The following is a 115,343-nucleotide window of genomic DNA, read 5'->3' on the forward strand; positions in this document are numbered from 1 at the left end:
CGGGGCACTGGGCATGGCGTTGGCACGGCTGTTTGGGTTTGGCGCGCTGGGCTGCCTGTACGGCGGGCGGCTGATGAACCTGCTGGTCTACACGCTGCTGTGTTACGCGGCGCTGCGCAGCGCCAAAAAGTGCCGCCCGGCGTTCTTGGCCGTGATGCTGCTGCCCATGTCGTTGTACATGGGGGCTTCGTTAAGTTACGATGCGGCGTTGTTGGCGTGCTATTATCTGATGCTGGCGCTGCTGACCTGCCCGGAATGGGACAGCCGCACCGCCGCTGTTTACACGGCCGCCTGCGTGTTTGCCAACGGCACCAAGCCCTACATCAACCTGCTGTGGGTGGTGCTGCCGCTGGTGGTCGTGCGCAGGGGCGAGTGGAAAGCCAGACTCAACCGCGCGTGGTACACCGTGGGCACGCTGGCGGGCGCACTGCTGCTGACCCAAATTGTGGAACAATATGGCACGCTGCTTCGTCATAATTACGGCACTATCGCCCGGCAGGGTGGCAGCACCGTCAACGGCGGGGCACAGCTTTTGTTTGTGCTGAAAAATCCGCTGCGTTATATCGCGGTTTTGTTGGGTACACTCTATGAGAATGATGGTTTCCTGGGCCAGCTGGGGCTTTTCGGCTGGAAGGATATGCCCGTCGCGTTCCTCAACCTGACCGGCCCAATGGTGCTGCTGGCTGCCGCGCTGCTCTGCGCCCCGAAGACGAACGCCTTGGGCCGCCGCCGCAACGGCTGGCTGAGCGTGTTCGCCGCCGTCTACGCTGTGGGCGCCATGACCGCCATGTACATCACCTACACGCCGGTGGGCATGGTGCGCATCGTGGGTCTGCAAACGCGGTACTTCCTGCCCGTCTGGTTGCTGCTGGCTGTGGGCGTGGCGGCGCTGATCCGCCGCGCGTTAAAACCGGCCCTGACCGCCGAAAGGGGAGAGGCCCTGGCCCTGCCGCTGTGCGGCTGGTACGCCTTTGCGGGGGCGGTGCTGCTCTTTCAGCATTACTTTATTGGACCTGTCTACGTCATTTATCAATAACTACAGGGGGTGACTTGTACTGTGCTGACCTTGGCCTGGGGGCTGTTCCTGCTGGTTCTGCTGGCGGGTGCCGGTGCGGTGCTGGCCGCCCTTTTGGATTGTGACGCCGCTTTACTGCCGCTGCCGCTGCTCAGCACCGCCGCGCTGGTGCTGTACCCGTTTGGCATGCTGGGCAATCTGCGCATTGGCGCGGCGGCAGCTGTGCTGCTGTTGGGTGCTGCGGTGGTTGTGGGCGTTGTTCGCCTGCGCCCGGCAGGTGTGGGAACGGCGGTGAAAACCGCCCTGACCCGCCCCGGCTTTGCGCTGTTTTTGGGTGGTGCTGCGTTTATCTGGTGCCTGTTTGCCCTGCACCGGCCCATGTTTACCCAGTGGGACGAGTTCACCGCCTGGGGCCTTGCGCCCAAAATGGTGGTGGAGCGCGCCGCGTTTTATGTGGCCGATCCCGTCAACCTGAAAGCCAGCTTTACCTACCCGGCCACCAGCCTGGTGACGTTCTTGTTCCAGCCCTTTGGTTCGTGGGCTGAGTGGGCCTGCCTGGCCGCGCTGGACACCCTGGCTCTGGCCTGTGTGGCGGCAGCTTCGGCTCTGCCTCGCCCGCAGTGGGCGGGGGGCATCCTTGTGTTCGGGACCGGGTTTGTGCTGCCGTTCTTCTTCTCCAACAATCCGGCGGGCAGCTATGCGCCGCAGTATGCCAACGCCATGGCGGACCTGCCGCTGGCGATGCTGTTTGGCGGGGCACTCTGCCTGTATTATTCTGTAGGGCACCGCAGGCGGGCATTCTGGCTGACGGCTCTGCCGCTGATGCTGCTGACCCTGACGAAAGATATTTGCTTTGCCTACGGGCTGATCGCCGCCTTTTTGATCGGCCTTGACCAGTTGGTCACCGCCGATAAACCAATCAAACAATCGTTCCCGCGTGCGTTTCTGCGCGCTGGCGGCCTGGCCGTCTGCGTGGTGGCCACCTTTGCAAGCTGGAGCCGCTACACCGCCGCCGTGACCCCCACGGTGGACACCGGCGCCAGCGTGGGCAGCGCGGGCTTAAGCTACGGCGCGGTGCTGACGGGCGGCGTAAAGCAGCTGCTGGGCATTGGCCGCGATGACAAGTTTGCGCAAATTATGGCCGCCATGGGGAATGCTTTCTTCACCCGGCGCATCTGCCTGCTGGGCGGCGGCATCATGGCGGTGGCGGTTATTACCATGGTCGCAGCAGCGGCGTTTTTTGCCGCCGAAAAAGGCCCGGCCCGCCGCCGTGTACTGATGGCGCATCTGGCATTCGCGTTCTGCTTCGCCGCGCTGTATGCGTTCCACCTCATTTTGTATTACTACAATTTCTCGGACGTGGAGGGCCTGGCCCTCAAGGACTACGACCGCTATTTAAGCCCCTACTACCAGGCGTGGATGCTGGCTATGCTCTGTCTGCTGGCCCGCAGTGCTGCCGCCCGGTGGAGCCGCTGTGTGCTGGCCTGTGCGGCCGCCGCTGTGGTGGGTATCTTCTGCTGGCGGGGCATCCCGGCGGCAGGCTTCTGGTCGGATGCCGACAGCCTGTACACCCTGCGTGCTGACGTGCAAGACCGCGCTGACACGATGAATACGGTGCTGGATTGGCCCGACCGTGTGCTGGTGCTGAGCCAGGGTGACGACGCCACCCGCTGGTACTACTACCGCTACGAGCTGACGGCCCAGGTGGTCAACGGCTTCGGCGGCTTTTACGGTCGTTTGGGCGAGACCCAGGATCGCTGGGACAGCGACTTTATGAACCTGGTCGAAAGCGAAAATTGGACGCTGTACGACTATAAAGCCGTCTGCGTGCCCGCCACGCTGGTGGCCTATATGCAGGAGAAAGACTGCGATTATCTGCTCATTGACCGTGCCGATGACTACCTGCAGCGGGAGTTCAGCCCCTATTTTGAGGGCGGCTTGACCGCTGACATGCCCGCGACCCTCTACCACTTTGAGGGCGCAGACGCCGCCGTGCCCTTTACGCTGGCCGCGGTGGCAGAAAGCGGGGTGGAATAATGCAGAAAAAAGCGCTCTTCAACCCGCGTCAAACGCTGGTGCTGGCTTACCTGCTGGCGGTGGTGCTGTGGCTGGTGCGCTGCCTGGCGGGCAGTGCCGTGATGCTGAACTACAAAATGCAGGGCAAAATGCCCCAGGTCACGCTGGCACCGGACGAGCTTACCACCGAGAGTTTTGCCGCCTATTCCAGCAACGAGTGGTGGACCGCCCCGGACGACGATCCCAACTGGTATCTTTCTACCGACAGCGACCCCCACATCTACTGGCAGGGGCAGGGTTATATTGAAACAGTGGAGCTGGATGCTGCGCACCGCCTGCCCCCGGGTGGCGTGGCGCTGTACTATCTCAAGCCCGGCCAGACCGACTACACCGAGGCGCAGAAAGTCTACGCCAAAGTCACTGCCTCCGGCGTGTACACGTTCGATCTGGGCGACCAGTGGGTCACGGGCCTGCGCATCGACCCCGACAGCGTAGGCGGCGTGCCGACGCTTTTCACTGGTGTGACGCTGAACCCGGACACCCCGTGGTATCTGCGCTTTATCCCCGCCGCCGGCCAACTGCTGGCACTGCTGTTTGTCCCCGCGTTTGTTGCGGGAGTGTTTTGTTCCTTCTTTGAAAAGAAGGGACCGAAGAAACTTGCAACATAATAAAGCAAAAATAGGGATAAGCGGCATCTGTAGGGGCGCACACTGTGCGCCCGCCAACCTCGCGGCAGTGCAAACACACGCGGGCAAACAATGTTCGCCCCTGCAACCATTCCCTGCCTCGCTTTCCCCGCGTCATCGCAACTTACCCCCAACCACAAAACGGTATTTTATATTAAAATTCTTTTGGTTCCTTTTCTTATAAGAAAAGGAACAGACAAGGATAAGCAATGGAAATTCTCTGCGTAATGGCAGCGCTGGCGGCGCTGTTTTTGGGTAGCGCCGCGCTCACGCTCAAAGCGCGGGTCCCGGCCGGGCTGGCCCCGCTGGTAACGCTGTCCTGCATCGTGGCGGTGCTTACGCTGGCCGGTATGGCCGGGATGCTGTACCCCGCCGCCTGGGCTGTGTACGCCCTGTGTGCGGCAGGCGGCGTGTGGGCGCTGCTGCCGCCGAAAGAGGGAAAAAAGCGCTACTACGCGCAATTGGCAACGCCTGGCAGCGTAATCTTCTGGGCGCTGGCATTGGCCTTTGCCGTGTACTTCTTCGTGCGCCAGCCCATGGCCACGGTGTCCGATGAATTCTCCCTCTGGGCCACCGCCGTCAAAGTCACCAAGGTGGATAACAGCCTGTACTCCACCGCCTCGCTGGGCACGCCCTGGGCGGTGACGCAGAACCCAGGCCTGCCGCTGCTCAGCTACTTTTTCCAGTTCTTTGGCCGGTATGCAGACTGGAAAATCTATCTCGCCTACGATGTATTGTTCTTTGCCGTGTATGCCGCCGTGCTCAGCGTCCTGCCGTGGAAGCAGTGGCGTGTGGCCGTGCCCATGGCTGCGGTGCTGTGGGTCACGCCGTTTTTCTTCACGGTGTACAATCACACCATCTACCTGACTACCGTCTACCTGTCGTCCTACGGCGATATCCCGGCCGGGTTGGTGTTCGGCAGTGCGGTGGCTGTGTGGCTGGCCCTGCGCCAACAGGATGGCCCCCGCTGGGCTGTGCTGCCGGTGCTGGCCCTGGCCGCAAACTTAAAAGCCAATGACTTTGTGCTGTCGCTGGCAGCTGCCGGGCTGATCGCCGTGGACGCCTGGCTGTTCTGTGATGGTAAATTCAAGCAGGGCCTTGCCCGCCGTACAGGCTTTGCCGTGGCCTGCTTTGCCGCGCCCATGGCTGTGTATTATTTGTGGAACGTCTGCTACGTAGGCTGGCTCGTCAGCCGCAACGCCAGCGAGGGCGGTGTCGGTGAGACGACTGCCTCGATGGGTGCAGTGGTCATCAACGGCATCAAGATTCTGCTGGGTCGGCCCGTCACCGGCTTTTTTGCCGAGCGCGAACCCCAGTTCCGCCAGGCGATGGCCGATATGGGCCACCAGTTCTGGACCAGCGACGGCAAACTGGGCATGATCGGTCAGGGCCGCAACATCGTGGTGCTGATTGCCGTTGTGTTTGTGGTGGCACTGGCCACGGCCGGTTCCCGCCGTCTGCGGCTGCGCATCGGCAGCATGGGTGTGCTGTCCGCTGTCTGCTTTTTGGGGTATAACCTCGAACTGGCGCTTAGCTACGGTTTTATCTTTAAGCCGTTCCAGGCGGAGCGGCTGGAAGATTATAACCGTTATATCGAAAGCTATTACATTGGTTGGTTCCTGATGGCGCTGGCTTGTCTGATGATTGCTTTGCAGCCACAGCTGGAGACGGTCAGTAAAGTCAACGGCCCCACGGCTGCTTTTACCACCAGCCGCTATGCCCCCAAGCGCCCGCTGGCGGCGCAGGGCATTGTGTTGCTGCTGGCCGTTGCCATGCTGGTGCGGCAGAATCATATCGTGCTGCCGCAGCTCAGCGTACTGGGCTTTGCGGACAGCGAATTTGCCGACCGCAAGCAGGCTCGTGCCGAGGCCGAGTACGTCTGCGAGAATTTGCAGCCCGACGACCGTGTGTTCTACGTCAGTCAGGGCGATAACGGCGAGGGCTGGTTCAGCGCCGTGTTTGATTTTTACCCGGTGCTGGTAGATTACTCCGGCATTATGTCTGAAATGAACGGCGGTGGCGGTACGTTTGGTCTGCCGGAACTCAAGCCCGACGAGGGCGTAAAAGCAACCTATTATCACGCTTTTACGGCAGATGAACTGGATGCCATCGTGCGCGGCAACGGCTGCACGGTGTTGTACATCCAAAAACTGGACGATATTTTTGTGCAAAGTTACAGCGACCTGTTTACGGATAAATTGGCCGCCGCCCAGGCAGGGGAGACCCTGCTGTACCGCGTGACCGATGCGGGCTATGCCCCGGTGGAAATGCAAGGGGGTGCCGCATGAAACGGTTGAAAACTTTCTTCGCCCGCCGCGGCGCGGTGCCTGCGGCCTGTTACATTTTGGCGGTGGCCGTCTGGCTGGTGCTGAGCCTGGCCCATGCTGGCAGCGATGCCCTGGCCAAGGCCCAGGGGCGCATGACCGAGCAGATCATCCCGGTGCAGAGCTGGCAGTTGGTGGGCCTGGAACCCGCCGAGAAGCAGGCGACAGCGGAGTCGGCCCTGACCCTGACCACCACCAACGGTGACCCGCAGATGATTTTGGAGGATGTCTCCGGCCAGGTGGTGCGCACGCTGAGCTACACGGTAACGTTTGATGGCGACGCCCGTGAGATGTGCCTGTATTACACCACGAAAGTGGGCGAGGATTACAGCCAGGATCGCCGCGTGTTCCCGCAGAACCTTGGCAACGGCCAGTACTTGTACACGCTGCCCCGCACGAGCATTGCGGCATTGCGCCTGGACCCCTGCAGCCCGGACGAGAACAAGACGGTGGATCTGACCTTTGCCTCGGCGACCCTGACCCTGAACGCCGCCTCGACTCTGCCCGCCTGGTGGCAGTACCTTGTCCCCACCTGGTATCAAACCTTCTGCCTCATCCTCTACCCCGCCCTGTGCGCGTCGGCGGTCAGCCTGATTCGTTCCTTCTTTGCAAAGAAGGAACCGAAGAAACTCTAAGGCAATACCGCACAATTCCCGCCTGACGGCTTAAGCACCGCTCCGGCGGCTGCGGCACGGCATCTGCGTTACCAAAATGCTCGATAATACACAAAGTATTATCTGCGCTTTTGGCTTAGCAGCTGCCGCACCTCGCTCGCCGTATCGGCACTTAGAATTATGCGGTATTGCCCTAAACAAAAATGGGAGATACGGTCGCAGACCGTATCTCCCATTTTTAATTTAAAGTTCTTTTGGTTCCTTTTCTTTCAAGAAAAGGGGCAAATCAGGTCACCTTCAGCGCGCGCTGGATGCGGTAGATGAGGTAGCGAAACAGGCCGACAATTAAACTGCACTCGACCCAGATGTAGTTGGGCAGGTTTTTCCAATGGAACTTCGGCTTGTTCAGCTTCGGCAGGGCTACCCAGGCTTCGTGGAAGCCTTTCGCATAATCGTTGCCGAACCCACGGAACCGGAACATCACCACTTTCAGCAGATACCCCAGCACCATCGGGATCAGGTTCAGCAGCATCATCACCAACGGCTGGTTCTTGTAGGGCAGCAGGATGCTGTTCCGTCCGCTCTGGATGCTCTTGAACGGATTGTACCGCACCGCACCCGTTGTGGCACCGCAGATGTGCCGGCACCGCGCCGTTGGGCAATAAACGTTCTTGTAACCAAAGTTGTTCGCGCGCCAGCTCAGGTCCACGTCCTCATAATAGGCAAAAAACAATTCGTCAAAAACGCCGATTTTATCCAAAATGGATTTTCTGTACAGCGCCGCGCCGCCGCATGCACTGAAGATGCGGCAGGGTTTTGTGTATCGGCTTGCCTTCAGGCCGTCGCCGCGCTTGCAGGCAAACCCCAAAATAGTCACGTAATCGCCCGCATCATCGGCAAGTTCCGGCTCGTAAAAGCGCAGCATCAGGCTGCTGACGGCAAAGATCTTGGGGTCGGCCTCAGCAGTGCGGAGCAGTTCCGCCAGCCAGGTCGGCTCGGCAAAGGCGTCGTTGTTGAACAGAGCCATGTACTCGCCTTTGGCAATGGCTATGCCCTGGTTGACGGCGTGGGAAAAACCGGTATTCTCGGCGTTTTCAATCAGGGTGTAGCGGTCGCGGCCGCAATAGCTGCGGGCAATCTCCAGGCTTTCATCCGTGGAGCCATTGTCAATGACGATCAGTTCAAAATCCTGCTCGGTCTGTGCCCAGATGGACTCGATGGAGTCACGCAGCCAGCCTGCACCGTTCAGGTTTGGGATAATGACACTTGCTTTCATACGGCCTCCTTAGCGCAGGGCGTAGTACAGGCTGTGGGAAACGGCCGCCAGGCTCAGCGCACCGATCAAAAACAGCAGCGCAAAGATAACCGCGATGATGAGCGTGCGGACCAGATAAGCACGGGCCAGGCGCTTGCGGGCACTGTCCGGGCCGCCGGAAAAGCTCCACACCAGCATCATGATAAAGCCTACCAGAGGGATGGCAAAGATGACCAGCGTGCCCAGCGTGCTGCCAAAGCCCAGGGCCGGAACATCCTGCTCCGGGGCGTCCTCAGCCGGGTGATACTGCGGGGCGGCAGGCCCGGTGGGGGCTGCTGCTGCGGGGGCGGGCTGGATGTGGGCAGCACCGCATTTGGGGCAGCGGTCTTCGCCGGGATGGGCCAGGCGGCCGCAGTTTTTGCAAAAGTACATAACGTCCTCTTTCGTTAAAATGCCAGATTGCGGTCCAGCTGGGTGTTCAGGATGATCTGGGTGTTGGTGGAACCCATCTTCTGCATCTTGGTCAGCAGATGCTCCAGTGCGTCGATGTCGGTGCAGCTTACCTTAATAATAAAATTGTAACTGCCTGTCACGCGGAAGCACTGCAAGACCTGGGACTCCTGCTCGATCATCGCCAGGAAGCTGGCGCGGGTGGCGGCATCCACCAAAACAGAGATGAGCGCCTCCACACGGGCGGGGGCGCCGGGGTTGCGCAGCACCACTGTGTAGCCGCCGATGATACCCTCCTGCTCCAGCCGATGGATGCGGCTGGACACGGCCGGGCTGGTCAGACTGACCTTCTGTGCAATGTCTTTGACGGGCATACGTGCATTTTCGGATAAAAGTTGTACGATTTTATGGTCTAGATCGTCCATGGGATGACTCCTCTTACAAAGTTTTGTATAATGCGCACAAAAAAATAAAATGAAGAAAAGCGCCGTTGTGAGGTTTGACAAAATAGGAAAAGTGTGATTTTTTCGGCGACAACTAAATATAATTAAGCATTTACTGGTTTATTATAATGTTTTTAAAAACAAATTGCAAGGGGGACGTTTGACAAATTAAGGAAAAAGACTATAATAATAGCTGTAATCAATCAAGCGACGCATCAATATGGCGATGCATAAATTTACGACATTCACTGACCTTTATATACTTTCCCACCCCTCTATGCACAAAAGCCCGCAGATTTTCTGCGGGCTTTTGTGTTTGTATTAAACAAACATCTCTGCACTTCTCGGCGGCAATTTCGGCACCGCCGGCAAGGGCGCGGCTGCCGCCCGCCAGGCGGCAGGGGATACCCCCACCTCCCGTTTAAACACCCGGCACAAATAGTTCGCCCCCGAAAACCCCGTCATCCCGGCAATCATCTCCAAATTGTACTCGTCGCTCAAAAGCAGTGCCTTCACGGCCTCAATGCGCACATTGGTCAGGTACTTCCCAGGCGACACGCCGATCTCCTGCTTGAACGTCCGTACCAGGTGGCTCTTCGTCACGCCCAGCTGTTCGCTCAATTCCTCCACGCCGTACAGTGCCATGTAATTCTGCCGGATGGCCGCCACCGCCTCGGCCACCAGCGGCGGCAGGGGGCGGGCTGTCTCATCCGCCTTGCCCAGGGCGCACAGCAGGCCGTAGGCCAGGGGGGCACTGCCGCAGCCGTGCAGCTGGGCGATCAGCTCCGCCGCGCCGGGACAGGCCGCGCCATCGGCCCAGCAGGGCGTGCCCATACTTAGTAGGTAGGCGTCGGCACACAGGCCGGTCAGCCGCACGGCCACCAGGTGGCAATCGGTCTGCGGCGTCAGCGCCAGCGGGGAGGGACCTAACAGAATATCCCCGCTCTGCCCCGGCCGGGCCAGACCTTCCAACAGGCACTCCCCGCGGGAAAGAACCCCTGCCCACAGCCCGGCGCCAGCCAGTGTGACGGCATCCTTTCCGTCCAGTTCGCGGGTCTCGGCAGCGGTGCAGTAAATTTCTGGGTCAAATATCAATTTCAACACCTCTATATCAATAAAATGCTATTTTCAAACCAATTGTAACCTGTTATTATAGTCTTGTCAAGAAAGACAGCCCCCTCTACCCGGGCTGCAAACCACTGTAAATAACTGGAGGATACGTATTATGGCTTCCATTAGCTGCCGTCACGTTAAGAAAGTTTATCCCGGCAATGTTGTTGCTGTTCCTGATTTCAGCCTCGAGATCGCTGATAAGGAGTTTATCGTTTTCGTCGGTCCTTCCGGCTGCGGTAAGTCTACCACCCTGCGTATGATCGCTGGCCTGGAGGAGATCTCCGGCGGTGAGATGTACATCGGCGACCGCCTGATCAACGATGTTCCCCCGAAAGACCGCGACATCGCCATGGTCTTCCAGAACTACGCTCTGTACCCGCACATGACCGTGTACAAGAACATGGCATTCGGCCTGGAGCTGCGCAAGATGCCCAAGGACGAGATCGACAAGCGCGTCCGTGAGGCTGCTAAAATCCTGGAGATCGAGCACCTGCTCGACCGTAAGCCGAAGGCTCTGTCCGGTGGTCAGCGCCAGCGTGTTGCCCTGGGCCGCGCTATGGTCCGTAACCCGGCCGTCTTCCTGCTCGACGAGCCTCTGTCTAACCTGGATGCTAAGCTGCGTACCAGCATGCGTACCGAGATCATCAAGCTGCACAAGAAGCTGGCTACCACCTTCATCTACGTTACCCATGACCAGACCGAGGCCATGACCATGGGCGACCGCATCGTCGTCATGAAGGACGGCCTGATCCAGCAGGTCGATACCCCGCAGAACCTGTACGACTATCCCTGCAACATCTTCGTCGCAGGCTTCATCGGCAGCCCGCAGATGAACTTCTTGGACGGCACCCTGAAGAAGACCGGCGACCAGTTCACCGTTGATCTGGCCGGCAGCGACATTCCTCTGCCCAAGGAGAAGACCGCCGACGGCAAGCTGGACGCTTACGTTGGCAAGACCCTGAAGGTCGGCATCCGTCCTGAGGACATCAAGGACGACGAGGAATTCCTCGAGAAGCATCCCAACAGCCACATCTCCGCTGAGGTCGAAGTCTCCGAGCTGATGGGCGCTGAGATCTACCTGTACCTGACCTACCAGGGCCAGAACCTGATGGCTCGTGTGGCTCCCACCTCCAAGTCTCGCCGCGGCGACAAGATCGTGGTTGCCATGGATACCAACAAGATTCATCTGTTCGATCCCGAGACCGAGCTGACCCTGCTCAACTAATCCACGTAAACTTTATAAAAGCGGCTCCGTTCTGGCGGGGCCGCTTTTTTCGGATTGTACAAATTTTCCAAAGGGGGACATCCCAATGCACATCACAGATCACCTGCAGCCCTGCTGCGTGGCGCTGCGCCAACAGGCGGATTCTCTGCCTGCGGCGATCCACCAACTGGTGGAATTGGTGCAGAAAAGCGGCTGCCTGACCGACACCGTACAATTTGAACAGGATGTCCTGGAACGTGAAAAAATGGGCGGCATCTGCATGGGACGTGGGCTGGCCATCCCCCACGCCAAAAGCGCAGGGGTGGCCCATGCCGAGCTGGCCGCCTTAACGCTGGACCCGCCGCTGCCCTGCGATACGCCGGACGGCGAGCCGGTGCGGCTGCTGTTTTTGATCGCTGCACCGGCAGATGCCAACGACCTGCATGTGCAGATGCTGGCGGGCCTGGCCACCCTGCTGCTGGATGAGGGAGTCTGCCGGCAGATGCTGGATGCCCCCACGCCAACGGCTTTTTGCAGCCTGATCGCCCGGCACGAGGATCCCGCTCCGCCGCCTGCAGAGGAGAGCCCTGCCGCTGAGACGCCGCCGCCCCCGGCCCAGTACCGGCTGCTGGCGGTTACGGCCTGCCCCATGGGCGTGGCCCACACCTACCTGGCGGCCGAGGCCCTGCGCAAAGCGGCGCAGGAGCGGGGTGTGACCATCAAAGTGGAGACCAACGGCGCGGTGGGCGTGAACGACGAGCTGGAAAGCGACGAGATCGCCGCCGCAGACTGCATCATCATTGCCGCCGACAAGGGCGTGTCGATGGCGCGGTTCGTAGGCAAGCGTCTGGTGACAGTCTCGGCCGGTGACGCGGTGCGCAATGCTGACGCCGTGCTGAACAAGGCGCTGAACAGCAAGGTGCCCGTCTACCGCGGCGGCAACGCCTTCCGCACCAGCGATTGGCGAGAGCTGGGCCGCGAAACGTACCGCCACCTGATGAACGGCATCTCCTACATGATTCCCTTTGTGGTGGTGGGCGGCGTCATGATCGCCCTGTCGCTGCTTTTGGCGCAGATGGGCCTGGCGCAAAAATATTGCGACCTGCTGAATAATATCGGCAAAGAGGCCTTTGTGCTGATCTACCCGGTGCTGGCGGCGTCCATTGCGGTCAGCATCGGCGACGCCCCGGCGTTCATGCCGGGCCTGATGGGCGGCTACATGGCTCAGCTGGGCACCACGGCGGGCAATAAGCTCAGCTGGGTGTCCTCCGGGTTCTGGGGTGCGCTGATTGCCGGTTTTGCGGCAGGCCTGCTGGTGCGTTTTTTGAACGGGCTGGGCAAAAAAATACCGGAAAACCTGCAGCAGGTGCGCAGCAGTTTTTTAACGCCGCTGCTCAGTTTGCTGGGCATTGCGGCGCTGATGGCGCTGGCGGTCAACCCGCCGCTGGGACGCTTTAACCAAAAGCTGTACCGTGCGCTGGATTCGATGCGCGGCGGCAGCCGTCTGACGGTGGGCGCTGTGCTGGGTGCGCTGATGGCCACCGACTATGGCGGGCCCATCAACAAGGCCGCCTATCTGACTGGCACGCTGGCGTTGGTCAGCGATCAGCTGGACATTATGGCGGCGGTCATGATCGGCGGCATGGTGCCGCCCATCGGCGTGGCGCTGGCCTGCCTGCTGTTCCCGCATCGCTTCACCAGGGAGGAGCGTCGCACCGCGCCGCAAAACCTGCTGATGGGGGCATCCTTTGTAACCGAGGGTGCGCTGCCCTTTGCGCTGCGTGATCCGCTGCGCGTGGTGCCCGCCTGCATGGCAGGCAGCAGCTTGGCCGGTGCGCTGGCTGTGCAGTTTGGCTGCCGCTGCCCGGCCCCTCACGGCGGGTTGTTCCTCATCGCGGTGATCGATAACCCCATCGGATTTTTGGTTGCTCTGCTGTGCGGCAGTTTGCTGACGGCGCTCATCATGGGCGTACTGAAAAAGCCGGTGAAGGGGTAAGAGGGCGGCTGATTTTGTAGGGGGGCGATGCTTGCATCCGCCCCTACAATGCACGGCTGAATTTTCAGGGATGCGCTTTCCACGGCGCATCCCTTTTGCTTTACTCAACTACTTCGCACCCGGGGAAATAATAGGTCAAAATTTCCCGCCAATCGGCGCCGCCTTCGGCCATGGATTGGGCGCCGTGCTGGCTCAGGCCCACGCAATGGCCGTAGCCGCGGGTGGTAAAGGTGAATGTGCCGTCGGCGTACTGCACGGCAAAACAGGTCGAACGCAGGGCCAGTGCCCGCCGCAGCCGCGTGCCGGAAAAAGCTTCTCCGCAGACGGACATCGAAGCTACATATCCGGCCTCGTCCAACTGCGCCGCGCCAAACCAGGCGGCGGGGGCGGTGTCAGCCAGTGTCTCCGGCTCCAAACCAAGGCCCTGCAAAATGGCATCCACCTGCTCGCAGCTGTAGGTGATGGTCGTCTCGTAGCCGTCGGCCGTCTTGTCCCAGGGGGAGGCCACTCCCTGCAGGTAGGGCAGGGCCGAGGTCCACACGTTCTGGCTGGCCTCGGTCACGCCGTTGCTGATGCTGTGGTAGCAGGCGGCGGCCGGTGCACCGCCATAGCACAGCAATGCCCCGGCGGCTCTGTCCGCCAGCGCGGCAAAGCGGCTGTAGTAGGCAGTGAAATCATCGCCCCAGCGCGCTTTCAATACCTCGGTATCCGTCCACCCGGCGCAGAGGGCTGAATTGACCTGCATCGGCGCCCCCAGCGCCAGTGCATAGCTGTGGCTGGCCACCATCTGGGCCAGCAGGGTGTCGTCGTTCCAGGTCGGCGGCATCTCGCAGGCGGCGGCACCGATGAGAAAGTCCCGCACGCTCACTACCCGGTTGGTTCCGGTGTCGGCGTCATACAGGGTGATGTCCGCCGCTGCCAGCGCGGCATTAGGGACGGTGGTACCGTTTTGAGTATTGCTGGGCGGCATCGTGGGCAAAGGCTGCGGTGTGGCAGCGGGGGAGAGATCGTCCGCCTGGACAGAATCCGTTGGGGGTGTGGGCGCGGCAGGCGGTACCAGCAGCGCAGCAAAAGGTGCAGCCGCCGCCAGAAGGGCAAAAGCGAAAACGGCAAGGGATGATTTTTTCATAGATGGGCACTCCATGCTTGCAATTTGGGGCGCGTGGCGGTACAATGTTTTGTATCCAGCGCTTGTACATTCTATGAAACAAGCCTGCCATCTTATGAAACAACGGGGGAAGACCCATGCAAAATAAACGATTCTATGCGGTTCTTGTGCTGGCTGCCGGCATCGTGCTGGCGGCGCTGCATGTAGCGGACCTGCTGCAGTGGATGGATGCTTCCACCGGCTTTGCGCTGCAAGCCTCGGTGTGGGCGCGGTATCTGCCCTGGCTGGCGGCGCTGGCGCTGCCCTACCTGCCTGCCCGGCGGGTGGCTACCCAGCCCACAGAGCTAACCGACACCAACCTGCCCCTGGGCTGCTGCATGTTGATGACAGGCGCGCTGCTGCTGGGCAGCGGTCTGCTGTCGGTGTCCTCGGCCCAAACGATCTCCGCCTACCCGGAACTGTACGCCACCACCCCAGCCTGGACCGCCTGGGCGGATGTCATCACGCCGGTGCTGGCAGGTGCATGGCTGCTGGTGTACGGCTGGCGCGCCCTGACCGGCTTTGGCGTGCGCCGCCAGAAATTGGGCGGCGCACTGCCGGGCCTGGTGCTGCCGCTGGCTTTTTTATGGCGGTTGGTGTGGCGGTTCCAGTTTGTGCCTGCCTCGCTGGGGCGCATCCCCTGCACGCTGCGGGTACTCAGTGCTGTGGCGGCGCTGCTGTTTGCGGTGGTGCTGCTTAAAGTGTTTTTGACGCCGGGCCTGCCCTGCGGTCACACGCTGTTTGCCGCTGGGGCCGGGTGTTTTCTGCTGTGCACCTGCATCGAGCTGCCACAAACGCTGTTTGAGGCTTTCAATGGTATGCTGACCATGCCTGATCTGCTGACCGGCCTGGCCATGGGTGTGTTTGGCCTGTGCGGCCTGGCCTGTACCTGGGCCGCCGCCGGGGAAGAAACGGAATAAAGGCAACACCGCACAATTCCCGCCTAACGGCTTAAGCACCGCTCCGGCGGCTGCGGCACGGCATCTGCTAATCCAAAATGCTCGATAATACACAAAGTATTATCTGCGCTTTTGGCTTAGCATCTGCCGCACCTCGCTCGCCGTATCGGCACTTAGAATTATGCGGTATTGCCTAAATATTGTAAATAGGAAAACCCGCGCTCTCGGCATTGCCGGAAAGCGCGGGTTTTATGTTGTGTGGCGGGCGGACGATGTTTTTGACCCCTCTGGGAGGGGGCTCCCGCGAAGCAGGTAGGGAGAGCTTTGGATGGAAGGCTCTCTCCCTCCGTCTGCGCTTACGCGCAGATGCCTTCCTCTGTGAGGGAGGCTTTTAGTTGACGTTATGATTCTCTCCTTCGCCGCACCTTATCCTGTACCTCGCCTACGGCGCCGTGGATGCGGGTATTCAGCAGGCTTACGCCAAACAGCGTCGGCCCGGCCAGGCCAAGCAGGGCCACCAGCACCAGCGTGCCGCCCAGATCCAGCTTGACCAGCCCCAGCCAGGGGGCCAGCAGCAACGCGCCGCCGTAGCCGATGACTGCCATCGCTCCCCAAAGTACCCAGTGCCAGGTGTTGAACGGGCGGCAGACGCCCCACAGTACCATCAGGCCCACTGTCAGCACCACGATCGTACTGATGGTGCCCAGGTAATCGCTGGACAGGCCAAAGGCAAAGCAGAACCCCTGCGCCAAAAATACCAGTAAAAAATCGGTTATGCCGCCGGGCAGCGCCGCCCGCAGCACGTTGGAGATAAACCGCCCGTGCACCCGCTCGTGATTCGGCTCCAGCGCCAGAAAAAACGCTGGTGTACCGATGGTTGCGGCGCCGAGCAGCGACAGCTGCAGCGGCAAAAACGGATAAGTCAGCGGCAGCACCAGCGATACGACGCTGAGCAGCACCGAGAAGATGTTTTTGACCAAAAACAGCGACGCCGACCGCTGGATGTTGTTGATGACACGGCGTCCTTCGGCCACTACATGGGGCAGCGCACCGAAGTCCGAATCCAGCAGCACCAGCTGTGCCACCTGGCTGGCGGCCTGCGCACCCGATGCCATGGCAATGCCGCAGTCGGCATCTTTCAACGCCAGAACGTCGTTTACACCATCGCCGGTCATGGCCACTGTATGTCCCTGCTTTTGCAGGGCGTGTACCAGCTTGCGCTTTTGCTCCGGCGTTACACGGCCGAATACCGTGCAGTGGGCGGCGGCTTTTTCCAACTCACGGTCGTTTTTCAAGGCTACCGCGTCTACCCACTGGTCAGCCCCGCGGATGCCCGCCTGGGCGGCTACATGGCTGACGGCCCGCGGGTCGTCGCCGGAAATCACTTTCACGTCCACGCCCTGACGCGCAAAGTAGGCAAAGGTCTCCGGCGCGCTCTCCCGGATGCGGTTTTGCAGCGGCAGCAATGCCAAAAACTCCAGCGTGTCTGGGTCCAGCCGGGCAGGCGGTTCGGGCAGTTCGCCCTTACAGCGGGCCAGCAGCAGCACGCGCCGCCCCTGGGCCAGCAGCGGGTCCAGTACGGGGCGCAGCTCTGCCAGACGGGCACCGGCCAAAATATCCGGTGCCCCTACGACATAACTGCCCTGCGCCCCAAAGCTTTTGGCGCTGTATTTGTAGGCCGTGTTAAAGGGGATGCTGCGGGCGGCAAACCAAGAGCTGCCACCCTGGCCGAATTTCTCGCACAGGGCACGGGCGGTGTCGTTGTCTGGCTCCTCACCGCTGTAAAAGGCGGTTAAAATGTCGGTGACAGGCGCGTTTTCATTAAGCAAAACCGGCTCGTCCGCCTGCATTGTGCTCTCGGTAATGGTGCCGGTCTTGTCTACGCACAGCACATCCACCCGGGCCAGCGTTTCAATGCAGTTCATGTCCTGAGTCAGCACCCGGCGGCGGGCCAGCCGCATCATGCCCACGGCCAAGGCCACGCTGGTCAGCAGGTACAGGCCCTCGGGGATCATACCGATCAGCGCCGCCACGGTGGTCTCCACGCTGCCGCGCATGGCCACGCCCAGCTGCCAGTGCTGCTTGTACAGAAGCGCCGCGCCGATGGGTACCAGCGCGATGCCGATGGCCCGGATCAGCTTGTCCAGGCTGCGCATCATCTCGCCCTTGACCACCTTGTGGCCGTCGGCCTTGGCCTCGGTAGCCAGTTTGGCGGCGTAGCTTTCGGCACCCACTTTGGTCAGCCGCGCCACGCAGTGCCCGGCGGCCAAAAAGCTGCCGGAACGCAGCCCGTCCCCTGGATTTTTGGCGATGGGACGCGCTTCACCGGTCAGCAGACTTTCGTTGGCCTGGGCGGTGCCGTCCAGTACCACGGCATCGGCGGCAATCTGCTCGCCCGCGCGGATCTCCACCACATCGTCCTGCACCAATTCATCTGAGAGCAGCTCCACCCACTGTCCGTCCCGCAGGCAGCGCACCTTGTGGGCGGAGACAAGGGTCAGCTCGTCGATGGTCTTTTTGGCGCGCAGCTGTTGGATAATGCCGATGAGGGTGTTCCAGAACACGATACCCAGAAACCCCATGTTCAGCCAGGAACCAACGGACAGCAGCATGAGCGCCAGCACCAGAAACACGAGGTTGAAGTAGGTACAGATATTGTCCCGCACGATCTCCACGGTGGTTTTGGTGGGGGAGCGGGGCGGGCAGTTGGTCAGCCCTGCTGCGCGGCGGCTTTCCACCTCCGCCGCCGTCAGGCCGTGAATGGGCATACGAATGACCTCCTTGTTCCTTTTCTTATAAGAAAGGAAACCAAAAGAATTTTTAAGGCAATACCGCATAATTCTAAGTGCCGATACGGCGAGCGAGGTGCGGCAACTGCTAAGCCAAAAGCGCAGATAATACTGGATGTCTTATCGAGCATTTTGGCAACGCAGATGCCGTGCCGCAGCCGCCGGAGCGGTGCTTGAGCCGTTAGGCGGGAATTGTGCGGTGGTGCCTTAATACAAATACCGTTGCGGATGCAGGCCAAGCCGCGCCGGCGCGGGTACGGGGATATGATCGCAACGCTATTGGTTTAGTATACCCGCTGATTGTGAATAAAGCATGGCAAAACACAAAAAACGGTACACACCGCAAAGTGTGTACCGTTTTGAGTTTGCGGAAAAGAGAATTACACCTCTTCCAGTTCCCCGCGGGAGCTGGCTTTCAGGTAGGCGTAGATGAACCCGTCCAGGTCGCCGTCCATGACAGCCTGTACGTTGCCGCTTTCAAAGTTGGTGCGGTGATCCTTGACCAGCGTGTAGGGCATAAAGACGTAGCTACGGATCTGGTGGCCCCAGGCGATCTCGTTCTGCACGCCCTTGATGTCGTCGATCTTGTCCTTATGCTGCTGCAGCGCGATCTGGTACAGCTTGGCCTTCATCATTTCCATAGCGTACTCGCGGTTCTGCAGCTGGCTGCGCTGGGTCTGGCAGCTGGTCACGATGCCGGTGGGCTTGTGGATCAGACGGACGGCGGAGGAAGTCTTGTTGATGTGCTGGCCGCCGGCACCGGAGGAACGGTAGACCTGCATCTCAATGTCGGCCGGGTTGATCTCGATGTTGATGTTGTTGTCCAGCTCGGGCATAACTTCCAGGCTGGAGAAGCTGGTCTGGCGGCGGGCCTGAGAGTCGAACGGGCTGACGCGCACCAGGCGGTGGACGCCGTGCTCACTCTTGAGCATGCCGTAGGCGTTGGCGCCCTTGACCATCATCGAGGCGGACTTGATGCCGGCTTCGTCGCCGTCCAGCACGTCCAGCACCTCCACGCTGTAACCGTGGGCTTCGGCCCAGCGGGTGTACATGCGCATCAGCATTTCGGCCCAGTCCTGGGCCTCGGTGCCGCCGGTGCCGGCGTGGAAGGTCAGGATGGCGTTGCTGTGGTCGTACTCGCCGTTCAGCATCGTCATCAGCTGCAGCTCGTCGATGGATTTTTCCACACCTTCCACGGCTTCCTCGCCCTCAGCGGCCAGGGCCGGATCATTCTCTTCCTCGATCATCTCCAGCAGGGTCTCGGCTTCCTCGTACTGGGTCTTCAGCTTGCCGAAGCGCTCCAGTTTGTTTTTCACTTCGCCCATCTCGCTGATGATCTTCTGGCTGCGGGCCTGGTCATCGTAAAAGCCGGGCAGAGTCATCTGATGCTCCAGCTCGGCCAGACGCTTCTCGCTGGCTTCGATAGAAAGTGCATCGCGCAGGTCATCTACAGAGGTTTTCATCCCCCCGAGTTTTGCTTTTAATTCGTCAATGGTGATCATATCGTTACCCCTCGGTTTTGTCAGGTTGGCATAAAACTACATAATAATAGTATAAACCAAATAAGGGGCGTTGTAAAGAGGGATTTCGGAGGTTGGGCAGGATGGCATAAAAGGCCCTCTCTGAGAGGCGGCTCCCGCGGAGCGGGTGGGGGAGAGATCCTGAAATAAAGAAACGGTAAAGAGATCGTCTCTCCCTCCGCCCCTTCGGGGCACCACCCTCGCAGAGGGAGGCATTACGCAGGGCAGTTAGCCATAACTATTAGCAATATCCGCCCCAAAACTGCTAAACTTCATAAAAAGTTCTTTGCATTTATCTTATTGGTGCGGTATAATGTCTTTATGTTACTGGGAGGATAAAATTTCATGGCACGTTACACTGGCAACCACTGTCCTGTTTGTGAACAGGAATTTACGGATAATGACGATATTGTCGTCTGCCCCGATTGCGGCACCCCCTACCACCGGGCCTGCTGGCAGAAGGTCGGCGCCTGCATGCACCAGTCCGAGCATGCGGCCGGGTTTGAATGGAAACCCGAAGTTGGCGCGGGTGCGGCCGAAGCCGCTCATGCGGCGACCTGCCCCAACTGTGGCACCCACAACACCCCCGGCGCGGTGCGGTGTAGCCATTGCGGCTGCCCGCTGCCCAAAGCAGGCGAGGAAGCCTCCGGCGCGGCTCCGCAAAAACCGCAGGATCAGGGTCCCATCTACGCCCGCAACCCCGGCGATGTAAACCCTGGCGGTGCCCCCCGCAATGACCGCGCTGCCCCCGGCCCCCACATCGACACCTACTCCGCAGGCCCGGACGGCATCCAGCGGCGGGAGATCGGCCCCGAGGACCCCATCGAGGGCATCAAGGCCAAGGACTGGGCCGCCTTTGTGGGCCGCAGCCCGATGTACTACCTGATGCAGTTTTTCCGCATGAGCGAGACAAAGCAGAAAGTCACCCTTTCGCTCTCGGCGTTTCTGTTTGGCCCGGCCTACCTGTTCTACCGCAAAATGTGGAAGCAGGGCCTGCTGGCCACGCTGGTCATGGTCGTGCTGAGCATCCCCGGCTTTATGTCGATCATTGCCACCTTCAACCCCACTTTCTTCGGCAGCCTGCCGCTTGGCTGGCTGCCCGCCGCCTACACCATCGGCGAGATCGGCATCTGGGCGTTCAAGGTGATTTTGGGCATGTTTGCCGTGTCATGGTACCACGACAGTAGCAAGGCGCAGATCGAGGAGATCTACATGGCATGCCCCGAGGGCGACGGCCGCACCGAGCTGCTGGTCCAGCGCGGCGGCACCAATTTGCTGGCGGCGCTGCTCTACTTTGGCATTATGTGCCTGCTGCAGGTGGCCATCCTCTACATGGCAGGCCCCAGCGCGATTCAGTATCTTATGACCATGGCGGGTGCATAAACTGCCCGCAGGATGTTGAAAAGTAAGGAAGATAAAAGGTTACAACGCCGGGTACGCACCCCAGCGATAATTTAGGAGGAAACTCATGAAAACAGCTCTGGTTATTATGGCGGCCGGTATCGGCTCCCGTTTCGGCGGCGGCATCAAACAGCTGGCCGCAGTCGGCCCCAACGGCGAGATCATCATGGATTACTCGATCCACGACGCCATCGAAGCTGGCTTTGACAAGATCGTCTTTATCATCCGCCACGATATCGAGGAAGCCTTTAAAGAGGCCATCGGAGACCGCATCGAGAAGATCTGCGCCGACCTGGGTGTCGAGATCGACTATGCGTTTCAGGCACTGGAAAATGTGCCCGAGGGTTACAGTGTGCCCGAGGGCCGCTCCAAACCCTGGGGCACCGGCCAGGCCGTGCTGGCCTGCAAGGGCATCATCAAGGAGCCGTTCGCCGTCATCAACGCCGACGACTACTACGGTAAGGAAGCTTTTGTGCAGCTGCACAGCTTCTTGCAGGGATACACCCCCGCCGAGCCGGGCAAGCTGAGCATGGCCGGTTTCGTGCTGAAAAACACCCTGAGCGATAACGGCGCTGTCACCCGCGGTATCTGCCAGATGAACGACCAGCATTACCTGACCGGCGTGCTGGAGACCAGCGGCATTGAGAAAACTGCCGAGGGTGCAGCTGCCGGCGGCAAGACCATCGACGTTGAGAGCCTTGTCTCGATGAATATGTGGGGCCTGACGCCTGAGTTCGTCGACCTGCTGGACGCCGGCTTTGTGGAGTTCTTCGAGAAAGCCGCCCCCGCCAACCCGCTGAAAGCCGAGTATCTGCTGCCCATCTACATCGACGAGCTGCTGCACGCCGACAAGGTCAGCGTTAAGGTCCTGCCTACCCACGATAAATGGTTTGGCGTCACCTATGCTGAGGACAAGCAAATCGTCATTGACAGCTTCGCCAAGCTCGTCGCCGACGGTGTGTATGAAAAAGACCTGTTCAGCGACCTGAAAAAGTAAGCTGTAAATCATACCCCACCCAGCCACCCGGTTAGCCCGGGCGGCTGCTTTTATTGATAAGACGTGGAAAACCGCGTATACTGTGTAGTGGATAAATCGGTGCTTGCGGAGGTAAAAACATGGTGAAACTTGATAATTTTGTTGATATGATGACGGGACACTTTAATAACAAAGAGCAGTTTGATAAGATGCAGAAGGATGGAAAAATATATCCTTATGCAGAACACATTAATACAATCTGCAATGGGAAAATTTTGAACCTTCCTAAAGATTTTAACGGTAAATTTGTTGTTGAAGAAAGCTACTATGAGACAAATGGAAAACGCCATGCTTCACCACATCTTTTCCTGATTACAGAGGAAGAAGATGAAATTGTATTGTCTTCTTATGAAATACCTGAAGGAGAAGATAAGAGTACATTTTCATATAGTTCTATGAAAAATGTTGATTATGCTGAATTGAAAAAATCCGAAAAATTTACTCCGGCGATCTACCATGAAAAGGATGGAATCTGGGAAGGCGGCAGTGTAAGCCGGTTCTCACCAGTAATGACATTTAAGCTCTGGGAAAAGTTTTCGGATAGTTGCCTGGAAGTATCTGAAAGCATGGAAGTTAATGGAAAGAAAACTTTTGGATATGACGAACCAATTATTTATAAGCGAGTATAACGCAAGAGCGGAATATAGCGATCAATTCCGGTTTGTAGAGTAAAGAGGGACTCCCCCCAAGGAACCTTTACGCTACAACTATGGCAATACCGCACAATTCTAAGTGCCGATGCGGCGAGCGAGAAGTACAAGCTGCTAAGCAAAAAGCGCAGATAATACTTTGTGTATTATCGAGCATTTTGCAACGCAGATTGTGCTTCGCAGCCGCAGCAGCGGTGCTTAAGCTGTAAAGCGGGAATTGTGCGGTGTTGCCCTATATCTTATAGAAAAGACCCGGCATTGCAGTGCCGGGTCTTTCCGTTGTGCCAGACTCATACATAAAAACAAATTATTGACAACCCAGCGCCAAAATGCGACAATAGAGACAGAAAATTGCGCGGTGCAAATCGCAGTTTGGTCAAAAACTGCAAAACCTTGGCACACAGCGCCATGGAAAACGAGAGGAAAAAGCGGTATGGTAAATACAACGGAACACAAAACACACCGCTACAGGAGGGCTTGTATCATGGCAAAGAACGATTTTGACTGCACCACCCTGACGCCGGAGCAGCGCGACGCGCGCCTTGCACTGGACGTGGAGCGCCTGCTGCGCTTCGGGCGTAAGCATAAGCTGATCAAAGAACTGGACGAGCTGGTGGCCCGCAACACGCTGCTGGATCTGCTGCAGCTGGCCGCCCCCAGCGAGACCAAACCGCCGAAGGAGGACCCGGCGACCCCCGCCGCCCTGCTGGACGAAATGGTGGAACTGGCTGCCCGCAAGGAACTGTTTGACGGTGCTGTGCCCCAGTACCGCATCAACTTCGAGACCCGCCTGATGGGGGCTCTGATGCCCCGCGAGAGCGAAGTCTGCAAAAAGTTCCATAAGCTGTACGTGAAAAAGGGCGCCAAGGCTGCTACCGACTGGTTCTATGATTTCTGCGTGGTAACGAACTATATCCGCACTGCCCAGATCGCCAAGAACATCCAGTGGAACACCGCCACCCCCTACGGCGAGCTGGAGATCACCATCAATCTGACCAAGCCCGAGAAGGACCCCAAGACCATCGCCCTGGAGCGCCTGCAGCCCAAGAGCGGCTACCCCGCCTGCATGCTCTGCAAGGAGAATATCGGCTATGCCGGGCGTATCAACTTCCCGGCCCGCCAGACCCACCGCATCGTGCCCATTGAGCTGGCAGGGGAGCAGTTCTACCTGCAGTACAGTCCATACGCCTATTTCCACGAGCATTGCATCATGCTGCACGAGCAGCATAAGCCCATGGAGATGAACAAGCAGACCCTGGCCGAGATATTTGATTTCGTCAGCCAGTTCCCGCATTACACCTGCGGCTCCAACGCCGACCTGCCTATCGTGGGCGGCAGCATCCTGAGCCACAGCCACTTCCAGGGTGGCCGCTATGTATTCCCCATGCAGAAAGCCGACATCGCCCTGCCTATGAAGGACGTGCGCTATCCCGGCGTCAAGGCGGGCATCCTGAACTGGCCTGTCTCCGCTGTGCGCCTGGTGGGCCGCAGCAGCCAGCAGATGCAGACCGTGGCCAACAACATCCTGACCGCCTGGCGCGAGTACAGCGATGAGAGCGTGGGCATCCTGGCCCACACCGGCGATACCCCCCACAACACCGTAACGCCTATCCTGCATTACGATGAGACGGACGGCTACATCCTGGACCTGGCCCTGCGCAACAACCGCACCAGCGAGGAGTACCCCGACGGTATCTTCCATCCCCACAAGGAATATCACAACATTAAAAAGGAAAACATCGGCCTGATCGAGGTCATGGGTCTGGCCATCCTGCCCGCCCGCCTGAAAGAACAGGGCGCCCAGATCGCCGAGATCCTCAGCGGCCAGCAGCCCAACACCAGCCGCAAGGAGGGCTCTAACCTGGCCGTACACGCCGATTGGATCGATGCGCTGATCACCAAGTATGGCACGGCCCTGCGCCCCGAAGAGGCCAACGAAGTCGTGAAGAAGGAGATCGGCATCGTGTTCAGCCGCGTGCTGGAGAACGCCGGTGTCTTTAAGCAGGACGCCGCCGGACAGCAGGCTTTCGTCCGCTTTATGTACAGCGTGGGCTTTAAAGCTGCCGACTAAAAATTTTATAGATTTTTTTAGAAAAAACAGGCCTCCGGGGTTGACAACCTTGGGGGCCTGTGGTATTATAATACTCGCATCTGGCGGCAGCCACTATGGAGAGGTGTCCGAGTGGTTTATGGAACTGGTCTTGAAAACCAGCGATTCGCGCGAGCGGACCATGGGTTCGAATCCCATCCTCTCCGCCATTTTGTATAACAAGTGAATAGAATATATCACTTTGACTTGTGGAGTAATACTCAAGAGGTCGAAGAGGCGCCCCTGCTAAGGGCGTAGGGTGGGAAACCGCCGCGAGAGTTCAAATCTCTCTTACTCCGCCAACAAAAACCCGCGTATCTGCGTAAGATATGCGGGTTTTTGGTTGTCTAAAAATGCCCTTTGACCCACAATTTTACCCACAACAGAATTTAAAACTGCTTTTTTGGCATAATTTTACCCCCGGCGGGCTTGCGCTTGCCGGGGGTATTTTTATGCCTTTTTTACGTTGTCGATAAAGAATTGCTGCATCCTGTTTGCGCTGGCCCGCTTCATCTCTTCACTGGCGTGGACATAGCGCTGCAAGGTAAATGCGGCGGTAGCGTGGCCCAGGTTGGCTTGCACGGTTTTTACGTCATCGCCATTTATCAGCGCCAGCGTGGCCGATGTATGCCGCAAATCATGCACACGGGCATCCGGCAGGCCGATGCTTGCCGCAATGCGCTTAAAGTTTGCCCATAGGGTGTGCGGATTGATACACTGGCCTATAGCATCCGTAAAGCACAGGCCCCATGTGTTTTGCCAGGCAGGCCCGGCGGCTAAGTGCGCCCGCATCTGGTGCTGGCGTTCATCCTGTAAGATCTCTAACAGGAAATCAGGCACGTCCAAAATGCGGCTTTGGCCGTTCTTTGTGCCCTGCTGGATGTAGAACTTTCCGTTTTTACTTTTATCCTTTTGCAGCTGCTGGCAGATGATGGCCTTGCTGTTCTCGAAGTCGATGTGCTCCCATGCCAGACCGAGCGCCTCGCCCTCTCGCAAGCCCAGAAACAGGCAGCACATCAAAGGAGCATAGTAAGTCGAATTCTGCGCAGCGGCCACGAAAGAGACGATCTCAGCGGGGGAGAGAGGGTGTATATCCTTGACGCGGACAGACGGCAGCTTTGCATATTTGGCCGGGTTGCGCTGGATAGTCTGTGCCTTGACTGCCTGTTCAAGCGCACTGTTCAGCACGGTCAGTATATTTTTTATGGTTTTCGGCGATTTGCCGTCATTGACCAGCTGGCGTACCATCTTTTGCACCTGTTCGGTGATCAGATCGCACAGTCTGACCGCGCCCAGATGGGGCTTGAGGTGATTTTTAATGATACCGCGATAGGTCGTGACCGTATAGGGCTTTTGCGTTGGCTCAATAAACTCGGTGAACCAGGCATCCAGATACTGCGCTACCGTGCGCTTATCATCGGCAATATAGCTGTTTGTATCCAGCTGGCGCAGCTTTTCGGTCAGCTTGCGCTTGACTTCCTTTTGAGATGCGCCGTAGATACTTAGCGTTTTGCGCTTGCCGGTGCCCTCATCATAGCCCAGTGTCAGCCGGGCTTCCCATCGCCCATCTGCCCGCTGCCGGATGGAGCCTTGCCCGCTGGCCGCACGGTTGGTTTTATTGTTTGGCATAGTAATCACCACGTTTACTAAAAAATAATGTCGCCGTTTTCATCGAGTATTGACTCATTGGCTTGCTCCGTTGCGGTTGTGAAGTAATGTCCGTATTTTTTGCAAATATTAAGCTTTACCGCATCAATGAGTTCAGGCGTGAATAGAGCATTTGCCGGACATTGTAGAAGGCGCAATGCAGATGGGCGACGCGGTCATTGATGGCATTATTGACGGCATTTCGGCAGCTTGGGACGGCCTTGTCAGCTGGTTCAATGGTTTGTGGGACAGCCTGTTCGGGAATCGCTCTGTTAATGTGGATGTCAACAGTAGTGGCACAACCGGCGGCCGTGCAGGCGGCCTTGATTATGTGCCGTATAACAACTACGTTGCAAACCTGCATCGCGGCGAGATGGTGCTGACAGCCGATGAAGCGGACAGCTACAGACGCGGTAAGGGCAGCAGCAACGGCTTTACCCTGACGCAAAATATTTACGCGGCAAAGCAGACGCCGGTTGAACTGGCAGCAAGTACAGCAGCGTATTTTCAGCGGGCGAGGTGGGCGCTGTGATGCGCGAATCGTGTCAATAAACTAAATCACCCCCGGCGGCTTGTAACCACCGGGGGGCTTTTCTGTACTTATTTTACCTATTGCGTGGCGTGTCGAAATGTGGTATCCTATTATTGCCGCTTCGGCGGTAAGGCGCTGCACAACACGGCAGGCGGTTGGCCACACTTCTCGAAAGGGGGTGAGGCAATGCCAATTACATTGACTTTCCATGTCTTCGGACTTACGGTAACGATCACTGTAAAAAGCAAGAACCGCCACCCTGCACGGTGACGGTTCTCAAATGAACTCTCTCGTCAAGGACTAACCGCTTGTCGCAGCGCCTTTTCTATAATCTATTATAGCCATACTTGGTAGTGCTGTCAAGTGCTTTGCAAGGTCGCTTTTTGACCCACGGTTTTACCCACAACACAATATAAGTGCATTTTCAGCAACTTAACTGGATTGTAAATAAGTGATGCTGTAATGATGTTTTACTTGTCTGGATTTTATTAGATTAAATGTGGTTTGCATCATAATTATAGTTCAAATCTCTCTTACTCCGCCAACGTAAAAACCGCGATACAAACCGCAAAGGTTGCTGTATCGCGGTTTTTCGTTTGCGTGATAGTGCTTGATTGTGTAAAATACTGTAAGAAAATAGGCCGTAAAATGGTCGTAAGCAGGCAACAGGTCGTAAAAAGGTCGTATAAAATCCGTGTCCAATCTGGACACAAAAGCGGCGGGCCGCCTTCATGGGGTAGCCTGCCGTTTTTATTATTCTTTCTTGTGCTCTCGGCCCTCAACCACAGCCACAACGTCAATATTGGTCTCTTCGGTCATTTCTGTCAGCCTGCTGGGGCTTTTTCACTTTCTTGCGCGGCTTATTTCAGCCAATCGATCGCTGCTTCTCCGTGCTGCTGCAAAAAGGCGTTGATCTTACCAAAGGGCGCCGACCCAAAGAACCCACGGTACGCTGAAAGCGGGCTGGGGTGGGCCGATTCCAGCACCAGTACGGGGCGGCGGTCCTGCACAGCAGCAAACACCGGCGCGTACTTTTGGGCGGGCTTGCCCCACAGCACAGCGGCCAGGGGGGCATTACTCTGCTGCACGGCGTATTCCAGCGCGGCCCTGGTGAAAGTCTCCCAGCCCTGCTTGGCGTGGGCAAAGGCGCGGCCCTGCTCCACCGTCAGCACGGTGTTCAGCAACAGTACGCCCTGCTGCGCCCAGGGGGTCAGGTCGTTGTGAGCGCGCTGGGTGCCGGTCTCGCTTTCCAGTTCCTTAAAAATATTGCGCAGGCTGGGCGGTGCCTTGCAGGCATCGGGCACCGAGAAAGACAGCCCCATGGCCTGCCCCGGCTCGTGGTAGGGGTCCTGCCCCAGGATCACCGCGCGGATGCCCGCAGAGGGGCAGGCGGCAAAGGCAGCAAAGATATTCTCGGCAGCCGGGTAGACAGTGGTGTGAGCGGCGGCCTCAGTCACAAAGGCGTCCAGAGCGGCAAAGTAGGGCTTGGCGCACTCGGCTGCAAAAAACGGCGCCCAATCGCCGCCCTGCAGCCGGGCGGCCTGTTCGGTCAGAAGCATGGCGTACTCCTTATTATAATATGTGAAACTCTCGTGAAGCCAGTATACCACACCGGGGCCAGGGCTTGCAATACGCGATTAAACGCGGTATAATACTAATTCAGGGTGTTATACGCCCTGCCAAGTATTATAAAGGGGAGAACCGATCATGCGTTCCATCAAAACCAAACTGTTCAGCCTGGGCATGGCTGCTTCCATGCTGCTGGCTTTGGGCGGCTGTGCTATGTCTACGCCTGCCAATGTGGGCTCCATCGGCGGGGTCGAGATCCCGGCCGGTGTCTACCTGCTGGCCCAGTACAACTCTTACAACACCGCCTCCGGCCTGGCCGACCTGGCGACCGGCGAAACCGCCAACGATGTCAAGACCGTGCTGAAGGCCCAGTGCACCGGCACCATCAACGGCGAGGAAGTCACCACCGACGGTGCCGACTACATCAGCCAGCTGACCAGCCACGCCATCGAGTACTACGCTGCTGTTGAAAAGGAGTTCGACGAGCTGGGTGGTGTGCTGGATGATGCTGCCACCGCCGAGGCCGCCAACTCTGCCGACAGCCTGTGGAATTCCAACGGCGACCTGTACACCGCCAACGGCATTTCCAAGTCCACGGTGGAAACCTACCTGCTGAACGCCCAGAAGGCCAAGGCCATCCTGAACCTGACCTACGGCGCCGACGGCACCAGCCCCGTGACCGAGGCCGAGTACACCGACTACGTCAACAACGATTGCTACTACGTCGAGACCGTGCAGTTCCCGCTGGTGAACTACTCCAGCTACTCGCTGGCCACCGATGACCAGAAGTCCCAGATCGAGGACATCGCGGCCCAGTGCCTGGCTGAACTGAACGAACAGGCTACCGCCGAGACCGCCAGCAACAGCGCCCTGTACACCGCTGCCATGAATTACGTGCCCCAGGCCATGAGCGCCATGGGCAGCACGATCGAGTCTGCCCAGGCGGTCTACTACGCCGGTTCCAAGCTGTACACCCCGGACGATCTCTCCAGCTTTGGCGGCGACGGCTACAACAACCTGACCGACCCGCTGGATGAGATCCCCCTGGGCACCTGGACGACCATCGACCTGGGCACCACCCTGCTGGTGGCCCGCCGCATCGACCCGCTCAAGACCTATACCGTTGACCAGCTGAACAGCATGTATGATATGCTGACCAGCATGAAGAGCGACGAGATCCAGGATAAGCTCTACGCCGACGGCGCCGCACTGGAACATAACCTGGACAGCTCGGCCATCAATACTTACAGCGCATCCAAAATCAAAAAGACTGTCTCTAAGTAAAAGAACGTCTGTGCAACACACAGGGCGGGAGCATCACAGTATGCCCCCGCCCTTTTCTTCAGCTTTCCCCATTTTGTAAGGAGGTACATCATGACCCAAAACAAACACGTAAACCTGCTGCTGGAGGTGTTGGGCTGCTTTGTCGCGGCTGCCGGCATCTACAGCTTTGCCGTGGCATCGGGTGTGCCTGTTACCGGTGTTGCGGGCGTCTGCGCCATCCTGTACCGTCTGTTCGGTATCCCCATGGGCCTGTCCAACGTGCTCATCAATATCCCCATCATCCTGTTCAGCTACAAGGTGCTGGGCAAGTCGTTTTTGCTGCGCAGCATGCGCTGCATGGTGCTGTTCGCCGTGTTTACCGACTATCTGCTGCCCATGATGCCGGTCTACACCGGCGACCGCCTGCTGGCCACCCTGTGCGGCGGCGTCATCTGCGGCATCGGCGATGCGCTGATCTACATGCAGAACTCCAGCACCGGCGGTATCGACTTTATCACGATGGCCGTCAAGGTCAAGCACCCACACCTGCCCTTTGGCAACATCACCTTTGCGGCGGCGCTGGCTGTCATTGTGGCCAACGGTCTGGTGTTCCACGACGTGGACTCCATCATCTACGGCCTTATCTTCAACTTTGTCTCCTCGGCGGTCATCAATAAGATGATGTTCGGCTTCTCCTCCTCGATGCTGGCCATGATCGTGACCGACGACGGCGAGGCCGCCTGCAAGGAGATCGACCGCGTGGCGGACCGCGGTGCCACCATTTTACAGGGGCGCGGCGGCTATGGCGGCGCACCCAAGGATGTAGTGCTCTGCGCATGTTCCAACAAGCAGCTGTACGAGATCGAGCACGCCATCCAGAAGATGGACCCGGCCAGCTTTATCATCATGCTGCAATCCAACGAGGTCCATGGCGAAGGTTTCCGCCAGCTGGAACTGGGCAAGAGCGAAGAAAATACGTAATTACCCATCTGTAAGGGCGGATGCTCGCATCTGCCCGCTTTTTGTAACCTATTTATATACAGAGGAACGACCATGCCAACCAAAGAAGCAATCAAGATCCGCGGCGCGCGGGTCCATAACCTGAAAAATATCGACGTCGACATCCCCCTGGGCAAGATCGTCGGCATCGCGGGTGTGTCCGGCTCCGGCAAATCCTCACTGGCACTGGGCGTGCTGTATGCCGAGGGCTCGCGCCGCTACCTGGACGCCCTGTCCACCTACACCCGCCGCCGCATGACCCAGGCCGCCAAGGCCAGCGTGGATGAGGTGCTTTACGTCCCGGCGGCGCTGGCGCTGCACCAGCGGCCCGGCGTGCCGGGCATTCGCAGCACCTTCGGCACTGGCACCGAGCTGCTGAACAGCCTGCGGCTGATGTTCTCCCGCCTGGCGTCCCACCGCTGTCCCAACGGTCACTACCTGCCGCCCAGCCTAGCTGTGGCGGCTGAAAAGCCGCTGATTTGCCCCACCTGCGGGGCCACGGTGTGCGCACCCTCCGCCGAGGAACTGGCATTCAACAGCCAGGGGGCCTGCCGCACCTGCGATGGCACCGGCACCGTGCGCACGGTGGACCTGGCCACGCTGGTACCCGACCCGACGCTGAGCATCGACGATGGCGCAGTCGCCCCCTGGAATTCCCTGATGTGGAGCCTGATGACCGATGTCTGCCGTGCCATGGGCGTGCGCACCGATGTACCCTTCAACCAGTTGACCGACGCCGAGAAAGAAATCGTCTATCACGGCCCGGCGGAGAAAAAACATATTTTTTATAAGGCCAAAAACACCCCCGAAGCCGGTGAACTGGACTTTACCTATTATAATGCGGTCTACACGGTGGAAAACGCGCTGGCCAAGGTCAAGGACGAAAAGGGCATGAAGCGTGTGGAAAAGTTCCTCAAGCAGGAGACCTGCCCGGCTTGCCACGGTACCCGTCTGTCCGAGGCCGCCCGCGCACCCCGTCTGCAGGGTATCTCGCTGGCCGATGCCTGCACGATGCCGCTGGCCGAGCTGACCCAGTGGGTGGACCGCGTGCCCGCCAGCCTGCCCGCGGAAATGCGTCCCATGGCCGAGAGCATCTGCGAGTCCTTCCGCACCGCAGCCCGCCGCCTGATGGACCTGGGGTTGGATTACCTCTCCCTGGACCGCGCCGCGTCCACCCTCTCCACCGGTGAGCGCCAGCGCATGCAGCTGGCCCGCGCGGTCCGCAACCGCACCACCGGCGTGCTCTACGTGCTGGACGAGCCGTCCATCGGCCTGCACCCGGCCAACATCGTGGGCCTGACCGGCGTTATGCACGATCTGGTCGAGGACGGTAACTCGGTGGTACTGGTGGATCACGACACCCAGGTGCTGGCCGAGTCCGATTGGATCATCGAGATGGGCCCCGAAGCCGGTGCGGGCGGTGGTTACGTCATCGCTCAGGGCACTGTGCCCGAAATTGAGCAGGACTCCAAGTCGATAATCGGACCCTTTCTGCGCCCGGCGGCCGCCGCGCTGCCTGCCGGGGCGGGGAAGAGCGACCTCTTTGCCGAGGGCCGCATCCACCTTTCCACCGATGCCATTCACACGGTGCACCCGTTGGAGATAGACATCCCCAAGGGCAGGCTGACCGTCGTCACTGGCGTGTCCGGCTCCGGCAAGACCACGCTGATTCTGGAAAGCCTGGTGCCTGCCCTTGCGGCCAGTACCGCGGGCCGTCCACTGCCGTCCCATGTCAAGGCGGTAACAGCCGAGGGCATCGAGCAGGTCAAGCTCATCGATGCCACGCCCATAGGCATCAACGTGCGATCCACTGTGGCTACCTATGCCAACGTCCACGACGAACTGCGCAAGATTTTTTCCCACACTCAGGACGCCAAGGCCCACGGCTACAAGGCAGGCGATTTCTCCTACAACACGGGCAAACTGCGTTGCCCGGTGTGCGATGGCACCGGCGCCATCAGCCTGGATGTGCAGTTCTTGCCGGATGTGGAGATCCCTTGCCCTGCTTGCCACGGTTCCCGCTATGCCCGCGAGGCCGACGACGTGAAGCTGATCGACAAGCACGGCCGCACTACCACACTGCCCCGGCTGATGGATTGCGACGTGCATACGGCGCTGGATCTGTGCAAGGATAGGAAGCTGGTGCGCCAGCGCCTGCAAGTGCTGCAGGATCTAGGGCTGGGCTACCTGACCCTGGGCGAGGAAACGCCCAGCCTTTCCGGCGGAGAAGCCCAGCGCCTGAAGCTGGCCAGTGAGATGGAGCGCACCCAGTCCCACGCGGTGTTTGTGTTTGACGAGCCGACCATCGGCCTGCACCCGCTGGATGTGCAGACCTTGCTGGGCGTTTTCCGCACACTGATCGACAACGGCGCCACGGTCATCGTCATCGAGCACGACCTCGACGTGATCCGCAGTGCGGATTATATCGTGGATATGGGCCCGGGCGGCGGCGAAAAAGGCGGCCGTGTGGTGGCCGCAGGCACCCCGGCGCAGATCAAAGCCACACCCGAAAGTGTGACAGGACGCTTTTTGTAAAGGTAAAACCGAACCATTCGCCAGGCGTGACCCAACAGGTTGTACCTGGCTTTTGTTTTGCAACAATATACAGAGTGCCTAAAAGCGGCACCGGAAATTCAGCAAAAAAATCAAAAAAACTTGGGAAAAAGTGTTGACAAAGCAAACCGTGATTGCTATAATAATGGAGTCGTCAGCGAGAGCGCATGACACGACAAGTTAAATATTGCCCCATAGCTCAGTTGGTTAGAGCACCTGACTGTTAATCAGGGTGTCGTCCGTTCAAGTCGGACTGGGGCAGCCAACAAAAAAATCACCGAACAGTCTTCGGTGATTTTTTTATGCGGCCGTAGCTCATCTGGTAGAGCGCCACCTTGCCAAGGTGGAGGTAGCGAGTTCGAGCCTCGTCGGCCGCTCCAAATAAAGCCCCCGGTTGAAACGTAAGTTTCAGCCGGGGGCTTTTCTCGTTATACACGAAAATTCCGGCAAAGGTTACACTCCCCTTGCCGTTTATATAAATCTTACATTATATTAAAGAAAGAAGGTCATTCCCATGAGCATCATTATCGGCATCGATCACGGTTACTACGCTATCAAGACAGCGCACTGCTCGTTCCCGGCAGGACTTACAAGCTACGGAGAACACGAACCCTACACCCGGCAAGGTCTTTTGGAACTTGCCGGGTGCTTTTTTGTTTGTGGCACCGGGCGGCAGCCTATCCAGCGGGATAAGACTACGAACGACAACTATTACCTGCTGACGCTGGCGGCCATTGCAAAGGAGATTCAGCAGCGCGGCCTGCCGCCCGAATGTTCGGTGCGGATCGCGGCGGGCTTGCCCTTAATCAGCTTTGGCCGAGACAAGCCGAAGTTCCGGGATTACCTGTTTCGCACCCGGTAGCCTGTACATTATAGATTCGAGGGTGTGGAGTACAGCATCACCATCGAGGAAGTTGCCATCTTCCCCCAAGGCCTTATGACTGAAACCGGGCTATTGCAGGACGAACCGTCCATGCTCCTCATGGACTTGGGTGGCTGGACGGTGGACTTCATGCGCATCGACAACGCCATCCCGGTGGCCGACACCGCGCACAGCTTGGAACTCGGCATGATCCGCTGCGTGGACGACATTCGGGAGCAGGTGCGCCGGGAAACCGGGCTGTCCCTTACGGATGCCCAAATTGAGAACATGCTGGCGGGCCAGCCCTGCACGGTCAGCGAAGCAGTGCGCGACACTGTGAACAAGCAGGGCCGCAAATACACCGAGCATCTGCTGTCCGCCACCATGGAAGCGGGCTTCGACTTACACGCTATGGAAATTGTAAAAAACGAACGCAACAAAAATGCGGCACAATACTTTAGGCCGCAGACAACACAGCGAGATGAATTCTATAACTTCTTTTTCAAGGTCTGCCGTAAGTACAACATCGACTGGGCAACTGCCACACCGAAAGAACGAGCTTTTGCGGAAGAGGTCACCCGCGTAACCTACGAGCACCATGTGGCGGCCACAGAGGGCCGTTCGCTGGCTACGGTTCGTGCTGCGTTTGAAGCATAACAGAATTTAAACATGAATTTTTGCAGGGCATGCATGTGCTGTATGGCAGGTGTATGCCCTGTACGCTTCTATGGTGGGTGCCTGAGAAGAAAATTGAACATGCCCTTCAGTATGGATATAACATCACAAAAAGCAAATATTCCGTTAAATAAGCCGTGATACCACTATATGTAGTGGTTTTGCGGCTTGATTTTTTTGTGAATTGCATGATATAATAAGTACACAAAATAATACGGAAGGTTGAATGTGAAGGATATGACAAAAAGCGATTGCGATGGAATGGAAAAGGCACAAAACAAATATGTGAGCTTTTCTTATATAGTCGACCGGAGCTGGGTTCCTCCCGCACGTTGCACGATGCATATATTAGAGCGGAAGAATTTGGGAAGTGTACCATCGAGTGATGATGTCCTTGAGGATTTGCAGATAACCGAGCTAATTAATTATGTTTATGATTATCAGCGGAGAGGAACGATATCGGTACTGAATTCTATCCACGCGGCATCAAGATTGATTTTGGAATATATGGAATCAACTGTGAAGGCATATTCTTATGGAATTCGATGCAATGTCATAGAGCGAGTACGATTTTTCTACCCATGGGTCAGATGCTTTCAATCGGATTCGGCATTGGAAATTACCTTCTTTGCTCTCGTTGAGTACCGTAACGGCAAGAGAGTCTTTAAAATTTTGAAACTTCTCCCAGATGACTTGTCCTCCGATTCTACAATATTCGATTATATTAATCAAAGCTGGAACATTCCAATACCCACAATACATGTAGATACTAAAATATATCGATATTGTCCTGATGGTGAAGAAAAAATGATAAGTGATGATTCGAACGAAGTCGTTATTGGATATAACTCTATTTTCGGACTCTTTATTTTCACCAACTTTGGATTACATTTATTACCAGACGAGAATGCACAAATCGCAATAATCGGAATGGGCAGATTGGCTGTTTCTGATGATACAAGGAATCGCCGTGTGTTACGAATACTGAGAGAAAAAAGCATCTATGTATCAGTGGAAAACACGATATTTGACAATTATTTTTCGCGTTGTCGCAAAGCGTTCCTTGCACTTACTTATATGGAAACTTATCGTGATGTGCTCATTTCGTACAGAAACTTATGTAGAAAACGACATTTGACAACAAGTCAAGCGGCGCAAAAGGACGCATTTGAGCATTACATTATCGAGTTTTCAAAGAAAGGAAAAGTGCGATTGGATTGTGAACTTGAAGAACTCGTCAGGAAGAAAAACTCAAGCGCAATAAAAGATATTATTGCAACGGCTTTTGCAAAGACTGTGTCTGAAGTGATTTCTCTGTGAGGAATATCTATCTCATATATAAGGATGGGGATGAGTAATAAATGGATGGTACCGAACCATTGCCTAAATTGCTGTACAAATACTTAAACGTAGCAGATATTGAACATCTTATTTGGCTACATGACATTATAGTAAATCATCACATATACTTTCCTAAGTATGATAACTTGAATGACCCACTGGAAGGGGCGGCAATCGATATACATATTAGTGGCTATGCCGGGCACAGTATCTTTCTTCTGTCTGATGTGGAAGACCCTGTTGTTGCGTCTTATAAGGAAAGTTACAGAATATTATCGTTGTCAAAGAGCCCAATTAATCCACAACTATGGGCACATTATGGTGGAAACTATACGGGAATTTGCCTTTGCTTTTCTACCGAGGGAAACTTCTCAGCGGCGCAGAAGGTGAATTATTTTGAAGAAAAACCACTTCGTGATATAGATGATCGAGATGACTTCGATGATTTCAGAATAGATGAGCTTGTTTGTGAAAGCCTCTTGATGAAACAAAGCGGTTGGAGCTATGAAGAGGAGTGGCGCATTTTACAAAAAGACATCAATGAATTTTTTACGTTTGAACCCAAAGAGCTTGTAGGTGTAATCGTAGGGCATAAAATGCCAAAGGAAATACAGTCAATTATTAGAGGTTGGCTTCCCACAGATGTGAAAGGAATGAAAATTTGGCCAGGAGTTAGATCGTTTAAAATGAAATTAACCGATATAGATTATGAAAAAGATGAAATGACAGGTGATGGATCAGAAGTACCTGAAATTGCAAATTTTGAAGAATATCTTTTAAGCAAATAGCACTTCTATCATTTCTATAAAGGGTAAGTGCATAAAACAGGCGACATTATCTCCGTGTCGTCCGTTAGAGCACCTGACTGTTAATCAGGGTGTCGTCCGTTCAAGTCGGACTGGGGCAGCCAACAAAAAAATCACCGAACAATCTTCGGTGATTTTTTTATGCGGCCGTAGCTCATCTGGTAGAGCGCCACCTTGCCAAGGTGGAGGTAGCGAGTTCGAGCCTCGTCGGCCGCTCCAAAGGTAACGGGAGAGCCGGTTGAAACAAACGTTTCAACCGGCTCTCCCGCCTTTTGTTTTATAATTCGGCACGCAGCGGATGCTGTTATCAGCATCAAAAATCAATTTCAGCGATGAGGCGGCATAACCGTTTCATAACATCAGAATCTGTCATAGGATAAATCATTGCTCTCACAACATCTTTTTATCATAGCTTCGTTGAGTTCTTGCATTCGCTGCAACAGGGCGCGCTGACGCAGCAATTCCTGCAGGATGTCCATAGATCAGCACCTCTCTGTAAGAAGAATATATTCTGTATATTGTGCGGATGGTAAACTGATATTATAATACGGCGTTCGTGATTGCCAATGGCAACTTTTGGTCGATTTTATCCTGTACGGTATAAAATCTGCAAAATGTTGTGCGTACATCCATCCTCTCTATACCGTAAACCCATCCAACAATACCTGCACAGGGCTGTACCGGTCATACAGTAAATCTTCGGCAGTGGGCGGCTCACGCAGGGGCGCGTGGGGGGCCAGCGGCAGGCGCAGGGCGGCGGCAAAATGTGGGGGATGGGCTGCGTCCGCGCTGCGCCCATGCACGGGGGAACAAGTGGCCAGGCAGAGACCGCCTGTAAGCGCGGCTGCGCGGCGCAGCAAGGGCAGGGTGTCGGCGGGCATCCCGGAGGCGGAAACCGCGCGGAACACCGCCACCGCCGCCCCTGCGCCCGGCTGCAGCGTGACCGCGGCCCACCCGGCGGGCAGCACGCACCGCAGCACGCACAGCACCGCCGCCTGCCACAAATTGCGGGGCAGTGCCACGGGCAGCGGGGCAGGGGAGGGCATCACGTACAGCCAGCCCGGCCGCCGCCGCACGGCCTCGCTGGCGGCGGTACACAGGACGGCTGTCTCGGCGCTCAGGTCCAGCGCACGGTGCGTGGGCGGTGCAGCAAGGGCCTCCGCCAGCATCAGCAGCCGCAGCTGGGGCTGCACATCCGCCCCGGCTGCGGCCATGCCCGACAGGCGCAGGCGGCGAGGATCGTCGAAAACCTGCATTGTCACTCCCCCTCTCGTGGTGCCAAGTCCCTGTTAGTCTGTGCAAAACTGCCCGGCGGAGGAGTGGGAAATGGTTCCAGACAAAAAAAATCATGATTTTTTTGAAAAAATCCTGTTAAATGAATAACAGCCCCCTTGCAGATTTCGCAAGAATAGGGTACAATAGTAGCATACGGCAGAGCGGGTGACCGGGCTGCCGGGTACAACAAAAATCTTGGGAGGATTTAACAATGGCTGTTAAAGTTGCTATCAATGGTTTTGGCCGTATCGGCCGTCTGGCTTTCCGTCAGATGTTTGAGGCTGACGGCTACGAAGTTGTCGCTATCAACGATCTGACCAGCCCCGCTATGCTGGCCCACCTGCTGAAGTATGACACCGCTCAGGGCTCTTTCCTGGGCAAGATCGGTGAGCACAAGCACACCGTCGAGGCTGGCGAGGACTACATCGTCGTCGACGGCAAGAAGATCACCATCTACGCCATTAAAGATGCTAAGGATTGCCCCTGGGGCGAGCTGGGCATCGATGTCGTTCTGGAGTGCACCGGTTTCTACACCAGCAAGGACAAGGCTATGGCTCACGTCCAGGCTGGCGCTAAGAAGGTCGTTATCTCTGCCCCCGCTGGCAAGGATCTGAAGACCATCGTCTACTCCGTCAACGAGAAGACCCTGACCGCTGAGGATCAGGTCATCTCCGCTGCTTCCTGCACCACCAACTGCCTGGCTCCTATGGCCGACACCCTGAACAAGACCTTCCCCATCGTCTCCGGCATCATGACCACCGTTCATGCTTACACCGGCGACCAGATGATCCTGGACGGCCCGCAGCGTAAGGGCGACCTGCGCCGCGCTCGTGCTGGTGCTCAGAACATCGTTCCTAACTCCACCGGCGCTGCCAAGGCCATCGGCCTGGTCATCCCCGAGCTGAACGGCAAGCTGATCGGCTCTGCTCAGCGCGTTCCCGTTCCCACCGGCTCTACCACCATCCTGGTTGCCGTTGTCAAGGGCAAGGACGTCACCAAGGAAGCCATCAACGCTGCTATGAAGGCTGCTGCCTCCGAGAGCTTCGGCTACAACGAGGATCCGATCGTTTCTTCTGACGTTATCGGCATGCGTTACGGCTCTCTGTTCGACGCTACCCAGACCATGGTTGCTAAGATCGACGACGACACCTATCAGGTTCAGGTCGTTTCTTGGTACGACAACGAGAACTCCTACACCTCTCAGATGGTCCGCACCATTAAGTACTTCGCTGAGCTGTAATCTGCAAGTAGCTTAACTGCGAATTAAATAGCTGAACCCCGCCCCTTTCGGTTTGACCGGAAGGGGCGTTTTTTTGCGCGCTGTGTATGACCGGCTTTAGGAAGCAACACCCAAAGATTTTTTGCGCAAACATGCGTAACCGGTTGACAATATATGAACAAACTGTTACACTTTTTGTGAACCCTAACAAAAAGAATGGAGGAAACAAAATGCTGGAATCCCTGAAAAAGAAAACCCTGCTCGGCAATTTGTGGTGCATCATCGTGCTGGGCATCGTCACGGCCGCCCTCGGCGTGGTGTTTGGCCCCGGCATCGTCAAGATGCTGGCCGGCCCCGCCTACTTTGAGCCGCTGGACGACCACGAGGACATCCTCTCCCTGCAGGGACAATATATCACGATGGACGTCGATACCCTGATCGACTACTACGCCGAAACCGTCAGCAGCGAGAGCGGCAAGCGCGATGAAGTCTCCGCGCGTGAGTACATTATGCCCATCAACACGCCGGATGCAACCATTTACATCGGTCTGGAAGTGCCCGCGTCCAAAATCGACGACGCCGAGGCGGTCGTCGACGACACCGCGCGCATGCTGGACGACGAGGATGGCAGCTACGAGTGGGACGGCTCTTACGTGACCGTGCGCGGCACCCTGAAGCGGATGGACGATGAGACCAAGCAGTTGTGGGAGGACTACTTCATCGACGCCGGTTTCAGCTATGACGACATCGGTCTGGAGGACGGCTGCACCTTCCTGCCGCTGGTGCTGACCGATGACGAGATCGACGGCAGCGATACCTTTGTGCTGGGCTTCATGGGCATTGTGATGCTGCTGGTGCTGGCACTGCTGATTTGGTTTGTCGTCCGCTCCCTGACGGGCGGCTTCCAGAAGCAGATCCGCCGCTATATCGCTGCCACCGCTGACCCGGAAGGCACCGAGCAGGCGCTCGACCGTTTCTACGAGGACACGATGCAGGACGGCAAGGTGCGCATGAGCCGCAGCTGGCTGATGTACGTCCACAGCCGCGATTCCTGGGTGCTGGCCGGTGACGACGTGGTCTGGGCGTACCAGTACACCGTGCGCCACAAGGCCTACGGAATCCTGACCGTTGGCAAGGAGATGATGGTGCGCGTCTATGGCGCGACCGAGAAGAACGCCTGCCATGACATCTCCGTCAAGAACGAGGACGAGGCGCAGGAGATTCTGCGCCAGATGCAGAGCACCTATCCCGATGCGATGATCGGCTACGACGCTGAGATCGAGAAGCGCTACCACGCGAACCCCGTGACCTTCCATCAGGAGGTCGCCGCCGCGCGCCGTCAGCCCGCCGCTGCCCCCGCAGCCGAGCCGACCGAGCCCGCGCAGGAGCCGGAGAGCAAGCCGCTGTATTGATTTTGTAAGATAAAGAAATAAAGAAGTTTCCCAACTACGACAATTGTTGTGAAATTTCGCTACGAAAAAAGAAAGCATACAGCCACCCAAAGAACGAAAAAACAGCTATACAGCGATAATAATTGACGGGACACCTATCAGGTTCAGGTCGTTTCTTGGTACGACAACGAGAACTCCTACACCTCTCAGATGGTCCGCACCATTAAGTACTTCGCTGAGCTGTAATCGAAAGATTTTAGCTGCAAACTGCTGAATCGTAGGTAAGCACCGCGCCCCTTCCGCTGAAAACAGCGGCGGGGGCGCTTTTTGTTACCAGACGTTTCGTTTCTCATTTCTCACGCTATCTGGCAATGAGAAACGTTTGAGAAACGTAATGGGCCGCCCCTACATCCACCACGCACCCGGCCAGCCGTAGGGGCGGATTCCATATCCGCCCGCCTTTTGTGTCTTCTTTTGGCTGGTAGAATATGTTTCATATTTCATTTTGCCCCATGGAGGGGAAAAAAGAAATATGAAATATTGAGATATTAATGGTATAACGTTGATTATTTGAATTTGTTATATCTCACTTCTTGAAAAGTGAGATATAACAATAGTATAGGCTCACCCTGAGAGGAGCTTATGCTGAATATATGTTACACTATATATCTTTTATATGTTTCATTTTTTCTGCCTGAAACATGCAAAAGCTGAAAAAACGCATAGTATCGTATGAATCTCATAATTTCAATATTTCATATTTCATATTTCATTCTGCCCGGCAGTGGGAAAAATGAAATATGTAATGGGATGCCCGGGAAGTACATTGGTAGTTTTCAAGGTATTCTTAACGATACCTTGAAACTGCAAATGTACCTCCCGATGGGAAATTGAGCAACCAACGCAAGGCCGCACGGGGCGTCGGCGCTTGGCGGCGCACAACGAGCGCCGCCATCCCGCAAAGCGGGCCCGCTCGTGCGGTTCAATGCCCCACTGGGGCATTGATCGCTGCGCGACCCCGCAACACCGCCCCCTACAAACAAACTGTCAAACGCAATTGTGACTGTGTGGTTGTTCGCAGGGGCGGATGGCGATACCCTGTATACCGCAGACGAATACGAATATAAAGTAAGCACGGTGTCCTGGTGCCAGGACGGTACCTGCAAACGATAAAGAAAACCGGCATCCCCAACGCAAAGGGATGCCGGTTTTTACTATTTGATTTTTACTTTGCGCCGCGGCCGGCAAATACTACGTACACTGTCTTAAACAAGATCTTGATATCCCCCCACAGGGACCAGTTGTCGATGTATTTTACATCCAGGCGGACAACTTCCTCAAAATCCTCGATGTTGCTGCGGCCGCTGACCTGCCACAGGCCGGTGATGCCGGGCTTCATGGACAGGCGGCGCTTGTGGTGGCTCTCGTACTGCTTATATTCGTCCAGCGTCGGCGGTCGGGTACCAACCAGACTCATGTCGCCGCGCAGCACGTCAAAGAACTGCGGCAGCTCGTCGATGCTGGTCTTGCGGATGAACTTACCCACCTTGGTGATGCGGGGGTCATCCTGCATTTTAAACATCAGGCCGTTCATTTCGTTCTGGGTCATCAGGCTCTTTTTGCGTTCCTCGGCATCCATATACATGCTGCGCAGCTTGTGGATGTAGAACACACGGCCGTTCAGACCGACGCGCTTCTGCTTAAAGATCAGTGGGCCGGGGCTTTCCAGCTTCAGCGGGATAGCCGTAATGGCGATGATGGGCACGCTGATGATGCAGCCCACCAGACCGCCGACAATGTCCATCGCACGCTTCAGCACACGGTCGCGCAGCTTCAGCTCCAGGGTGCCCATCGTGACGATGTTGCCTCCGGCGCAGCGGCCCAAAATGCGGGAAAACCGCACGGCGCTGGTCTCACCGCAGCAGTGTTCCTCGATGCGGTCCAGCAGCAGCAGGCGGAAATGCACGGTCAGGCCCATGCTCTCCATCTCTTCCAGCACAGGGATGAAGGATTCGCCGCTGTCCATGGGGATGTCGACGTAGATCTCATCCAGCGCAGCCTGGCGGATCCAATCCATGAAGTTGTCGTAGTTGGCGGTCACCGGAACACCGGCCAGCGTGGAGCCGATCTCCGAAGCCGGGGCTTCCAGAATCGCCACGCCGCTGATGCGCTTGGACCAGTCCCTCTGCAACTCGTTAATTAACAGTTCGGCGCGGTCCTGGGTGGTGATAAGCCCCACCAGGCTTTCCAGGCCGGATTGGCTTTGGATCTGCAGCAACGACCGCTTGAGCAGCCCGTGGGCGATGGGCAACAAAGCAAAGTTGATAAGCGGCACCGCCAGCGTGAAGTAGCGCGAATCCAGCATCGTGGCTTTCGTCAGCAGCATGGCGGTGGAGTAGACCAGCGCCAGCAGCACATTGAACTTGATGGAAAGCTTGATTTCCTCGCCGCTGGTGCGGGTGACGATGTTTTCCGTTTGGTCAAAACAGATGAACGTCGCCACAAAGGCCAGCATCAGCAGGCAGATGGTCTGCACCCAATCGCTGGGGGTGTAGGGGACCAGCTGCTTCAACAGCCCATCCGTTACCAGCCAGGCCAGCAGGGTGCTGAGCAGCAGCACCACAAGGTCCGTTAAGAAAACGTAGATATATTGTAGTTTTTCACGCTTCGTGATCATTCGGGTGTGTGTTCCTTCCTCAAACAAAGGGGTTGGCTGGCAGTTTCCGCAAAGCCGCTGCCCTAAAACATGATTACTTAGTATTCATACTATCATATTTAGTCCGGGTTTTCAACACAGGAATGATTTCCGTGTTGAAACTTGTCGAAAATTTGGCACTTTGTCAAGTTTCAAGCGTAGCTTGACACGATATTTTGCCGAATTTGCTTGCCACAGGGCGCATTGTGCTTTATAATATTAAGTAAGTATACATATGTTTGTGGCTGGGGAGGATCTCTATGGCTACCATCGACATTAACCAATACATCGAGCAGAGCGGCATGCGCAAGGCGCGGTTTGGCGGATACGAGCCGGACGACGTGCGTCAGGCCATGCTGGACCTGTGCAGCGATTACGAACAACGGCTGAACACCGCTGCCCAGCAGGTGCGCGGCGCCCAGCAGGAGGCTGAGGCTCTGCGCCGCCGCTGCCAGACGCTCATTGGCCAGAACCAGAATTTGGCCACGCAGAATGCCTCGCTGGCGGGTAAGGCCGACCGCATTGCCCGGATGCAGAGCGATATGGAGACGCGCTACTCCAAAGTGCAGGAGCGCAACCACTCGCTGACTGACCAGGTGGCGATGCTGCGCCTGAAAAACACCGATCTGGAACTGAAAAATAAAGAGCTGACCGAGCGGGCCGAGAACGCCGATGCTGCCCTGCGCATCAAAGGGCGGGAGCATGACCAGGCCAAACAGCAGGTGTTGGCCGAGCGGGATTCCGTGGTGGCCGGGGCGCAGAAAGAAGCCGCCCGCATCCGCAGCCAGGCCCGGGAGGAAGCCGACCAACTGCTGAAGGACACCAACCTGAAAGCCGAGGCTATCGACCAGCTGGCCCGGGAGCAGGCTATCGGTCAGGCCCGCAAGATGGTGCAGGCCGCTACCGAGGAGACCCGCGAAATTCAAAACGCACACCGCCTGCGCCTGCAAGATCTGCAAAGCCGTATCGACGCCATGGAGCAGCAGCGTGCCAAACTGATGGATTTCCTGGCAAAGATGATTGCAGAACTGCAGGAGACCCAGGACTACGCCCAGCAAAACACCCCGCAACCACTGGAAAATAAGGAGACGACCGAGCCTTCGGCTGAGCCGCAGCTGGATCTGTCGCCCACGGCAGTGGATGCCGCTGCCAGCGCCCTGCGCACCGAGGATACCAACGACGCGCAGCCTGCCCCGGCCCCCGCGGAGCTGACCGACGAGGACGGCCAGCCCCGCAACTGCGTGGTGGCTCCGGGATGGAATGACCACGCCAACGATACCCGCGTGGCCCGCCCGGTACCCGACGGCCCCGAAAAACAACCGCAGCCGGAATATTTCGATACCACCCCCACCGCTAACGAGCTGCACACCCTGCAGACCCCGCCGACCGAAGCCGCCGCCAAGCCGAAGGAAGAGGTAGAAATTCCGGGCGCCATTTTCTCTTACCCCATCCTGCGCCAGAAGGGGGAGCCGATTTTGGACGAGGAACCGCCGGTGCGCGGGCCCCACACCCCGCTGCTGCCGAACCTGGACACCGACGCGGACGAGGAAGACGACGACCCCCTCACCGCCCCCGCAGCCCCGGCGCAGCCCGCCCCCCAGCCTGCTGCCCCGGTGGCTGGCACCCCGGCCAAGGTGACGGCCAGCGGCCCGCGCCGCAAAAAGGCTGTAGCCGCCCTGCGTGCCTTGCGCCGCAAGCTGGGGGAAGGATAAAGCCTGAAACAAACCGCACAATTCCCGCCCCGCACGTTTGGAATTGTGCGGTTTTGCCGAAATAAGACAGGAGGCTTTCTGTGAAGAGCCATACATATTGGGTGTCGGCGCTGCTGGTGCTGGCGCTCGCCCTCTGGTGCACCCTAGGCGTCTCGGCCGAGGATACGACCACCACTGCCTCCGGCACGGCGGGCAGCTTCCAGCTGGAGCAGGTCTACGTCAATGCGCCGGAGCTGGACGTCTACTTTTATGCCACCGACGCCAACGGGGAATCTTACAGCCCTATCGTCGTGCAGGCGCAGGGGGTGGAGGCCACCCTTGGTGACCGCAAGCTGGACACCGGCATGATCGGCGTGGCCGAGGACCCTATCTGCTACATCATCGCGCTGGACAACAGTACCTCCATCGACGCCGAGGATTTCCACAAGATGCGCACGGCCATCTGGAAGCTGGCCCAGACCAAGCAGGATAAGGACCAGATCATGGTCTACACGCTGGCGGGCGGCGCACAATGTGCCCTGCCTGCCACCAACGATAAGGCGGAAATTTTTAATACGCTGCGCACCATCGGCCAAAGCGAGGGTGCCATCGATCTGACCGGAACGGTGACCATGCTGGCGGCGGACATCCAGACCGAGTACCAATCCTTAGCGCCCCGCAAGGTGGCGTTTGTCTGCACCGATGCCGCCCAGATCATGACCAATCTGGCCCTGCTGGGCGGCACGCTGGGTACCGACCAGAGCAACTTAAACATGGCAATGTACACTTTCATCTGCACTGCCGCGCCCGACCAGCTGGAATCCACGACCCAAATGTCCGGCGGCAAGGTCATCGCCTGCCGCCACGCCGACCTGGCCGCCGAAATGCAGGCCAAGCAGACAAAGTTTGCCCAGGCTTTGACCCTGCGCACCGAGGTGCCGGACAGCCTGACCGGCGAGCGGCAGGAGATATTTACCCTGTCGGTGCCCAAGTTGGGCAGCGCCGTGAAAAGCAGCACCACCGTGTACATGGGCTTTAAAATGGAGAAGCCCCAGGTCACCAAGGTGGAGCCGCTGGGCCGCACCAAACTGCGCCTGACCTTCAACCAGGCAGTCAATGCCAACGCCGACCGCCCCCAGTATTACCGCGTTTACACCAACGATGTGTGGGGCTGGTACGTCAAAATTGAATCGGTGCAGCTGAGCGAGGACGGACGCGCCGCCGTGCTGACCACCGAACCACTCTATCAGGGCCGCTACAACGTCACCTTAAATAAGGTGGCCAGCCGCATGACACCCGCTAACGTCAGCGCCCGCCAGCAAAGCTGCAGCTTTATGATTGCCCGCTGGCCCCGGGACCGGGCGTTCTACATGGGGCGGTTCAGCATGCCGCTGACCATCGCCGTGGTGCTGCTGGGGGCGCTGGCCCTCAACTGGCTGGTGCTGCGCCGCAGGGAGCGTGTCTCGGAGCAGACCGCCGAAGCGGAGCACCTGCTGGCGGGTGCCGACAGCCTGGACGGCACCGGCGCACTGCCCAAGCGTTGGGTGACACTGTTCTGGGCTGCGCGCGGCTCCATTGCCGAGAGCCGCTGGGCGGGCATTGTGGAAAGCAGCCTGATCTTGGGCAGCGACGCCGCCCAGTGCGACCTCTGCCTGCCGGACAGCCGCATCCGCCCCCAGCACGCCGTGCTGGCCGTGCGGGGCGAAGCCCTGCTGGTGCAGCCCCTTGGCCCTGATACGACGGTGTTTGTCAACGGTGAGAAGATCGCCGGGGAACACTGTTTGCAGAATAACGATACCCTGCGTCTGGGACGCACGACGATACGCCTGGTGCTGTGAGCGGAGGAAACAAAATGAAACTGACCAAATGTGCCAGCGGCCATTTCTATGACGCTGATAAATACCCTGAGTGCCCCTACTGCAATACCGGCCTGCAGACCGATTCTTCCATCGTGCGCAGCGGCGCAGCGGAAGAAAGCCCGGAAGAGACCCCGGTAGAACCGGCTGTTCCGGCGGCTGCCCCCGCCGGCCCTGTGGCCGGCTGGCTGGTGGTGCTGGATGGTGAAGCCAAAGGCCGCGACCTGCGCCTTGGCGTGGGTCGGACCTTTTTGGGACTGGACAAGGATGGCACGCCCGTCACCTTAAGTGCCGATGCCCCCCTGAGCCTGCGCCAGGCTGTGCTTGTCTACGACGGCGAAGCCAAGACCTACACGCTGTTGCCCGGTTCCTCCCAGGAATTGTGCTACCTGGGCGACACGGCGCTGCTGGAGCCGCAGGAGCTGGCAGGGGAGGAGACCCTGCGCCTGGGCACTGCCACGCTGAAATTTGTGCCCTTCTGCGGCCCGGATTTCAGCTGGTAAGGGGGTGGCAGCGTGGCAAGTGAGATCGTATTTTTAATTACCGAGCAGCGCAACAAACAGCGCATCACCCTGCCTGCGGGCAGTTACCGCTTTGGCCGCAGTGCTCAGTGTGAATATGTGCTGCGCCGCAACAACGTGGGCGAGGTGCAGTTCGTGGTGGCCTGCACCAAGGACGGCTGGACCGTGACCGATTCCTCCACCGAGTGCGCGACCTGGTACGACAACCGCTACCTGAACCAGGGCGAGACCTGCCCCCTGCAGGAGGGTGACGTGCTGGGCCTGAACACCGACGGCAATGCGTCTACGCAGGAAATCACGTTTAGAGTTGAGGAAATTCGCACAGCCCAAAGCGGCGAGACCGGCCTGCGGCAGGAGCAGACTGACAACGCCGTCCTGCGGGAGGTGGACGTCCGCCGCAAAAAGCGGGTGCTCATCGGCCGTGGCGATGACTGCGACATCAAGCTTGTCAGCGACCGCGTATCCCGCCATCACTGCGAAATTTTGTACAAGGACGGCCACTACGAGCTGCGCGATTTGGGCTCCACCAACGGCACCTATGTGGACGGTGCCCGCGTGACCGGCACAGTGCTGCGCAGCGGTGCGGTCATCAACGTGCCTACGCAGGTATTTGCTTTTTCCGGCGGGCTGCTGCATTACCATGAGCATAAAAGCGGCATCAGCGTGCAGCTGCTCAATGTGTATAAAACCGTCAAAAACCGCAACACCGGCAAGCCGCTGAACATCGTGGACGGCACCAGCTTTGAAATCGAGCCCAACAGCTTTGTGGTGCTGGTGGGCGGCTCCGGCACAGGAAAGTCCAGCCTGCTTACCTGCATCACCGGCACTGCGCCCTGCACCAAGGGCAGCGTGCGGTTCGACGGCCTGGACACCGCCGATAACCGTAACGCTTTTGAGGCCGTGCTGGGCTACGTGCCGCAGAAGGACATCATGCACGATAACCTGACCGTGGAGCAGAGCTTGACCTTTACGGCCAAGCTGCGCATCGCCCACGACGCCACCAGGGCCGAGATCAACGCCGCCGTGGCCCATGCGATTGAAGCTGTGGACCTGACCGGGCGGGAAAAAACGCTGATCTCCCAGCTTTCCGGCGGGCAGAAAAAGCGTGTCTCCATCGCCATGGAACTGCTGGCCAATCCCCGGCTGCTGATTCTGGACGAGCCCACCAGCGGCCTTTCGCCGGACCTTGACCGCAGCATGATGGAGCTGTGCCGCAAGCTCAGCCACCAAAACTGCACGGTGCTGATGGTCACCCACAATATGTCCAACATCAACCTGTGCGATAAAATTGCCTTTTTGGGTGTGGGCGGCGTGCTGTGCTACTACGGCGCACCGGAAAAACTGCACCGCTACTTTGATGTGGAGCTGACCAGCGACATTTTTGAAAAACTGCGGGTGCCCGAGCTCATCGAGCAGTACCGCCAGCAATACTTTACCACGCCGGAGTTCAACCGCCTGGTGGCGGCCTGGCCCGAGGCAGCGCAGGAGGCGGATAAGCGATGCAGCCAATAAAATTGATGAAATTCTGGCGCCAGTTCACGGTGCTGGTGCAGCGCAATCTGCGCCTGATCTTAAATGATAAGCTCACGATGGCCAGCCTGATCTTGCAGGCGCCGTTCATGGTGTTGGTCATTAAAATGGTGGTCGACCCGGATTGCTTTACCTCCAACCTTATTAACATCGGCAGCCGCACGGCGCTGTTCATTATCAGCGCCATGGCCGCCTTTATGGGCACGCTGAACTCCTACCGCGAAATTTGTAAGGAGCGGGAGATCATCCTGCGGGAAGCTTCGGTAGGCGTTAGCCTGCTGGCGGTGGTGCTGAGCAAGGCCTTCGTGCTGCTGCTTATCGAGGACGTCCAGGCCGCCATTTTAACCTTCGGTTTTGTGCGCATCGTGAACATCCCGCAGAACCACCTGCTGCTGGATACCGATGTGGAGATTTTTGTCTCGATCCTGCTCATGCTGGTGGCGTCCAGCGCTATCGGCCTGTTGATCTCCGCCATCTTCAAAAGCGGTGAGAGCGCGATTTTGGTCGTGCTGGTGCTGATGATCGGGCAGGTGGTGTTCAGCGGCATTATGTTCACGCTGACCGGGGTGGCCGCCCGGATCGCGGCGGTCGTCGTCTGCCGCTGGGGCATGGGCGCGCTGGGGGCCTCCACCGACCTGAACAGCCGCCTGGCTTGGCTGAAGCAGGGCTTCGACAGCCCTATGTACGATGCCACGGTAGCCAACCTGATGCACTCCTGGCAGATGATGGGGCTTATCACGGTGGTATGCCTCATCGCCGCCTGGCTGGTGCTGCAGATTTCGTTTAACCGGAGGAAAGCATAGTTGAGTTTGTAGGGGCGGATGCTTGTATTCGCCCGCGAGACCGCTTGGCAGCCACAACAAGGGCTGCCAGCCAGCATGGCTGGCCTGCTCGTTCGGATCAAAGCCCCACTGGGGCTTTGATCGCTGCGCGACCTCGCAATACAGGCATCGACCCCTACATGTGCACAAAAATAACGCCCCTGTCCATTGGACGGGGGCGCTGCTTGTATGTTTTACTTTTTATCCGGCGGGAACTCTCCCTGGTGTTCGGCCTCCAGGCGGCTCAGGCGGGCTTCCAGTTGGGAGATGCGCTGGTTGACAATATCCGGCAGATCCTGCTGGTCCAGATCGTCCGACGGGCAGCATTTCTCGTTGCGCATGCGCACTACCTCGGCAGGCACGCCCACGGCGGTGCAGTTGGCGGGCAGGTTTTTCAGCACCACACTGCCGGCGCCCACGCGCACGTTATCGCCGATATATACAGGCCCCAGCACCTTGGTGCCTGCGCCGATCAGCACGTTATTGCCTAAGGTCGGGTGGCGCTTGCCGGTGTCCTTGCCGGTGCCGCCCAGGGTCACGCCGTGGTAGATCGTGCAGTTGTCACCGATCTCGGTGGTCTCGCCAAACACGATGCCCATGCCGTGGTCGATAAACAGCTTGCGGCCGATCTTCGCGCCGGGGTGGATCTCGATGCCTGTTAAATGCCGGGCCAGCTGGCTGACGAACCGCGCCAAAAAGAAACACTTGTGGTTATACAAAAAATGTGCGATCTTATGTGTAACCAGTACGTGGAAACCGGGGTACAGAATGATGACCTCGGCCACATTGCGCGCGGCGGGGTCCTTATCCCGGATATTTTTGGCGTCTTCCCAAAGGCCCATGATGTTTCCCTCTGTTTCTTATTGCATACCATATTGTGCTAATATAAAAACACGATTCTATAGTAAAGTTTAGTATACATAATAGCACAATCGCGGATAAAAGGCAATGCCGGGCGGTTTTGCGGTACATTTTGTCAAAATGTCCAAAAGTTGCCCCAAAACTCTATAAAATCCCTAACTGCCCAAAAACCCCCATTGCATTGACACCACCGCCGGGGCATGGTACAATAAGTAAAATTTATGTAATACGTGGGGAAGGAGTACGTCTGCATGTTGATGAGCAGTTTTGCAAACTTTAAGATTAACGGCGCAGCGTCCTTTCCCGCCGCTGTGCATGGTGTGACTTTTTGACTTTTCCCATTTTTGGGAAAAGTTTTTTTTTGCCCAAATACACACCCAGGGAGGTATAACATGCTGATCCGCAACGCAAAAGACACCGCCGGCAAACCCATCGAGGTATGGCTGCGCGGCGACAAGATCGCAGCCATCGGCCAGGGCCTTGTGGTGCCCGAGGGTGAGGATGTGCTGGATGCCAAAGGCCGCACCATCCTGCCCGCTTTCATCGATACCCACTGCCACTGGCGCACCCCAGGCTTTGAATATAAAGAGGACATCGCCACCGGCTCGGCGGCCGCAGCGGCAGGCGGTTACACCTTTGTGAACCTGATGCCCAACACCAAGCCCGTCTGCTCCACGCCGGAGATCGCCCACGCGGTGGAGGCCGAGGCCAAGCGCATCGGCCTGTGCGATGCCAACCAGACCGTCTCCATCACCAGGGACTTTGACGGTAAGAGCATCGACCATCTGCTTACCCTGCCGGAGGACATCAAGTTCATCACCGAGGACGGCAACGGCGTGATGAACAATGCCGTTATGGCGCGGGTCTTTGCCATCGCCACCGAGCGCGGCCTGACCGTCATGTCCCACGCCGAGGACCGGGAGATCAGCCCCTGGGACTACCGCCTGGCCGAGAATATCGAGACCGTGCGCAACTGCCACCTGGCCGAGTACTACGGCACCCGCCTGCACATGTGCCACGTCTCCACCAAGGAATCCATCGACGCTATCCGCATGAGCCGCCTGAAAGGCGCCCGTGTCAGCTGCGAGGTCACGCCCCATCACCTCTGGTTCGATGACAGCCGCCTGCAGTACAAGGTCAACCCGCCCATCCGTAAGGCCGATGATGTCACCGCCCTGATCGAAGCCATCAGGGACGGCACCGTGACCTGCATCGGCACCGACCACGCACCCCATACCGCCGAGGAAAAGGAAAAGGGAGCCGCCGGTATGGTGGGCCTGGAGACAGCCTTCGGCGTATGCTACACCAAGCTTTGCCGCGAGCAGCGCCTGCCGCTGGAACTGCTGAGCTTTTTGATGAGCGCCGGCCCCGCCGCCGTGCTGGGCCTGGCCGACCACAAGGGTATGCTGGCCCCCGGTTACGACGCCGATGTCGTGCTGGTGGACCTGGACCACATGTACGAGGTGAGCGCCGAGGACCTCCACAGCAAGAGTAAGAACTGCCCCTACGATGGCACCCTGCTGTACGGCAAGGTCGTCACCACCATCAAGGGTGGCAAGGTCACGTTCCAAATCGAAGAGTAAGCAATCTACATTATATAAACGGGGGAGCACACAATGTTGACGAACATGGATAAACTGTACGAGAGCGTAGCTGCCAACGGCCCGGTCTGCGTCGGCCTGGATACCGAGATCGGCTACCTGCCCACCACCGACACCGCCAAGACCGCCGGCGAGAACGTGCTGGACTTCAACCGCGCGCTGATCGCCGCCACCAAGGGCGTGGCAGGCTGCTACAAGGTGCAGATCGCCTACTACGAGTCCCTGGGCCTGGACGGCATGCGCACCTACGCCGAGACCCTCAAACTGGCCCGCGCCACCGGCCTGCCGGTCATTGCCGACATCAAGCGCGGCGACATTGCCAAGACCGCCGAAATGTACGCCAAGGCTCACTTCACCGGCGACTTCGAGGCCGACATCATCACGCTGGCCCCCTACATGGGCCTCGACTCCATCAGCCCCTACCTGCCGTACTGCGAGCAGCAGGGCAAGGGCGTGTTCGTTTTGTGCCGCACCTCCAACCCCGGCGCCAAAGATTTTGAGTACAAAAAGCTGGACGACGGCCGCCATGTCTACGACCTGGTGGGCGACAGCCTGACCGCCCTGGGCAAGGACTACATGGGCGAGCACGGCTACTCCAGCATCGGCCTGGTCATCGGCGGCACCCATACCGAGGAAGCCACCGCCATCCGCGCCGCTTACAAAAACACCTTCTTCCTGATCCCCGGCTACGGTGCCCAGGGCGGCAAGGCTGCCGACATCGCCCAGTACCTGACCCAGGGCAACGGCGGCGTGGTCAACTCCAGCCGCGGCATTCTGCTGGCCTACAAGAAACAGCCCGGCGTAGCCTTTGACGAGGCCGCCTACAACGAGTGCGTGCGCATGCGGGAGGACATTCAGGGTGAGTGCAATAAGCTGTAATCTGACGGTGCTGCAACAAGAAACGGTTGCACCCGATATCCGCCGCCTGACGGTGCAGTGGCAGGACCCCCGCCACGAGCCCCACGCAGGCCAGTTCTACATGCTGCGGGCCTGGGCCGCCGACGCTACGCCGATCCTGTCCCGCCCCATCAGTGTGAATGACTTTGACAACCAGACCGGCGCGCTGACCTTTTTGTATCAGCTCAAAGGCGAGGGTACGCACAAAATTGCCGCCCTGCAGCCCGGTCAGACGCTGACCGTCACCGGCCCCTGCGGCAACGGCTTTGACGCCGCCGCGTTGGCAGGCAAGTATCAGCGCATCGCCGTGGTGGGCGGCGGCATCGGCACCGCGCCGCTGCTGCTGCTCTGCAAGCAGCTCTGCCGGGCAGGCGTGCGGCCGGACGTGTACGTCGGCTTCCGCGATACCAGCTACGGCATGGACAGGTTCGTGCCCTGGTGCCACGATGTTTTTGTAGCCACCGATTCCGGCAATGAGGGTCATCACGGCCTTGTGACTGACCTGCTGGACGCGAAAAACTACGACATCGTGCTGACCTGCGGCCCTATGGTGATGATGCGCGGCGTGGCCAAGCTCTGCGCTGCCGCTAATGTGCCCTGCCTGGCCAGCCTTGAAAAAAAGATGGCCTGCGGTTTGGGCGCCTGCCTGGGCTGCACCTGCCACACGAAAATCGGCCCTGTTACCGTCTGCAAGGACGGCCCGGTATTCAACGCACAGGAGGTGTTTGACTGATGGCAGACCTGCATGTTGATTTCCTCGGCAAGCGGCTGGCCGGCCCGGTCGTCGCCGCCTCCGGCACCTTCGGCTTCGGCCCGGAGTATGCCGACATCGAGGACCTGCGCCTGCTGGGCGGCATCTCCGGCAAGGGCCTGACCCTGAACGGTCAGCCCGGCAACGAGGGCGAGCGCCTGTACGAGACGCCCTCCGGCCTGATGAACTCCATCGGCCTGCAGAACCCCGGTGTGCAGCATTTCATCGACCACGAACTGCCCGCTATGCGCCAGTGCGGCACCACCGTCTGGGCCAATCTGGGCGGCCATACCATTGAGGAAAACATCGAGGGCGTGGCCATGCTCTGCGCCGCCGGTGTGGATTTTATCGAGCTGAATATCAGCTGCCCCAACGTCAAGCAGGGCGGTCTTGCCTTCGGTATCCGCGCGGCCGACGCCAGCGAGGTGGTCAGCGCGGTGCGCAAGGTCTGCACCGTGCCGCTGATCGTCAAGCTCAGCCCCCAGGCCGAAAGCATCCCTGAGATGTGCAAGGCGGTCGAGGCCGCCGGTGCCGATGCCATCAGCCTGTGCAATACCTTCCAGGCCTGCGCCATTGATCTGGAAAAGCGCCGCCCGGTGTTCAACAACACCTTCGCGGGCCTGTCCGGCCCGGCGGTGCGGCCCATCGCCCTGCGCATGGTGTGGCAGGCTGTGGGTGCTGTCAGCATCCCCGTGGTGGGGCTGGGCGGCATCCTGACCGGCCGCGATGCGCTGGAGTTCATCATGGCCGGTGCCGCGGCTGTACAGGTGGGTACGGCGAATTTCCTGGACCCGAAAGCCTGCACCCGCATCACCGCCGAGATCGCCCAGTGGATGGACGCACACGGCGTCAAGACGCTGGATGAGATCAGAGGGTGCGCGAGAGGGTAAGGGAAAGTAAGAACCTCGCTGTAGGGGTCGATGCTCGCATTCGCCCCTACAATATCGTGGTATCCCCATCGTGCCATACAAAATAAATATACAACCGTATTGCAAAAATATACATAATATGCTACAATAAGCTAAAAATTATACAGGAGGAAAGTATCATGGCAAGAGAAGCACTGGAAGTTTTAAAGGAATGTGAGGCATTTTTGGAAGGGCACTTCCTGCTGTCGTCCGGCCGCCATTCCGGCGCATATTGCCAGATGGCATTCCTGCAGCAGTATCCCGATAAGGCTGCCGAGGTCATGGCCCCGGTCGCCGAGAAGCTGAAGGAGCTGAATGTCGACGTTGTGGTCGGCCCTGCCATGGGCGGCATTGTCTACGCTTACGAGCTGGGCCGCCAGCTGGGCAAGCGCGCCATCTTCACCGAGCGTGTGGATAACGTCATGACCCTGAAGCGGTTCCGCATCCATCCCGGTGAGCGCTGCATCATCGCCGAGGACGTGGTTACCACCGGCGTCTCCAGCCTGGAGACCAAGCGCGTCATCGAGGAGGCCGGCGGCGTCTGCCTGGGCATCGCCTGCGTGGTCGACCGTACCCGCGCCGAGGCTCCGTCCCCGATCCCCATCGTGGCCAGCGCCCTCAAGCTGGATCTGCCCAACTACGCCCCTGAAGAATGCCCCATCTGCAAGGAGGGCAAGCTGCCCCTGGTACACCTGGGCAGCCGCAAAATGAAAGAGCAGGCAAAGCAGACGCTGTAAAAAAGAGAGGCTAATTATGCAGGCATATCTGATATTGGCAAACGGCCGGGTGTTCCGCGGCGTCAGCGTGGGCTGCCCCGGCACCACCATCGGCGAGGTAGTCTTCGCCACCGGTATGGTCGGCTTTGAGGAGACCCTTACCGACCCCAGCTACTACGGCCAGATCATCACCCAGACCTACCCCCTCATCGGCAACTACGGCATGAACAGCCAGGATGTCGAGAGCAGCAAGATTTGGGCCAAGGGTTACATCGTGCGCGAAGCATGCAAGACTCCCTCCAACTTCCGCAGCGAGAAAACGCTGGATACTTTCTTAAAAGAAAACGGCATCATTGGCATTGAGGGCATCGATACCCGCAGCTTGACCCGCACCCTGCGGGAAAGCGGCGTTATGAACGGTGCTATCACCACCGAGTTCGACCCCGATGCCGAGCCGGAGAAGAAAGCCGCCCTGCTGCCTCAGATCGCCGCCTACGCGGTGGTCGACGCGGTTAAGACCGTTACTTGCCGGGAGGCCAAGACCTACGAACCCACCGAGGCAGGGGAGTGGGGTGATACCCCGCTGCATGTGGCCCTGCTGGACCTGGGCTGCAAAAATAACATCGTGCGCTGCCTGCAAAAGCGCGGCTGCCGCGTGACCGTGCTGCCTGGCACCACCACCGCCGCCCAGCTGGCCGAGCTGCACCCGGACGGCCTGATGCTCTCCAACGGCCCCGGCGACCCGGCCGAGAATGTGGAGATCATCGCCAACATCCGCAAAATGCTCTCCACCGGCATCCCCACCTTCGGCATCTGCCTGGGCCACCAGCTCACCGCCCTGGCTGCCGGTGCCCACACCTGCAAGCTGAAGTACGGCCACCGCGGCGCGAACCAGCCTGTTACCCATGCCGGCAAAGCCCGCACCTTCATCACCAGCCAGAACCACGGTTACGCCGTGGAAAGCGAGACCCTGCCCGCCGATGTGGGACAGGTCAGCTATGTGAATGCCAACGACGGCACCTGCGAGGGCGTGGACTACTTCCAGTGGAACTGCTTCACCGTCCAGTTCCACCCCGAAGCCAACGGCGGCCCCAAGGATACCGAATTTCTGTTTGATGAATTTGTCAGCCGTATGCTGGCAGCGAAAGGAGTGATCGCCGATGCCTAAGGACCCGCGTATCAAAAAGGTGCTGGTCATCGGTTCCGGCCCCATCATCATCGGCCAGGCGGCGGAGTTTGACTATTCCGGCACCCAGGCCTGCCGTGCCCTGAAATCCGAGGGTGTCGAGACCGTGCTGGTCAACTCGAACCCCGCTACCATCATGACCGACCCCGACATTGCCGATCATGTCTATATCGAGCCGCTGACCGCCGAGGTCGTGGAGCGCATCATCGAAAAGGAAAAGCCTGATGCCATCCTGCCCAACCTGGGCGGCCAGATGGGCCTGAACCTCAGCATGGAACTGGCCCGCAACGGCTTTTTGGACCGCAGCGGCGTGCGTCTGCTGGCCTGCAAGCCCGATACCATCGACCGCGCCGAGGATCGCCAGCTGTTCAAGGATACGATGGAAAAGCTGCACCAGCCCATCATCCCCTCCAAGGTCGTAGAGGACCTGGACGACGCGCTGGACTTTGCCGAGGTCATCGGCTACCCCGTCATCGTGCGCCCCGCCTTTACCATGGGCGGCACCGGCGGCGGCATCTGCGAGGACCGGGAAAAACTGCATGAGATCGCCACTAACGGCCTGCGTCTTTCCCCCATTCACCAGATTCTGGTGGAAAAGTGCATCTCCGGCTGGAAGGAGATCGAGTACGAGGTCATGCGTGACTCCAAGGGCAACGTCATCACCGTCTGCAACATGGAGAACCTGGACCCCGTCGGCATCCACACCGGCGACTCCATCGTCGTGGCCCCCAGCCAGACCCTCTCCGATAAAGAGTACCAGATGCTGCGTACCGCTGCGCTGGATATTATTACCGAGCTGGGTATCGAGGGCGGCTGCAACTGCCAGTTTGCCTTAAAGCCCGACAGCTTTGAGTACGCCGTCATCGAGGTCAACCCCCGTGTGTCCCGTTCCTCGGCGCTGGCATCCAAGGCCACCGGCTATCCCATTGCCAAGGTGGCTACCAAGATCGCCCTGGGATACACCCTGGACGAGATCACCAACGATGTTACCGGCGAGACCTGCGCCTGCTTTGAGCCCGCGCTGGACTATGTCGTCGTCAAATACCCGAAGTGGCCCTTTGATAAGTTCGTCTATGCTGATAAGTCCCTGGGCACCCAGATGATGGCGACCGGCGAGGTCATGGCCATCGGCAACAACTTCGAGCACGCCATGATGAAGGCAGTCTCCTCCACCGAGCTGGGCCTGGACACCCTGACCCTGCCCGACTTCGAGAAGCTCTCCACCGAGGAAGTTATCGAGCATCTGCACGTGCAGGATTCCGAGCGCGCTTTCTGCGTCTACGAGGCCCTCAAGCGCGGCGTGCCCCACGAGACTATCTACGACATCACCAAGATCGACTGGTGGTTCCTGGATAAGATGCAGCATTTGGCTGACATCGAGATGGGCCTGAAAAACGGCGAACTGACGACTGAAAAGTACCTGAGCGCCAAGAAGTTCGGTTTCCTGGATAAGACCATCAAGCGCCTGGCCGGTGTGGACACCCTGCCCGAACACCCCGCTGCAGCGTTCAAGATGGTCGATACCTGCGCTGCGGAATTTGCCGCCAAGACGCCCTATTTCTACTCCACCTTCGACGAGGACAACGAAGCCAAGCAGTTTATTGCTGAGCGCAGCGACCCAAAAAAGAAGAAGGTGCTGGTCTTTGGCTCCGGCCCCATCCGTATCGGCCAGGGCATTGAGTTTGACTACTGCTCGGTCCACGCCGTCTGGACGCTGAAAAACCACGGCTGTGAGGCAGTACTGGTCAACAACAACCCCGAGACCGTTTCCACCGATTTTGACACCGGCGACCGCCTCTACTTTGACCCGCTGAACCCCGAGAGCGTCGACCAGATCATTGAGACCGAGAAGCCGGACGGCTGCCTGGTGCAGTTCGGCGGCCAGACCGCCATCAAGCTTGCCAAGCATATGGACGAGATCGGCCTGCCTATCCTGGGCACCCCGGCGGACGCCATCGACGAGGCCGAGGACCGCGAACGCTTTGATGAACTGCTGGAGCGCTGCGGCATCCCCCGCCCCGAGGGCCGCACCGTCTTTACGCTGGAAGAAGCCCTGCAGGCCGCGCAGGAAGTCGGCTACCCCGTACTGATGCGCCCCTCCTACGTGCTGGGCGGCCAGAACATGATCGTGGCCTACAACTCTGCCGACGTCACCGAGTACATGGGCGTTATCACCAAGCATGTGGACATGAGCCACCCGGTGCTGATGGATAAGTACATCCTGGGCACCGAGTGCGAGGTCGACGCTATCTGCGACGGCACCGATTACCTCGTGCCCGGTATCATGCAACAGGTCGAGCGCACCGGTGTACACTCCGGCGACTCCATCTGCGTCTACCCGCCCTACACCTTCAGCCAGAAGGTCATTGATACGCTGGTGGATTACACCGGCCGCTTTGCCCGCGAGCTGAAAGTCGTCGGCCTGGTCAACGTGCAGTACGCTGTGCAGAACGACCATGTCTATGTTATCGAGGTCAACCCCCGTTCCTCCCGTACCGTGCCCTACATCTCCAAAGTCACCGGTGTGCCGATGGTCGATCTGGCCGTGCGCTGCACTCTGGGCGAAAAGCTGAAGGATATGGGCTACGGCACCGGCCTGTGGCGTAACGGCAACAGCCCCTACTACGCTGTCAAGGTGCCCGTCTACAGCTTCCTGAAGCTGCACGGCGTGGACACCATGCTGGGCCCCGAGATGAAGTCCACCGGCGAGGTGCTGGGCATTGCCCCCACCTTCCACGAGGCCATGATGAAGGGCCTGGTGGCTGCCGGTTATCAGTTCAAGGTGCCCGGTCCCGGCTCCTGCTGCATCGTGTCCGTCAAGGACAGCGACAAGCCCGAAGCCGCCGAACTGGCCTGGAAGCTGCATGACTACGGCTACAAGATTTACGGCACCGCCGAGACGGCCCGCTATCTGAACAGCCAGATGATCCCCTGCAGTGTGGTGCGCCAGATGAGCGGCGCCCGCCCGAATATGATCGACCTGCTGGAAAGCGGCCTGGTGGATTACATCATCTCCACCAGCCCCCATGGCCGCGACCCGCACCGTGATTCGGTCAAGTTCCGCCGCAAGGCCACCGAGCTGTCCATCCCCTGCATCACCGCCATGGATACCGCCCGCGTGCTGGTGGACGCCCTGCGCGGCGACCATGACATCAGCCAGATGGAACTGGTGGACATCGCCCACCTCCACCGTGAAGCCGCCAAAGGGGAATAAAATAGATCCGCAAACCGCATCCGCAGGGGTGCGGTTTTTTGTGTTGCAGGAATGACCCCCTCTGGGAGGGGACTTCCGCGAAGCGGGTGGGGGGAGAGATCCTTCGATTTAGTAGGTGTTAATTTGTTTGTCTCTCCCTCAGTCACCTTCGGTGATCGCGCTCCCCCTCTGGCACTTCGTGCCACCTCCCCCCGTATCGGGGGAGTCTGTCTCGCAGAGGGAGCCGGAAAGAGCGGCAGGCTTTACAAAGATCCTTGCCTGCGCTATACTGAAATCAATACCACAAAGGGGGCTTACCCATGAATATCACCGAATTTGCTGCCTACGCAGGTGTGTCCAAGGCGGCGGTCAGCCGGTTTTTCAACGGCGGCTACCTCAGCGCCGAGAAAAAAGCCGCCATCGCCAAAGCGGTGGAGGAGACCGGCTACCGCCCCAGCATGCAGGCCCAGATGATGCGCACCCGCCGCACCAAACAGATCGGTGTCATCCTGCCCAAACTCAGCAGTGAAAGCTGTGCCCGCATGGTCGAGGGCATCAGCCGTGTGCTGGACGAGCAGGGCTACCAGCTGCTGCTGGTGAACACCGCCAACGACAACACCCGCGAGGTGCGGGCCATGGACATGCTGCGCCACGACGCGGTGGACGGCATTATTTTGATTGCGTCCATCTTTACGCCGGAGCACGAAGCTGTGCTGGAAAGCTTAAAAATTCCTGTGGTCATCCTGGGGCAGCAGCACCCCGGCTACAGCTGCGTGTATCACGATGATTTCGGTGCGGCCCGCGCCGCCACCGCCCGCATGTTGGAAAAAGGCCGCCGCCTGCCGGGCTTTTTGGGCGCTACCATGTTGGATAAGGCCGTAGGCCAGGCCCGCCGCGCCGGGTACGAAGCCGCCCTGCGGGATGCCGGCTTAATGCCCCGCGCCCAGCGCATCAGTGTGGCCAAGTTCAACATGGAGTCCGGCTACGAGCAGGCCCGCCAGCTGTTCGAGCGGGCGGGGGAGATCAACGCGCTGTTCTGCGCCACGGATACCATCGCCATCGGTGCCATCCAGTACTGCCGCAGCCAGGGCCTGCGTGTGCCCGAGGATGTGATGGTGGCCTCCGTCGGCGACAGCCGTGCGGGCCGGGTGGCCTATGTGCCGCTGACCAGTGCCCACCTGCATTACCGCACGGCAGGGGACAAGGCCGCCCGCCTGCTGCTGGACCAGCTGGCCGATCCCCACGCCCGCCCGCGGGAGCTGGAACTGGGCTGGGAGCTGAAATGCCGCGCTTCCACCGGTGACGAAAACGCCGATGAAAATATTTGGGCGCTGTAAAAAGATGTACCCCGTTTTTGTGCAAAGTACCAAATACCCATGTGAAACTGTGTGAAATCGATAACACATCCGAGCTAAATTGTGTCACTCGGCGAATAGAAATCTACCGCCCCATCAACTATAATATACTCGTCAGATGAAATTGATTTCACAGTCCTCTGCCTCACATCTTATAGAAGGAGCGATTTTCATGGATTACAAACACGCGGCACAACAGGTACTGGATGCCATCGGCGGCGCCTCCAACATCGTATCGGCAGCCCACTGCGCAACCCGCCTGCGCCTGGTCATTGCGGACAACGACAAGGTGGACAAAAAGGCCCTCGAGAACGCCGAGGGGGCCAAGGGCGTCTTTGAGGCCCAGGGTCAGCTGCAGATCATCTTCGGCACCGGCACGGTAAACAAAGTCTACGATGAGTTCACCGCTCTGGCCGGCATCGGCGCTGCTACCAAAGAGGAAGTCAAGCAGGCAGCCGCTGCCAAAGCCCCTTGGTACCAGCAGGCCATCAAGACACTGGGCGACATCTTCGTGCCCATCATCCCCGCCATCGTGGCCTCCGGCTTCCTGATGGGCATCATGGAAGCGCTGAACTTCATGGTCAACAACGGCTTCGTCAACATCGATACTTCCGGCTCCCTCTACGTGTTCGCCCAGCTGTTCTCCAACACGGCGTACACTTTCCTGCCCATCCTCATTGCCTTCTCCGCCGCGAAAGTCTTCGGCGGCAACCCGTTCCTGGGTGCGGTCATCGGCATGATCATGATCCACCCCAACCTGCAAAACGCCTGGACCGTTGCGTCCGAGGGCGTGCAGACCTACCAGCCGGTGTTCGGCGGGCTGTATTCCATCCCGCTGGTGGGCTATCAGGGCCATGTTATCCCGGTCATCATCGCTGTCTGGCTCATGTCCCAGATCGAAAAGCGGCTGCACAAGGTCGTGCCCGCCATGTTTGATCTGTTCGTCACCCCGCTGGTCTCGGTCTTTGTCACCGGCTACCTGACCCTGGCTGTCATCGGACCCATCTTCACCACTGTGGAGGACGGCATCATCAACGGCGTGCAGGCTCTGATCCAGCTGCCCTACGGCATTGGTTCCTTTGTTATGGGCGGTCTGTATGCCATCACCGTTGTGGCCGGTATCCACCACATGTACACCCTGATCGATGTCGGCCAGCTGGCTAAGTTCGGCTACACCTATTGGCTGCCCCTGGCCAGCGCTGCCAACGTGGCCCAGGGCGGTGCCGCTCTGGCCGTCGCCCTCAAGAGCAAGAACGCCAAGGTCAAGTCCATGGCCCTGCCCTCCGCACTGTCTGCCTGCATGGGCATCACCGAGCCCGCCATCTTCGGCGTCAACCTGCGCTACTTCAAGCCCTTTATCGGCGGCCTGGCGGGCGGTGCCTGCGGCGCGCTGTACGCCAGCATCGTGGGCCTGGGTGCCACCGGCACCGGCGTGACCGGCATCTTCGGTATCCTGCTGCACCTGCATATGCCGCTGCAGTACATCATCGCCATGCTCATTGCTTTCGGTGTCGCATTCGCTGTGACCTGGGTGATCTGGAAGCCGGAAGAAGAAAACGCATAAAAACAGCGAAAGGCCACCCTCAGGGAGGGGGTTCCGCCGGCAGGCGGTGGGGGAGAGAACCTGCGATTAGCAGCAGCTAAGGATATTGCCTCTCCCTCAGTCAGCTTCGCTGACAGCGCTCCCCCTCTGGCACTTCGTGCCACCTCCCCCGTATCGGGGGAGTCTGTCTCACAGAGGGAGCCTTTTATATAGAAAAGGAGCACCCCCATGAACGCCTTACAGCGTGACCTGAAAAAACTTGTTCCGCTGGTGGAATCTCTCGGCGCGGAAAGGGTCGAGAGCGACCCCCACCGCCAGCGCTTCCATGTGCAGCCCACCGTGGGCTGGCTCAATGATCCCAACGGCCTGTGCAGGATCGGCGATACTTACCACGTCTTCTACCAGTACGGCCCCTTCGATGCGACCGGCGGCGTTAAGCACTGGGGGCACGTTACCAGCCGCGACCTCATGCACTGGGAGCGCCAGCCCGTCATGCTTTACCCGGATGAACCCTTCGACTGCCACGGTGTCTACTCCGGTTCCGCCATCGTCGAGGACGGCACGATGTACCTGTACTACACCGGCAACGTCAAGCACCCCGGTGACTATGACTACATCAAGCAGGGCCGCGGGCATAACGTCTGCCTGGCCACCAGCCGGGACGGCATCCACCTGGACAGCAAGCAGTGCCTGCTTTATAATAAGGATTATCCAACCGGCCTGACCTGCCATGTGCGCGACCCCAAGGTGTTTGCCTGCGACGGCCGCTACTATATGGTGCTGGGTGCCCGCACGGTGGAGGACAGGGGCGAGGTCCTTGTCTGGGAGAGCGCCGACAAGCTCCACTGGACCTGCATCAACACCCTGACCACCCCGGAGCCTTTCGGCTTTATGTGGGAGTGCCCGGACCTGTTCGAGCTGGACGGCCGGTGGTTCCTGGCCGTGTCCCCCCAGGGCATCGAGTGCCAGAATGTCTACGGCTGCGGCTACTTCCCGGTTTATGGCGATTGGCGCGGTGCCTGCACGCTGGGCGAGTTCCGCCACGCGGACTTCGGCTTTGACTACTACGCTCCCCAAAGCTTTGCCGACGGCGGTCGCCGTGTGCAAATTGGCTGGATGGGCATGCCCGACGCCGACTACACCAACCCCGTCGACTTTGGCTGGCAGCACTGCCTGACGGTGCCCCGCCAGCTGACCCGCGACGGCGACCGCCTGCTGCAGAACCCCGTGGCCGAGCTGGCCGTCCTGCGCGGCGCCGCCCACGACCTGCCCGACGGTGAGACCGTTTCCGCCGCACCCTGTTTTGACCTGCTGGCTGCCCCGGCGGGGGACTTTACCCTCACGGTGGCTGACGGCGTGCAGTTGGCTTATTGCGAAGCCGAACGCAGCTGTACCCTCTACTTTACCAATGCCGCCATGGCCTATGGCCGCACCAGCCGTCATGTAGTGCTGAACGCGCCCTGCCGCCGCCTGCGGGTGGTGGGGGACGCCTCCTCGCTGGAAGTGTTCCTGAATGACGGCGCAGCGGTGCTGTCCACCCGCTATTACCCGGCCCCCGGCCCAGCAGCCCTGTGCCTGACGGGCTGCTGCGGTACGCTGTACGAAATCACGCTGTAAGGAGAAATTTGCGATGGCTCATGACACTTTGTATGCGATTGGTGAGGCGCTGATCGATATGATCCCGGCCGAGACCGGCTGCGATTTCGGTGCGGTCTCCTCCTTTGCGCCCCGGGTGGGCGGCGCCCCCGCCAATGTGGCAGCGGCCTTTGCACGGCTGGGCGGCCGCAGCGCCCTGCTGACCCAGCTGGGGGATGACCCCTTCGGCGCGAAAATCACCGCCGAGTTGGCCGGGGCGGGTGTGGACGTGAGCCACATTGCCACCACCGACCGCGCCAACACCGCGCTGGCCTTTGTCTCGCTGCAGGCGGACGGCAACCGTACCTTCAGCTTCTACCGCAAGCCCTCGGCGGACCTTCTCTACAGCCCGGAGCAGGTGGACCCGGCGCTCTTCACCACCGCCTTTGCCCTGCATTTTTGCAGTGTGTCGCTGGTGGAAAGCCCGATGCGGGAGGCCCACAAGGCTGCCATTGCCGCCGCCCGCCAGGCTGGGGCGCTGGTCAGCTTCGATCCCAACCTGCGCTTCCCGCTCTGGCCCGACCGCGAGGCCCTGTACCGCACCGTGTGGGAGTTCCTGCCCCAGGCGGATATTTTAAAGGTGTCCGATGAGGAACTGGAATTCCTGACCGGCACGACAGATATTGAAAAAGCCCTTCCTAAACTGTTCACCGGGCATGTGCAGCTGGTGGTCTACACCTGCGGCAGCGCCGGGGCCTACGCCTACACCCGCACGGCCCAGGGGTTTGCCGCCGTCAAGCCGGTCAAGGCCGTGGACACTACCGGCGCGGGGGACGGCTTCATCGGGTCTTTCCTGTGGCAGCTTTGCCGCGACGGCGTAACCGTGGACAGCCTGCCCTCCGCCGCCCCGGCCCAGCTGGAGCAGTGGCTGGCATTCTCCAACCGTTATTGCGGCGAGAGCGTGCAGCGCTACGGCGCCATTGCCAGCTACCCCACGGCGGCCCAGATGGGCGTATAAGTCCGCAAAATATGCACGTTTGGTGGTAATAAACTGCTGTAACAGGTCAAATTTCCGCCATGTGACGAAATTTGCGGCCTTTTACAAAGCAAATTTTATGTTATTTGCCGATTTTTGAGAAAATTCGACCGATTTGGGAAAAAACCCTTGATTCTGCGCGGAATTTTCTCTATAATAAAGCCCGTAAATAGTAACAGGCTCTGGCCTGAACAATAGGGAGTAAAAGGAATTATGACTAGATCTCAGTTGATTACCAAGGTTGCCAACGACACCAATATGACCAGCGCAGAAGTCGAGAAGGTCATGGACGGCATCTTCGGCACCATCGGTGACGTGCTCAAGAGCGGTGACAAAGTCACTATCGCAGGCTTCGGCCGTTTCGAGATGCGTGAGCGCCAGACCAAGAACTTCACCAACCCCAAGACCAAGGTCACCAGCAAGCTGGAGCCCACCGCCATCCCCGGCTTCAAGGCCAGCGGCCGTCTGAAGGAGAAGGTTGGTCAGTAATCCTGCCCCCTAATATAGGTTTTAATGCCCGTGGCCGCTGCGCTGCGGGCTTTTTTGTATGCTACGGCAAAAAAAATTGCCGCCAGATATTGACAAGCCCCGCCGCACCTGCTATACTATTAGGGCTGTGAAACAGCAAGATAGATGTGCCCGTAGCTCAGTTGGTAGAGCATCTGACTTTTAATCAGAGGGTCCAGGATTCGAGTTCCTGCGGGCGCACCAAAAACCGCTTGAAGCATTACGCCTCAAGCGGTTTTTTGTCTTATCAGATAAATCTCGGTGTGCCCCTCTTGCCAAATGCGGCGGGGCGCGGTATAATAATATGTCTGAAAGAATACGGCGGCCCGCCCCGGCGCGCTGCCTGATAATGTAAAGGGGACTGGAACTATGGAAACGATGGGGACCCTGCGCCGTACCAATTACTGCGGCGAGGTCAGCCTGGCCAATGCCGGGCAGGAGATGACCGTCTGCGGTTCGATCGCCCGTGCCCGCGATAAGGGCGGCATCATCTTTGCCGATCTGCGCGATACCACCGGCATCCTGCAGCTGGTTTTTGACGAGGATACGCCAAAAGACGTTTTCGCCAAAGCCGAAAGCCTGAAAAGTGAATACGTGGTGATCTGCCGCGGCAAACTGCGTGAGCGCGCCGCCAAGACCGACAAGATCGCCACCGGTGATGTGGAACTGTACGTCAGCGAACTGCGTATCCTGAGCGAGGCCCAGACCACGCCGTTTGAGCTGCGCGATGAGATCAACGTCAACGATGACCTGCGCCTGCGCTACCGCTACCTGGACCTGCGTCGCCCCTCGATGCATGAGCCGATCGTGCTGCGCAGCAAGATCATGCAGATCATCCGCAATTATTTCTGCGAGAATCACTTCTGCGAGATCGAGACCCCGACCCTCATCAAGTCTACCCCGGAGGGCGCCCGTGACTATCTGGTGCCCAGCCGTGTGCAGCCCGGCCACTTCTACGCTCTGCCCCAGAGCCCGCAGCTTTACAAGCAGATCCTGATGCTGTCCGGCTTCGACCGCTACTTCCAGATCGCCCGCTGCTACCGCGACGAGGACCTGCGTGCTGACCGCCAGCCCGAGTTCACCCAGGTGGACGAGGAGATGAGCTTCGTCTCCGAGGACGACATCATGACCATCAACGAGGGTCTGATCAAGCGCCTGTGGAAAGAGATGCTGAACATCGACGTGCAGACCCCCTTCGTCCGCATGCCCTGGGACGAGGCCATGGGCCGCTTCGGCTCCGATAAGCCGGATACCCGCTTCGGCCTGGAGATCCAGGACGTGACCGAGGTGTTCAAGGGCACCGAGTTCAAGCCCTTTGCCGCTGTGCTGGAAGCTGGTGGTACCATCCGCGCCATCAACGCCAAGGGCCTTGCCGACAAGCTGTCCCGCAAGAATATTGACAAGCTGGGCGAGGTCGCCAAGACCTACGGTGCCAAGGGCCTGGCTTACAGCCGCCTGACCGCCGATGGTACTTCCTCCAGCTTCGAGAAGTTCCTGACCGATGCCGAGAAGACCGCCCTGTACGCCGCCCTGAACGCCGAGACCGGCGACGTGCTGCTGCTGGTCAGCGACACCGATTGGGTCAAGGCCTGCACCGCCCTGGGCCAGGTCCGCCTGGACATCGCCCGCAAGCACGGCCTGATCGACCCCGACAAGTTCAACTTCCTGTGGGTCGTGGACTTCCCGCTGTTTGAGTACAGCGAGCAGGAAGGCCGTTGGATGGCCATGCACCATCCGTTCACCCTGCCCAAGGCCGAGGACCTGGACAAGGTGGAGAGCGACCCCGGTGCCTGCCACGCTGTGGCCTACGACATTGTGCTGAACGGTGTTGAGATGGGCGGCGGCTCGATGCGTATCAACGACCCCGCCCTGCAGGATCGTATGTTCCATGCCCTCGGCTTTACCGAGGAGAAAGCCCGCGAGAGCTTCGGTTTCCTGATGGATGCCTACAAGTTCGGCGCGCCTCCGCATGGTGGTATGGCCTACGGCCTGGACCGCATGGTCATGCTGATGCTGAAGAAGGACTCCATCCGTGACGTCATCGCCTTCCCGAAGGTGCAGAACGCCGGCGAGCCCATGAGCGGCGCCCCCGACGTGGTCGACGCCCAGCAGCTTAAGGATCTGAACATCGCCCTGACGCTGAAGGATTGATAGTATAATAGAAGCGGCTCCCCATGCGTAGTGGGGAGCCGCTTTTATGTAATGGATAAAAAAGATGCCTTTATCGAGTAGAGCATGTAGGGGCGAACAATGTTCGCCCCCACAGTAATGTGGAGCCTTTATACGTTAATATTTGGGTTTCGGTTCGTCGTTGGTCGATTGCGGGGTGTACTCTGCGGGCTTTGCAGGCGCTGCCGGTTTCACCGGTTTGGGATGATTCTTGCGGCGGCGCTTCGTCAGGGTGACGGCTAAAGCCACGATGATGCCAACCACCAGCAGCACCGGCCACAGGTAGATGACCGCCAGCACAAAGCCCTGGAGGAACGCCACAAAGCCGTGCCAGCCGCCCGCAAAGGCATCGGCCACGCGCTCACCAAAGGTGGTGCCGGTGGGGGTCAGGGTGGCAACCTCGCTTAAGCGGATGTCCACGGTGGAATAACTGACCTGCTGGTCCATGTTTTTCAGCTGTCGGGTGTAGTTTTCCAGCTGGTACTGCACGTCGGAAAGCTGGCTCTCGATCTCCAGCAGGTCGGCGGTGGTCTCGGCCTGGTCGGCCAGGGCGTTCAGCCGCTCGCGCTGGGCCTCCAGCGCACTCAGCCGGGCCTGTACGTCAATGTAGCTGCTGGTGATGTTCTCGGCGGTCTCGCTGAGGTCCAGCACACTGCCCGCCTCGCCCACGGCGGCCAAAAACGTGCGGTAGTTTTCCACCGGCACCCGCACCGTGTAGTAGGCGTAGCGGTCGTGGTCCTTCGCGTCGCCGCTCAGGCTGGAGTATTCCATCCACGCGCCGCAATCGTCCACCGCCGCCAGCAGGGTGTCCCGCGCGGCGTCGAAATCGGTGGATTCCATGTTGATGTCGGCGTTGTAAATGATTTTCTGCGCGGTCTCGTCGGTGGAATCGGGCAGCTCCTCGGGCACGATGCTGCTGTTGGCTGCCCCGGCGGCGGTATCGTAGGCGCCCTCTGCGCTGGGGGATTCGGTGGCGTAATAGCCGCCGTCCTTACTGCTGATGCTGCCGCAGCCTGCCAGCAATACAGCCGCCAGCAGGGCAGTGGATACGCGGAAATGTTTTTTCATGGTGGATGCTCCTTTCTTTTTCACGGATTCAGCCGTGTTGCGTCCTCTCACCCCTAAACACGACAGCGGGGCTGAAATGTTACGTGCGCATTTACAAAAAGTGGGAAGTGCCATGATTTTTGGTACTTCCCACAAATTTACAGGTGATTATTCGGCTTTCTGCCCAAGAACTTTGATGTCATCGTTGTCGGCAAAGGCAACGGCGTTGTAGCCGGAGGCTTCCAGCGTGCCGAACTGCTTGCCTAGCTTCTTGGCCTGGGGCAGCACGGTCACATCATAGTCGGCACGCAGGGTCTCGGCCTTGGCCAGCACGGCGGCAAAGTCGGCGTCTTTCAGGTAGAGCAGCGCCAGGTGCGGCTTGGCACCGGGGATCTGGTAGCCCTGCTCCAGCAAAATGCCGCAGACACGCTCAAAACCGATGGAGAAGCCCACGGCGGGCACCTGCTGGCCGATGAACTTGCCCACCATGTTGTCGTACCGGCCGCCGCCGGCCACCGCGCCACTGAACTGCGGGCAGGTGACCTCGAACACCATGCCGGTGTAGTAGCCCTGGCCGCGCACCAGGCTGGGGGCGTAGGCGATGCCGTACCGGCCGTTGGCAATCTTTTCGCTGGTGGCAATCACATAGCGCAGGTCGGCGGTCAGGGCCTCATCGTCCACCTTGGCGGCGACGGTGTCCAGACTGAAATCGCCCGCGCGCAGGAAGTCGTCCAGCGCAGTGACGGCCTCGGCGGCAAAGCCCTTCTCGGTCAGCTCGTTCTTCACGCCCTCGGAGCCGATCTTGTCCATCTTGTCAAAGCTGATGCAGACGGAATCCAGCTGCTCCTCGGCAAAGCCCATCTTCTGCAGCATGGCGCGCAGGATACGGCGGTCGTTGATGTTGACGGTAAAGCCGGTGAAGCCGATCTTCAGCAGGGCGCGGGCGGTCACGTCGATCAGCTCGACCTCGGCGTTGGGGGAAGAATCGCCCAAAATGTCAATGTCACACTGGACGAACTCCCGCAGACGGCCCTTCTGGGGGCGCTCGGCGCGGTAGACGCGGTCGGTCTGGATGACTTTGAACGGGCTGGGCAGCTCGCTGCGGTTGGCGGCGTAGTAGCGGGAGAGGGGCAGGGTCAGGTCGTAGCGCAGGCCCATATCGCTCAGCTGCTTTTCATCGCCGCTGCGCAGGGCAGCTTCCAGCTTGTCGCCACGCTTGAGGACCTTGAAAATCAGGTTCAGGTTGTCGCCGCCGTCGCTCTTGTCCAGGTTCTCCATGTCCTCCAGAATGGGGGTGGAGATGCGCTGGAAGCCTGCGGCGCGGTAGGTGGCCAGGATCTGGCCCTGGATATAATCGCGCAGGGCCTGCTCACGGGGCAGCAGGTCGCGCATACCTTTTAACGGCTGGGTTTTCATGTTGTACTCCTTTATGTTCGCGGGGGCATACGCCCTATTTTTATACTATCTTATAATGATAGCCTGCCCGGCGCATTTTGTCAATCTGAATAGCCCATACTAATGCGGTAGGGGAGGGATGCACCATGGCAAAACGGGCGCAAAACCGCGGGCCGTACATTTTGGCGGCGGGGGCGGCGGCACAGCTGCTTACCGGCATCCCGGCGGCGTGGGGCGTGTTCCAGCAGCCGGTCATGCAGGGGTATGGGTTCAGCCGTGGGCAGGCGATGCTGGCCTTTGCGGTGCTGGTGGCGGCCTACGGTGTGGGCTGCGCGATAGGCGGCTTATTGCAGGACGCCCACGGCCCGCGCTTTGCCGGGCTTTGGGGTACGGCGCTGCTGGCGGGGGGATTCTTTGCGGCTTCGCTGGTACCGGTTGCCAACGCGGTGCTGTTTTTGCTGGTGTACAGCCTGCCCGCGGGGCTGGGCAGTGCGTTTTTGGCCCCGGCGGTGCTGGCCTGCGCGCAAAAGTGGTACAAGGACAAAAAAGGCTGGGCCACCGGCGTGGCCGGGGTGGCGATGGGCTTGTCCGGCGCGTTTTTTACGCTGTTTGTGAAAGGTGTGGGCGGTGCCTGGGGCATCCGCGTTTGCTTTGCGGCCCTGGGAGCCGTGATGCTGGTAATCTGCGGCGCGGGAGCGCTGATTTTGCAAGACCCGCCCGCCCCGGCAACGTCCGGCAACCCCCAGCCCGGGTTGGATTGGCCCCGGATGGTGCGTACGACCCAATATAAGCTGTGCGTGGCGGCGGTGGCGCTGTCCGCCCCGGCGGTGCTGTTGTTCAGCCCGGAGATCTTCAAAATTGCCACCGAGCGCGGTCTGCCCGAAGCTGCTGCGCCCTGCAGCATCGTGTTAGGTTCCGCCGCCAGTGCGGCGGGGCGCCTGCTGCTGCCCGCCTGCAGCGACAAGCTGGGCCGCAAGCCGGTGCTGTATGCGGTGTATCTGGGCCTGGCGGCGGGGTCGGTGTGGTTTGCTTTTGCCGCCGAGTGGTGGGTGCTGGCGGCCTATGCGGTGCTGACGTTTTTCTACTCCGGCGGGGCGGCGGTGCAGCCTGCGTTCAATACCGACCTCTTCGGCCTGCCCCACGCGGGGGTGAACTACGGGTTTATCGCCTTAGGGATGAGCGGCGGTAGCCTCGTCAGTTATATCGGCAGCCAGGCTCTGCCGCTGGCTGCCCGGCACTGGCTGGCCGGGGCGTGTGCCGTGGCAGGGCTGGTTTGTGTCAGACTTGTAAAACCTTGCCAAATCAGTTGAAATTTTGCGTCGTACAGGGTACAATATAGGCTTGCTAGGAATAGAAAGAAACTTGCAAAAGGCTCCCTCTGTGAGACAGACTCCCCCGATACGGGGGAGGTGGCACGAAGTGCCAGAGGGGGGAGCGCTGTCAGCGAAGCTGACGGAGGGAGAGAGCCTTGCCTGGTCCGAAGCTTCGGATACAATCTGTGCTCTCTCCCCACCCGCTCTGCGGGACCGCTTACGCGGCCGGACCCCTCTGTCGCTACGCGACATCTCCCCACGCTGTGGGGAGTCACCCTCACAGAGGGGGCCTCTAAGCATCCCACCACATAACAGGAGGAACCCCTCATGCAGCAAACCATGCAGGCCCAGCAGCTGCGGCGGATGGCGGAACGGTCCGCTGTCGCCTTTCTGCTGGCGGTGCTTTGCGTATATCCGCTTTATATCGATAAATTTTCCAACCTCGGCGTTGTCAAATTCACCGGCGTAGCCACTCTGTCCTGGGCGTTCTGCCTGTGGCTGGGGGCGCTGGCCGCCATCGGGGCGCGCCCCCGTGCGGGTCGCCTGCCCTGGCGCACCGACCATGGCCTTTGGGCGCTGGGGGCTGTGGTGGCCACGGGCGTGGTCTCTACCGTTACCTCGCTGTCGCCCGCCATGTCCCTGTGGGGGCTGGGCGGCTACTACGGCGGCTGCATGATGGTGCTGTTCACCGCCGTGGGTTACCTGGCCGTGCGGGCCTTTGCCCCGCAAAAACTGCTCAACGGCCTTACGTTCTGCGTGGGCATTACCACCGCGCTGGTCACGGTGCTGTATGTGCTTAACATTTTTAATATCGACCTTATTGGTACTTATGCCGATACCGCCGTGGTGGAGCGTGCCCAGTTCTTCTCCACCCTCGGCCAGAAAAACTTCTGCTCCGGCTTCATGGCCTTTGCACTGCCGCTGGTGTTCTATGCGTTTTTGGTGGCCCGCGGGGCGCGGCACACGGTGCTTTACGGTGTACCGGCATTTTTCGGCGGGCTGGCGCTGGCGGTGGTGGATGCCGACGGCCTGGCGCTGGGCATCGGCGCAGCGGTGCTGGTGCTGCTCTGCCAGAAGATTTTCACCACCCGCACCCTGCGGCGGCTGATGGTCATCGGCATGTTTTTCTTTGCCGACGCAGGCTGGATGCAGTACATGCGTACCCACGTCTACACCCAGGGCGGCAAGCCCATTCTGGCGGCCTTCGGCCACTATGCCCAGCTGGGTTTTGCAGTCTGCGCGGTGGTGTGGGCTGTGTTGTTCTTTGCCTTGCGCAGCCGCGAGATCCCGCTGTGGAAAGCAGGCCGCGTGCTGACGGTCATTGCAGTCACATTAGGCGTGGTGCTGGTGGTGCTGGCTAACTTTATGCCGGGCTTCCCGTCGCTGGGAAAGCTCGATGACCTACTGGTATTCAACGATGATTGGGGCACCTATCGCGGCACGGCCTGGCGCATCAGCTGGTCGGCCTGGACGGCGCAGCCTTTCTGGCGTAAGCTGCTGGGCGTTGGCCCCGGCATGATGCACACCGCCGTGGCCCAGTGGGCAGGGGCGGACATCACCGCCCGGATGAAAACGTTTTACGCTGCCCACAACGAGTACCTGGAGCTGCTGCTGACCAGTGGTGTGCTGGGCCTGGCAGCCTGGGTGTGGTTTGTGGCGGCGCACCTGCGCAAGGCCGCGCAAAACTGGCTGCGCCCCGGGGTCGCGCCGGTCACGCTGGCGCTGGTCAGCTACCTGGCCCACGCGGCGGTGTCTATCCGTGTGTCGATGATCTTCCCCGAGATCATGCTGCTGTTCGGGCTTTTGCAGGTGTTCTGCCTGCCGCCGGAAGGCGAGGACGCACCCATTCAGCCCAAGGGTAAAAAGGCCAGACAGCCTGTGCCGAATGGAAATAAGGCCCCGGCCCCCGGCCTCATCCGCACCTGGATCGGGCCTGCCGCAGCCGCCGTGGTGATGATGGCGGTCTGCGGCGCGGCCTCCCGCATGGTGTTTGGGTTCCTGTACTAAAGGCAAATGCAGCAGAAGATGTAGGGCAACACCGCACAATTCCCGCCTGACGGCTTAAGCACCGCTCCGGCGGCTGCGGCGCGGCATCTGCGTTGCCAAAATGCTCGATAATACACAAAGTATTATCTGCGCTTTTGGCTTAGCAGCTGCCGCACCTCGCTCGCCGTATCGGCACTTAGAATTATGCGGTATTGCTGTAGATTTCACATTTACCATTTGCCATGGGGGATCCCCCCCCTATGTTAAATGTAAAATATCCCTTGCAAAACCAGCTTTCACCGCCTCGTTCGGAGGCGGGTTTTGTTTTTCTACGGAATTCTCCAAAAAACAAAAGGTTAGGGTAGACTAACATCTTGAAAATCGACCCCGCACCCTTTATAATAAAGATAGCTGTGAAAAGCCTAACAAATGCAAAGGAGAGAAAATTATGATCGAATACTCCGCACAGGTCAATAACATGTGCCCGATCACAAAAGGGCCCAAGCACGGTCCCGCCCCCATCCCCGAAGAGGGTCAGTGGGTCAAGGCCTATAAAATTGAGGACATCAGCGGCTACACCCACGGTGTAGGTTGGTGCGCACCCCAGCAGGGCACCTGCAAGCTGAGCCTGAACATCAAGAACGGCATCATCGAGGAAGCCCTGGTCGAGACCATCGGCTGCTCCGGCATGACCCACTCCGCCGCTATGGCTGGCGAGATCCTGCCCGGCAAGACCATCCTCGAGGCCCTGAACACCGACCTGGTCTGCGATGCTATCAACGTTGCTATGCGTGAGCTGTTCCTGCAGATCGTCTACGGCCGCAGCCAGACCGCTTTCTCTGAGAACGGCCTGCCCGTCGGCGCTGGCCTGGATGACCTGGGCAAGGGCCTGCGCTCTATGACCGGCACCATCTTCTCCACCAAGGCCAAGGGCGTCCGTTACCTGGAGCTGACCGAGGGCTACATCCTCAAGACCGCTCTGGATAAGGACAACCAGGTCATCGGCTACCAGTTCGTCCGCCTGGGCAAGATGATGGAAGACATCCGCCACGGCAAGGACCCGAAGGAAGCCTACGAGAAGAACATCGGTACCTACGGCCGCTTCTCTGCCGAGCAGGGCGCTGTCAAGTACATCGACCCGCGTGAAGAATAAGAGAGGGAGGAACATAGATTATGGCAACTTTTGAATCCCAGAATCGCCGTATGCCCAAGATCGAGGCCTGCTTGAAGGCCAACGGCCTGGAGAGCCTCGACGCCTGCAACGAGATGCTGCTGGCCAAGGGCATCGACTGCGACAAGATCATCCGCGGCATCCAGCCCATCTGCTTCGATAACGCTGTCTGGGCTTACACCCTGGGCACCGCCATCGCTGTCAAGCGCGGCCTGAAGAGCGCTGCTGACTGCGCTGCTGCCATCGGCGAAGGCCTGGAAGCTTTCACCATCCCCGGCTCTGTTGCAGAGCAGCGTAAGGTCGGCCTGGGCCATGGTAACCTGGGCGCCATGCTGCTGCACGAGGACACCCATTGCTTCGCTTTCCTGGCTGGCCATGAGTCCTTCGCTGCTGCTGAGGGTGCTATCGGCATCGCCCGTACCGCCAACAAGGTTCGTAAGGAGCCCCTGCGTGTTATCCTGAACGGCCTGGGCAAGGACGCTGCTCAGATCATCAGCCGTATCAATGGCTTCACCTATGTCAAGACCGACTACGACTTCGCCACCGGCGAGCTGAAGGTCGTCGAGACCATCCCTTACTCTGACGGCGAGCGCGCTGCTGTTAAGTGCTACGGCGCCAACGACGTTCTGGAAGGCGTTGCTATCATGAAGGCTGAGGGTGTTGAGGTTTCCATCACCGGTAACTCCACCAACCCCACCCGTTTCCAGCACCTGGTTGCCGGTACCTACAAGAAGTGGGCTATCGAGAATGGCAAGAAGTACTTCTCCGTTGCTTCCGGCGGCGGCACGGGCCGTACCCTGCACCCGGACAACGTGGCAGCAGGCCCCGCTTCCTACGGCCTGACCGACTCCATGGGCCGTATGCACGGCGATGCTCAGTTCGCTGGTTCTTCCTCCGTCCCGGCTCACGTCGAGATGATGGGTCTGATCGGCGCCGGCAACAACCCGATGGTCGGTATGACTGTCGCCTGCGCTGTTGCTGCTTCTCAGGCCAACGCTTGATCTCTTTTGCAATCGTGTATGGGAGAAACCCCGTTTGTGGGTTTCTCCCATTTTTTATGCCCATTTTTGTGTATCGCGCCAAAGTTACATAGCTGGTCTTGTGCGGATGCAAAGTTATGTGATACAATTTGCATAAAGAAAAGCTTCCCTCTGTGACGGAGGGGGAGACCATGCCAAAGTCTCTCTCCCACCCGCTTCGCGGGGGCCCCTCGCATAGGGGGCCAAATCAGTAAAAGGAGGAATCCGCTATGAAACTTGCCGCCCGCATTGCTATGGGGGTGCTGGCTGTTGTGGCCGTGGCCGCTGTGGGCTTCGGCGCGCTGTACACCAGCCGTATCCAGACCGCAAATTCTATCGAAAAACTGACCGACTACGATGATTACAACCTCTATCGCATGCAGGTCCGCTATGACTACGACCTGGACAAGATGATCGCCAACACCACGGCGGATAACCAAAGCTTTATTGATGCAGCCGTCAAGCAGGCGCTGCCGCTGCTGCCCGTCTCCATCAAAGCGCCTACTTTCGGCTGCAGCGCCTTCCACATCCAGGAGACCGGCGGCGACCACCTGATGGGCCGCAACTACGACTTCAAGCGGGATACCTCGGCCATGCTGGTGTGTACCGCGCCCAAGGGCGGCTACAAATCCATCGCCTTTGCCGCGCTGGATAACCTGGGTGCCAACCAGGCCGATGCCAGCACCAAGGCCAAAATTGCCAGCCTGCTGGCACCCTTTGCCTGCCTGGACGGCATCAATGAGAAGGGCGTTTCCATTGCCGTGCTGACGCTGGACAGCGAACCAACCAAACAGGATACCGGCAAGCCGGTGCTGGCTACCACTATGGCCATCCGCCTGGTGCTGGACCGCGCCGCCACCACCGCCGAGGCCGTGGAGCTGCTGCAGCAGTACGATATGTTTGCCACCAGCGGCCGCGACTACCACTTTTACATCACCGATGCCGCCGGTGACGGCTGCGTGATCGAGTACGATTGTGACGACCCGGCCCGCCCGATGGTCGTGACCCCCAGCCAGCAGGTGACGAACTTCTTTGTGAAGTACAAGGAGAACGTCCTGCCCAACCAGAAAAACGGCATCTACGGCCATGGCCGCGAGCGGTACGACGCCATTGAGGAAGTGCTGGACTCGAACGCCGGAGCCATCACCCCCGACATTGCCTGGCAGGCACTCCAAGCTGCCAGCCAGAAGCCGAACCCCAAGGATGTGACCAGTAATACGCAATGGTCGATTTTGTATGATAATACAAATTGTACGGCAACCATCGCCCTGCGCAGAGATTGGGGGAACAAGACGGAGATTGATTTGGGAGATATGACAGGGTTTTAAACAATAAAGGTTCCCCTCAAGGGGGCGCGATCCTGCCCCGATTTCCTCGTCCTGTTGACAAAACCGAGCATCTGTTCTATAATCAAATGCTGTAAAACATAGTAAATCAGTAGCTTAATGCCTTTGGCGTGAGGGGAACGGAATGCTCAATCAATTTTCTAGAACCGAATTGTTGTTTGGCCACGAGGCCATGGAAAAGCTGTACAAGTCCCGTGTGGCGGTCTTCGGCATCGGCGGCGTGGGCGGCTATACCGTCGAGGCGCTGGCCCGTAGCGGCATCGGCACGCTGGATCTCATCGATGATGATAAGGTCTGCCTGACCAACATCAACCGCCAGATTTTAGCCACCCGCAAGACCGTGGGTAAGTACAAGGTCGAGGTCGCCCGCGACCGCATTTTGGAGATCAACCCCGATGCCGTGGTCAACATCTACCAGACCTTCTACACGCCGGATACCAAGGATCAGTTCGACTTTACCCAGTACGACTACGTGGTCGACGCCATCGATACCGTCACCGGCAAGCTGGCCATGATCATGCAGGCCGATGCCGCCGGTACGCCCATTATCAGCTGTATGGGTGCGGGCAATAAGATCAACCCCGCCGCGCTGGAAGTGGCTGATATTTACGAGACGTCCGTCTGCCCGCTGGCCCGCGTCATGCGTACCGAGCTGCGCAAGCGGGGCATCAAGCACCTGAAAGTGGTCTACTCCAAGGAGAAGGCCATTACCCCCGTGGACGATATGGCCATCAGCTGCAGCCAGCACTGCATCTGCCCGCCGGGCACCGCCCGCAAGTGCACCCAGCGCCGCCAGGTGCCGGGCAGCACCGCCTACGTCCCCGCCGTGGCCGGGCTTATCATCGCAGGCGAGGTCATCAACGACCTGGCCGGCAAGCAGCCCGAAATGGTACAGAATTAAACAAAACAAACCGGGAGCGCCTTTCAACGGGTGCTCCCGGTTTTTGTCCTATGGCAATACCGCACAATTCCCGCCTGACGGCTTAAGCACCGCTCCGGCGGATCTCCGCGCCAAGAGCCGCCGCAAGCGGCGGTTGCGCTCCGAAGCGCCTCGCTGCGGCTCGGTGTGCGGCACGGCATCTGCGTTGCCAAAATGCTCAATAATACACAAAGTATTATCTGCGCTTTTGGCTTAGCATCTGCCGCACCTCGCTCGCCGTATCGGCACTTAGAATTATGCGGTATTGCCCTATTTATCCCCGCATCTTCGCCTGGTGCCCCTCGCCCCAGGCCCATATAGTGTCCAATACGGGCTTTAAGCTGTAGCCCAGGTCGGGCAGGGTATACTCCACCCGGGGCGGCACCTCGGCATAGACGGGGCGCAGCTTGTTGATTCTGTGGACAGTTACTGCGTAGGTTGTGCTGGCGCGGCGGGGGAGGGGGTGCTGCTGGTTTCAGCGCTGGCCTTGTCCAGCAGCACCTTGCACTTGCAGACCATCTCGCCGGTTTTCAGCAGGGTGGGCTGCAGGTACTCCGGGCTAAGTTCCTCACCGATGGTAGCCAGTGCCTCGGCAAAAAAGCGGTTCACCTCGTCGTCCGGCACGCCCAGCGCCAGGGCGCGGTGCGCATAGCCCGCCAGCCCGTGGACGCCCAGGAGGATGAGCACCTTTAAGCTGCGGATGTCCTCCGGTGCGTTCCAGATGTTGGCCATGTTGTAATCGGCCGTCCGCCCGCAGGGAGAGGCGCAGGTGGCGCAATCGGGCACAACCTTGAACTTTTCCGCATGCACCCGGTCGATGAGCGAGAGGACCTCGGCCTCGTTGCAGGCGGCAGCCGGGCTGTTCGCCGCCAGGGCTTCGATCATCACCTGCCAGGTCGCATCGCTTACCGCAGGGGCGGTATCCGCCGCCCGCGCCAGCCCCACCAGCGCCCCGGTCAGCTCATCCTGTAAGGCGGTGGTGTTGAATGTGTTGGTATCCATAGTCCCTCGTTTGTGGTTATAAGTGTACGGCTTCCGGCAGCTCCTGCACCCATACGGTGTCACCACCAACGGATTTTGAGTCGGCCCAAACCAGCGGAACCCCGCGGACTTTTTAGGAGTTTTGGGGGATTTATTTTCCACCATTCTTTAGCAAAAAGATACCACATTTCGATATAAATGTCAAATTCCAAACGCATTTTCGGTAAGGATTATAACGACTATCTGCTGGCGGCTCGTAGACTTATGCAAGGCGGGGTCAGGGCTGCTCATGCTACCGGCTCAACCGTTAGTTATAATTTTATATCCACATAACGAAATAACGAAAAAAATCTTGAAACGATTCTGCGGCAATGCTATAATACATATTGTATTCATTGGTATATACTGTTCAAAAAAGCTGCTGACAACCAGACGGGGATGATGCTTCCATGGTATTTTTGAAATCAGCGGAGAAAGATGGGAAAGAATGAGAAACTCCGGAACGCGCAAAGCCATGCAGACCCCGATAAGGAAAAGCATCTGTGCAATGCTGTGCCTGCTGCTGTTGCTGTCAGCCTTGCTCCCCGTGAAGGCTGCCGCAGAAACCGCCCCCGCCAAGGTCGTCCGTGTCGGCTCGTTTGAGGACACCTTCAACTATGTCAACGAGAAGGGCGTAAGAAAGGGCTACGGCTACGAATTGCTGCAGACCTTATCCGGCTATACAGGCTGGCAGTTCGAGTATGTGAGCTGCGACTGGTCCGACTGCTTTGAAAAACTCAAAAACAGCGAAATCGACATTATGGGGGATATTTCCTATACGCCGGATCGCGCCGAGGAAATGCTGTTTTCGGACGAGCCGATGGGCGAAGAAAAATACTACCTCTACGCCGATCTTTCGCGCGAGGACATCACCGCTTCCGACTTCAAAACGCTGAACGGCAAAACAATCGGCGTTCTGATGGGAACCGAGCCGGAGGTGATGCTGACCGAATGGGAAGAAAAATACGACCTGAAAACGCAGCACGTCAACATCGCCAACAATGAGGATGTAAAGCAAAAGCTGGCAAACCGCGAAATCGACTGCTTTGTTTCGCTGGAAGAAGCCTTCTGGGCAGAGCTTGGCATCTCGACCATAACCCGCGTGGGAAGCTCCGGCATCTACTATGCAATCAACAAAGACCGCCCCGACATCAAGGAAGAACTGGACAGTGCAATGCGCGCGCTGGACGAATCGGAGCCTTTTTATATAGCGGATCTGTATAAACGGTATTTCTCGCTGGATTATACCCCCATCCTTACGGGCGAGGAAAAGGCGTGGGTCAAAGAACACGGTGCCATCAAGATGGGCTTTCTGACAAGCGACAGCGGCGTCAGCACCTATGACCCTGCCACAGGGGAGATTACCGGGACAATCACCGACTATATTCAGTTTGCCAAAGATTGTCTGGGCAATCAGGAACTGGAATTCCAGATGGTCGGTTATGACAGCAAAGAAGCGGAACTCGATGCGCTGAAATCTGGCGAAATCGACATGGTTTTCCATTTCGACCAGAGTCCCAATCTGGCGGAAGAGTACCGCGTTGCCTGCACCAACACAACGTGGACCTCCAACATGATGGCGGTCACGAACAAACAGCACTTTGACGAAAACCAAACGAACCGCGTTGCCGTTCCCCAAAACAAGCTCTCGCTGACAAGGTACCTTGCGGTTTATTATCCGCAGTGGGAAATCGTGGACTGTGCTACACAGGAGGACGCGGCAAAGCTGGTCAAGGACGGACAGGCGGACTGCTTTGTCACAGGGGTCAGCAGCCAGGAAAATTACAGTAAAAAATACGACTTTTACAGCGTTCCGCTGCCAAACCCCGCCAAATCCTGCTTTGCAGTCAACAGCGGAAACCGCATCCTGCTGTCCATCCTGAACAAAACGATCAAGGCCATGCCGGCCAATATGCTTACCGGCGCTCTGGCGATGTATAAAAGCGCCGCGCGGAAGGTTACCCTTGGCGAGTTTATAAGGGACAACTTCGTTATGGTTCTGCTGGGCGGCAGCATTTTTGTGGCAGTTATTCTGCTCGCGATCCTGAAGCTGCTTCAAAAGGCGCGCAAAGCCGAAGCTGCCGCAAGAAAAGCCGCCAACGACACGCAGGAGCTGAATGCAAAATTGCAGATCGCTGCGGAAAACGCCGAGAGCGCGAACCGCGCCAAATCCACCTTCCTGTTCAATATGTCGCATGACATCCGCACACCCATGAACGCCATTATCGGCTACGCAGACCTGGCCGCCCGACATTCGGACGACCCTGCCAAGCTGAAAAAATACATGAAGAACATTCAGGTGTGCGGGCAGAACCTGCTGATGCTGCTGAACAATGTGCTGGACCTTGCCCGCATCGAGAACGATAAGACGGAGATGGAGTATTCGGTTTCGGATGTCGAGAAGGATTTCCGGAATTGCATTGCCATGTTCCGGAATCAGGCAGACAGCAAGAATCAGACGCTTACGGTGACCACGCACTTGCTGCACCCGTATATCTATGCGGATATCCCGCACCTGACCGAGGTCTGCACAAACCTTGTCAGCAACGCTGTCAAATACACAGGAACCGGCGGCACGATCCGCTGCGATGTTACGCAGAAGCCCTGCGAAAAAGCGGGCTGGTGCGATACGGTGATTACGGTTGCCGATAACGGCATCGGCATGTCGCAGGAGTTCCAGCAGCGTATCTTTGAGCCGTTTGAACGGGAACGCACGTCCACCGTCAGCAAGGTGGAAGGCAGCGGCATCGGGATGGGCATCGTGAAAAAGCTGGTCGGGCTGATGGGCGGCACCGTGGAGATGGAGAGCAAAATCGGTGTCGGCTCCACGTTTACCGTGACTATTCCCAGCCGCATTGCGTCCGAGGAGGAAGCACAGGCAAAACGAGAAATCAACCCCTCGGACAAAAAGTGCCTGTGCGGTACAAGAATTCTGCTGACCGAGGATAACGACCTCAATGCGGAGATTGCCGCCGAGCTATTGCAGGAGGAAGGCTGCACGGTAGACCGCGCAAAAGACGGCGTGGAATGTGTGGATATGCTGGAAAAGGCGGCAAACGGAACGTATCAGATCATCCTTATGGATATCCAGATGCCTGTGATGAACGGCTACGATGCGGCAAGAGTGATACGAAGGATGGGCGACCCCCAAAAGGCGAATATCCCCATTGTCGCGATGACGGCAAATGCCTTTTCCGAGGACAGACAAGCGGCACTGGATGCCGGGATGAACGACCATATCGCAAAGCCGATCGATATGAACATTCTTGTGTCGACCCTGCGGAAATACCTTTGATGCGGACAGAAAGTCGTCGTATATAAGAACGACCCATAGACCGCAATACAACCTGTAAACGAATACCGCCGGGGAGCCTTCCCGTTTTTGGAAGGCATCCCCGGCGGCTTTTTTGGTCTATATAGCAGTGATTCTGACTTAGGGCAACACCGCATAATTCCCGCCTTACGGCTTAAGCACCGCTCCGGCGGCTGCGGCACGGCATCTGCGTTGCCAAAATGCTCGATAATACACAAAGTATTATCTGCGCTTTTGGCTTAGCAGCTGCCGCACCTCGCTCGCCGTATCGGCACTTAGAATTATGCGGTATTGCCTTAGAAGCCAATCTTCCCATCTGGAACCCAAGGACACGGCGGTATATAAGCTCATCACGACCAAGCCGGGCGAGGCGAAATCAGAGAGATGATAGAATCACCAACGCCGCCCATTTTTCAAACAGCAATGTGTTCCGGTACAACTTTTCTGTAAGCAGCAAAAAATGAATTTATTTGAATTTATTATGATTTTTGACTTGTCCATCGACGACTTATATGGTATAATATCTGCATCCAAGTTCATAAGCAAACCCGGCGCAAGCCGGCGACGCAAAGCTATAGGGACCCATTGGGTCAGCCAGTTGCCAGCAAGAAATTGTTGCTTTTTCTGTCATCAGTAGCTTTGTGTTCTTTTTTGAAAACATGGGTTGACAAGGGTGAATGCACAGCGATATGCTGACCACAGAACAGAGCGGAGCAGAGCAGAGCAACTATAATGCTCTGCCGTTTTCGGTTGCCCGCAAATATTGTTTTATAAGGTTAGATAACGCTTTCAGGTATGGGTTCGCCATACCTTGAAAGCGTTGTTTGTTTTTTCAGGCGCCATACATATAAAGGCAGAGGGGATTGTACTATGAATCTTATAAAGCGAGCCGGTGTTTACAGGGAACTGGCCATTCTGACAGCGATGCTGATTCTAACGGCGCTGCTGTCTTTCCCGGCGCGTGCGGAAGAGGCGGAAAGCCAGCATGAGCACGTGCGCGTTGGCTTTTTTGCGATGGACGGCTATCACATGATAGATGAAGATGGAAACCGCAGCGGTTACGGCTATGATTTCCTCCGCCTGATGGCGCGCTATTGGGATGCAGACTATGAGTACATCGGCTATGACAAAAGCTGGGAGGATATGCAGCAGATGCTGCTGGACGGCGAGATCGACATGGTCACTTCTGCCAGCAAAACGCCTGACCGCGAAGAATTGTTTGATTTTTCCCGTCCCATCGGAACCAGCAACGATATCCTGACGATCCGCGGCGATAATACTGCTATCGTTGAGGGGCAATACAGTACCTACAATGGGATGCGTGTTGCACTCCTGAACGGAAACTCCCGGAATGTTGAATTTGCAGAGTATGCACAGGCCAAAGGCTTTACCTACACATCGGTTTATTTCGATTCGACTGAGGAGATGGCAAAGGCCCTTCAGAACGGAACGGTCGATGCCATGGTCACCAGTTCCCTGTACAGGACAAACAACGAGCGCATCCTTGAAAAATTCGGCAGCAGTGATATTTATGTGATCGTCAAAAAAGGAAATACCGAACTTCTGAACCAGGTAAATTATGCAATCGATCAGATGAACGCCGCCGAGGGCAACTGGAAAACGACCCTCTATAGCAAAAATTACGAAAGCGCTGATGCCAAAAATCTGGAGTATACGGAAGAAGAAAAGCGCATCATCGCCCAATATTCCAAGGACAATCCCCTTCACATCCTGTGCGACCCGACCCGGTATCCCTATTCTTATACAGAAGATGGCAAGGTAAAGGGCATTCTCCCGGACTATTTCCGGAAGATAGCGGACTATGCCGGGCTTTCCTATGAATTTCTTGTCCCCGCAACCAGAGATGAATATATCGCGTATCAAAGCGATAGGACCGCGGTAGACATCAGCATTGATGCACGATTGGATACGGACAATTACGCAGAAACCAAAGGATGGGGATTGACCGCACCCTATATCACGATGCGCATGGCAAGGGTGACGCGGAGAGATTTTGACGGGAACATCCATGTCGTCACCACGGTCAATCAGACCGTGGCCAAGTCAATCGAAGATGCATTGGCACCCGGTGCGGAAAAACTGATGTGCAGTACCCGTCAGGAGATGATGGAGGCTGTCCGTGACGGCAAGGCGGATGCAGCGTTTGTCTACTATTATATGGCGCAGGCGTTTATCAACGGCGACACGACAGGCACCATGACCTACACGCCGCTGGAACAGCCCACCTTCAGCTACCGCATGGTGGTTTCCTCCCTGGAAAATCACGCGCTGGCAGGTATCCTGACAAAGGCAATGTACGCGATGCCGGAGAATCTTGTCGAGGATCTTGCGGCGCAGTACACCGCATATAAAGCGACAAATCTGACCTTTGCAGACATGATCCGCCTGCATCCGGCTGCGGCTGTCCTTATCATCGTATTTATCTCGTGTATGGCAGTCACGCTGATCATTATTATGAGCCGTTTGCAGACGCGCAGAGAATTACAGCTTGCCGCCCAGCAGAAAGCAGAAGAAATGACCACCCTTGCAGAGCAGGCGCAGGCCGCCAGCAAAGCAAAAAGTGTCTTCCTTTCCAATATGTCCCACGATATCCGTACCCCGATGAATGCCATCATCGGCTTTACGAATATCGCGTTGCATCAGGATTCTGTACCCGAAATCCACAACTGCCTGAAAAAAATCGAGGACAGCTCGGATCATCTGCTGTCCCTGTTGAATGATATACTGGATCTGAGCCGCATCGAAAGCGGAAAGGTGGTATTCTCCCCGGTTCCGGCAGATATCACCGCCGTTACGGATAGTGCAATTGAGATCATAAACGGTACCCTTCTGAACCGGAGCCTGAACTTTGAGGTACACCGTGAACCGATGGAGAATCCCTATGTCATGACGGAGCCTGTCCGCATCCGGGAGATTCTGGTCAACATCCTGAACAACGCCGTAAAATTCACCAATGACGGCGGTACGATCCGTCTGGATGTGAGCAACCGTCCGGGAGCCGATGCACAGCACAGGGTGGTTTGCTATCGAGTTCAGGATACCGGAGTCGGTATGAGCGAGGAATTCCAGACAAAGCTCTTTGACGAATTCGAACAGGAGAAAAACGACGCAAGAACGCAGTATAAAGGCACAGGTCTGGGTATGCCCATCGCAAAGAGATATGTGGAATTGATGGGCGGAACCATTGCGGTGGAAAGCAAAAAGGGAGTCGGCACGACCTTTACCGTGGAAATCCCCATGGAGCTGACAAGCTCTGAAAAGGTCGAAAAAACAAAGAAACCGGCAAAGCGCAAAAGCCTGAAAGGGATCAAGGTGCTTCTGGCAGAGGATAACGATTTGAACGCCGAGCTTGCCGCGATACTGTTAGAGGATTCGGAGATGATCGTAACCCGTGCGGCGGACGGGCAGGAGGTTGTCGACCTGTTTGCAAATCACCCGGCGGGTACCTATGACATTATCCTGATGGACATTATGATGCCGAAAATGGACGGACTGCAGGCAGCAAAAGCCATCCGCGCCATGCAGGCGGAACGCCCGGATGCAGAAGAAATCCCCATCATTGCACTGTCGGCCAACGCTTTTGCGGAGGATGTGCAGACCTCTCTGGATGCGGGCATGAACGGTCATGTTTCCAAGCCTCTTAATGTGGCAGAGGTAGCCAAAGTCATTGCGAGAAATCTGAATAAGTCATGACAGCTTTTTGCAAATCAAGGCAGGTGGTTTCTGGTAAAGATAAAAATTCAATAACCGGCGAAGCAAAGGCACGGCTGTCAACATTTTGACAACTGTATAGCTTTTGAATATGTTTATAAAAACATGGAATGGATGTTGGAATCTTGTCGTTATCATGATAAAATATTCAAATTATCCTGTCTGACATTGCCCGCGCACTTTGCAGAACGCGGCGCACGAAACAGGAACCCCGCAAAGAAATTACAGCAGTATTTTTATAGGTCGTGATGGTATTGTTAAAAAGCCCGGGCAGCCTGCCGGATAAGGGCAGGCTGTCTTCAGGCCGTGAGGAGAACAATTGGATGAAAAAGAAACGACTGTACAAAGTTTTTGCCCTGCTTGTAGCCATGGTGTTGAGCTTGTCCCTGCTGACCGGATGCGCCGGAAAAAGCACCGAGGCAGTGCAGGCGCAGGAGGACGCCGAAACCATTCAGGTATATCTGTGGACCAACAACCTGTACGAAAAGTACGCTCCCTACGTGCAGTCGCAGCTGCCGGATGTAAACATTGAGTTTATCGTAGGCAACAACGATCTGGACTTCTACAAATTTTTGCAGGAAAACGGCGGTTTGCCGGACATTATCACCTGCTGCCGTTTCTCCCTGCACGATGCTGCCCCCTTAAAGGACAGCCTGATGAACCTTGCTACCACCAACGAGGCGGGTGCCATCTACAATACCTACCTCAACAGCTTCAAAAATGAGGACGGCAGTGTAAACTGGCTGCCCGTATGCCCCGATGCCCACGGTCTTGTGGTCAACCGCGACCTTTTTGTGCAGTACGGCATCCCGCTGCCCACCGATTACGCCGGCTTTGTCGCTGCCTGCAAAGCCTTTGAGGAAGTGGGCATCCGCGGCTATACCGCCGATTATCTGTACGACTACACCTGCATGGAAACGCTGCAGGGGCTTTCTGCTGGTGAGCTTACGACCATAGCAGGGCGCAAATGGCGCACCGCCTACAGCGACCCCGCCAACAACACCCGTGTCGGGCTGGACGATACCGTGTGGCCGGGCGGCTTCGAGCGTATGGAGCAGTTCATCCAGGACACAGGTCTTACGGCGGCGGATTTGGAGCTGAATTACGATGACGTGGTCGAGATGTTCGGCAACGGGCAGCTTGCCATGTACTTCGGCTCCTCCGCCGGTGTAGGGATGTTCCAAGAGCAGGGTATTGACGCAACCTTTTTGCCGATCTTCAGCCAGAACGGGGAAAAGTGGCTGATGACCACGCCCTACTTCCAAGTGGCATTGAACCGCGATTTGGAGCAGGACGCCGCGCGGCGCGAAAAGGCGATGCAGGTTCTGCACGTCATGCTGTCGGAGGATGCGCAGGAACAGATCCTTGCGGAAGGGCAGGACCTGCTCAGCTACAGCCAGAGCGTAAGCTACCACCTGACCGACACCATGAAGGATGTGCGCTCGGTGGTGGAAGAAAACCATATGTATATCCGCATCGCCTCCAACGATTTCTTTGCCATCTCGCAGGATGTGGTCTCCAAGATGATCGCGGGCGAATATGACGCCGAGCAAGCCTATCGAGTGTTTAATGCCCAGCTTCTGGCAGGGGAAAAGCCCGACACCAGCGACATTGTGCTGACCAGCGAAACCGCTTATTCCAATGTATTCCACAAAAACGGCGGCAATGCGTCCTTCTCGGTTATGGCAAACACGCTGCGCGGGCTTTACGGCACCGATGTGTTGGTGGCACCCGCCAGCAGCTTTACCGGCAGCGTGCTGCAGGCCGACTATACCAAGGCAGCGGTGCGCGCCATGATCATGCCCAACGGGCTTATGTCGTACCAGCGCACCATGACGGGCGCCGAGCTGAAGGACACCCTGCGCGCCTTTGTGGAGGGCTGCGAGGGCGGCTTTACCCCGTTCAACCGCGGTTCCCTGCCGGTGGTCAGCGGCATCGCCCTGCAGGTACAGGAGAACGACGGCAGCTATACGCTGACCGGCGTTACCCGCAACGGGCAGCCCCTGCGGGACGATGATACCGTTACCGTGACCTGCCTGGCGACAGAAAAGCAGATGATGCCGCTGCTGCAGGACGAAACCGGCGCGTTTGAGCGCGGGGAAGCCACGGTCAAAAACACTTGGAGCGATGCGGTTTGCAGCGGCAGCGTGATGCTTGCCGCGCCGGAAAGCTATATTACGTTAGGGGGGGGGGGTAAAACGCTATGGAAGATGATAAGCGAAAACTGAAAACAAAGCGCCGTTTTCCGCGCAAAGGGCTGACCGCCGCTGCTGTTCTGCTGGTAATCGCGTTTTTTGTCTGCCTTAGCGTGCAGTACCTTTCGTTTGTATCCAAAACCGTCTACGAAGAAAGCACCGCGCATCTGGATGAAATTCTGCATAAATCCAACAGTATGCTGAGCATGATCGCCAACAAAAACATCTCCTATCTGCATTTGTGGAACGGCTTTCTGGACAGCAACCCCGACGATGACGGAACGCAGGCGTATCTGGAGTCTGCGCAGAAGGAGCTTGGCTTTGCCGGATTCTACTTTCTTTCTTACGACGGCAACTACATGACACCCGGCGGTGAAACGGGCTATCTTGGCTTGCAAAGCAATCTGGACGAGCTGCTTGCCGATCAGGACGACGTTGTGATGAATACGGCTTTGCCGGGGCAGGACCCGATGCTGGTGTTTATCTGCCCCGAAACCAAGGGCGTCTACCGCGGCTTTGCCTACGATGCCATCGCCATCAGCCGCTACAATGCCGACGTGATGAAAACTGTGGACGAATCGGCTTTCGGCGGTGCTGCCAGCAGCTATGTCATCTACCCGGATGGACAGGTCGTGATTGAAGATATTGCAGAGGGCGAGGAATCCATCTATAACCTTGTTGCGGTACTGCGCGATTATTCCGACCTTACCGAGACGCAGATGCAAGAGCTTGTCAGCGACTTTGCAAAAGGTGCCAGCGGAAACCGTGAGGTGACGCTGGGCGGCACAAGATACTATCTGGTCTACGAGAGCGCCGGTGTCCAGAACTGGATCATGGCGGGCATTGTCCCCGTAGATGTCGTCAATGCCGGTATGAATCAGCTTTGGCTGCGCACGGTGCAGATTGTAACCGGCATTGTTTTGACGATTGCCGTGCTGATCATTCTGCTGGTTACGCGCTGGGGTCACGTCAAGCTGCGCCGCAAGGATTACGAGATTCTGTGCCGGGACGAGCTGTTCCAAAAGCTGTCCCAAAACGTGGACGATGTTTTCCTGATGCTGGATGCACAAACCTACAAGGCAGATTATCTCAGCCCGAACATGGAACGGCTGCTGGGTTTGACGCGGGAGAGTGTGCGCGAAAATATCAATACCTTGGCGCTGCTGCACCCGAAGGATTTCCCCGACCGCACCAAAAATTATCTGGAAGGGCTTGCGGGCGGCGAACAGCGCGAATGGGACATGGAGTATGTACATCAGAAAACAGGGGAACGGCGCTGGTTCCATGTGGTTGCCATGGGCAGCGAGGTCGAGGGACAAACCAAGTACATTTTGGTTTTGTCTGACCGCACCGCCGACAGGCAGGTGAATCAGGCCCTCTCGGATGCCGTTGCCGCCGCCGAAAACGCCAACCGCGCCAAGAGCACCTTCCTTTCCAATATGTCCCACGATATCCGCACCCCCATGAACGCCATCATCGGCTTTACCACGCTGGCAGTCAGCCATCTGGACGACAAGGACCGCATGAAGGAATACCTTACCAAGATACTTGCCTCCGGAAACCACCTGCTTTCGCTCATCAATGATATTCTGGATATGAGCCGCATCGAAAGCGGAAAAATCCAGCTGGACGAAACTGAGGTCAATCTGTCCGATGTGCTGCACGACATAAAAACCATCGTCAGCGGGCAGATTTACGCAAAGCAGCTGGAATTGTATATGGACGCAATGGATATTACCGATGAGGACGTCTATTGCGATAAGACCCGGCTGAATCAGGTTCTGATGAACCTTTTGTCCAACGCTATTAAGTTCACCCCCGCAGGCGGCACCGTGTCGGTGCGGGTGCGCCAGCTCGCCGGCAAGGTCGGCGGCTGCGGGCAGTATGAGTTCCGCGTCAAAGACAGCGGCATCGGTATGAGCCCGGAGTTTGCCAAAAAAATCTTTGAACCCTTTGAGCGCGAGCGAACCTCCACGGTAAGCAAAATACAGGGCACCGGGCTGGGTATGGCCATCACCAAAAACATTGTGGATATGATGGGCGGCACCATTGAGGTGCAGACCGCGCCGGAAAAAGGCTCTGAATTTATCGTTCGTGTGCCGCTGCGCGTGCAGGAAGAACACCGCAAGACGGTAAAAATCACCGAGCTGGAGGGTCTGAAGGCGCTGGTGGTGGATGATGATTTCAACACCTGCGACAGCGTGACCAAGATGCTGGTCAAGGTGGGTATGCGTGCCGAGTGGACGCTTTCCGGCAAGGAGGCAGTGCTGCGCGCACGGCAGTCCATCGAGATGGGCGATACCTATAAGGCCTATATTATCGACTGGCGTCTGCCGGATATGAACGGCATTGAGGTCACCCGCCAGATCCGCAGCCTGCACGATGATACGCCCATTATTATCCTTACCGCCTATGACTGGTCCGACATTGAGGTGGAGGCAAAGGCAGCCGGTGTCACGGCGTTCTGCTCCAAGCCGATGTTCCTGTCTGACTTGCGCGACACGCTGATGACCGCCATCGGGCAGAAACAGGCGCAGGAGGAGCAGGGCGTGTTGCCCCAAAAGACTACCGACTTTAAGGGTAAGCACATCCTGCTTGCCGAGGATAACGAGCTGAACCGCGAGATTGCCGTGGAGATTCTGAACGCCTATGGCTTTGAGGTCGATACCGCCGAAAACGGCGCGGTCGCCGTGGAAAAGGTCAGCACCGCAGCGCCGGGGCAGTACGATTTGGTACTGATGGACGTGCAGATGCCGATCATGGACGGCTACACCGCCACCCACCGCATCCGCGAATTGGAAAACTCTGCCTTGGCGTGCATCCCCATTCTTGCCATGACGGCGAACGCCTTTGATGAGGACCGCCGCAACGCCCTGGAAAGCGGTATGAACGGTTTCTTGTCCAAGCCCATCGTGATTGCCGATCTTGTGCAGGAGATGCGCAAAATACTGTAATGCGCTATTTTTTCAGAATCAGGAATTGGCAAAGGCGCATATTCTGCTGGTTCGAGCGCAAAAAGCCCGTTTGCCATTCATTTGTCAGCGCCATTGAAAGCTGCAGCAGGGGCTTTTCTTCCTGTGCCGCCCGGGCGCTGCTGTCGTTGTGCCTATAAAACAGCACCAGCTGCCACGGAGACGTGACGGCTGGTGCTGTTATACTTTAGGGGGGCGGTGTTTCATCAACGCTGACGGTAAAGATTACGGTGCCGGTATCTTGTGCCCCCGGACTATGTGACACGGGTTTTCCCCGAAATGCTCTTGAAGAACGGTTTCCGCCCGATTCGCTATCACGACCTCCGCCACTCCTGCGCCAGCTTGCTTATCAAGAACAAAGTCACAATGAAAGAGGTACAGATGTGGCTGGGACATTCCAGCTTTTCCACCACGGCCAATATTTATGCCCACATTGACGTGGATAGCAAAATGGAGGCTGCGAACATGATTGCAAGCAAAATCAATCTTGGCGAACTCCCCGAAAAAAAGAAATCTCCCAAGCAAAAAATCGCTTAGGAGAAAACTCCGTTGGTCGAACTTGTCCGCCAAAACCAACGGAAAATAAATCCGTTTTGTCTGCCAAACAAAAAATACCTAAGCGGTAAAAACCACTTAGGTACGATTGGTGCCGGTGATGGGGGTCGAACCCATACGGTGTCACCACCAACGGATTTTGAGTCCGTCTCGTCTGCCAATTCCAACACACCGGCACAGGAAACTATATTATTATACCTGCTCCCTGCAAAAAAGTCAAGCGGGCAGGTGGAAGTTGGCGTATTTTTTTGCAGGACCAGTTGTTTTTTAGGCCCTGGGCGTGTATAATTTATCCTGTATAATTTTGTTCAAAATGTGAGGAATGTCTATGCTTTCCGACCCGCAGATCCATTATCTGGATAACGCCGCCACCACCCGCGTGGACCCCGCCGTGACCGAGGTCATCCACGATGCTTTGGTGGAACTCTGGGCCAACCCCAGCAGCCTGTACGACCCCGCCGTGGCCGCGCAGGACGGTATCGAAACGGCCCGCGCCCGCATTGCCAAAACGCTGCACTGCCGCAGCGATGAAATTTACTTCACGGCCTGCGGGTCGGAGAGCAACAACATGGCCATCTACGGTGCCGCGATGCCCCGCCGCCACTGGGGCAATAAGATCGTCGTCACCGGCTTCGAGCATCCCAGCGTGCAGCTGCCGATCCGCGCTTTAAAAGAGGAAGGCTTCACCGTCGTGGAAATCGCCCCGGAGCGGGACGGTCATATCGACACCGAGAAATTCCTCGCTGCTGTGGATAAAAACACCGTCCTGGCCGCCTGCATGGCCGTCAACAACGAGACCGGCGCACGTCAGGACATTGCTGCCCTGGCCAAGGGCATCAAGGCTAAAAACAGCCGCACCCACTTCCATGTAGACGCGGTGCAGGCCTGGCTGCGCATCCCCATCGACCTGCAAAAGTGGCCCGGCGTGGACACGCTGTCCGTTTCCGGCCACAAGATCCACGCCCCCAAGGGCATCGGCGCACTCTTCGTGCGGGACAGCCAGCGCCAGACGCTGCACCCGCCCTACGTTGGCGGCCATCAGGAGCGCGGCATGCGCCCCGGCACCGAGAACACGCCCTATATCGTGGGCCTGGGCCTGGCGGCTGCCAAAGGCGCCCAGCGCCTGCGCACCAAGGACGACCACCTGCATGCCCTGAATCGGCAGCTGCGCACCGGCCTGGCCGAGCTGCCCGGCATCACGCTGAATTCCCCCGATGACGCCGTGGATGAGGTGGTCAACTTCTCCACCGGCTGCATCAACAGCCAGACCTTCATCAACTACCTCAACGGGCGGCTGGTGTTCGTCTCCGGCGGCAGCGCCTGCGATAAGGGCGAGCCCAGCCACACCCTGCAAGCCATGGGCTGCGATGACCTGACCATCCGCACCGCGCTGCGTGTCAGCTTCTGCGCCGACAACACCCCCGAGGACGTGGACGCCCTGCTGGACGGCCTGCGCGCCGGCCTGCGCGAACTGCAGCACATTTAAATGTAAAAGCGTAACACCCACCAACGAAAGGCGTTTTTGTATAATGAAAGAGATCATCCTAGCATACCAGGGCGAAATGACCCTGAAAGGTCTGAACCGCGGCAAGTTTGAAGCACGCCTGTCCAAGATCATCCGCTGGCGGCTGGAGCCGCTGGGCAAGTTCAAAGTCTACCAGGCCCAGAGCACCGTTTTTATCGAGCCGAAGGAAGAGGGCCTGGACATGGACGAGGCCTTCCGCCGCGTCTCCCACGTGTTCGGCATCGTCAAGATGAGCCGCGCGGTGGAGTGCCCCAAGGACTTCGACGCCATCTGCGAGACCGCCGAAGCTTACCTGGGCGAGACGCTGCGGGGCATCCGCACCTTTAAGGTGGAAGCCAAGCGCGCCGACAAGACCTACCCGATGAAGAGTCCCGAGATCTGCCGCGAGCTGGGCGCTTATCTGCTGGACAAGCACCACCACCTGCGGGTGGATGTGCACAACCCTCAGCTGGAAGTCATGGTTGAGATCCGCGACCACTCCGCCTACGTCCACGGCCCCAAGGTGGAAGCCGCCGGTGGCCTGCCGGTAGGTACCAGCGGCCGTGCGCTGAACCTGCTCTCCGGTGGTATCGACAGCCCCGTCGCCGCCTGGTGCATGGCCCGCCGCGGCCTGGCGCTGCATCACATCCACTTTGCCAGTCCGCCCTACACCAGCCTGCGCGCCAAGCTGAAGGTACGCGACCTGGCCCGGGAACTGGTGGAGTACACCGGCAACTGCACGCTCTTCGTCGTGCCCTACACCAAGCCGCAGGAGTATATCCGAGATAATGCCCCCGACGTGCTGTTCACCGTGCTGATGCGCCGCAGCATGCTGCGCATCGCCAACCGTGTGGCCGCCAAGCTGGAACTGCAGGCCCTTATCACCGGCGAGAGCCTGGCCCAGGTGGCCAGCCAGACGATGGCGGCCCTGGCCTGCACCGACGCCGCCCAGGATCTGCCCGTGCTGCGCCCCTGCATCGGCATGGACAAGACCGAGATCATCGCTATTTCGCGCAAGATCGGCACCTTTGAGACGTCCATCGAACCTTACGAGGATTGCTGCACCATCTTCACCCCGCCGCACCCCAAGACCAGCCCCACCATGGAGGAAATTTTGGCGGCTGAGGCGGGTATGCCCGACCTGCTGGCGCTGGAAGCGGAAGCTGCTGAAAATGTCGAGAAAATTTACATCCGTATGGGTGGGGAAGAGGATGATCTGCTGTGACCGCTGAAATCATCTGCGTTGGCACCGAGCTGCTGCTGGGCGACATTTTAAACACCAATGCGCAGTTTTTAAGCCGCGAACTGGCCGAGCTGGGCATCAGCGTGCTGCACCAGCACGTCATCGGCGATAACCCCGCCCGCCTGCGGGAGCTGGTGACCCAGGCTAAAAGCCGCAGCGACCTGCTCATCTTCTCCGGCGGCTTAGGCCCTACCGAGGACGACCTGACCAAGGAGACAGTGGCCGAGGTCTTTGGCGATACGCTGCATTTTGACGAGACCGAGTGGGACAAAATTCTGGCTTTCTTTGCCCGGACAAATCGCCGCCCCACCGAGAATAACCGCAAGCAGGCCATGGTGCCGACAAACGGCCGCAAGATCATCAACGACCACGGCACCGCCCCCGGCGCCTGGTTTGAGGATGCCCAGGGCCACTGCGCCGCCCTGATGCCCGGCGTGCCCCGGGAGATGAAGGCCATGTGGCTGGAGCAGGTGCGCCCGCTGCTGCTGGCCCGCCAGAACTGCACCATCCACAGCCACACGCTTCGGGTGCTGGGCGGCGAGAGCGCCATCGCCAGCAAGGTGGCCCCGCTGTTTGAAAGCACCAACCCCACTGCCGCCATCTACTGCAAGACCGGCGAGTGTGAAATTCGCGTAACTGCGCGGGAAACAACCCCCAAAGCCGCCGAGGCCGCCTGCCGCGAACGGCTGGAGGAGTTCCGCCGGATTTTGGGCGATGCCGCCTATGATGTGGACGTGCCTGCGCTGGAATACACTGTCGTGCGCGTGCTGCGGGAAAAAGGCCTGCATGCCGCCACGGCTGAAAGCTGCACCGGCGGCATGATCGCCGAGCGGCTGACCAATGTGCCCGGCTCCAGCGAGGTGTTTGGCTACGGCTTTGTCACCTATGCCGAGGCCGCCAAGCAAAAGCTGTTGGGCGTCCCGGCAGAGACGATTGCACAGTACAACGTGGTTTCCGGCCCCGTGGCTGCAGCCATGGCCTTTGGTGCGGCGAAAGAATCCGGCGCGGAGCTGGCCGTGGGTATCACCGGCCTGGCCGGTCCCGGCGGAGAACTGCCCGACAAGCCGGTGGGCACGGTCTACCTGGCTGGCGCCGACGCCCGCACCAACACGGGCTGCCTCATGCGGCTGACCTTGGGCGGCTATCGCGAGCGCAGTGTCATCCGCGCCCGCGCCGCCATGTACGCGTTGGATATGCTGCGCCGCATGGCGCTGGGTCTGCCTGTGCCGGACAGCCTGGCCATCACCCCTGATACCCCGGCAGACACAATGGATATTTGACAGGGGAGCGCCCCTGAAGTAGAGGTTCAACATGGTAAACACAGAACTGAGAATTTTGCGCGTCTTCGGCCCCACGGCGGCGGAAGTTTCGGCGGTGCTGCGTCAGGCACGGGCCGATGGCTGCCCCGGCCTGCGCCTGCTGGAACGGGACGGCGAGTTTGCCGTCTGCGTGCAGGTCAGTGCGCCCAACCGCGCCATGGCCGAGCAGTACTGCGAAAAATGGGTGCAGCGCCTGCGCGCCAAATTTGGCGATGATGTGTTTGCCACTGGCGAGACCAGCCTGGCCCAGGCCACGCTGGACACCCTGCTGGAAAAGCGCAAGCTGCTGGTGGCGGCGGATGAAACTACGGGCCGTTTGGTTGGTGCGCTGCTGCAGCCGCTGCCCCACAGCGAAGCTGTGTTTGACTTTGGCACCGAAAGCTACGCTGACCCCGAAAAGCAAAAGCAGATCACGGTGCCGTCCCAGCTGTTGAAAAAATTCCCCGGCGATGTGGTGCAGGCCGCCGCAGGCCGCGCCCTGGCCGCCATGCAGGCCGCCGGGGCGGACTTTGCCGCCGTGTACATGCCCGCTACCGTGGGCCAGTGCCCCTTTGTGCTGATCTGCGATAACCACGGTGCTGCCGCCTGCGCGCTGCCGCCGGATCTGAACGATGCCACCATCGGCAACCAAATCTTGGACCTGCTGCGCCGCCGCGTGCTGGGGCTGCGGCTGACCGATTCCTGCATCATCTTCCGCCCTGGGCGGGAGCGGCCGCTGCTGATCGTGTCCGAGGCCGGGCGTGAGCGGGGCAACACGGTGCGGTTCTCGCTGCGCCGCCGCACACCGCCCACCACCGAGCCGGACCGCACGGCAGACTTTGAGCCGATGCTGGACTTTGACACCGCCGAACCGGTGGCCCCGCCTCAACCCGAGCCGCCTGCCCCGGCAGCAGAAACCGCTGTGGGCGCCACCCGCCACCTGAATGTGGGCCGCACCCACACCGCACCCCCGACAGTGTCCGAACCCACCGGTACCATCCGGTTTGAATCGGAGCTGGACGAGGAAAACGAGGCAGCCCCCGCCGCGGCTGCAAACACTACCGACCCGCTGGACATCCGCACCGCCGGCCCAGAAGCCGCCCGTACCGCCCGCAGTCTGCGGGTGAACCGCCGTGCCCCGGCCCCCGAAGTGGACGGTGAACCGTTTGCCGCCCCCGAAGCCGAGTTGCCCAGCACCAGCGGCCATACCATCCGCCGCAGCCCGGCGCCGTCCATTCTGGACGATGATGTGCCGGATTTCTCGGCAGAGCTTGACCCCGAGGCCCTGGCTGCTGCCCAGGCGGCGGACGAAGCCGATGCCGCCGCAGGCCGCGCCACCAGCGCCGAGGACTTTACCAAAGCCGCCAGCCGCCTGTTTGATGACAACGACAGCGACGACACAGATACGGCCCCGCCGCCGCGCCGCCGCCATGGGGACAAGCCCGGCGCGGAAAACAGCATCCGCAGCCACAGCCTTGCCATGATCGAAAAGAGCGAGAAGCGCCGCCGCCGTATGGTCATCACCGTGCTGGTGGTGCTGACGCTGGTCATCGTGGGCGGCGCAGTGGCGCTGTGGTGGTTCTTTAGCAATGACCTGGGTGCACGCCCCGCTGCCAAGAGCTACGGCACAGCCCTGTACGACAATACTGCCGAGAGCTACTTGACCAAGGGCACCGAGAAGCTGCCCGGCGTGGTAGGCTACCTGGGCTTCCCCGGTATGGAGGGCCGCTTTGTCTACGCGGCTGATACTGCCACTGCCGAAAACGCTGACGGCGAAACTGCCCAGACCCGCTTTGCCACAGCCAGCGCGCTGAACAGCACCGCCCCCGGCAACACGGTGCTGGCCTCCACCGACGCCCTGCTCACCCCGCTTACCACTGAGGAGGGCATCAAGGCCAACAGCGGCTTTACCCTCTACCTGCCGGGCCACGCCTACCGCTTTAAGGTGCTGGCCGTTTACTACTACGACCCCGCCGAGCAGGGCGACGGTGCTTTCGACCTCTACGGCAGCACCGACCTGTCCAGCTATTACGATTACCTCCGCTTCGTGGCGGGCATCCAGGCCCGCAGCCTGTGGGATACCGAGGTGGAAGTGGGGGACGCATCCCGCTTCCTGACCCTGACCGCCCCCAGCGAGGACGCGGGCGTGCGGCTCTGCGTCACCGGCCGCCTCATCGAGGACGGCGAGGCCGAGGTGCTCAACGCATCGGCCATCACGGCGGCGGATGACCCGCTGCTGACTGCCGTGCAGTACCAGAGTAAAAACCAGCCGATGCCCACCGTCAGCGCCCTGCTGGGTGCCAGCATCGACCGCTACGCCAAGCAAAGTGCCGCTACTGCCGCCAACCGCGGCAGCAGCCAGACGGCCAGCGACAGCGCTGACACCAGCACCGACCTGAGCCAGGCCGCCAGCGAGATGCAGCAGCGCACTGACGCGCTGATTGCCAGCGCTGACAAGCTGATGGCAGGCCTGACCGATGTGGCAGGCTCGGCCAACGCCACCGAGACCGACCTGAACAAGGGCGCTGAAGGCACCCTGCCCGAGCAGACTGTGACGGTGGACCAGATCGCCAACGCCAACCCCACGCCCGCCCCGGCGGACAGCACCGCCGACGGCAGCGACAGCACCGAAAACGGTGGTACCACGCCGGATACGCCGGACAACAGCGGCGACAACAACACCAACAATGGAGGCACCAGCACCGAGGGCGAGACCATCAATGTAACGATGAACGGCACCGCCCAGACGATGGACCTGGTGCGCTGCCTGGCCATGGTGGCCCAGAACGAGCTTGGCTCCAGCGCCCCCGCCGAGGCCTACAAGGCCCAATGCGTGGCCACCCATTGCTGGATCTTGAGCCAGTCGGGCTACCCCTCCGTGCTGGGGGCCGAGCCGGGAGCTGCCGCGCTGGCCGCTGCCCAGGAGGTTGCCCACGTGCTGGTGACCTACAACGGTCAGGTCTGCTTTACGCCCTACTTCGCCTCCGCCAGCACCGGCACTGCCTCGGCTGCCGAGGTCTGGGGCAACGACCGCGCCTGGCTGCAGGCCGTGGACAGCCCCTACGACCAGCAGATCGCCACCAACTGGAACACCAACGGCAATTCCAGCGGCACGGCCCGCTTCTCCCGCCAGACCCTGCAGGATCGCATCAAAGAGGTCATGGACATCGACCTTTCCGGCGTGGACCCCAACAGCTGGTTCACCATCCAGTCCGCCAACCAATACGGCTGGGTGGCCAAGATCCAGGTCGGCCCGGATGCCAGCGTGGGCACCGTCAGCGGCCGCTGGTTCCGCGAGAACCTGCTGGCCCGCCAGAGCGTGGACGGCCGCAGCCTGCGCAGCCAGTGCTTCACGGTCAGCTACAACGCCGATCTGGACTGCTTCATCTTTGATGTGTACGGCTACGGCCACGGCTGCGGCATGAGCCAGTGGGGCGCCATCGGCTATGCCCGCAACGGCTGGAGCTACCGCGACATCCTGACCCACTACTTCGTCGGCACAACGTTGACAACCTACTAAAACAGAAAATCCCCCTGCGGAGTTTTCCGCGGGGGGATTCGTCTTGTTGAAAACTTTACGCGCCGGCCCGGGGCGCGAAGGAGACCGCCGCCAGGTACAAAAAGTACAGCACCAGGCAGGCCGCACCCTGCCAGCGGTGCAGGCGACGGCGCAGTAGCGGCTCGGCTAGCAGCACCAGCGCCATGGCAGCCAAAATGGGCACCTCATAGGCGCGGAACTGTGCGCCCACCGGCAGGCGGTGGCGGTACATCAAGCTGGAAATAGGCAGCGCCAGCGTTAAATTTAGAATGGCACTGTTCAACAGCTGGATGGGCAGCGTGTCAGCAGGGTAGAAGCGGCAGCGGGTGTCGAACCGCTTCCAAATCGAGCCGAAGGGGTGCCCCAGTGCTTCTGCCAGCAGGGGCAGGCAGAAGCCAAAGCTTATGAGCGTCGCCGCCCACAAGGCTTGAATGGTACCGGTCAAATTGGCAATGGTGGTGGCACTGTACACCAGCGCCCGCGCCCCGACGGCCAGCAGCGCCAGCCCACCCACTACACCGGCCAGGTTTTTCAGCGAGTTGCGCAGGTTCATCACGGGGAAGGCCATTGTGCGGGCGGTGTAGCCGTAATCCTGCGCCGGGGGGATGGCGGTGCAGCCGCCGGTAGAGATCGGTTCGTACCGCTCGCCATAAATAAACTGGTGCTGGTAGACGATACTGGACAAAACAAAGATGACGAACAGCAGCATCAGCAGTCCGGTGCCGGTGTAGCTTAGGGTGCCATCCCGCACAAACAGGGCGATGACCCCGCAGGAAAGCGCCAGCAGCAGGCATTTGCGGCAAAACTCCTGCCGGTCGGCCACCACAGGCTGGCCGTTGCCGCCCAGCAGGCAGAGTGCCAGCGCCAGCCCTACATTGGTAACGGCACCGGCCAGCGCCGTGCCTACCGCCAGGCCGGTGATGCCCATGCCGGCGGCCAGCAGCGCCAGCATCAGCTGGGGCAAAGCCAGGCAGAACGGCGCAATGGTGCCGCCCACTACCCACATGGGCAGGCCCAGCAGGGCACAGCACCAGGTGGTGCAGCGCCCTGCCAACCGGCTGCCGACGGCCGCCAGCAGCAGCCCCAGCATATACAGCCCCAATGTTAAAACCAGCACAGACATGATACTTTTCACCGATACAGAAAAAGCGGCGCTTTGCGGCACCGCTTTTATTTTTACGAATTAGTAGGCAACGCCCCAAACGACCATCTTCTGGGCGGGCTTGCCGCAGACGGGGCAAACGTCGCTCAGATGCTCCTGGGCAAAAGGCATGCAGCGGCTGGACAGACCAGCCTGCTCCTTCATGGCTTCCTCGCAGGCCAGGTCGCCGCACCACATCGTCTTGATAAAGCCGGTATGCTCCTTGGCAATCTGTTTGATCTCGTCCATGGTGGTGGCGCTGTAGGTGCGCTTCTCGCGGTTTTCCAGGGCGCGGTCGTACAGGTCCTTAGCCAGGGCGTCCATGGCGGCGGGGATAGCAGTGGCCAGCTCGTCAAACTTGACGAACTGCTTCTCGCGGGTGTCACGGCGGACCAGCACGCACTGGCCGTTCTCGATGTCGCGGGGTCCGACTTCCAGGCGCACGGGCACGCCCTTCATCTCCCACTGGGCAAACTTCCAGCCGGGCTGCTTGTCGCTGTCGTCCAGCTTCACGCGGGCATACTTGCCGATCTCGGCAGCCAGCTCGCGGCACTTGTCCAGCACGCCGGGCTTGTGGGCGGCAACAGGCACGATGACTACCTGCACAGGGGCAATGGCAGGGGGCAGGATCAGGCCGTCGTCATCGCCGTGGGTCATGATGATCGCGCCAATCAGGCGGGTGGAAGCACCCCAGGAAGTCTGGAACGGATACTGCAGGGTGTTGTCGCGGCCGGTGAAGGTCACGTCGTAAGCGCGGCTGAACTTATCGCCAAAGTAGTGGCTGGTGCCGCTCTGCAGGGCCTTGCCGTCCTTCATCATAGCCTCGATGGTGTAGGTGGCCTCGGCGCCGGCAAACTTCTCCTTGTCGGTCTTGCGGCCCTTCAGCACGGGAATGCACAGGTCATGCTCGGCAAAGTCGGCGTAGCAGTTCAGCTGCTGCTCGGTCTCGGCCTTGGCTTCCTCGGCGGTCTCGTGGATGGTGTGGCCTTCCTGCCACCAGAACTCGCGGGTGCGCAGGAACGGACGGGTGGATTTCTCCCAGCGGACGACGCTGCACCACTGGTTGTACAGCATGGGCAGGTCGCGGTAGGAGTGCAGCACATGGCTGAAATGGTCGCAGAACATGGTCTCGCTGGTGGGGCGCACAGCCAGGCGCTCTTCCAGCGGGTCGCTGCCGCCGGCGGTGACCCAGGCAACCTCGGGGGCAAAGCCGTTGACCAGCTCGCCCTCTTTCTTCAGCAGGCTTTCGGGGATCAGCACGGGCATAGCCACGTTCTCGTGGCCGGTAGCCTTAAAACGGCTGTCCAGGTTCTTCTGGATGTTCTCCCAGATGGCGTAGCCATAGGGGCGCAGCACCACAAAGCCCTTTACGCTGGAGTACTCGACCAGTTCGGCCTTGGTGCAGATGTCAGTGTACCACTGGGCAAAGTCGACCTCCTGTGCGGTGATCGCTTCGACCATTTTTTTCTTATCGTTTGCCATTTTATCCTCACACTTTTCTTAACGAAACTTAATGATTTTACATTCTGTCCTCGAGATAGTTTACCACGTCGCCGACGGTGTGGAAAGTCTCGATGTCCTCATCGGGGATCTCCACGCCGAACTCGTCAGACAGGGTGGTGATCATATCGATGACGTCCAGGCTGTCCGCGCCGAAATCGTTGACAATGTCGCTGTCCGGGGTGATCTTTTCAGGTTCAACTTCCAGCTGGTCAGCCAGATAATCACGAATACGTGCAAAAACTTCGGAATCCATACGATAACTCCTTTAAAACAGATATTCATTTATTATATAGCCTATTACCGGGGGGTTGTCAAGGATTATTTTTCCTTTTCACCCTGTGCCCCCGGCAGCAGGGTTACAATATCCCGCAGCAGCACCAGCGGGTTCTCACCTTTTTGCACCCGCAGGCTGAAATACGGCCGTCCCAGCGCGTTATACAGCACGCGGTGGGGGTACTGGTCCATCAGTGGGGCCAGCTGCTTTGGGCCCACGATGTCGGAGTACAAAATCAGCTGGTCGCTCCGCTGCACGATCTCGGCAATGCCTACGCGGGCGGCGGTCACGCGGATCAGCGATACATCGACCAGCCCCTGCACACTCTTGGGCGGGCTGCCGTAACGGTCGATGAGTTCATCAATGACATCATCCGCGTCGGCGGTGGTCTCAATGGCCGCAATGCGCTTGTAGGCTTCGATGCGGCCTGCGGCATCGGGGATGTAATCCTCAGGCAGGAAAGCGTCCACCGTGATGTCGATGAGGCAATCGCTCTTGTCCGGCGCGGGGGTCTCGCCACGGGCGGCGGAGATGGCCTGGCTCAGCATCTTTACATACAGGTCGTAGCCGACCGACTCCATATGCCCGTGCTGGCTGTGGCCCAGCAGACTGCCCGCGCCGCGAATCTGCAAGTCGCGCATCGCAATGCGGAAGCCGGAGCCGAAGGAGGTAAACTCCCGGATGGCGGAAAGCCGCTTGGCGGCGACCTCGGTCAGCACCTTGTCGCGGGTGAAGGTAAAGTAGGCATAGGCCTTGCGGGACGAGCGCCCCACGCGGCCGCGGATCTGGTACAACTGGCTTAAACCCATGCGGTCGGCATTTTCAATGATAAGCGTGTTGCAGTTGCGCACGTCGACGCCGGTCTCGATCAGCGTGGTGCAGACCAAAATGTCAATTTCATTGTCCAGCAATTGCTGCCACACCGAGGAAATCTGCTCCTCGGTCATCTTGCCGTGGGCGATGCCTATGCGTGCGCCCGGCACCATCTTGCCTACGCGGGCAGCACATTCCTCGATAGTGTCCACGCGGTTGTGCAGGTAGTAGACCTGCCCGCCGCGGGCCAGTTCCTTGCGGATGGCCTCGGCCACGATGCCCTCGTCGTACTCCAGCACGTAGGTTTCCACGGGCTGGCGCTCAAAGGGCGGCTGCTCCAGTGTGGACATATCCCGGATGCCGGACAGCGCCATGTTCAGTGTGCGGGGGATGGGCGTGGCCGACAGCGTGAGCATATCCACGCCGATGAAAGCCTCTTTCAGCTTCTCCTTGTGCTTGACGCCGAAGCGCTGCTCCTCGTCGATGATGACCAGCCCCAGATCATGGAACTTTACATCGTTGGACAGCAGCCGGTGGGTGCCGATAACGATGTCTACTGTGCCGTCTTTTAGGCCGCGCAGCGTCTCTTTCTGCTCCTTGGCACTGCGATAGCGGGAGAGCAGCCCGATGCGCACGGGAAATGCCTCCATGCGGGCAATGGCGGTATTGAAATGCTGCCAAGCCAAAATGGTGGTGGGAGCCAGAATGGCGCACTGCTTGCCGCCCATCACGCACTTGAACGCCGCGCGCAGAGCAACCTCGGTCTTGCCAAAGCCCACGTCGCCGCACAGCAGCCGGTCCATGGGCCAGGGCTCTTCCATATCGTGCTTGATGTCGGCGGCGCAGGCCAGCTGGTCGGGGGTCTCATCGTAGGCGAAGCGCTGCTCAAAATCCCCCTGCCAGGTGTCGTCGGGCGGGAAAGCGTGACCCTTGGCCTGCTTGCGGCGGGCGTAGAGTTCGATCAGCTCTTTCGCCATCTGCTCCGTGGCGGCCTTGACCTTTTTGCGGGTCTTGGCCCAGTCGCTGCCGCCCAGGCGGGACAGTTTCACGTTGTCGCTGTCGTTGGGGGCGGTGTAGCGGGACAGCAGGTCCAGCTGGGTGACCGGGACGTAGAGCACGTCCTTTTTGTCGTACTCGATGCGCAGATAATCCTTGGTGACGCCCTGCACGGCCATCCGCTGGATGCCCGCATAGCGGCCGATGCCGTGGTTCTGGTGTACCACCAGGTCGCCCACAGCAATTTCGCTTAAACTGTTCAGCGCGTCTTTATTGCGCTTTTTCTTTTTCTGGGTGCTGCTGATGCCAAACGCCCGCGCCGTGAACAGCGCGTACTTGGCAAAGGGTACGCTGCACCCGGCGGAAAGCTGCCCCGGCAGCACCTGCACCAGCCCTGCGCCGGGGGCGGCGTCCGGGTCCGTGGTGACCAGCAGCCCCTTGGTGCGCAGGTCGGCGGCCAGGCCCGCGGCGGCACGCTGGGTGCCCGCCAATACGGTGACGGCTGCGCCGCCGTTGCAAAGCGGCTGCAGATCCTCCAAAAGGCTGGTCACCTCGCCGCCCCAGGCGGGCAGCGTGTGGGCGGGCGCGTTGACGATGTCCTTCAGTGGAATGTCCGGCATGCTGCGGGCAAAGTTCTCAGCGCAGATCGTGCGGCGGTTCGCGGCCTGTGCCCAGAGGTAGCCATTCTCGGCGTACAGATTGTCCAGCCCGGCGGCCAGCACGCCATCCTGCAAAAGGGCAGAAATTTCCTCGCCACGACGGTAGGTGGTGGCGCGCTCAGCCTCCCGTAAGGAGGCCGGTTCCTCCAGCACCAGCAGCGGATCATCGAAATAATCCAGCAGTGTGGCGGGCTGTGGATAGCGCACCGCGAGATATTTGTCCATATTCACAGGCAGAGCACCGCCGTCCAGCTGGGCCAGCTCGGTGGCCAGGCAGGCCTCTAAGGCAGTGCGCTTTTTGCCGCGAAATTTTTTGATGAAGGCCCGCAGCAGCTCGGCAGCTTCGGCAGGGGAACCAAACAGCACCTCCCGCGCGGGGCTGACGTAAATTTTTTCGATGGGGTCCTCACGGCGCTGGGTGGCCAGGTCGAAGGTGTGCATCGTGTCAATCTCGTCGCCCCAAAATTCCATACGCACGGGCAGCTTCATATCCGGGGCGTACAGGTCTACAATGTCGCCGCGGATGGAGAACTGGCCCGGCCCGTCCACCTGGGCGCGGCGGGCGTACCCGGCGTTGTACAACAACGCGGTCAGCTCGGTGCGGGGCACGGTGTCGCCTAGGTGCAGGGTGCGGGTGTTGTTACAAAACTCGGCGCGGGGCGTGGTATACTGGGTCAGCCCCTCGTCCGGCACACAGACGGCCTGCAGCCGCCCACCCACGATGTCGCCCAGCACGCTCAGGCGGCGGTACTCATACTCGCGGGCCGTGCCTTCAATGGGGCGCAGCACGTAATCTCGGGCAGGGAAAACGGCGGTGGGGATGCCCAGGGCGTTCAGGTCCCCGGCAAAGCGAGTGGCCTCAGCCTCACCGGGGGTCACGATGCAGAGAAAGCGCCCGGTCTCCTTCGCCAGCGCGGCGTAGACCATCGCCCGGCCGGAACCGGGTAAACCGAATAAGGCGCATGCCCCCGGTGCGGAGAGCGCATGCGCCAGTTTTTCATATTCGGCTGTTTTAGCAAAAAGTGAAGAAAACAGCATAGTTACAATGATTTTATAAGGTTACTGGTTCAGGAACTCGACCTTCAGCCAGCCGTACTGGCCGCCTACCTGCACGACCACCCAGCTGCCGTCGCTGTTGGTGCCCAGGGCGGTCACGGCGGTGCCGGCGGGTACGCTGGTCACCTTGTCAAAGTTGGTGCCGGGGCCGGCGCGCAGGTTCATGCTGGCATCGGCGGTGGTGGTGTAGCTGGGCTGCTCGCCCTCAGCAAACACGGTGGTGGGCTGCTCGGCCAGGCCGTCAAAGTTGGCCGGGGTCGGCTCCGGGGTGGGCTCCGGCGTCGGTTCGGGGGTGGGCTCCGGCTCGGTAGATTCCACAGGCTCGGTAGATTCGGGAGTATCGGCCTCCACGCTGTCGCTTGCGGAGGGCAGGCTGTCGGCATTGGAGCTTGCCGAAGAAGACGTGCCGTCCAGCTTGCCGGTGATCAGCAAAAAGGAAAACACGATGGTGGCGGCCAGCATGATAACGCAGATCACGATGCGGATCAGGGCTTGTTTACGAAGTTTGCTCATGGTGTACATCCCCTTAATGGTTGAACTTGTTCTGAGCGTATTGCAGGTTGCCGTCCATCAGCAGCTTGCAGGCGTCCTCAATGTCCGGGTAGCGGTCGGTCATGGCCTTGCGGTCCGCGGGGGGCAGCTTGCCCAGCACCCAGGCGGCCAGGTCGTACTGCGGGTTTGGCTTGGCGCCGATGCCAATGCGGATGCGGCTGAAATTCTCGGTGCCCAGGCTGGCGATGATGCTTTTCAGCCCGTTATGGCCGCCCGCCGAGCCGTGGGGTCGGATACGCAGGTGGCCCGGCTCCTGGGTGATGTCGTCGCACAGTACGATGACGTGGTCGGCGGGGATCTTATAAAAGTTGGCGGCGGGGGCAATGCTCTGGCCGCTCAGATTCATATAGGTCAGCGGCTTCAGCAGCACGACCTTGTGGTCGCCCACCTGGGCGGTGCCGTACAGGCCCTGCCACTTGGCTTTGGCAATGTCGCAGTGCCACTGCGCAGCCAGATAATCCAGCGCCTCAAACCCGGCGTTGTGGCGGGTGCCATCATATTTCGGTTCAGGGTTGCCCAGCCCGGCGATCAGCCAGTCCGCCCCGGAGGTCATTCCTAACATTTTAATTCCTTTACTTGTTCTTTTTGTCGGCTTCCAATTTCTGTTTTTTTGCGATGTACTTTTGCAGCTTGTTCTCGCCCCAGTTGTCGATTTCGGTCTGCTTGGCGCGCTCGATGCTCAGGGCACCGGCGGGCACATCGTGGCCGATGGTGGAACCGGCGGCGGTGAAGGCATGATCGCCCACGGTGACGGGGGCCACCAGGTTGGTGTTGCAGCCGATGAAGGCATAGTCGCCGATGGTGGTGTGGTACTTGCCCTCGCCGTCGTAGTTGCAGGTGACGGTGCCGCAGCCAAAGTTGCAGTACTTGCCCACGGTGGCATCGCCGATGTAGGTCAGATGGCTGACGGTGTTGCCCTCGGCAAAGTCGGCGTTCTTGGTCTCGACGTAAGCGCCCAGGTGGCAGCCCTCGGCGGTCTTGGTGCCGGTGCGCACATGGGTGAAGGGACCGATCTTGTTGTTGGGACCGATGTGGCTCTCGTAGCACTGGCTGGCGTTGATGGTGGTGCCGGCCTCGACGACGGTATCCTCCAGCAGGGTGTTGGGGCCGATAACGCAGTTCTCGGCAATCACGGTCTTGCCGCGCAGGATGCACCCGGGCAGGATGACCGTGCCGGGGGTGATGATGACCTCCGGCTCGATATAGACGTTATCGCTGATGAATTCCACGCCGTTATCCAGGTGGCGCTCAAAGGTGGCGGCATAGCGCTGCCGGGCCAGCTCAAATTTCTCTTTGGCAGTAGACATAGGGAGATATGCCCTCCTTACTATACGTTTATAATATGCTGCCCGTAATTGGGGCAGGGGACAGGTTTACGGATATTTCTATTGTACCCCACCCGAAAGGATTTCGCAAGGTGGTTGAGAAAGTTTTGCAACTGCGGAAAGGCCCCCTCTGCGAGGGGACTCCCGCGAAGCGGGTGGGGGAGAGTCCTTACCTAGCGGCATTTTATGAAAATGTCTCTCCCTCAGTCAGCTTCGCTGACAGCGCTCCCCCTCTGGCACTTCATGCCACCTCCCCCGTATCGGGGGAGTCTGTCTCGCAGAGGGAGCCTCTTAAGTGACAGCTATTTTTAACTTGCTTGTAGGGGCCGATGTGTAAAGCATACCGTGCCCTGATTAGTGTACAAAAACCGACCGATAAATCCCGACTGTTTTTGTATGATATTGACGAAGTGTGTGACTTTCCTGCTTCAGAACTTGCAATTCCTATAAAAATGGTATAGTATACATGAGTAGAGCAAATACTGCCTGCCGGGGGCATTTTTCCCCGGTGATTCACTTGGAGGTGTTTTTCCATGAGCAGCCCGCTGCTGGAAGTTAAAGATTTACAGGTCACTGTCGGTGAGGAAAACAAAGTCCTTCTCGACGGCTTGAACCTTACCGTGAACCCCGGCGAGACCCACGTTCTGATGGGCCACAACGGTGCCGGCAAGTCCACTTTGATGAGCGCCCTGATGGGCGATCCCCGTTACAACGTTACCCGCGGCCAGATCATCTTCCGCGGCCAGGACATCACCCACGAGACCGCCGATGTCCGCGCCCGCGCCGGTATGTTCCTGTCCTTCCAGACGCCGGAGGAAATCCCCGGCATCACGCTGGAAAGCTTCCTGCGCACTGCGCAGGCTGCCGTTACCGGTAAGCCCGTCAAGGTCATGAAGTTCCGCCACGAGCTGGCCGCCCAGATGGAAGCTCTGAACATGGATCCCGCCTACGCCGACCGTTACCTCAACGTCGGCTTCTCCGGCGGCGAGAAGAAGAAGGCGGAGATCCTGCAGCTGCTGATGCTCAAGCCCGCTTTGGCCCTGCTGGACGAGACCGACTCCGGCCTGGACGTCGACGCCGTCAAGACCGTGGCCAACGGCATCAAGGCTTACCACAACGACACCAATGCCCTCATCATCATCACCCACAACGCCAAAATTCTGGAAGGCCTGCAGGTCGACTACGTCCACGTGCTGGACGACGCCCGCATCGTGCGCACCGGCAACGGCGAACTGGTGAGCGAGATCATCGAGGAAGGCTTTGCCGCCCTGAAGGAGGACGAAGCCAAATGAGAGCCTTTGAAACTGAAAAGACCGACGTCGCCGAAGTAGACCGCAGCATTTACGACATCAAAGATGCGGCCAACGCGGCGTTCGAGGTCAGCTCCGGCCTGACGCCGGAGATCGTGGAAAAGATCAGTGAGGAAAAGCACGACCCGGAATGGATGCGCATCTTCCGCCTGAAAGCACTGGAAACCTACAACAAGATGCCGGTGCAGAACTGGGGGCCCTCCATCGCCGGCCTGGACATGAGCAACATCGTCACCTACGTGCGCCCCAATACCGAGATGCGCGGCAAGTGGAGCGAAGTGCCCGACGACATCAAGAACACCTTTGAGCGTCTGGGTATCCCCCAGGCCGAGCGTGCCAGCCTGGCCGGTGTCGGCGCCCAATATGACTCCGAGGTCGTCTACCACAACGTCAAGGCCGAAGTGGCCGCCCAGGGCGTTGTGTATACCGATATGGAAAGCGCCCTCACCGGCCCCTATGCCGAGATGGTGCGCAAGCATTTCATGAAGCTGGTGCCGCCTACCGACCATAAGTTCGCGGCCCTGCACGGCGCTGTGTGGAGCGGCGGCTCCTTTGTCTACGTCCCGGCGGGCGTACATGTGGAGATTCCGCTGCAGTCTTATTTCCGCCTGAACGCCCCCGGCGCCGGCCAGTTTGAGCATACCCTCATCATCGTGGATAAGGGCGCTTACCTGCACTTTATCGAGGGCTGCTCGGCCCCCAAATACAACGTGGCCAACCTCCACGCAGGCTGCGTGGAGATCTTCGTCGGCGAGGGTGCCCGCGTGCGCTACTCCACCATCGAGAACTGGTCCAAGAACATGTACAACCTGAACACCAAGCGCGCCAAGGTGGAAAAGGGCGGCACCATTGAGTGGGTCTCCGGCTCCTTCGGCAGCCACACCAGCTGCCTGTACCCCATGAGCATCCTGCAGGGTGAGGGTGCCCGCATGGAGTTCACCGGCATCACCTTCGCCGGTGCGGGCCAGGACCTGGATACCGGTGCAAAGGTCGTCCACGCTGCCCCCCACACCACCAGCCACATTTCCACCAAGAGCATCGCCCGCGACGGCGGCATCTCCAACTTCCGTTCGTCTGTCGTGGTGCTGCCGGGGGCCGATGGCAGCAAGTCCAGCGTCAGCTGCGAATCCCTGATGCTGGATGACCGCAGCCGCTCTGATACCATCCCCGAAATGGACATCCGCTGCGACGCCGTGGACGTGGGCCACGAGGCCAAGATCGGCCGCATCAGCGAGGATGCCATCTTCTACCTGATGAGCCGCGGCATCTCCGAGGAGGACGCCCGGGCGCTGATCGTCGGCGGCTTTGCCGAGCCTATCGCCAAGGAACTGCCGCTGGAATACGCCGTGGAAATGAACAACCTCATCCATCTTGAGATGAAGGGCAGCATTGGCTGAGAGGGGAGGAGCATAGCATGAATATGAACATGAACCGCCTGCCGGTGCCTACCTGGAACCACCTGGGCGTAAACTTTGCCCCGGATAAGGCCGCCCTGCCGCAGGTCCCCGCCAATGGCTGGGGAACTGCCGCTGCCACCGCCGCCGTGCCTGCGGGCATCCGCACCAACGGCCCGGAGACTGAAATCTTCGAGACCTTTACCGAGTCCGGAATGGGCGTCGCCGCCGATGCCTTCCTGGCCGCCAACGCCAACGTGAAAGAGCATCTCGCCGTGGGCGAGGGCACTGCCATCGAGACGCCCGCCGTCTTTGAGGTAAAGCTGGACGAGGCCCACCCCTGCGCGCTGAGCTGCCTGACCATCGACGCCGCCAAGGACAGCAGCCTGACCGTCGTGCAGGTGCTGCGCGGCGATGCCGAGGACGGCGTGGCCGCTTCTCTCGTGCGCATCAACGCCGCCGAGGGCGCCCACGTGAAACTGGTACAGGTGCAGCTGATGGGCAACAACGCCCGCCGCTGGGGCGCTGTTGCCATCCAGCAGGCCGCCAGTTCCCGGGTGGAGCAGGTGCGCATCGAGCTGGGCGGCAAGGTCTCCGTCTGCGGCACCCGCACGTTGCAGGACCACAACAAGAGCGAGTACGACCTGGACGCCGTCTACTTCGGACGCGACAATGACGTGCTGGATTACAACGATGTCTCCGTCCAGATCGGCAAAGATACCCTGTGCGAGATGCACACCGCCGGTGTCCTGACCGGTAATGCCGACAAGATCCTGCGCGGTACGGTGGATTTCCGTCGCGGCGCCAAGCGCGGTGTGGGCCACGAGAGCGAGGACGTGCTGATGTTCAGCCCTACGGCCCGCAACCGTACCGCCCCGCTGATCCTGTGCGGTGAGGAGGAAGTAGAGGGCCAGCACGCCGCCAGTGTGGGACGCCTGGATGAGGGCAAACTCTACTACCTGCGTTCCCGCGGCCTGAGCGAGAGCCAGGCGCGCCGCCTGATGGTGGACGCCCGCTTTGCCCCGGCTATTGAGAAGATCCCGCTGGAAGAGCTGCGCACCGAGGTGCGCGAAACTGTTGCACGGAGGCTTGATGATGAACAACTGGACGGCTGATTTCCCGATCCTGGCGGCCGATGAGAACGGCAACCGCCTGGTTTATCTGGACAGTGCCGCCACCACCCAGCACCCCAAGCAGGTGCTGGACGCCGTGGTGAACTACTATAATAAGGATAACGCCAACCCCCATCGCGGCGTGTACGAGCTGGCCATGCGTGCCACCGACGCCCACGAGGGTGCTCGCCACACCGTAGCCAAGTTCTTTAACGCCAAGGATGACGAGATCGTCTTTACCCAGAACACCACCGAGGCACTGAACCTGGTGGCCTACAGCTACGGCATGCACTTTCTGCATGAGGGCGATGAAATCGTCATCTCGGTGGCTGAGCATCACTCCAACCTGGTGCCCTGGCAGCGCGTGGCCGAAACCACCGGCGCAAAGCTGGTGTATATGTACCCCGGTAAGGACGGCCGCCTGACGCTGGACGAACTGGATAAGAAAATTACCGCCAAGACCAAGCTGGTCGGCATTGCAATGGTCTCCAATGTGCTGGGCCTGCGCGCCCCCGTGGAGGAGATCGTCAAGCGCGCCCACGCCGTGGGCGCTGTGGTGGTGCTGGACTGCGCCCAGAGCGCACCCCACACCCCTGTAGACGTGAAGAAGCTGGACGTGGATTTCGCAGCCTGCTCCGCTCACAAGCTGTACGCCCCCATGGGCATGGGCTCCCTGTACGCCCGCGCCGAGCTGCTGGAGAAGATGCCCCCGTTCCTGAGCGGCGGCGATATGATTGGTGCTGTGCATGAGCACAAGGCCACCTGGGCCGAAGGCCCCCGCAAGTTCGAGGCCGGTACCCGCAACGTCGGCGGCGAGGTCGGCTTTGCCGCCGCCATCGAGTATATGAACAACATCGGCTGGGAGGCTATGGAAGCCCACGAGTATATGCTGCTGAACCGTATGCTGTCCGGCATGCGTGCCATGCCCTGGCTGACCGTTTACGGCGAGCCGGTGGCCGATGGCCGCTACGGCGTCGTCAGCTTCAACGTCAACGATGTGCATCCCCACGATGTGGCGACCATTCTGGATGCGGGCGGCGTAGCCGTGCGCGCCGGTCACCACTGCGCCCAGCCTTTGATGGAGTACCTGGGCATCGGCAGCTGCTGCCGCGCCAGCGTGGCAATCTACAACACCGCCGAGGATGTGGATGCCCTGCTGGAAAATCTTGAAAATGTACGAAAGGTGATGGGCCTGTGAACCTGAACGAACTGTATACCCAGATCATTACCGAGAACAGCCGCAGCAAAGAAAACCGCCATCCCGTGCCGGGTGCCACCCACAGCCTGGAGGGCGTCAACCCCAGCTGCGGCGATGACATCACCCTGCAGCTGCGGGTGAAGGATGGCAAGATCGAGGATGCCGGCTTCATCGGCAGCGGATGCGCCATCTCCCAGGCATCGGCTTCGCTGATGATCGACCTAGTCAAAGGCCGCACGGTCGAGGATGCCCGCCGCCTGATCTCCCTCTATTTCCAGATGATCAAGGGCAAGATCACCCCCGAAGAACTGGACGACCTTGAGGACGTGGCCGCCCTGCAGGGCATCGCCCACGTGCCCGCCCGCGTAAAATGCGCGGTGCTGGCCTGGCACACCCTGGAGGAAGCCCTGGACGGCGAAGGCAAGACCGACAAAGTCACCACCGAGGATGCCGAGTAAATTTTTATAATGACATAAAACAAGCGGCAGAGCGTAAAAACTCTGCCGCTTGTTTTAGCTTGTGGGTAAAAAAGCGAATGTCATATGTAGGGGTCGATACTTGCATCCGCCCCTACAGCAGCCATGCGATGAGTTACTGATTTCCAAACACGCCGTTCTGGTAATCGCTTTCCGAAATCATCCAGCTCCGGTCCACCAGCCACATGCCATCCTGCCATACGGCCTGGATGGTGTAGTAATCCGTAGCGGTCTCTACCTCGCCGGTGGTGTCGTTCACGGCCTCGTAGCTGGCGGCGGCGTTCACGGTCACGGTGTTGTCGCCGTACGCAATGTGTTCGGTATCGCACACCATGTCGGACTTGTCCAGCGTAAAGGTCACCGCGCCGGTGGCCCCGCTCTTGATGCCGGCGGACAGGCTCTGGCTGTGCAGTTCGGTCACATAGCGCAGCTCGGCGGGGGCGGCGGCGTTGGCGGCACGCAGGTAGGCGCGGTAGTACACCGTCAGCATGGCGTCCAGATATTCCTCATCGGGCTTGGCGTAGCCGTCTGCCTCGCATGGCACAAAAGTGCCAAAGGCGGCGTTCTCGTTGCTGGGCTTGGACACCAGCGCCAGCGCCGTGCGGTAGCCGTCCCCCTCGGGCGAAACCACCCGCAGCAGGGTGTCGGTGCGGGTCAGGGCACTGCGGGCCATGTAGTAGCGGCCGGTGTCGCTGGTGCCGTGTGGCTGCTCTGCGCCGTCAGCCGTCAGCGTAAAGGTGATGTTGGTGGGCAGGTTGTCCAGATAAAAACGGTCGGCTTCGTCCAGCACCAGCCCGGCGGATTCCGGTGTGGTCTCGGCCGGGACCTGAACGTCTGCGGGCAGGGTGACGGGCTTGTGCAGGGCAAAGTACACGACCACCACCGCCACGGCGCAAAGCAGCACCACGGGCATCCATGGGGGCAGCCTGCGCCGTGCCGCGCCGGTTGGGCCGGACAGCGGATTGCCGCAGACCGGGCAGGTCTTGCGGTCGGGCTGGGTGATAGGCGAATTGCAGTGCGGGCAGCGTTTCATAGCAGTCCCCTCCTTTTTTACGTTGGCCGATGCCGCAAACTTTGCACAGCATGGCTGTTTGTACCCCGAGTATATCGACCGAGAGATGCTTTGTCAACCGTCTTTTTTGGAAAAAACACACGGGCACGGGCGTATAAATTTGCCCCGCAGACGGGTGGTGTGATATAATAGAGAACACATTCACCCTGTGGGGGCCGATGCTTGCATCTGCCCGCGGACACATTACCCATCCGCCCGTGTGTTATTATAAATTTAAAGGAGACTCCCATGCCCAACCGCCGCTTTTTTACCGCCAACCAGCTCAAGGCTATCGCCCTGTTCTGCATGCTGCTGGACCACATGTGGGCTACCATCGTGCCCGGCCGGGAATGGATGACCTGCGTGGGGCGCATCGCGTTCCCCATCTTTGCCTTCGAGCTGGCCCAGGGCTATACCCACACCCACGACCTGCGCGCCTACGCCAAGCGGCTGCTGTTGCTGGCTGTCGTGTCCGAGGTGCCCTTTGATATGGTGGCAGGCGGCACGTACTTTTACCCCTGGCATCAGAACGTGGCCTGGACGCTGCTGGCCGGGCTGTGGGCCTGCCATTGCGCCGATCGCTGCCGTATCGCCCCCACTCTGCCGGAAAAACTACCGCCCCTGTTGGGTCTGCTGGCGGCCTTACTGCTGCCCGGCCTGCTGCTGACGGATTACGGCACAGCGGGAGTCGTCATCATCCTGCTGTTCCGGCTCACCCGCGGGGGT

Annotated in this window: 83 protein-coding genes, 7 tRNA genes, 2 pseudogenes and 1 riboswitch (2 of these 93 cut by a window edge); of the genes and pseudogenes, 67 read left to right on the forward strand and 25 right to left on the reverse strand. The window is 58.9% G+C overall.

Features of this window, described 5'->3' with window-relative positions; genetic code table 11:
- From OGM81_08380 to OGM81_08400, 5 genes are all read left to right on the forward strand, one after another.
- Window positions 1-1,036, forward strand: the 3' portion of a protein-coding gene (locus tag OGM81_08380) for a DUF2142 domain-containing protein (protein UYJ42366.1). 581 nt of this gene lie to the left of the window's left edge; 1,036 of the gene's 1,617 nt are visible here — the last part of the coding sequence; its start codon lies off the left edge, out of view; its stop codon occupies window positions 1,034-1,036.
- A 21-nt stretch (window positions 1,037-1,057) separates the two neighbouring features.
- Window positions 1,058-3,052, forward strand: a complete 1,995-nt coding sequence (locus OGM81_08385) for a hypothetical protein (GenBank protein ID UYJ42367.1) — start codon at window positions 1,058-1,060, stop codon at window positions 3,050-3,052.
- Window positions 3,052-3,699, forward strand: a complete 648-nt coding sequence (locus tag OGM81_08390) for a hypothetical protein (protein ID UYJ42368.1) — start codon at window positions 3,052-3,054, stop codon at window positions 3,697-3,699. The genes OGM81_08385 and OGM81_08390 overlap by 1 nt, the downstream gene beginning before the upstream one ends.
- Before the next feature lie 227 nt (window positions 3,700-3,926).
- Window positions 3,927-6,005 carry a hypothetical protein gene (locus tag OGM81_08395; GenBank protein ID UYJ42369.1) on the forward strand — a complete coding sequence of 693 codons (2,079 nt, stop codon included), beginning with the start codon at window positions 3,927-3,929 and terminating at the stop codon, window positions 6,003-6,005.
- Complete coding sequence (locus OGM81_08400) at window positions 6,002-6,676, forward strand: hypothetical protein (protein ID UYJ42370.1); 675 nt, start codon at window positions 6,002-6,004, stop codon at window positions 6,674-6,676. Before OGM81_08395 ends, OGM81_08400 begins: the two co-directional genes overlap by 4 nt.
- 265 nt (window positions 6,677-6,941) lie before the next feature.
- Here OGM81_08400 and OGM81_08405 read toward each other — a convergent pair whose 3' ends face one another.
- From OGM81_08405 to OGM81_08420, 4 genes are all read right to left on the reverse strand, one after another.
- Window positions 6,942-7,931 (reverse strand): glycosyltransferase family 2 protein, encoded by a 990-nt coding sequence (locus tag OGM81_08405; protein ID UYJ42371.1) that lies wholly within the window; start codon window positions 7,929-7,931, stop codon window positions 6,942-6,944.
- A gap of 9 nt (window positions 7,932-7,940) precedes the next feature.
- A complete protein-coding gene (locus tag OGM81_08410) occupies window positions 7,941-8,342 on the reverse strand; it encodes a zinc ribbon domain-containing protein (GenBank protein UYJ42372.1) in 402 nt (133 codons plus the stop codon).
- 14 nt (window positions 8,343-8,356) lie between these two features.
- Window positions 8,357-8,785: an Lrp/AsnC family transcriptional regulator gene (locus tag OGM81_08415; GenBank protein UYJ42373.1), complete on the reverse strand. Its 429-nt coding sequence runs from the start codon at window positions 8,783-8,785 to the stop codon at window positions 8,357-8,359.
- 339 nt (window positions 8,786-9,124) lie between these two features.
- Entirely contained in the window at window positions 9,125-9,898 is a 774-nt protein-coding gene (locus OGM81_08420) for an AraC family transcriptional regulator (GenBank protein UYJ42374.1), read from the reverse strand.
- Window positions 9,899-10,028: 130 nt separating this feature from the next.
- Here OGM81_08420 and ugpC point away from each other — a divergent pair, with 130 nt between their 5' ends.
- Window positions 10,029-11,141 carry a sn-glycerol-3-phosphate ABC transporter ATP-binding protein UgpC gene (gene ugpC / locus OGM81_08425; protein ID UYJ42375.1) on the forward strand — a complete coding sequence of 371 codons (1,113 nt, stop codon included), beginning with the start codon at window positions 10,029-10,031 and terminating at the stop codon, window positions 11,139-11,141.
- An 85-nt stretch (window positions 11,142-11,226) separates the two neighbouring features.
- Window positions 11,227-13,116 (forward strand): fructose-specific PTS transporter subunit EIIC, encoded by a 1,890-nt coding sequence (locus OGM81_08430; protein ID UYJ42376.1) that lies wholly within the window; start codon window positions 11,227-11,229, stop codon window positions 13,114-13,116.
- Between the two features lie 100 nt (window positions 13,117-13,216).
- Here the strand turns inward: OGM81_08430 and OGM81_08435 are convergent, their stop codons facing one another.
- Window positions 13,217-14,245 carry a SpoIID/LytB domain-containing protein gene (locus tag OGM81_08435; GenBank protein ID UYJ42377.1) on the reverse strand — a complete coding sequence of 343 codons (1,029 nt, stop codon included), beginning with the start codon at window positions 14,243-14,245 and terminating at the stop codon, window positions 13,217-13,219.
- 116 nt (window positions 14,246-14,361) lie between these two features.
- On the opposite strand from OGM81_08435, the gene OGM81_08440 reads away from it, so the two are divergent.
- Window positions 14,362-15,183, forward strand: coding sequence for a hypothetical protein (locus tag OGM81_08440; protein UYJ42378.1), 822 nt, complete (start codon window positions 14,362-14,364; stop codon window positions 15,181-15,183).
- A gap of 380 nt (window positions 15,184-15,563) precedes the next feature.
- Here the strand turns inward: OGM81_08440 and OGM81_08445 are convergent, their stop codons facing one another.
- Both OGM81_08445 and prfB read right to left on the reverse strand, forming a co-directional pair.
- Complete coding sequence (locus OGM81_08445; protein ID UYJ42379.1) at window positions 15,564-17,930, reverse strand: HAD-IC family P-type ATPase; 2,367 nt, start codon at window positions 17,928-17,930, stop codon at window positions 15,564-15,566.
- A gap of 401 nt (window positions 17,931-18,331) precedes the next feature.
- On the reverse strand, window positions 18,332-19,453 hold the full coding sequence (gene prfB / locus OGM81_08450; GenBank protein ID UYJ42380.1) for a peptide chain release factor 2: 1,122 nt from the start codon (window positions 19,451-19,453) through the stop codon (window positions 18,332-18,334).
- Between the two features lie 363 nt (window positions 19,454-19,816).
- Between prfB and OGM81_08455 the strand changes: the two genes are divergently transcribed.
- The 6 genes from OGM81_08455 to OGM81_08480 all read left to right on the forward strand — a co-directional run bounded on the left by OGM81_08455 (window position 19,817) and on the right by OGM81_08480 (window position 24,949).
- A complete protein-coding gene (locus OGM81_08455; GenBank protein ID UYJ42381.1) occupies window positions 19,817-20,854 on the forward strand; it encodes a DUF2628 domain-containing protein in 1,038 nt (345 codons plus the stop codon).
- An 85-nt stretch (window positions 20,855-20,939) separates the two neighbouring features.
- Window positions 20,940-21,869: a sugar phosphate nucleotidyltransferase gene (locus OGM81_08460; GenBank protein ID UYJ42382.1), complete on the forward strand. Its 930-nt coding sequence runs from the start codon at window positions 20,940-20,942 to the stop codon at window positions 21,867-21,869.
- Between the two features lie 119 nt (window positions 21,870-21,988).
- A complete protein-coding gene (locus tag OGM81_08465; GenBank protein UYJ42383.1) occupies window positions 21,989-22,537 on the forward strand; it encodes a hypothetical protein in 549 nt (182 codons plus the stop codon).
- Between the two features lie 505 nt (window positions 22,538-23,042).
- The gene (locus tag OGM81_08470) at window positions 23,043-24,629 is read left to right on the forward strand and encodes a UDP-glucose--hexose-1-phosphate uridylyltransferase (protein ID UYJ42384.1); all 1,587 of its coding nucleotides are present in this window, start codon (window positions 23,043-23,045) and stop codon (window positions 24,627-24,629) included.
- Window positions 24,630-24,726: 97 nt separating this feature from the next.
- Window positions 24,727-24,817 (forward strand) — tRNA-Ser (locus OGM81_08475).
- A gap of 41 nt (window positions 24,818-24,858) precedes the next feature.
- A tRNA-Ser gene (locus OGM81_08480) sits at window positions 24,859-24,949 on the forward strand.
- Between the two features lie 148 nt (window positions 24,950-25,097).
- On the opposite strand, the gene OGM81_08485 is transcribed toward OGM81_08480, so the two are convergent.
- Window positions 25,098-26,276: a site-specific integrase gene (locus OGM81_08485; GenBank protein ID UYJ42385.1), complete on the reverse strand. Its 1,179-nt coding sequence runs from the start codon at window positions 26,274-26,276 to the stop codon at window positions 25,098-25,100.
- Between the two features lie 151 nt (window positions 26,277-26,427).
- Between OGM81_08485 and OGM81_08490 the strand changes: the two genes are divergently transcribed.
- Window positions 26,428-26,826 carry a hypothetical protein gene (locus OGM81_08490; GenBank protein ID UYJ42386.1) on the forward strand — a complete coding sequence of 133 codons (399 nt, stop codon included), beginning with the start codon at window positions 26,428-26,430 and terminating at the stop codon, window positions 26,824-26,826.
- 860 nt (window positions 26,827-27,686) lie between these two features.
- On the opposite strand, the gene OGM81_08495 is transcribed toward OGM81_08490, so the two are convergent.
- Window positions 27,687-28,385: a uracil-DNA glycosylase gene (locus OGM81_08495; protein UYJ42387.1), complete on the reverse strand. Its 699-nt coding sequence runs from the start codon at window positions 28,383-28,385 to the stop codon at window positions 27,687-27,689.
- 148 nt (window positions 28,386-28,533) lie between these two features.
- Here OGM81_08495 and OGM81_08500 point away from each other — a divergent pair, with 148 nt between their 5' ends.
- The 10 genes from OGM81_08500 (at window position 28,534) to OGM81_08545 (ending at window position 37,113) form a co-directional block, all read left to right on the forward strand.
- Window positions 28,534-29,679, forward strand: coding sequence for a hypothetical protein (locus OGM81_08500; protein UYJ42388.1), 1,146 nt, complete (start codon window positions 28,534-28,536; stop codon window positions 29,677-29,679).
- 90 nt (window positions 29,680-29,769) lie between these two features.
- Window positions 29,770-30,639, forward strand: a complete 870-nt coding sequence (locus OGM81_08505; GenBank protein UYJ42389.1) for a YitT family protein — start codon at window positions 29,770-29,772, stop codon at window positions 30,637-30,639.
- Between the two features lie 72 nt (window positions 30,640-30,711).
- Complete coding sequence (locus OGM81_08510; protein UYJ42390.1) at window positions 30,712-33,192, forward strand: excinuclease ABC subunit UvrA; 2,481 nt, start codon at window positions 30,712-30,714, stop codon at window positions 33,190-33,192.
- A 206-nt stretch (window positions 33,193-33,398) separates the two neighbouring features.
- Window positions 33,399-33,475: transfer RNA gene (locus tag OGM81_08515), tRNA-Asn, on the forward strand.
- Window positions 33,476-33,514: 39 nt separating this feature from the next.
- Window positions 33,515-33,590 (forward strand) — tRNA-Gly (locus tag OGM81_08520).
- A 134-nt stretch (window positions 33,591-33,724) separates the two neighbouring features.
- A complete protein-coding gene (locus OGM81_08525) occupies window positions 33,725-34,072 on the forward strand; it encodes a hypothetical protein (protein ID UYJ42391.1) in 348 nt (115 codons plus the stop codon).
- A 24-nt stretch (window positions 34,073-34,096) separates the two neighbouring features.
- Window positions 34,097-34,729: a hypothetical protein gene (locus tag OGM81_08530; protein UYJ42392.1), complete on the forward strand. Its 633-nt coding sequence runs from the start codon at window positions 34,097-34,099 to the stop codon at window positions 34,727-34,729.
- A gap of 246 nt (window positions 34,730-34,975) precedes the next feature.
- Window positions 34,976-36,067, forward strand: coding sequence for a hypothetical protein (locus OGM81_08535; GenBank protein UYJ42393.1), 1,092 nt, complete (start codon window positions 34,976-34,978; stop codon window positions 36,065-36,067).
- Between the two features lie 41 nt (window positions 36,068-36,108).
- The gene (locus OGM81_08540; GenBank protein ID UYJ42394.1) at window positions 36,109-36,876 is read left to right on the forward strand and encodes a DUF2971 domain-containing protein; all 768 of its coding nucleotides are present in this window, start codon (window positions 36,109-36,111) and stop codon (window positions 36,874-36,876) included.
- Between the two features lie 161 nt (window positions 36,877-37,037).
- Window positions 37,038-37,113, forward strand: a tRNA-Gly gene (locus tag OGM81_08545).
- A gap of 419 nt (window positions 37,114-37,532) precedes the next feature.
- Here OGM81_08545 and OGM81_08550 read toward each other — a convergent pair.
- A complete protein-coding gene (locus OGM81_08550) occupies window positions 37,533-38,150 on the reverse strand; it encodes a hypothetical protein (GenBank protein UYJ42395.1) in 618 nt (205 codons plus the stop codon).
- 230 nt (window positions 38,151-38,380) lie between these two features.
- Here OGM81_08550 and gap point away from each other — a divergent pair, with 230 nt between their 5' ends.
- The gene (gene gap, locus OGM81_08555) at window positions 38,381-39,409 is read left to right on the forward strand and encodes a type I glyceraldehyde-3-phosphate dehydrogenase (protein ID UYJ42396.1); all 1,029 of its coding nucleotides are present in this window, start codon (window positions 38,381-38,383) and stop codon (window positions 39,407-39,409) included.
- A gap of 209 nt (window positions 39,410-39,618) precedes the next feature.
- On the forward strand, window positions 39,619-40,800 hold the full coding sequence (locus tag OGM81_08560; GenBank protein ID UYJ42397.1) for a hypothetical protein: 1,182 nt from the start codon (window positions 39,619-39,621) through the stop codon (window positions 40,798-40,800).
- Between the two features lie 1,204 nt (window positions 40,801-42,004).
- On the opposite strand, the gene OGM81_08565 is transcribed toward OGM81_08560, so the two are convergent.
- A complete protein-coding gene (locus OGM81_08565) occupies window positions 42,005-43,456 on the reverse strand; it encodes a sugar transferase (GenBank protein ID UYJ42398.1) in 1,452 nt (483 codons plus the stop codon).
- A gap of 278 nt (window positions 43,457-43,734) precedes the next feature.
- Between OGM81_08565 and OGM81_08570 the strand changes: the two genes are divergently transcribed.
- From OGM81_08570 to OGM81_08590, 5 genes are all read left to right on the forward strand, one after another.
- Window positions 43,735-45,186 (forward strand): hypothetical protein, encoded by a 1,452-nt coding sequence (locus OGM81_08570; protein ID UYJ42399.1) that lies wholly within the window; start codon window positions 43,735-43,737, stop codon window positions 45,184-45,186.
- Window positions 45,187-45,266: 80 nt separating this feature from the next.
- Entirely contained in the window at window positions 45,267-47,003 is a 1,737-nt protein-coding gene (locus OGM81_08575; protein ID UYJ42400.1) for an FHA domain-containing protein, read from the forward strand.
- 14 nt (window positions 47,004-47,017) lie between these two features.
- Window positions 47,018-47,524, forward strand: a complete 507-nt coding sequence (locus OGM81_08580; protein UYJ42401.1) for a hypothetical protein — start codon at window positions 47,018-47,020, stop codon at window positions 47,522-47,524.
- Between the two features lie 12 nt (window positions 47,525-47,536).
- Window positions 47,537-49,054, forward strand: coding sequence for an ATP-binding cassette domain-containing protein (locus OGM81_08585; protein UYJ42402.1), 1,518 nt, complete (start codon window positions 47,537-47,539; stop codon window positions 49,052-49,054).
- Window positions 49,042-49,875, forward strand: coding sequence for an ABC transporter permease (locus OGM81_08590; protein ID UYJ42403.1), 834 nt, complete (start codon window positions 49,042-49,044; stop codon window positions 49,873-49,875). The genes OGM81_08585 and OGM81_08590 overlap by 13 nt, the downstream gene beginning before the upstream one ends.
- A gap of 212 nt (window positions 49,876-50,087) precedes the next feature.
- On the opposite strand, the gene cysE is transcribed toward OGM81_08590, so the two are convergent.
- Window positions 50,088-50,735, reverse strand: coding sequence for a serine O-acetyltransferase (gene cysE, locus OGM81_08595; protein ID UYJ42404.1), 648 nt, complete (start codon window positions 50,733-50,735; stop codon window positions 50,088-50,090).
- A 411-nt stretch (window positions 50,736-51,146) separates the two neighbouring features.
- Between cysE and OGM81_08600 the strand changes: the two genes are divergently transcribed.
- The 14 genes and pseudogenes from OGM81_08600 to aspS all read left to right on the forward strand — a co-directional run bounded on the left by OGM81_08600 (window position 51,147) and on the right by aspS (window position 68,173).
- Entirely contained in the window at window positions 51,147-52,337 is a 1,191-nt protein-coding gene (locus tag OGM81_08600) for a dihydroorotase (GenBank protein UYJ42405.1), read from the forward strand.
- Window positions 52,338-52,373: 36 nt separating this feature from the next.
- A complete protein-coding gene (pyrF, locus tag OGM81_08605; GenBank protein UYJ44991.1) occupies window positions 52,374-53,234 on the forward strand; it encodes an orotidine-5'-phosphate decarboxylase in 861 nt (286 codons plus the stop codon).
- Window positions 53,215-53,985 carry a dihydroorotate dehydrogenase electron transfer subunit gene (locus tag OGM81_08610; GenBank protein UYJ42406.1) on the forward strand — a complete coding sequence of 257 codons (771 nt, stop codon included), beginning with the start codon at window positions 53,215-53,217 and terminating at the stop codon, window positions 53,983-53,985. Before pyrF ends, OGM81_08610 begins: the two co-directional genes overlap by 20 nt.
- Complete coding sequence (locus OGM81_08615; protein ID UYJ42407.1) at window positions 53,985-54,893, forward strand: dihydroorotate dehydrogenase; 909 nt, start codon at window positions 53,985-53,987, stop codon at window positions 54,891-54,893. Before OGM81_08610 ends, OGM81_08615 begins: the two co-directional genes overlap by 1 nt.
- A 158-nt stretch (window positions 54,894-55,051) precedes the next feature.
- Window positions 55,052-55,648 carry an orotate phosphoribosyltransferase gene (gene pyrE, locus OGM81_08620; GenBank protein ID UYJ42408.1) on the forward strand — a complete coding sequence of 199 codons (597 nt, stop codon included), beginning with the start codon at window positions 55,052-55,054 and terminating at the stop codon, window positions 55,646-55,648.
- A 16-nt stretch (window positions 55,649-55,664) separates the two neighbouring features.
- Window positions 55,665-56,795, forward strand: a complete 1,131-nt coding sequence (gene carA / locus OGM81_08625) for a glutamine-hydrolyzing carbamoyl-phosphate synthase small subunit (GenBank protein UYJ42409.1) — start codon at window positions 55,665-55,667, stop codon at window positions 56,793-56,795.
- A complete protein-coding gene (gene carB / locus OGM81_08630) occupies window positions 56,788-60,027 on the forward strand; it encodes a carbamoyl-phosphate synthase large subunit (protein UYJ42410.1) in 3,240 nt (1,079 codons plus the stop codon). Before carA ends, carB begins: the two co-directional genes overlap by 8 nt.
- Window positions 60,028-60,326: 299 nt before the next feature.
- Window positions 60,327-61,343 carry a LacI family DNA-binding transcriptional regulator gene (locus OGM81_08635; GenBank protein ID UYJ42411.1) on the forward strand — a complete coding sequence of 339 codons (1,017 nt, stop codon included), beginning with the start codon at window positions 60,327-60,329 and terminating at the stop codon, window positions 61,341-61,343.
- 190 nt (window positions 61,344-61,533) lie between these two features.
- Window positions 61,534-62,898, forward strand: a pseudogene (locus OGM81_08640) (PTS transporter subunit EIIC).
- A gap of 234 nt (window positions 62,899-63,132) precedes the next feature.
- A complete protein-coding gene (locus OGM81_08645) occupies window positions 63,133-64,521 on the forward strand; it encodes a glycoside hydrolase family 32 protein (GenBank protein ID UYJ42412.1) in 1,389 nt (462 codons plus the stop codon).
- 13 nt (window positions 64,522-64,534) lie between these two features.
- Window positions 64,535-65,497, forward strand: coding sequence for a carbohydrate kinase (locus OGM81_08650; protein UYJ42413.1), 963 nt, complete (start codon window positions 64,535-64,537; stop codon window positions 65,495-65,497).
- 231 nt (window positions 65,498-65,728) lie between these two features.
- Window positions 65,729-66,004 (forward strand): HU family DNA-binding protein, encoded by a 276-nt coding sequence (locus tag OGM81_08655; GenBank protein UYJ42414.1) that lies wholly within the window; start codon window positions 65,729-65,731, stop codon window positions 66,002-66,004.
- 146 nt (window positions 66,005-66,150) lie between these two features.
- Window positions 66,151-66,226 (forward strand) — tRNA-Lys (locus tag OGM81_08660).
- A 165-nt stretch (window positions 66,227-66,391) separates the two neighbouring features.
- On the forward strand, window positions 66,392-68,173 hold the full coding sequence (aspS, locus tag OGM81_08665) for an aspartate--tRNA ligase (GenBank protein ID UYJ42415.1): 1,782 nt from the start codon (window positions 66,392-66,394) through the stop codon (window positions 68,171-68,173).
- Between the two features lie 135 nt (window positions 68,174-68,308).
- Here the strand turns inward: aspS and OGM81_08670 are convergent, their stop codons facing one another.
- Together OGM81_08670 and hisS are read right to left on the reverse strand one after the other, a co-directional pair.
- A complete protein-coding gene (locus OGM81_08670; protein UYJ42416.1) occupies window positions 68,309-69,259 on the reverse strand; it encodes a DUF4349 domain-containing protein in 951 nt (316 codons plus the stop codon).
- A gap of 147 nt (window positions 69,260-69,406) precedes the next feature.
- Window positions 69,407-70,654, reverse strand: a complete 1,248-nt coding sequence (gene hisS, locus OGM81_08675) for a histidine--tRNA ligase (GenBank protein UYJ42417.1) — start codon at window positions 70,652-70,654, stop codon at window positions 69,407-69,409.
- 125 nt (window positions 70,655-70,779) lie between these two features.
- Between hisS and OGM81_08680 the strand changes: the two genes are divergently transcribed.
- From OGM81_08680 to OGM81_08705, 6 genes are all read left to right on the forward strand, one after another.
- Window positions 70,780-71,943 carry an MFS transporter gene (locus tag OGM81_08680; GenBank protein ID UYJ42418.1) on the forward strand — a complete coding sequence of 388 codons (1,164 nt, stop codon included), beginning with the start codon at window positions 70,780-70,782 and terminating at the stop codon, window positions 71,941-71,943.
- 330 nt (window positions 71,944-72,273) lie between these two features.
- Complete coding sequence (locus OGM81_08685) at window positions 72,274-73,953, forward strand: O-antigen ligase family protein (GenBank protein ID UYJ42419.1); 1,680 nt, start codon at window positions 72,274-72,276, stop codon at window positions 73,951-73,953.
- A 430-nt stretch (window positions 73,954-74,383) separates the two neighbouring features.
- The gene (locus OGM81_08690) at window positions 74,384-75,085 is read left to right on the forward strand and encodes a hypothetical protein (protein ID UYJ44992.1); all 702 of its coding nucleotides are present in this window, start codon (window positions 74,384-74,386) and stop codon (window positions 75,083-75,085) included.
- A 20-nt stretch (window positions 75,086-75,105) separates the two neighbouring features.
- Window positions 75,106-76,104 (forward strand): GGGtGRT protein, encoded by a 999-nt coding sequence (locus tag OGM81_08695; GenBank protein ID UYJ42420.1) that lies wholly within the window; start codon window positions 75,106-75,108, stop codon window positions 76,102-76,104.
- A 248-nt stretch (window positions 76,105-76,352) separates the two neighbouring features.
- Window positions 76,353-77,450, forward strand: a complete 1,098-nt coding sequence (locus OGM81_08700) for a linear amide C-N hydrolase (protein UYJ42421.1) — start codon at window positions 76,353-76,355, stop codon at window positions 77,448-77,450.
- A 142-nt stretch (window positions 77,451-77,592) separates the two neighbouring features.
- Window positions 77,593-78,369: a tRNA threonylcarbamoyladenosine dehydratase gene (locus tag OGM81_08705; GenBank protein UYJ42422.1), complete on the forward strand. Its 777-nt coding sequence runs from the start codon at window positions 77,593-77,595 to the stop codon at window positions 78,367-78,369.
- Between the two features lie 292 nt (window positions 78,370-78,661).
- On the opposite strand, the pseudogene OGM81_08710 reads toward OGM81_08705, so the two are convergent.
- Window positions 78,662-78,793: pseudogene (locus OGM81_08710) on the reverse strand (winged helix-turn-helix transcriptional regulator).
- 20 nt (window positions 78,794-78,813) lie between these two features.
- Window positions 78,814-79,389, reverse strand: a complete 576-nt coding sequence (locus OGM81_08715) for a hypothetical protein (protein UYJ42423.1) — start codon at window positions 79,387-79,389, stop codon at window positions 78,814-78,816.
- Window positions 79,390-79,855: 466 nt separating this feature from the next.
- Here OGM81_08715 and OGM81_08720 point away from each other — a divergent pair, with 466 nt between their 5' ends.
- From OGM81_08720 to OGM81_08740, 5 genes are all read left to right on the forward strand, one after another.
- Window positions 79,856-82,702, forward strand: a complete 2,847-nt coding sequence (locus tag OGM81_08720) for a transporter substrate-binding domain-containing protein (protein ID UYJ42424.1) — start codon at window positions 79,856-79,858, stop codon at window positions 82,700-82,702.
- Window positions 82,703-83,251: 549 nt separating this feature from the next.
- Window positions 83,252-83,326, forward strand: a riboswitch (cyclic di-GMP riboswitch).
- A 264-nt stretch (window positions 83,327-83,590) separates the two neighbouring features.
- Window positions 83,591-86,434, forward strand: a complete 2,844-nt coding sequence (locus OGM81_08725) for a transporter substrate-binding domain-containing protein (GenBank protein UYJ42425.1) — start codon at window positions 83,591-83,593, stop codon at window positions 86,432-86,434.
- Between the two features lie 341 nt (window positions 86,435-86,775).
- On the forward strand, window positions 86,776-88,680 hold the full coding sequence (locus OGM81_08730; protein UYJ42426.1) for an ABC transporter substrate-binding protein: 1,905 nt from the start codon (window positions 86,776-86,778) through the stop codon (window positions 88,678-88,680).
- Window positions 88,656-91,601: a response regulator gene (locus tag OGM81_08735; protein UYJ42427.1), complete on the forward strand. Its 2,946-nt coding sequence runs from the start codon at window positions 88,656-88,658 to the stop codon at window positions 91,599-91,601. The genes OGM81_08730 and OGM81_08735 overlap by 25 nt, the downstream gene beginning before the upstream one ends.
- A 297-nt stretch (window positions 91,602-91,898) precedes the next feature.
- The gene (locus OGM81_08740; GenBank protein UYJ42428.1) at window positions 91,899-92,156 is read left to right on the forward strand and encodes a tyrosine-type recombinase/integrase; all 258 of its coding nucleotides are present in this window, start codon (window positions 91,899-91,901) and stop codon (window positions 92,154-92,156) included.
- A gap of 107 nt (window positions 92,157-92,263) precedes the next feature.
- Here OGM81_08740 and OGM81_08745 read toward each other — a convergent pair.
- A tRNA-Leu gene (locus OGM81_08745) sits at window positions 92,264-92,350 on the reverse strand.
- A 152-nt stretch (window positions 92,351-92,502) separates the two neighbouring features.
- On the opposite strand from OGM81_08745, the gene OGM81_08750 reads away from it, so the two are divergent.
- The 4 genes from OGM81_08750 to OGM81_08765 are packed head-to-tail and all read left to right on the forward strand — an operon-like array spanning window position 92,503 to window position 99,739.
- Window positions 92,503-93,660 (forward strand): cysteine desulfurase, encoded by a 1,158-nt coding sequence (locus OGM81_08750; protein ID UYJ42429.1) that lies wholly within the window; start codon window positions 92,503-92,505, stop codon window positions 93,658-93,660.
- 43 nt (window positions 93,661-93,703) lie between these two features.
- Window positions 93,704-94,903 carry a tRNA 4-thiouridine(8) synthase ThiI gene (gene thiI, locus OGM81_08755; GenBank protein ID UYJ42430.1) on the forward strand — a complete coding sequence of 400 codons (1,200 nt, stop codon included), beginning with the start codon at window positions 93,704-93,706 and terminating at the stop codon, window positions 94,901-94,903.
- Window positions 94,900-96,201 carry a competence/damage-inducible protein A gene (locus OGM81_08760; GenBank protein ID UYJ42431.1) on the forward strand — a complete coding sequence of 434 codons (1,302 nt, stop codon included), beginning with the start codon at window positions 94,900-94,902 and terminating at the stop codon, window positions 96,199-96,201. The genes thiI and OGM81_08760 overlap by 4 nt, the downstream gene beginning before the upstream one ends.
- Window positions 96,202-96,232: 31 nt before the next feature.
- Window positions 96,233-99,739 carry a SpoIID/LytB domain-containing protein gene (locus OGM81_08765; GenBank protein UYJ42432.1) on the forward strand — a complete coding sequence of 1,169 codons (3,507 nt, stop codon included), beginning with the start codon at window positions 96,233-96,235 and terminating at the stop codon, window positions 99,737-99,739.
- Window positions 99,740-99,794: 55 nt separating this feature from the next.
- On the opposite strand, the gene OGM81_08770 is transcribed toward OGM81_08765, so the two are convergent.
- The 7 genes from OGM81_08770 to OGM81_08800 form a co-directional block, all read right to left on the reverse strand.
- Window positions 99,795-100,880: a hypothetical protein gene (locus OGM81_08770; GenBank protein UYJ42433.1), complete on the reverse strand. Its 1,086-nt coding sequence runs from the start codon at window positions 100,878-100,880 to the stop codon at window positions 99,795-99,797.
- Window positions 100,881-100,940: 60 nt separating this feature from the next.
- Complete coding sequence (proS, locus tag OGM81_08775; protein ID UYJ42434.1) at window positions 100,941-102,380, reverse strand: proline--tRNA ligase; 1,440 nt, start codon at window positions 102,378-102,380, stop codon at window positions 100,941-100,943.
- A 37-nt stretch (window positions 102,381-102,417) separates the two neighbouring features.
- Window positions 102,418-102,654 carry an acyl carrier protein gene (gene acpP, locus OGM81_08780; GenBank protein ID UYJ42435.1) on the reverse strand — a complete coding sequence of 79 codons (237 nt, stop codon included), beginning with the start codon at window positions 102,652-102,654 and terminating at the stop codon, window positions 102,418-102,420.
- A 65-nt stretch (window positions 102,655-102,719) separates the two neighbouring features.
- Window positions 102,720-106,070 carry a transcription-repair coupling factor gene (gene mfd / locus OGM81_08785; protein ID UYJ42436.1) on the reverse strand — a complete coding sequence of 1,117 codons (3,351 nt, stop codon included), beginning with the start codon at window positions 106,068-106,070 and terminating at the stop codon, window positions 102,720-102,722.
- A 132-nt stretch (window positions 106,071-106,202) separates the two neighbouring features.
- Window positions 106,203-106,712 (reverse strand): SH3 domain-containing protein, encoded by a 510-nt coding sequence (locus tag OGM81_08790; protein UYJ42437.1) that lies wholly within the window; start codon window positions 106,710-106,712, stop codon window positions 106,203-106,205.
- A gap of 13 nt (window positions 106,713-106,725) precedes the next feature.
- The gene (gene pth / locus OGM81_08795; GenBank protein UYJ42438.1) at window positions 106,726-107,313 is read right to left on the reverse strand and encodes an aminoacyl-tRNA hydrolase; all 588 of its coding nucleotides are present in this window, start codon (window positions 107,311-107,313) and stop codon (window positions 106,726-106,728) included.
- Window positions 107,314-107,323: 10 nt separating this feature from the next.
- On the reverse strand, window positions 107,324-108,058 hold the full coding sequence (locus OGM81_08800; GenBank protein UYJ42439.1) for a UDP-N-acetylglucosamine diphosphorylase: 735 nt from the start codon (window positions 108,056-108,058) through the stop codon (window positions 107,324-107,326).
- A gap of 551 nt (window positions 108,059-108,609) precedes the next feature.
- On the opposite strand from OGM81_08800, the gene sufC reads away from it, so the two are divergent.
- Genes sufC through OGM81_08825 form a run of 5 tightly spaced genes read left to right on the forward strand, consistent with a single transcriptional unit; the run spans window position 108,610 to window position 113,548 of the window.
- Window positions 108,610-109,368 carry a Fe-S cluster assembly ATPase SufC gene (gene sufC / locus OGM81_08805; protein UYJ42440.1) on the forward strand — a complete coding sequence of 253 codons (759 nt, stop codon included), beginning with the start codon at window positions 108,610-108,612 and terminating at the stop codon, window positions 109,366-109,368.
- A complete protein-coding gene (gene sufB, locus OGM81_08810; protein ID UYJ42441.1) occupies window positions 109,365-110,783 on the forward strand; it encodes a Fe-S cluster assembly protein SufB in 1,419 nt (472 codons plus the stop codon). Before sufC ends, sufB begins: the two co-directional genes overlap by 4 nt.
- A gap of 17 nt (window positions 110,784-110,800) precedes the next feature.
- On the forward strand, window positions 110,801-111,895 hold the full coding sequence (locus OGM81_08815; GenBank protein UYJ42442.1) for a SufD family Fe-S cluster assembly protein: 1,095 nt from the start codon (window positions 110,801-110,803) through the stop codon (window positions 111,893-111,895).
- Complete coding sequence (locus OGM81_08820) at window positions 111,873-113,090, forward strand: SufS family cysteine desulfurase (protein ID UYJ42443.1); 1,218 nt, start codon at window positions 111,873-111,875, stop codon at window positions 113,088-113,090. Before OGM81_08815 ends, OGM81_08820 begins: the two co-directional genes overlap by 23 nt.
- Window positions 113,087-113,548, forward strand: coding sequence for an SUF system NifU family Fe-S cluster assembly protein (locus OGM81_08825; protein ID UYJ42444.1), 462 nt, complete (start codon window positions 113,087-113,089; stop codon window positions 113,546-113,548). The genes OGM81_08820 and OGM81_08825 overlap by 4 nt, the downstream gene beginning before the upstream one ends.
- Before the next feature lie 133 nt (window positions 113,549-113,681).
- Here the strand turns inward: OGM81_08825 and OGM81_08830 are convergent, their stop codons facing one another.
- Window positions 113,682-114,599: a hypothetical protein gene (locus tag OGM81_08830; GenBank protein UYJ42445.1), complete on the reverse strand. Its 918-nt coding sequence runs from the start codon at window positions 114,597-114,599 to the stop codon at window positions 113,682-113,684.
- A 267-nt stretch (window positions 114,600-114,866) separates the two neighbouring features.
- Between OGM81_08830 and OGM81_08835 the strand changes: the two genes are divergently transcribed.
- On the forward strand, window positions 114,867-115,343 hold the 5' portion of the coding sequence (locus tag OGM81_08835) for a conjugal transfer protein TraX (protein UYJ42446.1). The gene runs 246 nt beyond the window's last position; the window shows 477 of its 723 coding nt (coding positions 1-477); the start codon lies at window positions 114,867-114,869; its stop codon lies off the right edge, out of view.

The sequence above is a fragment of the Oscillospiraceae bacterium genome (assembly GCA_025758045.1).
In the GTDB taxonomy this organism is placed as follows: domain Bacteria; phylum Bacillota; class Clostridia; order Oscillospirales; family Ruminococcaceae; genus Gemmiger.

Bases quoted from the DNA above. Each gene is read 5' to 3' on its own strand.
- OGM81_08655 (UYJ42414.1), top strand. From the start codon at position 65,729: ATGACTAGATCTCAGTTGATTACCAAGGTTGCCAACGACACCAATATG.
- OGM81_08790 (UYJ42437.1), bottom strand. From the start codon at position 106,712: ATGAGCAAACTTCGTAAACAAGCCCTGATCCGCATCGTGATCTGCGTT.
- OGM81_08685 (UYJ42419.1), top strand. From the start codon at position 72,274: ATGCAGCAAACCATGCAGGCCCAGCAGCTGCGGCGGATGGCGGAACGG.
- OGM81_08470 (UYJ42384.1), top strand. From the start codon at position 23,043: ATGGCAAAGAACGATTTTGACTGCACCACCCTGACGCCGGAGCAGCGC.
- OGM81_08435 (UYJ42377.1), bottom strand. From the start codon at position 14,245: ATGAAAAAATCATCCCTTGCCGTTTTCGCTTTTGCCCTTCTGGCGGCG.
- sufC (UYJ42440.1), top strand. From the start codon at position 108,610: ATGAGCAGCCCGCTGCTGGAAGTTAAAGATTTACAGGTCACTGTCGGT.
- OGM81_08740 (UYJ42428.1), top strand. From the start codon at position 91,899: ATGCTCTTGAAGAACGGTTTCCGCCCGATTCGCTATCACGACCTCCGC.
- OGM81_08735 (UYJ42427.1), top strand. From the start codon at position 88,656: ATGGAAGATGATAAGCGAAAACTGAAAACAAAGCGCCGTTTTCCGCGC.
- OGM81_08410 (UYJ42372.1), bottom strand. From the start codon at position 8,342: ATGTACTTTTGCAAAAACTGCGGCCGCCTGGCCCATCCCGGCGAAGAC.
- OGM81_08820 (UYJ42443.1), top strand. From the start codon at position 111,873: ATGATGAACAACTGGACGGCTGATTTCCCGATCCTGGCGGCCGATGAG.
- hisS (UYJ42417.1), bottom strand. From the start codon at position 70,654: ATGAAAACCCAGCCGTTAAAAGGTATGCGCGACCTGCTGCCCCGTGAG.
- OGM81_08550 (UYJ42395.1), bottom strand. From the start codon at position 38,150: ATGCAGGTTTTCGACGATCCTCGCCGCCTGCGCCTGTCGGGCATGGCC.
- OGM81_08580 (UYJ42401.1), top strand. From the start codon at position 47,018: ATGAAACTGACCAAATGTGCCAGCGGCCATTTCTATGACGCTGATAAA.
- OGM81_08705 (UYJ42422.1), top strand. From the start codon at position 77,593: ATGCTCAATCAATTTTCTAGAACCGAATTGTTGTTTGGCCACGAGGCC.
- gap (UYJ42396.1), top strand. From the start codon at position 38,381: ATGGCTGTTAAAGTTGCTATCAATGGTTTTGGCCGTATCGGCCGTCTG.
- OGM81_08500 (UYJ42388.1), top strand. From the start codon at position 28,534: ATGCGTTCCATCAAAACCAAACTGTTCAGCCTGGGCATGGCTGCTTCC.
- pyrE (UYJ42408.1), top strand. From the start codon at position 55,052: ATGGCAAGAGAAGCACTGGAAGTTTTAAAGGAATGTGAGGCATTTTTG.
- OGM81_08565 (UYJ42398.1), bottom strand. From the start codon at position 43,456: ATGATCACGAAGCGTGAAAAACTACAATATATCTACGTTTTCTTAACG.
- proS (UYJ42434.1), bottom strand. From the start codon at position 102,380: ATGGCAAACGATAAGAAAAAAATGGTCGAAGCGATCACCGCACAGGAG.
- sufB (UYJ42441.1), top strand. From the start codon at position 109,365: ATGAGAGCCTTTGAAACTGAAAAGACCGACGTCGCCGAAGTAGACCGC.
- OGM81_08395 (UYJ42369.1), top strand. From the start codon at position 3,927: ATGGAAATTCTCTGCGTAATGGCAGCGCTGGCGGCGCTGTTTTTGGGT.
- OGM81_08400 (UYJ42370.1), top strand. From the start codon at position 6,002: ATGAAACGGTTGAAAACTTTCTTCGCCCGCCGCGGCGCGGTGCCTGCG.
- OGM81_08715 (UYJ42423.1), bottom strand. From the start codon at position 79,389: ATGGATACCAACACATTCAACACCACCGCCTTACAGGATGAGCTGACC.
- OGM81_08800 (UYJ42439.1), bottom strand. From the start codon at position 108,058: ATGTCTACTGCCAAAGAGAAATTTGAGCTGGCCCGGCAGCGCTATGCC.
- pth (UYJ42438.1), bottom strand. From the start codon at position 107,313: ATGTTAGGAATGACCTCCGGGGCGGACTGGCTGATCGCCGGGCTGGGC.
- OGM81_08730 (UYJ42426.1), top strand. From the start codon at position 86,776: ATGAAAAAGAAACGACTGTACAAAGTTTTTGCCCTGCTTGTAGCCATG.
- OGM81_08455 (UYJ42381.1), top strand. From the start codon at position 19,817: ATGGCACGTTACACTGGCAACCACTGTCCTGTTTGTGAACAGGAATTT.
- OGM81_08485 (UYJ42385.1), bottom strand. From the start codon at position 26,276: ATGCCAAACAATAAAACCAACCGTGCGGCCAGCGGGCAAGGCTCCATC.
- OGM81_08590 (UYJ42403.1), top strand. From the start codon at position 49,042: ATGCAGCCAATAAAATTGATGAAATTCTGGCGCCAGTTCACGGTGCTG.
- OGM81_08830 (UYJ42445.1), bottom strand. From the start codon at position 114,599: ATGAAACGCTGCCCGCACTGCAATTCGCCTATCACCCAGCCCGACCGC.
- OGM81_08750 (UYJ42429.1), top strand. From the start codon at position 92,503: ATGCTTTCCGACCCGCAGATCCATTATCTGGATAACGCCGCCACCACC.
- OGM81_08540 (UYJ42394.1), top strand. From the start codon at position 36,109: ATGGATGGTACCGAACCATTGCCTAAATTGCTGTACAAATACTTAAAC.
- prfB (UYJ42380.1), bottom strand. From the start codon at position 19,453: ATGATCACCATTGACGAATTAAAAGCAAAACTCGGGGGGATGAAAACC.
- OGM81_08635 (UYJ42411.1), top strand. From the start codon at position 60,327: ATGAATATCACCGAATTTGCTGCCTACGCAGGTGTGTCCAAGGCGGCG.
- OGM81_08525 (UYJ42391.1), top strand. From the start codon at position 33,725: ATGAGCATCATTATCGGCATCGATCACGGTTACTACGCTATCAAGACA.
- OGM81_08695 (UYJ42420.1), top strand. From the start codon at position 75,106: ATGGCAACTTTTGAATCCCAGAATCGCCGTATGCCCAAGATCGAGGCC.
- OGM81_08600 (UYJ42405.1), top strand. From the start codon at position 51,147: ATGCTGATCCGCAACGCAAAAGACACCGCCGGCAAACCCATCGAGGTA.
- OGM81_08430 (UYJ42376.1), top strand. From the start codon at position 11,227: ATGCACATCACAGATCACCTGCAGCCCTGCTGCGTGGCGCTGCGCCAA.
- carB (UYJ42410.1), top strand. From the start codon at position 56,788: ATGCCTAAGGACCCGCGTATCAAAAAGGTGCTGGTCATCGGTTCCGGC.
- OGM81_08510 (UYJ42390.1), top strand. From the start codon at position 30,712: ATGCCAACCAAAGAAGCAATCAAGATCCGCGGCGCGCGGGTCCATAAC.
- thiI (UYJ42430.1), top strand. From the start codon at position 93,704: ATGAAAGAGATCATCCTAGCATACCAGGGCGAAATGACCCTGAAAGGT.
- OGM81_08505 (UYJ42389.1), top strand. From the start codon at position 29,770: ATGACCCAAAACAAACACGTAAACCTGCTGCTGGAGGTGTTGGGCTGC.
- OGM81_08560 (UYJ42397.1), top strand. From the start codon at position 39,619: ATGCTGGAATCCCTGAAAAAGAAAACCCTGCTCGGCAATTTGTGGTGC.
- OGM81_08700 (UYJ42421.1), top strand. From the start codon at position 76,353: ATGAAACTTGCCGCCCGCATTGCTATGGGGGTGCTGGCTGTTGTGGCC.
- carA (UYJ42409.1), top strand. From the start codon at position 55,665: ATGCAGGCATATCTGATATTGGCAAACGGCCGGGTGTTCCGCGGCGTC.
- OGM81_08645 (UYJ42412.1), top strand. From the start codon at position 63,133: ATGAACGCCTTACAGCGTGACCTGAAAAAACTTGTTCCGCTGGTGGAA.
- OGM81_08725 (UYJ42425.1), top strand. From the start codon at position 83,591: ATGAATCTTATAAAGCGAGCCGGTGTTTACAGGGAACTGGCCATTCTG.
- aspS (UYJ42415.1), top strand. From the start codon at position 66,392: ATGGAAACGATGGGGACCCTGCGCCGTACCAATTACTGCGGCGAGGTC.
- OGM81_08415 (UYJ42373.1), bottom strand. From the start codon at position 8,785: ATGGACGATCTAGACCATAAAATCGTACAACTTTTATCCGAAAATGCA.
- OGM81_08615 (UYJ42407.1), top strand. From the start codon at position 53,985: ATGGCAGACCTGCATGTTGATTTCCTCGGCAAGCGGCTGGCCGGCCCG.
- OGM81_08390 (UYJ42368.1), top strand. From the start codon at position 3,052: ATGCAGAAAAAAGCGCTCTTCAACCCGCGTCAAACGCTGGTGCTGGCT.
- ugpC (UYJ42375.1), top strand. From the start codon at position 10,029: ATGGCTTCCATTAGCTGCCGTCACGTTAAGAAAGTTTATCCCGGCAAT.
- OGM81_08460 (UYJ42382.1), top strand. From the start codon at position 20,940: ATGAAAACAGCTCTGGTTATTATGGCGGCCGGTATCGGCTCCCGTTTC.
- OGM81_08815 (UYJ42442.1), top strand. From the start codon at position 110,801: ATGAATATGAACATGAACCGCCTGCCGGTGCCTACCTGGAACCACCTG.
- OGM81_08570 (UYJ42399.1), top strand. From the start codon at position 43,735: ATGGCTACCATCGACATTAACCAATACATCGAGCAGAGCGGCATGCGC.
- OGM81_08680 (UYJ42418.1), top strand. From the start codon at position 70,780: ATGGCAAAACGGGCGCAAAACCGCGGGCCGTACATTTTGGCGGCGGGG.
- OGM81_08495 (UYJ42387.1), bottom strand. From the start codon at position 28,385: ATGCTTCTGACCGAACAGGCCGCCCGGCTGCAGGGCGGCGATTGGGCG.
- OGM81_08465 (UYJ42383.1), top strand. From the start codon at position 21,989: ATGGTGAAACTTGATAATTTTGTTGATATGATGACGGGACACTTTAAT.
- OGM81_08670 (UYJ42416.1), bottom strand. From the start codon at position 69,259: ATGAAAAAACATTTCCGCGTATCCACTGCCCTGCTGGCGGCTGTATTG.
- OGM81_08445 (UYJ42379.1), bottom strand. From the start codon at position 17,930: ATGCCCATTCACGGCCTGACGGCGGCGGAGGTGGAAAGCCGCCGCGCA.
- OGM81_08440 (UYJ42378.1), top strand. From the start codon at position 14,362: ATGCAAAATAAACGATTCTATGCGGTTCTTGTGCTGGCTGCCGGCATC.
- OGM81_08770 (UYJ42433.1), bottom strand. From the start codon at position 100,880: ATGTCTGTGCTGGTTTTAACATTGGGGCTGTATATGCTGGGGCTGCTG.
- cysE (UYJ42404.1), bottom strand. From the start codon at position 50,735: ATGGGCCTTTGGGAAGACGCCAAAAATATCCGGGATAAGGACCCCGCC.
- acpP (UYJ42435.1), bottom strand. From the start codon at position 102,654: ATGGATTCCGAAGTTTTTGCACGTATTCGTGATTATCTGGCTGACCAG.
- OGM81_08720 (UYJ42424.1), top strand. From the start codon at position 79,856: ATGAGAAACTCCGGAACGCGCAAAGCCATGCAGACCCCGATAAGGAAA.
- OGM81_08765 (UYJ42432.1), top strand. From the start codon at position 96,233: ATGGTAAACACAGAACTGAGAATTTTGCGCGTCTTCGGCCCCACGGCG.
- OGM81_08405 (UYJ42371.1), bottom strand. From the start codon at position 7,931: ATGAAAGCAAGTGTCATTATCCCAAACCTGAACGGTGCAGGCTGGCTG.
- mfd (UYJ42436.1), bottom strand. From the start codon at position 106,070: ATGGTCTACGCCGCGCTGGCGAAGGAGACCGGGCGCTTTCTCTGCATC.
- OGM81_08650 (UYJ42413.1), top strand. From the start codon at position 64,535: ATGGCTCATGACACTTTGTATGCGATTGGTGAGGCGCTGATCGATATG.